The sequence below is a fragment of the Maridesulfovibrio salinus genome, assembly GCF_055394525.1.
This window is the reverse complement of the sequence record NZ_AP042461.1, coordinates 4,018,529-4,133,871: the sequence shown is the minus strand read 5'-3', so window position 1 is coordinate 4,133,871 and position 115,343 is coordinate 4,018,529. Positions and strand designations below refer to the sequence as shown.

Genomic DNA, 115,343 nt, shown 5'->3' with positions numbered 1-115,343 from the left:
CGCGGACAATATCCAGAAAGGCCTCGATTCGGGTTTCAATTCCTGCATCGGCGGTATGACTGTCAAGTTCAAGAGTCAGGGATGGCTTTTTACCCATGGTTTTCCTGAAATGACTGAGCAGGAATGAGTCCGGACCGCAGGAAAAGTTGGTTATGTAGGTTCCGAAAAGCTGCGGGTGTTCTGCGACATATGCAGCGGAATCCATTATCTGCTCGCCTGTCGCCCAGTACATGTTCAGTTCATTTCCGCATCCTTCACTGCGCGGAAGCATGTCACAGGGGATGACAGAAATGGAGCGGGTGGAAAGTTTGGCTGGTATTGATTTGTTGCCCCAGGAGCAGAAAGCATTATACGGCCTTCCAAATAGAGCGACAGCCTCGCGTTCAGGATGTTTTTCCAGTTCGCGTATAAACTTTCTCCCTTTATTCTTCAGATCTTCAAAAAATGTATCCTGCTCGCTGACAGCCTTTTCAAATGCATTGATTGCGCTGCCGACATCGGCCCCCAGTCTCGCTGCGGTTTTTACAAGAGCCTTGCGAAGCTCGTCCGCTCCTTCTTGCATATGTAGTACAGGTGAGAATACGGAACGTTTCTCAAGCTCCGGAAATGCTGCACGCAGATAGTAAGGTTCCCCCTGTACCAGAACACATGTGCAGGAGCGGTCTCCAGTTTTAAGCGGCATTGAACGCAGGTGAGGTAGAAAAATATGATCGGCCTCGAGTTTCAGAAGTTCTCCCATACTTCCATGAGCAAGCTCAACCGGATGGCAGAAGGGAGCTCCTTTCTGTTCAATCGCATCGTTGTCGACAGATTGGGGTATAACCACTCCGAACCCCAGTTCTTTAAAAAAGGTGTTGAATAGAGGAAACCATGTGTTCATGAGCAGGGAGCGGTTCATACCTATAGTGGGCTGATTCTCAACGGGAGTTGCGAAATCCCTGTAAACTCTTTTTTCCCGCCAACTGACAAGGTCTTGCCCTGCGGAAATGTCTTTAGAAATTTTTAAGTTGTCAAAGCGGTTGCATATCCCCCCGAAAGGGAATGTCCTTCCTTCCACTTCAATGCGGGCGATGGTGCAGCCAAGGTCGCAGTCCCGTCCGCCGCCGTTGCAGGTGAAGGGTGACTTGTATATGACTTCTCTCCGTGAAAGCTCAAGGGGATCATAGCTGCTTTTGCTCAGAAGTCCCTGTTCTGTCCGGCTTATGGCCTCCAGTGCTACACCGAAGGCTCCGGTGAGTCCCGGCTCAGGGGGAACAATGATTTTCCGTCCGGTTAATGCGGCCATTGCAACAGGAACAGCCCGGTTATAGCAGACCCCCCCCTGCATGAAAATCCGTTCTCCCACAGTCCGGCTGCCTTTTACCCGGTTGGAGTAGTTGATGCAGACTGAGTAAACCAGCCCTGCAACCATGTCTTCCAGCGGGACTCCTTCCTGTGCCGCCAGCTTCAGGTCCGATCCGATAAAAGCCGCGCACTGGTCATTGAAATTCGGTGGATTAAGCCCTTTGAAAGCGGTCTCTGCAATATCAGCCACTTCGATTCCTAAAGTTTCTTTCGCGCTTTCTTCAAGGAATGATCCGGTTCCGGCACTGCAGGCTTCGTTCATGGCGTAGTCACAGGGAACAGAATTCTTGAGCCATGTGTATTTGGCGTCCTGACCGCCGATCTCGAAAATTGTGTCGACCTGAGGATCATAGTGGACGGCTGCTGAGGCGTGAGCTGTGATTTCATTGATGATGCCTTCCGTCCCGGCATGAAGTCCTGCAATGTTGCGGCCCGATCCGGTTACACCCATGATGGAGGCTGTTGTGCCTTCAGGAACCTGCGCCGCAAGTTCACAGTAGACACGTCGTGCAGCCCCCACCGGATCTCCGTCGGTGCGTAAATAGCATGACGCTACTATTTTCTTGCTGCCGGTATCAAGCAATACCCCTTTTGTGGTGGTGGAGCCGACGTCAAGACCGAGGGCCAGCTCGGACCCGTTGTGATAGTCTGCTCTCTGTTCGTCCTGAAATTCTACCAGTCTGGAAAAATTCTTCAGGGGAGCAAGGCGGGTAAAGGCAGTCCTGCCTTTTCTTATGACTGACGAAAAATTATCGGGAAGAGGGGAGCCGTTTTCAAGACCCCATACTGCCGCCCCCAAAGCTTCAAAACACTGGCCGTTTTCAGGAAGAATCAGTTCGGGTATTTCACGGCGGAGTTCGCGCACCATGAAACTGTTTCGTGAACAGTTTCCGATCAGCGCTACTTTTTCGGAAGGCATCTTTCGCAGCAGTTCCAAACATTTCCCTGCCATCATGCGTGCAAGTCCTGCGACTACCGCCTCTTTTTCAACGCCTTTGTTCAAAGCATGCGTACAATCGCTTTTACAGAAAACCGAACACCGTCCAGATACTTTGTGCGGGTCGATTTCACGGTCCATAGCAGCCATGCATTGCAGGTCAAGCCCCATGCGGCCAAGCTGTTGAACCAGAAATTCTCCGGTCCCGGACGCACATTTATTTCCGGTATGAACAGTTTCTACCCGTCCGTCAGAATCCAGCAGGTAGGCCATGAAAGTTTCACCGCCTGCACTTAAAACAGTACGGCATCCCTTTCGTACAATCTCGGAGTCACGCAGAGCGGCTTCTATGGCTTGAGGTTCGGAAATTGAGGGCAGTCTGAGAAGATGGCGGAATTTTCGCCCGGTAACAGCAACGTTAACCCCTTTCTCCAGGGCTATGCTACGCAGCCCTTTGAGGACCGTTTCAGCCGGATTTCCTTCATGGTTGAGAGATATTTTTTCCAGTACCCTTGGATTACCGTTGTTATCAGCTATCAGAACAAGACTAACTGTCGAGGCCCCGGCACAAATTCCCAGTGATTTATTCATATGTTTTTCTGGCGGCTATTTTACTGGTTATATCAGGCAGTTTGATGTGAAAAACTTTGCTCCAGAATTTGCCGGTCACAAAAAGTCTTTTTCCATGCCGGTCCCAGGCAATTCCGTTGGCGGCTTCGGCTTCGGGGCCGGCTTCAGGGCGCAGGCTGGAGATGTCGATCCAGAATTTGACCATTCCGTCAATGGGGTTAACTGCGGCGATAAGATCTTCCTGCCATATATTGCAGTAGATGAGTCCGTTAATGTATTCCAGTTCATTTATACGGTGTACCTTACGGGGGCCGTCTTTGACACTGACCTTGCTGATTCTTTTGAAGTCATAAGGGTCCCGGAGAATTATTTCAGATGATCCGTTGCTTTGAAAAATAAATTGGCCGTCTGTGGTCAACCCCCAACCCTGACCTTTGTATTTGAAGAGCCTTTTACGCGCAAGGGAACGGGAATCATAGACAAAACATTTTCCAGATCTCCAGGTGAGCTGGTAAAGTCTGTTTTTCCAAAGGCAAAGACCTTCCCCGAAAAGAGTTTGTCCAATTCTTGATTCTCTGAGTATCTCTCCGCTTTCCATCTCAATCTTTCTTACAGAGGATCGACCGTGTTTACCGGTACTTTCATAAAACACCCCGTTATGATACAAGAAGCCCTGAGTAAAAGCGTTCATGTCATGTGGAAAATAATCTACCTCTTCGCATGCTATGACCGGAGCGAAGGTTTCTCTTTGAGAATAGCCTGTTCCCGGAAAAACAAGAAGAAAAGTGATGATAATCAAATAATATAACGGATACTTTTTTTTCATTAGTTGTTCACTCGTTGTCTGTCTTTATAAATTTCCACTGCGGAAGGCAAGTTGGTTAATAGGGACAAATCTAAATCAAATTGTCTTTTGATCCGATAAAACAAGTGCAAAGAAGTACTAAACGCTGCATTCCTATAAGAGTGTAGTGAAGCCGGAGGCATAGTTAATGGTTGAGGAAAATACATATTTTGCCTACCAGCCCGTGTCAGACAAGAGAAAGAATGACCGGGAGTGGATAACTGTTGTCTCACTGCGTTCTGATCAGGATCTTGGTGAGGACAAGAGCTATTGGCTGGCCCGCCGGCTTGAGAGCGGTAATTACCAATTGCAGGAACTTAATGAGCTGAATGTTCCTGTGGGGCCGGCACGGAAAATTACGGCCGATGATTTTTATTCCGAATATTCTCTGGAACTGGATTACTGGCAGCAGAGAGTCCGTCCGGCTTTGGATAAGCAGGAGAAACGTCTGCAGAGGGGGGAAGTCCATCGTGAGCAGGGCGAACTTTACAGCGCTGAAATGGAGTACGGGGAAGCCCTTGCCGTTGATGAGAATAACGTGCGGGCAACTTTCGGGCTGGGGCTCACCTATTTAGAAAAGGGAGACGTGGAAAAAGCACAGGAGGTTTTTTCCAAGGTCTTGCACATGAAGACCGCCTTTGCCACAGAGCATAAACATATGTTCAATGATTTCGGTATTTCATTGCGTAAGAATGGAATGTATCAGGAAGCATTGCAATACTACAGTAAAGGGGTGGATCTGGATTCGGATGATGAAAACCTGTTTTTCAATATAGCCAGAACATATTTCGAGGCCGGGGACTGGCAGAACTGTTTCAGGTATCTGACCATGTGTCTTGAAAAGAATAGAGGGGTTGCAGAAGCTGTTAAATTCTGCGGGTATCTGATCAAGCGGACTGAGCAGGATGACAGCATGCTCCGTGAAATAGGAGCAGCAAAAAACGGCGGCAGCCTGCGCAGTGATGTTCTGGGTCTTTTGCGCCAGATGCAGATCGCCGCCGGGGTGGAACTGGATGATGCTATAGAGAAAACACACGAAATCAGAGACCGCATGATTGCTCTTGAGGAAGAGGATATGCAACTTATGGAAATAGAGAAGGACCTCTATAATCTTGACGCATGATTAGCAACTTCTGGAAACGCCAACCCGAATCAATATTACTCCACCTTGAATTATTCTCTGTCCAGACAGCCTTGCCGCGAATCTGAATAGTTGAGAACCGTTAAATCCCGAAAATGAGGTCAGGACAGTTACTCAGGAAGTTTCATAAGATGTTCCCGCTGGCCGATCATAATCAGTACATCGTTTTCAGCTAAAGGCTGGTCAGCCCGGGGGACAAAGTTCAATTCTTCAGATCCGTTGTTTCTGATGGCGATTACCTGAACTTTGTAGTTGTTGGTCAGGTTGAGGTCGATGAGGGTTTTACCTGCCCAGTCCGCGACTTTACGTTCTTTGATTAATATATCATTCCCCATTGAAAGGTATTCAATCATTCCAGGTGTGGAGAGTTTGTGGGCAAGCTGTTTGGCTGCGAAATGCTCCGGGAAGACTACGAAGTCAACTCCCATTTTACTGAGCACTTTTTTATGGGCTACACTTATGGCTTTAACCCATATTTTATTTACCCCGATTTCCTGCAGATTAAGAACGACCAGTATGCTGGCTTCCATGGAGTCACCGGTGGAAACCACAACATAGTTGAAGTCCTGAAAGCTCAGTTGCTTCAGAGTCTGCGGATCTGTTCCATCCGCCTGAAATATCTGAGCTAGGTATGGTTTAGCGGCTTTGACTTTTTCCTCTTCCGTATCAATGCCGACAACATTGTGACCCAGCCTGCGCAGATTGATCGCCAGCTCTAATCCGAACTTGCCAAGACCTATAACTCCGACTTCTATTTTATCAGACATATTAAGCTCCTTGATGGTCTGCCTAGCCGAGAGGCATGTCGTCTTCCGGCAGACGGTAGCGGGGTTCACTCTGCCAACTGTTGATTGCGGTCAGAAGCCATACGGGCCCCAGTCTGCCTACAAACATGAGAGTGATGATGATCAACTTGCCGGGATTGCTGAGATCCGGGGTTACTCCAGTCGAGAGGCCAACAGTTGCAAAGGCCGAGATTGCCTCAAAGGTAATTTCAATGAAATGTCCCCTTACCTGCGAGTGGGGCAGGTAACTGCCTTCAGTTATGCTAAGCATCACAATTGCCGAAGCGAGAATTACACTGGCTATGGCCATCAGAGTGAGTGCCCTGTTGATACTTTCTTCACTGAGAGCGTACCAGCCGACTTTTACCTGTGAGTGACCTTTGATTTTGGAGATAACGAAGCCCGTCCAGGCCCTGAAAGTAGTAGTCTTAAGCCCTCCTGCGCAAGATCCCGGTGAGCCGCCGATGAGCATGAGGCCGATCATGACAAGCAGTGAAATATTAGTCATTCCCGAAAGGTCGGTCGTATTGAATCCGGCTGTACGGCAGGTAACGGATTGGAAAAGGGCCGTCAGTTCATTGATGCCTTCACCATAGCCTATACTGGCTCTGAAATTTTCCGTAAAATAAATGGCTATGCCGCCCGCTGCAACGAGGAAGAAAGAAGTTTCCAGTACAATTCGGCTATGCCAGCTTAAATAGTGGGCGGAAACTTCATGTCTGCGGCGGCGGATGAAATTGCAGAATTTGGTCCACAGTTCGGTCATTACATAAAAGCCCAGACCTCCCATAACTATGAGGGACATGAAAACAGTATTGATACCCAAATGGTCACGCCATGCAGTCAGACTGTCCGGGTAAAGGGAAAATCCGGCATTACAGAAGGCAGAAATGGAATGAAAAACTGCCGAGTAGGCGTGGAAACCAACCGGGTCCATGCGGTTGAGGATAAGTGCTCCGACTGCTTCTATGGAAAGAACAGCTATAACAACTCCGACTATGAATTTACCTATGTTGAAGGATGGATCATGGATCAGGGTCTGGCTAACCGCCAGTCTGTCGGAGGCACTTACTTTTTTGCCCAGAATGTAAATCACCAGACTTGCATAGGTCATTATGCCCAGTCCGCCGAGTTGTATCAGGGCCAGTATTACAGACTGTCCCGTACGGCTGAAAAAAGTTCCGGTATCAACAACTGCAAGTCCCGTAACACAGACTGCGGAGGTCGCGGTGAACAATGCATCGATAAAAGACAGCTCCCTGCCCGGATGGCATATGTCGAGTGTCAGAATCAGCCCGCCAACGATTATAGTCACAAGAAATGCGTAGATGGGCATCCAGAAAGGTGAGGACGCTTTTGATTTCATAACCGATATTTACGCTTGAGAGTTGAAGAAGGCAAGTCTGTTGCCTGCCCCCATGTTTGAAGGCGGGCTAATTTTTTCTGATGTTTACTGCCGGGGCAAGTTCATGACACCCGGCAGTATATATTGCCGTTGCTCAGGCTAAGCCTTTCCGGTTCGTTCCCGGTAGGTGTTCAGCTTTTCTTCCACTTCTTCCCATCTGAGAAAAGTTGTCTCGTGTTCAGCCTCAAGTCCTTCCAGTCTGGATTGTGCAGCAGCCATTTCTTCACCTGATTTTTTGTAGAATTCAGGATCAGCCATCTGCATCTGTATATTTTCAATAGAGCTTTCCAGTTCTTCGATTTTGGAAGGAAGTTCCTGAATTTCAAGTTCAAGGGCTTCAAACTCTCTTTGCTCTTTGTAGGTGAGCTTCTCAGGGCGTGTGTTTGATGCTTTTTTCGGCTTTGGTTTAGCGGTCTTGGGCTTGCTTTCGCCTTCCTGCTGAGGGCGCTGGCGGACCCAGTCATCGTATCCTCCAACGTATTCTTTCACTTGGCCGTTGCCTTCAAAGGCAATTGTTCCGGTTACTACATTATTCAGGAATGCGCGATCATGGCTTACTATTATGACAGTTCCCGGATAATCCATGATTCTGTCTTCAAGAAGCTCCAGAGTCTCTGAATCAAGGTCGTTGGTAGGTTCGTCCATTATCAGCAGGTTTGACGGGCGTGTGAAAAGGCGCGCCAGCAGCAGTCTGTTTCGCTCACCGCCGGAAAGGACACTTACCGGAGCATTGGCCCGGTCCGGGGCGAACAGAAAGTCTTTCAGATAGCCCATGACATGCTTGTTGCGGCCGTTGATCGTCACTGTATCGTTGCCGTCCGCGACACTGTCTCTGACGGATTTATTAGGGTCCAGTTGCTCACGGTGCTGGTCGAAGTAGGAGATTTCCAACTTGGTCCCAAGCTTGACCGTACCGTTGTCGGGTTTGAACTTTCCGAGAAGCACCTGGATCAGGGTGGTTTTCCCGGCTCCGTTGGGGCCTATTATACCGACACGGTCTCCGCGCATGATGGTTGCATTCAGATCTTTGAAAACTGGTGTCTCGTCCCATGAGTAGGATGCGTTGACAGCTTCGACCACAACCTTGCCTGACCGTGCCGCTTCCTGAATCTCAATACTGGCCTTACCTGTTCTTTCACGGCGTTGTCTTCGTTCTTCACGCATCTTTTTCAGAGCGCGGACACGCCCTTCATTACGGGTTCTGCGGGCTTTGATCCCCTGCCTGATCCATACTTCTTCACGGGCAAGTTTTTTATCAAATTCAGACCAGTTCTTTTCTTCAGCAGCAAGGAGGTCTTCCTTGCGTTTAAGAAATGTGTCGTAGTCACAGGACCAGTCGGCGAGGCTGCCTCGGTCCAGCTCAATGATCCTGCTCGCTATTTTGCGCAGGAACATACGGTCATGTGTGATGAAGATCAGGGTCTTGATATTTTTAAGAATAAATTCTTCAAGCCATGCTATGGAGTCGATATCAAGATGGTTGGTGGGCTCATCAAGGAGAAGGACATCCGGATTGCTGGCGAGAGCCCGGGCCAGTAGAGCCCGCCGTTTAAGACCTCCTGAAAGATTTTCAAAGCGCAGTTCAGCATCAAGTGAAAGGCGGGAAATTACCATTTCAATAGTGGTTAGGGCTTCCCAGCCACCGAACTTCCCCATGATTTCTTCCACTTCGGAAAGTCTGGACACATCTCCGCCGTTGGCAACTTCAAGGCTTACAGTATGGTAGCTGGTCAGAGCCTGCCCAAGATCGCCCAGCCCCCCGGCAACAACTTCAAAAACAGTACCTTTAAGTGCCTCGGGAACCTTTTGTGAAAGACGGGCCACGGTAACTCCCTTCTGGCAGGAGATGTTTCCGTCATCGGGAACAAGATCTCCACTCATAAGCCTCAACAGGGTCGACTTGCCTTCACCGTTTCTGCCTACAATACAGATACGCTGGCCTTCCTCTACCTGGAAGGAAACTCGGTCAAGCAGCAGCGGGCCGCCGAAAGACATGGAAACACCGTTCACACTCATCAAAGCCATCTTATAAACTCCACTGAATTCTTTAAAAAATATAATTATATTATGAAGACATGTAATTTCTTATCATATAGTATCACCTTGCAGTGAGGGCGGCAGTGTAGAATTTTGCCGCCGAAAAGAAAAGCCCAAGAATGTATTATTAACTTGATTCCCAATGTTGCAATCGGTTGACGAAAGATTTGTGGTAGGGCAGTAAGTGCATGACTGGTTTGAGGTAGAACAGGTTTAATCCTTATAAAAAGCATTGCAAGATGAAGGCCCGCAGCAGATGAGCACAGGTGACAGATTACTGGACATATTTCAGGAAGAAACACTGGAACGGCTTGATAATATCGAAGCCGGGCTGCTGCAGTTGGAAAATTGTACCTACGATTGTTCGCCTGAGCTGATTAATTCAATTTTCCGTGACGCTCATTCAGTCAAAGCTGGATCAAACCTGCTTAAGCTTTACAGGATCGAAGAGCTGTCTCATAAGCTGGAAAATGTTCTTGAAATGGTTCGCTCAGAAGGGCTTGTGCCCACTGAACTCATAATTACAGCGGCTCTTGAATCCGTTGATAAGCTCCGTTCTCTGACTGAGGATGTATTGAACAGCAACGAGAAAAGTATCAGGCTGCAGAAAACTATGCTGGAAGTCTCCGTTCAGCGGGCTTTGTCCGGTCAGAACTGATCTCTGTCTGGATTTACTTTGTAATAAATATTAAAAGCCGAAATCTTTAGCAGGTTCCGGCTTTTGTTTGTCTGGTAGATTGAAAAAGATTTATACCCGTCCGGCTATATCCCTTCCCCAGTCCATTATTGGATCTCTTTCGGGGTCGCCGTCGATTTTTAGGGAGTCTCCAACAACTTCTGCTCCCATCTTCTCCAGTTTTTCTTCAATGGCGTCAACTGCTCCGCAGAAATAGGTGTAATCCGAGTCACCGCACCCGAATACGGATACTTTCTTTCCTTTTAGCTCAGCATCTTCAAGGGTATCGTAAAGGGGAATGAAATCATCCTGAAGTTCAATCTCTTCTTCACCCCATGTGGAGCAGCCGAAGAGCACAATATCGTAGCCGGTAAGATCTGCCACACCGACCTCGGTGACGTTTTTGAGTTCAACGGCAAAATCCTTCTCTTCCATCGCTTCAGCGATATACTCAGCAGTTGTTTCGGTGTTACCTGTAGTGGAACCGTATACAATCAATGATTTTGGCATGAGAATCTCCTTTGAAATTTAATGGGGTTGTTTATGGAAAAGTAGTTATTGAAAGTGAATTTCATTGTCAACACAAAAGTAGTATTAAGATCTCATTAAAATGTGAGTAAAACAGCAAATGAGTGTTTACCTTGCTCGTCAGTGGTGTTATGGCCTTTTTAGAGATCAGGCATATAAAAGTTTTCGCACTCCTGAAAATATCAGGCCCGGCGAGAATATTACGCCCTAATCGACTTCCCCGGTCGGTTTCAACGTCTCGAACTCATTTACAATTAATATTGTGTTTTGGATTATGGCGGAATTTATACTGCCAATGATCACATCATTTCCATCCCGACCGAATTTTTCCTGCTTTTGTCTGCATTATCTGTTATGTTCAGATTTAAAATTTGCAGTACTTCCCGATTCTGATTTAATCCGGTCCGGACTTCCCGCCTAACTTTTAATTTCATGGAGGTCACAATTATGAGTGTTGAATTTGATATTATAGGAATGGATTCCTGGGGTTTTAATAATGACGGTCCACTTATAATTGCAGGACCCTGCAGTGCCGAATCCCGTGATCAACTACTTGAAACCGCTCGCGGTATAGCCGATAAAGGAGTGCATGTCCTTCGCGCCGGAATCTGGAAGCCGCGGACCCGCCCGGGATGCTTTGAAGGTATGGGTGAGGAAGGCCTGAAATGGCTGGTTGAAGCTAAAGAGGAAACCGGGCTTCCCATTTCATGTGAGACTGCCAACCCTGAACATGTTGAATTGTGTCTGAAATATGGCGTAGACATGATCTGGGTCGGAGCAAGGACTACTGTGAACCCTTTTGCTGTTCAGGCCCTTGCAGATGCACTGAAAGGCACTGATATTCCTGTTCTGGTAAAGAATCCCATCAACCCTGATGTTGACCTTTGGCTTGGTGCAATCGAACGTATGAACAAAGCCGGAGTCAAGAAGCTCGGCGCTATTCACCGCGGATTTTCCACAGCACGTGTTACTGAGTACCGCAACGCTCCAAACTGGAGACTTTTTATTGAGCTCCGCCGCCGCTGTGAAGGTCTGCCCATCATCTGCGATCCCAGTCATCTTTGCGGAAAGCGTGAACTGATCCCCGCAGTGGCGCAGAAGGCTCTTGATCTGCTTTTTGACGGACTCATGATTGAATCACACATTAATCCCGATGTTGCTCTCAGCGACAGCAAACAGCAGTTCACCCCTGAAGATCTCGGGGAGGTCCTGTCCGCTCTGGAACCCAAACAGCCCGCCGTTGAAGACGAGAGTTTCATTCACCTCATGGAGAAGAAGCGTGCCCGCCTCGAAGAAATTGACGATACCATTGTTGAGCTTCTCGCCGAGCGCATGGCTCTTGGTCGCAAGATAGGTAAAATGAAATGCGAAAGAGGTATTGCTCTTCTGCAGCCTGCACAGTGGAAGAAAACTGTTGAGAAACGCACCCGTGAAGGCGTTGCCAGAGGTATGGACGAGCATTTCATGTTGCGTATTTTCCAGTATATCCATGAAGAATCCCTGCGTCAGCAGGAGTGCGTGCTGGCCGGGGAAGAATAATGCCCGCAGTAAGTGTTGAACTTCGGGGGGAGTTTGATAACTCTTACGAGATCACAGTTGATTATGACATCTTTGATGAATTGATCACAGATCTTCGTGATAGAAGATTCGGACAGATCCCGGTAGTTATCTGTGACGAGAATACCCGTGAGCTTTTCGGCCTCAAACTGGCCGAGAAGCTCGCGCTTGAAAATATTGATCCTCTTCTGTTGACAGTCCCTGCGGGAGAAAACAGTAAGTCTCTGGAAAAATTCGGATCATTGCTTGAGGCCATGCTTGAGGCTGGAATAACCCGTCAGGATGTGGTTGTTGCCCTTGGAGGCGGTGTTGTCGGTGACCTGTCCGGCTATGTTGCCGGGAGCTATATGCGGGGAATCAACTTTGTTCAGGTTCCAACGACCCTGCTTTCACAGGTTGACTCTTCAGTCGGCGGCAAGGTGGCGGTTAATATCAGAGGCGGTAAGAACTACTGTGGCATGTTTTACCAGCCCAAGCGGGTTTATTCAGATATCTCGGCTCTTGATACACTTCCTGAGCGCGAAATCCTCAGTGGACTCGGTGAAGTGGTCAAACATGGTTTTATCTGCGACCGTGACTTCGTGGAATTTCTGAATGACAACGCCGAAAAAGTACTTGAGCTTGACCGTGAAGTCATGGCCCGTGTTGTTTCACGCTGCTGCGAGATCAAGGCTGATGTTGTAGCCCGTGACGAGAAAGAAGGCGGTGTTCGCCGGATCCTCAATTATGGGCACACGGTGGGACATGCCATTGAAACCTTCGCCGCTTATGAGCTTTCCCATGGAGAGTGTGTCGCCTACGGCATGCGCATTGTTGGGCGGGCCTGTAATAAAGCCGGAATGCTCTCTGATGATGACCTTGCGTTGCATGAGGAAGTCATGGACAGGCTGGGACTGGCAAGGGGCGGACTCGACATTGATCCGGTCAGGATTATGGAACTTATGAGACGGGATAAAAAAGTCAAAAACGGAGCTGTGGTTGTTGTCGCCCTCGATAGGCTGGGCAATGCAGTGGTCCGGGAAGATTTTCCTCTTGAATTTATTGAGTCCGAATTGAATCAGATTGCAGATTAGATTCAATTTACCTAGCAAAGCTTAAGCTGTATCATATACAGTCTGAAGCCACAGCATTTTCGCTGTGGCTTTTTGTTTTGGATTATTGTGGGTTGAAGCGTTGCCTATGTAACGCCGAATCATATACGGTGCGTTCAATTACAAGGAGAAAAAATGCCAGATATTTCTACTAAACTGATAAATGCGGGCAGGGAGCAGGCCGAGCTTCCGATTAAAACTATCAATCCGCCTCTGCACAGGGCGTCCACAGTTCTTTTCGATTGCTATGCCGATATGCTTAAAGCTAATCAGGGACAATTCGATGGGGTTGAATATGGCACCTGCGGAATGGCCGCGCAAAAGTCATTCGAAGCCGCAATGGTTGAGCTTGAAGGTGCTCACGGCTGCAAGGTGTTCCAATCCGGAATAGCAGCCATATCCATGGTGCTCATGGCCTATACCGGACAGGGCGACCATATTCTGATCTGCGATAATGTCTACGGACCGACACGTAACTTCTGTGATAATTTTCTTTCCAGATATGGTGTTGAAACGGAATATTTACCCTCTGCCGCAGGAGCGGATGTGGCGGATTACATCAGGGAAAACACCAGACTGCTTTTCATGGAGTCCCCCGGTTCAAACACATTTGAGATTCAGGATATCCCTGCTGTAACAAAAGCCTGTAGAGAAAAGGGCGTTGTTTCAGTAATCGATAACACCTGGGCGACACCTCTTTACCTCAATCCTTTTGAGCTTGGTGTGGATGTTTCCATTCAGTCGGCCACAAAGTATATAACCGGTCATTCTGATATTCTGCTGGGAACTGTCTCGACCAATTCGGAGTGCTGGGAAAGGTTCACGCAGTGCTGCGGACTTTTTGAGGTTTATGCTTCGCAGGAGGATTGTTATCAGGGTCTCCGCGGACTACGGACTCTGAAGGTGCGCCTAAAGGAGCACGAGAATTCAGCTCTGGAAATCGCCGAATGGCTTTCCGGGCATGAAATGGTTGAGTCGGTCATTCATCCCGCCCTTGAAAGTCATCCCCAGCATGATCTATGGAAGCGTGATTTTAAAGGTTCTAGCGGGCTGTTCGGTTTTACGCTGAAAGAAGGCTTCGAAGATATTGATCATTCACCTTTTGTGGATTCATTGAAGCTGTTCGGACTGGGGTACAGCTGGGGCGGATACAAAAGCCTCATCACCGGAGGAAAGTTCAGGCGCACCAATCCTTTCGGATATGCAGGGAAAACTATTTTCCGGCTGAATATCGGACTGGAAGATGTTCAAGATTTAAAGGCCGACCTGGAGCAGGGGCTTGCTAATTTGAAGTAATAAATTCTGCAGACTTAAGGGGACAAGGGGACTTCGGTCCCCTTTTTTATTCAGCCGGATCAGAAGGCTTTCATGGTAACATAGTAAAGAAGGTCATTGTCCCATGACACATTCATTCCCTGCACTGGAACCGACATGGCCGGGGCTCCGTATTTTTTGTTCAGATAGATAGAGTTCCGGTAAAGCATGGTAATTTCATAGCCACTCAAAATGAGTACGGATTTTCTGAAGCGTCTGTTTTCAAGAAAATCGGTCAGGGGAAGCGGGTGGTTTCGCTCTTTTTCGTCAAGCATGCTGACGGCGATGGCAGGGTTCATCAACATATTGCTGAACATCTGGGCATCGAAAGGTAGGGCTGACAGGTATCCCTCATTCTGGGCACCACTGCTTTTGCGCAGAAAAAAATGAAGATCGGGATGCAGGCGGAGTGTATGCCTAGATGCAGCGATCATACAGTTGGCTGGAATCTTTTCTGCCATAGAAACCGAGAGTTGTTCACCGAGGACGGCAGCAGGCAGCATTTTACCGGAGGAATCAGGGCCCGGTGCAGCGTTGAAATAAAAGGGGTAGAGCATTAGAGTCCCGGCAAAAGCTGCTGCAAGATATTTCTCTGGTTTCAGTCTATATTTAAAGAAGCAGAATATTGATAAAGCCCCCATCAGGAAAACCGCAAGGGCAAACGGAAGCGTCTGGGTGAGAAAATCCGTAACAGGAGCATTGCGCCAGAGGTTGACCGAGATCTCGTTGGTAAAGAGGGTAAGACTGCCTGTTATCAGGGAGATTGCGGCAATTAATAATGTTCCGGCCTTGAAAAAGATTTTGAAGTATCTGTCGTGTTTGGCGTTCAGCAGCCAGTTTACAATGATTACCGCCAGAAAGGGCATGATAGGCAAGAAGTACCTGTGTGCTCTCAACCTGTACATAAAAAAACATATGAACAGGTAGATCAGGGCTGTCCAGACCAGAAGCGAAGTATCATTCTTTTTCCATTCTCTGTCCCTGAAATAATTGTGAAGAGCACCTATGGTAAACGCTCCGAGAGGGAAGAAAACCACCAGAGTTTCCAGCAGGTAAAAACCGATACTTTTGCTGTAAAAGATGAAAAGGTTGCCCCTGTCAGATGTATTGTGGCTGAAATCTCCCAGCATCCCGTTCAGGTAGGGCATATTGTCCATGCTGGCGGCGAAGATCCAGATCATGAATGGGGCACAGGCCAGCAGTCCGGTGAAAATGGTACTCCATTCTTCTTTCAGAGTCTTTGATATGGTATTTACCGCACCTTGCTTGTTTTTTCGGCGGAAATAGGTTGCCAGCAGGTAGCCCACCAAAGGGGGCAGTGCAAACGGACCTTTGGTAAGTACACCCAGTGCCGTGCAAATTGTTGCTCCCGCAAGGTTCGCGGTTTTGTTCTCCCCTTTGTAAAGACCGAGATAAAAATAAGCAGCCCAGGTGACCGCGGCGGTATAAATGATGTCAGCCTTGAACATCATTCCTTCAATTTTGAATGCCGGGGCTACACATAGAAGCAAAGCTGCGAAAATACCTGTTTTAACATCGTACAGTTTCTTACCTATCAGCAATGTGGCAATCACCGTGAGCAAACTGCAGGCGATGGAAGGGATTCTGGAAATAAATAAAAGTGTTCCGTTGCTGAAATCTGTTCCGAAATATTTGAACAGCGGAGCTGCCAGCCAGTAGGGTAGTGGCGGCTTTTCCACTCTGGGAAGCCCCCCGAGCATGGGGTGCAGCCAGTCTCCGCTGATGGCCATTTCAAGAGCGGCAGAAACATATTTAGGCTCATCTATATCGAAGAAGAAAGGTCTCCATTCTCCAATACAGGCGAATAAAAAAGAAAAAATAAGCACCCCGAAAAAGGGCATATTGTTTTTGAATGATCTGCTTAAATCCATATTTGAATCCGATAGGTTTGTTTCTTGAGGGCTTTGATAACTGGTGGTCTCGGTGAAGAATATTTGCCTTTGATATATCTATGTAACTATTTTCTGATATTTAATCCCGGGCGGCTTCAAGGTAAACCTCTTGAAAAGCGGGGATTGCAATTTCTTCAGCCCAGTGCAGGTATATCGATTTGAGAAAATTGCGGCGAAGCATGGGAGCTGCAGCAAGACGTTCACGGATAGTGGCGGAAACGTCCATGCCTTTTATGGTATTATGCAGGGTGGTTGCCCGGTGGATGATACGGTGAGATTCTTCTATCAAGGCATTCCCCTGAAGGGCTATGCGTTCACGCAGATTATCATCGGAAAGAAGCATGTTAAGTTTTTCCTTTAGATCATTGGCATTTTCTGGTTCGTAGGTAACCAGATGCACTCCATCCTGAAAAAGATCAAAGAGTCCCTGATTAATTTTCGGTGTCAGCAGGCAGGCTCCGCAGGCAAGAGCTTCGAATACCCTGAAATTCAGGTCGCCTCTTTCAGCTATGTTCAGGACGACACGCGCCTTGGGAAAAAGTTTTCTGTACTCGCCTTGAGTCACATGCAGTCCGGGGACAAGTTTTGATACTTCGTCAAGAAATATCATTCGAGCAGGTGTAAGCTCCGGATCAACCTTGCCTACAAATAGCAGGTCCCATTCTTTTTCCATTTCAACAGGAACATCGTTATCCATAACGATCGGTGGAAACCAGAGAAGTCTCGAATTTTTCAGACGTGGCCTGAAACGGTCTATATGGTCCTTGAGGCTGACCAGACAGATATCAAATCCCTGAGCGTAAAGGGGGTACCAGCTGTGAATGTGGGTGTCGATGCAGTGGAAAACCGTGAGGCAAGGGTAGGTCTCTACTCCTGATAATGGCGGGGCTATGGAGCGGTCTGCATATACAACAGCGAAAGGTTCTTCTCCGGTTTTATCAAGAATATCTTCCCATGTGAAAACCTGCTGGCCGCGGATGGGGATATGGACGGTTTTATAACCCAGTTTGTCCATTCCGGTCCGGAAAAAGGTGTTACCTACCCAGGCAATTGTTTTTGTTTTGTTCTTCACGCGAAGGAACTTAACAATTTATCGGGCCTTTTAAAAGAAAGTAATTACTCTGCAGGTGAGTCCGGATGGTATACCCCCGGGGTTATCAGTTTAGCATCCCAAGTAGTTCCGGCTCATCAAATTCCAGTTCCGGAGTAAATTCAACTCCGCACAATTCACCGTCTTTCCAGACTGTAACAGCCATTTGACTGCTTAAGAACCCAATATTGTTGTTAAATATGCATCCGCGGATGAAAATTTGATCCTTAATGTCTATTTTTTCTTGATCTTTTTCTCTATTAATACGTAAACACATGCCTTTTTGAGAAATATCAATGATAGTTATATCCAGTTCGCCTTTATCTGAAGACGCGGCAATGTCACATTGTCGAAAAAATGCTTCAATTTTTGATAACTTAATACGAATGGCAGAACGCCTGTCATGCATTGTGTTCATTATTGCCCTCCTTTACTCGCGCGAATCAACAGTATTGAGGATAATAGGTCAAGTGAATTATTTTTTACTTTGACCTGCGCCAGCCCTTTTAATTCTTGGCTAAAGCCGCTAAACGGGTTAAGTAATTAGACTATGGGTAATAGTGAAATAGTTGTTAACACGGTCACCTGAAGCTGTTGGTGATCGTATTCAATACAGTCAGGAGTTTGCAGTGAGGAAGTTATTCGCAGTTTTTGCTCTGGTTGGTATGCTGCTTTCAGGGTGCGTTTATGTTGATATGACCGTGGAGAATAAACCAGCTCCCGGTATTGATTTCAGTAAATTTCAGACATTCGGGTTCAAGAAGCGAAGTGAGTCGCGCAAGGATCTAGAAGCCGTACTTCTCAATTCAGCCAAAATTGAGCTTGAGGCTAAAGGTTACAGGTACTCCGCAGATAACCCGGATTTTCTGGTTATGGTGAATTTCGGTTCCAAGGCGTTCATGGAGCGTGGGGTAACCTACTCAAGAGATAGCCAGGAGTATGATTTCATCAGCAAGACCTATTCAGACATAGGTGTAAATCCCGCTCCTGATGCAACCCGTCAGGGGAATGTCGTCCGCATTTATATGTTAACTCCTGAGAAACACTATCTCTGGCGAGGAGTTGCCACCAGCGTTGATTTTGAAGGGGTCAATGTGTTCGGAAAATGTCTGGTCAAAGGTGCTTTGGAAAAATTTCCCGGTACCGAGGTAAAATTCAGGGCAAAGTTCAACGTGGATGATTGTAAGTAAATAGCTAATTTTCCCGTTTTTAGTTTTCATATCTGAATAGAGTAAGTTCTTTCGATGCTTTAAGGCCTCCGGATCATTTCCGGGGGCTTTTCTTTTTTAAACATCTTGACTTTAGGAAAATATCTTGGCATTTCTTGATCACTATATAACAATATTTTTATATATTGAAATTAAGTTGAAGTCTGCAGGAAACGGAAGCAGGATTGATACACATCTTCTCGCGGAGATATCATCTCCGGGGGAAGCGACAAAATAATGGAGAATTTAGAAATGCAAGTGGCTAGGAATATTAAAGAGTCAGGTCAGTTTTTTTCTTTTGAATTTTTTCCTCCGAAGGACAAGGCTACTTGGCCTGTTTTTATGGAGAAAGCACAGCGTCTGGCCGACCTTGACCCCATGTTCGCCTCTGTCACTTATGGTGCGGGCGGAACTTCCCATGAGAACTCCCTTGAGATCTGTGGAGCTTTGAAGCGGGAGATGGGAATTGATATTCTTGCCCACCTGACTTGTGTCGGAGCCAGCGAGGAATCTATCGACCGGTTCCTTAATCAGCTTGCTGACGCAGGCGTCAGTGACATTCTTGCTCTGGGCGGAGATGGAGTCGCAGACGGGAAAGGTGAAAACAGATTCTATCGTGCTGTCGATCTTGTTGAATATGTTAACGGGAAATATTCAGAGGTCGGTATCGGCGTGGCAGGATATCCGGGAGGGCATCCCGATTCTCCGTCAATAGTGCAGGATCTTGAGTGGCATAACGGTAAAATTTCAAAGGGAGCCGATTTCACCATGACTCAGCTGTTTTTTGATAACCGCCAGTATTTTGATTACGTGGACCGCCTTGCGGAACTAGGCTCAAATAGTCCTGTCATTCCCGGAGTGCTGCCAATTCAGTCTCTGGCTTCATTGAGAAGGATTATGTCTCTTTGCGGTGCTGCAATCCCCGGAGATCTGTATTGCGGTGTTGAGAAAGCCTTCAATGAAGGCGGCGATGAAGCGGTAATGGAATTCGGTTTTCAGTTTGCACGCAGACAGATTGCAGGGCTTCTTGATAAGGGGGCTTCCGGCGTACATATTTACACATTGAACCGGGCAGCCATGTGCGAGAGACTGGTCGGGGATCTTAAGCAGGACGGATATTTCAACTGAGATCTATTTTAGCCCGCCATGCAGACTGTTCGGAGATGGATCAGCACATCTCAGGTTTGCAAAAAAGCCCCACCATTTTTAAAGCCCCCTGATGTATCAGTTACATCAGGGGGCTTGTTACTTATTAGGTTGGCTTACAGGATGTTCCTTGTAACCTGCATTGTACTCAGCGTACGATAAAATTTGCGTAGAGCTAAGGCTGGGCGAAGGTTTTTAAAAGGGAAGGGGCTGAGACCTCGGAGACTTTTTTATAAAAAACCTTTGAAAGCATTGGCAATATTAGCTGCTGTTTTAACCCTTTCCGGACCGTTTTCAATAATGAAGGGCAGAATCTGGTCAGAGTAATTACCAAGGCCGGAGAGCAGACTTTCGCTGAGTCCCTTGGAAGACGGGGAAGCGATGAAATCTTTGATCTCTTTATATAAGGTCTTGGCCTCACTTACGGAATTGTTTCCGGATGTGTAGGCTGTGGATGCATGGTTGTAGACTTTCTTGGCTTTGCTGAAGCTTGAAGGATCGGTAATGATCTTGGTCAGCTTGGAAGACAGGGAAGAGTCTGCGGTCGTTGAATCCATGCTTTCGGAAAAGGCGACCATTTTCATAAGTCTGGTTATTCCTGATTCGGATTCAATGGACCCCAGTTTGGAAGATAGACCTGAAGCAGAGCCGGGATTTATAAGGCTCATGGTCGTAGTCTGGGCATCTACAAGATTTTCCGTGGAGTCTGAAAAACCTGAATAAACATTTTTAGCCCGGTCAAGCAGGCTGGCTCCTTCAGCCGCGCTTTTAGCGGTTTCCGCTGATGAAGAAAGGTCGTCAAGGCTGAAAGCCTGAGCAGGGACGGAGTTAATCATCAGAAAAGAAGCAGTTAAGAAACAGAAGGTCAGCGTGAATATCAAACTTTTTTTTATCATGGTGCACTCCATTTGTTGGTTTACTGATAACTGTATCCCAAGCAGGCTGGTTTTGCTATTAGAAAGCAGAGTCGATGTCTCGTTTTTTGTATCTAGTTTTTTCTGATGACATCAAGAAAGTTTGCTAGGTAATAATCATTGGAGAAGATAGAGGGAATAGGCACTGGGAAAGGAAGGAAAAAATCATGCTTGCAGAAATAAGTCAGATGAAATTGGAAGAAAGACTTTAGATCAAAGAAAAAGCCGCAATCGTTATGATTGCGGCTTTTAATAAACAGGGTGGTGCCGAAGAGAAGACTCGAACTTCCACGGGGGAACCCCCACTAGACCCTGAACCTAGCGTGTCTACCAATTCCACCACTTCGGCACAGCGAGATTCTGTATATGTATATGCGGATTGTTTTGCAAGTCTTTTTTTTGTTAAATTGTAAATAAGTTCACTCTCGCGTAACCTTTCCAGTAATAAGTGTTTTTCTAGGCAGAGTCTGGTATTGGGGTATAAGGTATCATTATAGGAATAAATGGTTTCTATTTGTGATGATCGCTTAGTCCTGTTATAAAGATTCAAAATAAAATACAGGGAGATTTTTTTATGGACCCGTCCGCACTTATTCCTGAAGCTATAGGCATATCGATCTATCCGATATGGCCTGTAGTGCTTTCAATCATAACTTTTTCCGTCCATCTGTTGCTGATGAATGCTGTTTTCGGTGGAGCGGCCATAGTTTTTGTTCATTCACTCTCGGGGGAAACAGAAGTTTCACGCAGTGTTTCCAAAAAACTGCCGACCCTGCTTGCCCTTGCGATAAATGCCGGAGTTCCGCCGCTCCTTTTTCTGCAGGCGGTATACGGGCAGTTCAGCTATGTTTCATCCATATTAATGGCAGTTTTCTGGCTTGCAGTCATAGGGGCATTGATACTTGGTTACTACGGGATTTATTACCACAACTACAGCTATGAAAAACTTGGGGAGTCCGGCAGGAAATTTGTGATATTCGCGGTGCTGTGCATGATTGTCTATATCGGCTTCATGCTTTCGAATAAAATGACCCTGATGCTTCGCCCAGAGGTGTGGAACGAATATTTTAATGATCCTGACGGCTTCATTCTTAATCTCAGTGAACCGGTTCTTTTCCCGAGATTCATGCATTTCGCCATTTCAGCCTTGGCTGTGGGCGGACTGACCGTAGCAATGATCGGGCGCAAAAGGGGAAGTAAGAGTTTTGTGGATACCGGTATGAAGTGGTTTTCAAGATCTACCCTTGTAAATATTCTCATGGGATTCTGGTTTCTCATTGCTCTTCCAAAGGATGTCATGCTCATTTTCATGGGACAGGACATGCTTGCAACGGGGCTGCTTTTTGTCGGGCTGCTGGCTCTTGGGGCGATGCTCCATGCGGGATTTACCCGAAATGTGACTATTGCAGCTCTGGCTACCGGGTTAATTGTTCCGGTAATGGCTACGATGAGGCATCTTGTGAGGCAGAAGTATCTTGAGCCATATTTCACCCTTGATACTGCCCCGGTCTCTTTGCAGTGGAGTCCTTTTATTCTTTTTGCGTGTTCTTTGCTGGTTGGAATCCTGTGTATAATGTACATGCTCAAACTGATGTTCAGGGCTGAAAGGAGTTAATCATGGAATATCCAATCTGGCACCTGACGGCATTCGGCGGTGGTTTCTGGATAGCGGTTATCGCTACTCTTCATGTTTTTGTGGCCCAGTTTGCTGTTGGCGGTGGATTGTTTCTGGTAGTGACCGAGAAGCTTGCCTACCGTACCGGCTCCAGTGAACTTCTTGATTATGTAAAAAAACATTCCAAGTTCTTTTTGCTGCTGACAATGGTCTTCGGCGGCGGTACCGGGGTAGCGCTCTGGTTCACAATGGCTCTTCTCAGTCCGCAGGGCACTCTTGTCCTTGTCCGTGAATTTCTTTTTGCGTGGGCTACCGAATGGGTCTGGTTCGTGGGCGAGATAATAGCCCTTCTTATTTACTATTATTACTGGGACCGGATGAAACGGGAAGACCATCTTAAGATAGGCTGGTTTTACTTCATATTTGCATGGCTTTCCCTTTTCACCATCAACGGTGTGATCGCTTTTATGCTTACCCCCGGACAATGGGTAGAAACCCGCAGCTTCTGGGACGGTATATTCAACCCCACTTTCTGGCCCGCACTTTTTTTCCGTTCAGCCCTTTGTGCAATGCTGGCAGGACTGTTCGGTTTTGTTACCGCAGCCCGTTTGAAGGGTGAAGAGATCAGATGCCTGATGGTGCGTTTCTGCGGTCTTTGGACTCTTATCGGCCTTTTGCTGGTTTTACCGCTTGGTTACTGGTATCTTGTGGCTCTCCCCTCTGAGCAGGCCCTGCAGGTCATGTACAAGTCCCACAGGGTGGCTTTTTTCATGAAGGTATTTCAGTATACCGCCCCTGCGATTCTCGCTGGAGGTCTTTTCATGGCCATCTGTGCTCCTCGGAAAGTCAATTTTACTTCAGCTATGATAATGCTTTGTCTCTCACTTGTTTTTTACGGCTCTTTTGAGTTTATGCGTGAGGCAGGCAGGAAGCCTTATGTTGTGTGGGGAGAGGTTTATTCAACCAACATCACTACACAGCAGGCTGAAGAAATGGCGGGCAAGTCCATTTTGAAAAATTCCAAGTGGGTCCCGCAGGATCTTCGTGAAATAACTGATGAGAACCGGATGCGGGCAGGAGCCTGGCTTTACCAGATGCAATGTGCTCCCTGTCACGCCGCAGGCGGGCCCATGAACGACATTATCCCGAGGACCGCCAAATATACTGCTGCCGGGTTGGACGCGTTCATGTCCGGTATGGGCAAGATCAATAAATATATGCCGGAGTTTATAGGTGTTCCCAAAGAGCGTATGGCTCTTGCCGGGTACATAGACTCGCTGAGCCCTGACGAAAAACCCGCACTGCCCGAGCCTGTTGAGTCTGAGTTGACTCCCGGGCCATTCGTTCCTGATCAGGAATATGTCCTGATGGCCTGGCCTCTGGAAGGATTGCACCTGATTGTGGAAAAAGACCGTACGCTCAGTCTGAGCGATAAAGGTGCGACAATCAGGGCCCAACTGTTGATGCGTGGTGATCCTCCGGAAGTTGTAACTGACGAGGTAAGGATAATCTGTAGTCCTGAAGGTCTTGATGAGAGCTTTGATTTCAATGTGGTGGATGGGTATTTTGAATCACCTCCCATTGAACTGGAGCCTTATGTTTCTTCCGGATACCAGCCGCTTCCGCCGGTGAATGTCAAAGCCGTTGATGAGTCAGGAAATGTTCTGGCTGAGACGACCATCGTTCTGCCTGTTTCAACCCGCCCGGGATGCAACAACTGTCATGGCGGAGACTGGAAATATCCGGGTGTGGGTGGTCTTTCCGGTGAGACTGCCGTTGATATCCTGACAGTGCATGACCGCGACAACCGGACCAATTTTAATGAGCGTATTAAAAATGGTGAGGTTATAGACTGTGCCGGCTGCCATGACGGTGAGATTCAGCTTGACCTGTCGGCAGCTTTACACGGTTTTCATGCTGTTTATCTCTCGGGAAGGGAGAATGATGCCTGCATGATGTGTCACCCGCAGGAAAGCCTGCGCGGAGTGCACCTTGATGTGGGTATGGAATGCGTGAACTGCCACGGTTATATGGAGGACCACTCCCTGGCACTTCTCAAGTCCGAGGAGAACAATCCTGCTTCCAAACGGCTTATTCCGTTGATATCTCCATCAGGTTATGACCTTGAAGAGATTAATCCCCGCAAACCGTGGGAACAGCAGCCCGATTGTTTAACCTGTCATGTTGACTTTGCTGCTCCTGAAACGGATTCAGCGTTCAATGTCTGGACTGAGGGCCGTGAAGGGTTATTCCGCAACCGCAAGGATGATATGGAAGCTGTAATGTGCGCGGCCTGCCATAACGCTCCGCATGCTGTTTTTCCCGCGAGTAACGAACGGGATAATCTGCGCGCGCTCCAGTATATGGAAGAAGCCAAACCTGTCGGATCAGGCGGGACCTGCACAGTCTGCCATGAATATGAAATGGGTTACCCCGCACACCATCCGGGAATGGGGCTGGAATAACAGAACTGTTTTCGGGATCGGGCGAAGGGGCTGGTGCTGGAGTTTGATCAGTCTCGATCGCAATCTACTTAAAATATCCTAAAGCAAAGGCCTCAACATCTTGAGATGTTGAGGCCTTTTTATGTTCTGATTCGCCGCTAGGCTGCAGCCCAAAACTGGACGTTTTTTAGGCTGGGCCTCACTAAACGTTTTCTTATGCTCGTTTAAGCAGGGGACGCTCGTTTTTGGAAGCTTTGTTCACAGCTCTCATGACGTTGTCAAAATCGCCTGCGGGTACAGTGAAAGTGGACTGGCGGCCCTGAATTTTAACATGCTGAATGCGTACAGGATTGATGCGCGCACGGCGGCAGATCATATCCACTAGCTTGCGAGGTGTCATGCCGTGTGAGCGGCCAACAAATGCGGTAAGGCGGACACGTCCACGGGAGGCTGCGCCTTTGGAGCACTCTTCGATCTGTTTGTAGCTGCGTTTGTCGAGAACGCTGCCCTGAGAGTGCTGGAGCAGTGCTGCCACAACTTCAGCGGGATCATTGCCTTCCAGAAGTTCGTCTGCCAGGGAAAGATAAGACAAGTGGTTTCCACTGTTGACGATTTCGCTCAGTTCAGATCCCATGCACGCTTTTTTAACTTCAATGACCTGATCAATGGTCGGCAGGGGCTTCTTTTCAACACGCATTTTGGTGATTTTGGTAATGTAACGAAGCTTGCTGAACTCACGGGGGGTTATGATGGTCACAGCCACACCTTTTTTACCCGCACGGCCGGTACGTCCTACACGGTGCACGTAGCTCTGGGGGTCCTGCGGCAGGGCGAAGTTAACAACATGGCTGAGGTCAGGTACGTCAATACCACGGGCTGCAACATCGGTGGCCACGAGAATTTTGCACCTGCGTTTGCGGAAACGCAGCAGTATGTCTTCACGGCGGGACTGTGAGAGGTCACCGTGAATAGGTTCGGCAGGGTAGCCGCGTTCGGCCAGCTTGCCTGCAACATAGTCGGCATCCGCACGGGTCCGGCAGAAGACAAGACCGTAAAATTCTGCCTGAGAATCCACAACACGGCAGAGAGCTTCAAAGCGGTCCCTTTCGTTGATCTCATGAAAAATCTGCTCAGTCAGAGGAACTTCACTTTTTTCAGGTTTGACGGAAATAACATCATAATCGCCCATAAATTTTTTGGCGATATTCATGACTTCCGGGGGCATTGTGGCGGAGAACAGAAGTGTGCGGTGGTCTTCACCTGCGTTTTCCATGATGTCGGACACGTCATCAAGAAAACCCATGTTGCACATCTCGTCCGCTTCATCCAGTACGAAGTTGCTGATGCGGGAAAGATCGAGATTTCCGCGTCTGATGTGGTCAAGAATTCGTCCCGGTGTTCCTACAACAATGTCCGCGCCGCGTCTTAGGGCTTTAATCTGTGGAAGCATTGCCTGCCCACCGTAGACTGTGGCCACTGAAATACGGCGTTTGCCTCGGAAGGAGATAATTTCATCTGCGACCTGAAGAGCCAGTTCTCGTGTCGGAGTGAGAATGATAGCCTGAACATGTTTGGCTTCCTCACGGACATTTTCAATGATGGGCAGACCAAAAGCCGCGGTTTTACCGGTACCGGTCTGAGCCTGGCCTACAATGTCCTTTTCGCCGGAAAGAAGCATTGGAATTGTGGCTTCCTGAATGGGAGTCGGGTTTTCAAAGCCTTTTTTTGCAAGTGCTTCGATAGTAATATCTGAGAGACCTAAATTTTTGAATTTTTCCATGGTATAATTTCTACTATTGGTTGGATGTGTATACAGATTTTGTATTGAAAAAGGGCAATAAGCATAGCACCGCGTCTCTGTTCTCAGTAGAGTCGCGTTTTATCCCGCATCCGGCTTTGGCCGGTTGAATTCTTTGAAAAAGCCGTGTTCAAAATAGGCAACAACACAACGGATCGCTAGTTTCAAGCGGTCCGGCGTATGATTCCGGCAAGTCGGAATTTCGGGGGTGACAACAAATTAAAAGCCACCCCGCGGTTGTGAGGAGGGCTTTTCGTACCGTAATTAATGTCCGGTAATGTTTAGGGGGACCGTCCGGTCATCTCGATCTACAATAGGCGGGGAAACGCAAAGGCAGATCGTACTTTCCCTGAAACAGCAGGCTCTGGCCTGCATAACTGGTCCCAAATTCATGATTAAGGTTCCAGGGATATCGTCACATAAGGACGGAGTACGAATTAAAGGTACACTGCCCTTGGTTCAAACAATTGAGCGTAAAAGCTCAAAACGACCGGATTTGGACGGACGGTCAAGCTTTAAGCATTGAAAGTGGCTTGGGTCAAGGTTTTTCTTTGCCTTTTAAGGTTTCTGGAATAACTTGGTATGAAATGTTTGAAGTAATAACCACATATGATCCGTATGATGTCTGGTCTACTCCGTTATTCGGTCGGCTGAAGAAGGACTACAATAACGGAAGGCTTGTTACCAGACCGCTTCTTGCGGCCTGTTACCTCATGGATTTCGCATTTCCTCTGACAACACGAAAAATACTTGGGTGTCCCAGATCTCTCTCTCCGCATGTCCTTGCTTTACATTCGTTAATGAAAGCTCAGCTGATGAATACTGCCCAGCGCCAACAGGTTCTTGATTGTTTTGAGTCCATGAATGCTCTGGAGAATGGTTTCGGCTGGGGGCTGCCTTTCAGATGGTATTCAAAACATGCTGTTTACGGTGAGGGGGTTCCCTATATCACCCACACCCCCTATGTCATGGAGGCTCTGCTCTCTCTGGCTGAAGATGATCTTGTCTCGGAACGGGCGCAGGATATGTTCAAAGGGACATGGGCCTTCATGGAATCTCTGCGGGTGATGGTTCATGATGGGGAGCGTCTGGCCCTGTCATATTCTTCTCAGGAAGAAGGAAGAATTGTTAATAACGCCCAGTCATATTCTGCATTCGCTTACGCTCTTCACGCTGTACATGGAGATCCCGCCAACTGCGAGTATTCCGTAAGTCGGTGTCGTGAACTTGTGAAATGGTTGATCTCGGAGCAAGGGCAAGATGGAAGTTGGCTTTATTACGCTGATGAAAAGCCCGGTAATTTCATAGACTGTTTTCATTCCTGTTTCATTATTAAGAATCTTCGAAAAGTTATCAGTCTGGTTCCTGAACTGGAAGAGATATCCGGTGGTAGCATAGACCGCGGAGTGAGCTTTATAGATAATAATTTTCTGGACCGGAATAAAATGCTCTGCCGCCGTTTTGTGAAGAAGGGCCGCAAAGATTTATACCGTTGGGACCTTTACGATCAGGCAGAATATCTGGGGCTTCTAGTTGATTCCCGGCGCTTTGATGAAGCGTGTGTGTTCAGGGATTCGGTCCGCAGCAATTTCTCAAGGAAATGCAAATGGTGGTGCCGTATTGATCATTTCGGGCGCAGATGGGGAAAGGGCTTTTTGCGTTGGGGGATCATGCCTTATCATTACCAGAGCAGCCGTCTTGATGAGGCCATGGGCCGTTCCGGTTGATTTAATCTGATTGAATTTTTTTTCAGTAAAAGGATAACAACTGAATAGTCTGGTGCAGAAATTGAGAAGTTTTTTTGAGTTAAATATATTTAAGGGGTTAAAATGTGTGGAATAATTGGAAAGATTTTGCCCCGTTTTGTTGCGGAGCCTAAAGGGCTGAGTTTAGTTGATGCACTGGATCTAATCTCCCATCGAGGCCCCGATGGACGCGGGACCGAGATTGTTGATGTAAAGGGGGGGGCGGTCCATTTCGGGCATACCCGCCTTTCAATACTTGATCTCTCCTTGGCCGGGGCCCAGCCCATGTTCAGTCGGGACCGTCGCTGGCTGGTCACATTCAATGGTGAAATATATAATCATCTTTCCATCCGTAAAGGTTTGCCCGGTCCTTTCCGCGGAACTTCCGACACTGAAACGCTGGTTGAATCTATTGCCGCCAAAGGTTTGAGAAGCACGGTCGAAGAGCTTGACGGCATGTTCGCTTTCGCAGCTCTGGATGTGGTGAAGGGAAAGGTATTTATCGCCCGTGATCCTTACGGAATCAAGCCTGTTTATTATTCTTCCGGGGAAGGGGGAGTGTCTTTCGCCTCGGAGATTAAAGCCCTGCTTGCGGTGAGCGGGATCACGCCGGTGCCTGACACGCAGGCTTTACAGACTTATCTTACCCTCCGTTTCGTGCCTTCTCCGGCGACTCTTTACGCTGGGGTGCAACGCCTTAAACCCGGACATATTTTATCCTGTGACATTGCCTCCGGACAGACCGAAGTTTCCTGTTATATCAAAGAAGTGAAGGAGCCGTTCAGCGGATCGCTGCGTCAGGCTTGCGATGTATACCGTGATAAGCTTGAGCAGGCGGTTGAGAATCAACTGCTTTCCGATGTCCCTGTGGGAGTGCTTCTCTCGGGGGGGATTGATTCAGCTCTTGTTTCCGCCATGGCGGCTAAGCATAAACCGGGGCTGACAGGTTTTACGGTCGGCTTTGAGAAAGAAACTTATGAGTGTGAGATAGATGATGCAGCCCATACCGCAGCTGTTCTGGGAATGAAGCATGAGTATGTCAGGCTTGGCGCGGATGATCTGCTCGACTGTGTCGAGGCTGTGGCTAGATCGGTTGAAGAACCACTTGGGACCACCTCAATGTTGGCTATGTGGCATCTTTCAGCCTTGGCCCGGAAAGGAGTCACAGTGGTGCTTACCGGACAGGGCAGCGATGAACCTTGGGGCGGCTATCTTCTTTATCAGGCGGAACTGCTTCGGGATAGAATCCCGTTTCCGGCTGTTGCGGGCCGTCTTTCCGGTCTGGTGGACCGTGTCCCCCGGCTGCCTGATGCGGTATACCGGGGCATGCACATGATCGGTATTGCAGATGAAGCGGAGCGTTTTTGTGAAGCCCGGGCGTTGTTTACTGCCGAAGAACGTCAGCAGTTAACCGGACGCAGGGACAGCGGACTGGCTGTGCAGGGGATCAACTATTGGCTTGAAGGGCTTGGCGGCTTGGAAACGAAGTCTGCTGAGCGGATGATGCGGGTTGATACACGAATGAATTTGCCTGATGACCTCCTCCTCTATGGAGATAAGATAACCATGGCCGTAGCACTTGAGGCGCGTGTCCCCATGCTTGATTTAAAACTTATGAATTTTGTTAACTCCCTGCCGCTCGCTTATCGGGTAAGGCTGGGAAGGCGCAAGATAGTGCATAAGGAAATGGCGTTGCGGTATCTGCCTTCGGAGATTGTGAATCGTCCCAAGAAAGGTTTCAAGATCCCTTTTGGTTCACTGGCCCGGAATGAATGGAAGGAATATCTGCACAATGTGCTGCTGGACAGGAACGCAAAGTATCTTTCAGCGATTGACCATCGTGGAGTTCAGTTTGTCTGGAACAGGCATCAAAGAGGTGAACGTGACTGCTCCCGTCAGCTTTTTGCTTTGATGATGCTGGCCTGCTGTTTTGATGGAATGTCTTTATAAATAAAAAGCCGCAATCCTTTCGGATTGCGGCTGGGAAAAATGGTGCCGAAGAGAAGACTCGAACTTCCACGGGGGAACCCCCACTAGACCCTGAACCTAGCGTGTCTACCAATTCCACCACTTCGGCACGGAGAGATTTGTATAGTCAGATGGAAAACGTTTTGCAAGAACTTTTTTCAGAAAAATGCAGGTAGGTATAAATTAAAAAAGCCGCAACCCTTTCGGATTGCGGCTAAGAAAAATGGTGCCGAAGAGAAGACTCGAACTTCCACGGGGGAACCCCCACTAGACCCTGAACCTAGCGTGTCTACCAATTCCACCACTTCGGCACGGCGAGATCATGTATAGGTGTATGACTTTAGTTTTGCAAGCCTTTTTTTTACTAATTAGTTTTTAAGCAAAACAGAACAGATTTTGAAATTAAAATTAACCACCCGCAAGACTACCCCATTTAAATGGGGTAGTCTTGCGGGTGGTTTTGGCAGGTATCTATCTTGGTTAAAGTTTATTTTCTGAAATCGATAGGTACATAATGACGTGTGGTTTCGCCGGTGTATATCTGTCTCGGGCGGTTGATTCTGGTTGTGGGATTGGTGTAATCCTCATACCAGTGTGCAATCCATCCGGGCATACGTCCGATGGCGAACATTACCGGGAACATGGCCACCGGAATTCCCAGCGCGCGCAGGATGATGCCGGAATAGAAATCAACATTGGGGTAGAGCTTTCTTTCAACGAAGTAATCATCGGAAAGGGCTCTTTCCTCAAGTTTCATGGCAATATCCAGCAGGGGGTCGCTGAATCCGTGCTGCAGGAGTTCATGGGTCGCTTTTTTCAGGATTTTTGCGCGCGGGTCAAAACTCTTGTAAATCCGGTGTCCAAAACCCATTAGCCGGCATTCTTTATTCTTAACCTTTTCGATGTAGTTGTCGATGGTATCATCACCGTTGTATATGGTTTCGAGCATATCGATTACCGCGGCGTTTGCTCCGCCGTGCAGTCTGCCCCAGAGAGCGCAGATTCCGGATGAAACAGAAGCAAAAATATTTGCCTGCGTGGAGCCTACCATGCGTACCGTGGAGGTGGAGCAGTTCTGCTCATGGTCGGCGTGCAGCTGAAATATAAGAGAAAGAGCTTTTACCGCTTCACGGGGCGGATCATACTGCTTGTAAGGGATGGAGAACATCATGTGCAGGAAGTTGTGGCAGTAGCTGAGGTCCGGGTCGGGGTAAACAAAGGGGCGCCCGATGGATTTGCGGTATGAGAAGGCCGCAATGGTGCGCACTTTGGATATGATTTTGCCGACAGCGAGGAAAAATTCCGCTTTGTTGTTGATGTCGTAAAGATCTGGATGGTAGCTTCCAAGAGCGTTGATTACAGCGGAGAGAATCGCCATGGGCTGGTTCTTGTGGGAAGGAAAGCCTTCAAAGTGGTGGCGCAGGTCTTCGTGAATAAGCTCTTCTGCTGTCAGCAGGGCACTGAAGCGTGTCAGGTCCTCTTTCTTGGGCAGCTCGCCGAATATCAGCAGCCATGCGGTTTCGGTGAAAGTGCCGTGCTCGGCAAGTTCTTCAATCGGATATCCGCGATAGCGCAGGATGCCGTTTTCACCGTCAACAAAGGTAATGTCACTGGTGCATGATCCGGTGTTTGCGTAGCCGGGGTCGTAGGATATAAGGCCGCTTTGCGCTCGGAGTTTGGTGATATCTATGCCGGTTTCGCCCTCTGTCCCTGTGATTACGGGCAGTTCATATTCTTTGCCGTCATATTTCAATATGGCTGTTTTCTGATCACTCATTTGCGATAATCCTCCGGTTAATGGGTCTGTGCGCGCTATAGGTGTGTCCTGTTCTGTGGCAGAATTCGCAACAATATTATTCCCGGTCCAATGCTTTTAAGGCATTGACTCGCGCTGTGCGGAATCATGCTGTCCGGTTCCAAGGATCTGAGGCCTTGAAGATTACCGGAAATATTAGCGGGCAAAATGTGACTTTTTGTGAACTGGAACCGGTATTTCCCGATTTTAGGGGCCGTCCAGCGTAAAAGGTTATACGGCTGATTTGCAGGGAAAAAAGCAGAGTGCAATTTCCCGATGTTGCAGCTACCAATACGCAAAATACGTTGAAAAGTCCAGCATCGGCAAAGAGTATAATCTTTTTAGAATAGGGTGTTGAGCGGTATAAAATTCTTAATAATGTCTTTTCGGTTTAAAATTATATGTCCAATGCAGACGTATCGATTCCGTATTTTCGTATTCTGTTATGGACAGTCCCTCTGCTTATTCCAAGTATTTCAGCAGTTTTACTTTTGTTGCCGCCTGTTTGTCTGAGCGCGGTGATCAACTCCTGTTTCTTATCCAAAGTGACGCTTAAATTTGTGGCACTCCTGTGATCAGGCCCGCCAAAGCAGTGCATCACTGCAGGGTCGGCAATATGCGGGGGCAGATGCTCAGGAAGAATCGGGCCACGGTCTTTGACCACTGCCGCATATTCAATAACGCTTTTGAGTTCCCGCACATTTCCCGGCCAGTCGTAGGAGGTGAGCAGTCTCATGGTTTGCGGAGCCGGGCTTTCTGAACTGTCAATATGAGGATTTATACTGATGAAGTGATCAACCAGCAGCGGAAGGTCTTCCCTGCGGTCGCGTAGAGGAGGCAGATGGACGGGGATGACGTTGATGCGGAAAAAGAAATCTTCCCGGAAGCTGTTTTCTTTGACCAGTTGGCGCAGATCATGATTTGTGGCGGTGATCAGTCTCGCGTTCATTGACAGTGGTGTGCTGTCGCCAACACGTTCAAAGGTGCGGGTCTCCAGAACCCGGAGCAGCTTTACCTGAATTGAAAGTGGAACATCTCCTATCTCATCAAGAAAAATATCTCCGTCGGCAGCTTCTTCGAAGCGTCCTTTGCGATGACGGAAGGCTCCGGTGAAGGCTCCTTTTACATGACCGAAAAGCTCACTTTCCAGCAGGGAATCATTCAATGCGGCACAGTTGATCTGTACAAATGGTTTGTCGCTGCGCGGACCCATCTCATGTATTGCCTGAGCGGCCAGTTCCTTGCCTGTTCCCGATTCCCCGTAAATTATTACCGGCGCGTCGGAGCGGGCGGCTCTTTTAAGTAATGCGTATACTCTCTGCATGGGGGCTGAATCACCTACAAATCCGCAGAACCCTTCATCGTTTCGATGGAGCTTGTGGGACAGCTCCCTGATTTTCAGCTCTTTGCGGTCTAGTTCGCTGATGTCAGTGATTGTTTCCACCGCTCCCAGAATATTCCCGTTTTCATCTTCCAGCAGAGAAGCGTTTTTGAGCACATGCAGATAATTGCCGTTTTTCCCGATCAGGTGGCAGTTCTTGCGACTTTCCCTGCGGGTATTGAACAGCCTGCACCAATGCTGCTTTCCTTCCGCCCTTGAGCGTTGACACGCGTCGCATCCGAGAACTGAACAGGGCTTGTCCAGCAGTTCCTTTTTAGTAAATCCGGTCATGTTAAGCAGGGCTTCGTTGACCATCAGGATGGTTCCGTCCGGTCTGATGATGAGCAGCCCATCACTCATAGTGTCGATAACTTCACGCAAATATAAATTGATTTCCTGTTCTGTCATAAGGGATATGTGTTTAAAAAGTGTTCAGGTTGTCCATGTAGATGTTTAAATTTGAACATGTGTCTAAAAATATGTCCAATCTAAAATCAGAAAAAGAAATTAACGGATCGGTGTATGATTACCATACTAGCCAAAAACCGCACGATTGTGATAGTTATTATGGGACTATAAAAAATCTAGGCATGGATTCTGCTTTGTTACATTGAGGTTAAGTTAAAATATTTAGGAAACTGACTTTGATAATCGAACGGGAACTGCTGATGAAATTGGAAAGGAAAGGAATATCCAGAAGATCTTTTCTGAAAGGACTTGGGGCAGGGAGTGCAGCAATGGTTCTCCCGAAAACTGCCGCAAGTGCTTCAAAGCGTGATGAGGAGCTCTGCACTCTACTTGATATTTCCAAGTGTATTGCCTGCGGTGAATGTGTGTCCGCATGCAGTGAGGTAAACAGTGCGAAGTATCCTGAACCTGAAAAGCCATATCCGACAATGTACCCGACAAAACGTGTAAAAGTTGAAGATTGGTCGGACCGAAGAGATGTGGATGACCGGCTGACTCCTTATAACTGGCTTTATATACAGAGCACGGAGGTGGAGTACAAAGGGGAAGTTCATGAAATTAATATCCCCCGCCGCTGCCTGCATTGCAGGAATGCCCCTTGCGCAAACCTCTGTCCATGGGGAGCTGCAGCAAGACAGAAAAATGGTATTGTAAGAATTTTTGAAAATGTCTGCCTTGGCGGATCCAAATGCAAAGCCGTCTGCCCGTGGCACATACCCCAGCGGCAGACCGGAGTGGGGCTTTACCTTAGATTGATGCCAAATTTTGCGGGCAACGGCGTCATGTACAAGTGTGACCGCTGTTATGACCGGATTGCTGACGGGAAGCAGCCCGCCTGCATCGAGGCCTGTCCGGAGGGAGTGCAGACTATAGGTCCGCGCAGTGAAATCGTGGCTAAAGCCCATGAACTGGCAGAAAAAAACAACTGGTTCATCTACGGGGAGAATGAAAACGGCGGAACTAATACCATCTATCTGTCTCCGGTTCCTTTTGATCTGCTGAATGAAGTCGTGGAAAAAGGTCCCGGCAGGCCGGGGCTGGATCCTGTTGCCGATTCAATGGCTGACGAAGAAAAGCTGGCGTATGCCGTGGGTATTGCTCCTTTTGCCGGAGTTGCCGCTGCTCTGATTAAGGCTGGTAACTATATCTCTTCAGGGAGGAATAATGATGAGTAGACGCCTGTTTATCCTGGTCTTTAAAACAACTTTGCTGATCATGGCCATCACCGGGGCGGCACAGATGCCCATTTTTAAACGTTATTACGTTTCCGATGTTCCCGGGCTTGGCTGGCTTGCTGATTTTTATCTGACCAACAAGATTCACTATCTGTTCGGGGCGCTGCTGATTTTCATGACTGTTTATCTGGCGACCCAATTCTTTATGAACCTCAAGGGAGAATATAGGCTGACTCCATCCGGAATGTTGCGGTCCGGTCTTTATGGCGCAGTTATCGCCACTGGAATTCTGAGGGTAATCAAGAATCTACACAATGTAACACTCGATCCCTATACGGTTATGCTGATTGACTGGACCCATTTAGGATTTGCAGTCCTTCTCGGCATTGCGGCTGTGTATGCGTTTTTCAAGGGGCGCATACCATATCTGGAGGATGAGCCGTATGCCCTTAGGCACATGCCGGACAGAATCTGAATAAGGAAGAAACCGGCAGGGCTGATTGAGCTGTGCCGGACATTTATAACTTACGGAGGGTGGAGATGAGATTCATGCGGAACTCAGTACTGCTGCTTTTGGCGGTTGTTTTTCTGGGGGCCAGCGCATTTGCTGCCGGGGATACGGCCCCGGGAAGAGAAATGGCCCGTCAGGCAACCAAGGGGAAGGAACTCTGGATTACTGCCGACCATTCAAAGTTCGATGCGCTCAAACAGCCGTTCAAGAGTGGCCCGGAGGTTACCAAAGCCTGTCTGACCTGTCATACTGAAGCCGGACACCAGTTTCACAAGACTATTCACTGGACCTGGCTTGACCCCAAGGCGGAAAAGGAGCTTAAGGTCGGTAAAGGCGGACTGATTGTAAACAATTTCTGTATCAACATTCAATCCAACGAACCTCGCTGTACATCCTGTCATGCAGGGTACGGGTGGAAGGATAAGAACTTCGATTTTACCTCACAGGAAAAAATCGACTGCCTCGTTTGTCACGAACAGACAGGAACCTACAAGAAGTTCCCCGCCGGAGCAGGAAATCCCGCTCCTCCGCCGGGCAAGAAGTTCAAGGGTAACGGCAAGTACTACGCTGCTCCCGAGTGGAATAAAGTTGCTCAGTCCGTTGGCCGCCCCACCCGCAAGAACTGCGGAACATGTCACTTCTACGGTGGCGGTGGCGATGGTGTTAAGCATGGAGACCTTGATTCTTCCCTGTTCAAGCCCGCCAAGACTCTGGATGTGCACATGGGTATCGACGGGCAGGACTTTGACTGCACCCGTTGTCATACCACGGTTAACCATGACATCGCAGGACGAATCTACTCAACTCCCGCTGCAACCGAGCGCAAGTCTCTGCTTGAAGATGACCTTGGTTCCAAGATCATGTGTGAATCCTGCCACAGTGCTGAGCCGCATAAGAGTGAACTGGGCATGAAGCTCAACGACCATACTGACAAGGTCGCTTGCCAGAGCTGTCACATCCCCACTTTTGCCCGGGTGCTGCCTACCAAGATGTGGTGGGACTGGTCCAAGGCGGGAAAGAAGAAGGACGGAAAGCCCTATGTGGTCAAGGATGAGTGGGGTAAGCCCACCTATATGACCAAAAAGGGTGATATGCGTTGGGAAAAGAATGTGGTTCCGGAGTATTACTGGTTCAATGGAACCATTGATACTATCACAGCCCAGACCACAATTGATCCGAGCAAGACAGTACGGGTATCCATGCCTGTCGGCAGTATCGAGGACAGGAATTCCCGCATTATGCCTTTTAAGGTTCATCGGGGTATGACTCCTTACGATAAGGTGAACAAGAACATGGTTATCCCGCATCTCTTCGGTAAGGATAATAATGCATACTGGAAGGGGTATAACTGGGAGAATGCAATCAAGGCCGGGATGGATTATGCCGGACTCGAGTTCAGTGGTGAAGTGGGATTTGTTGAGACTGAATTTGTTTATCCCACCACCCACATGGTTGCACCCAGAGAGAATGCTCTGGCCTGTGAAGAATGCCACAGCAAGCAGGGACGACTGGATAAAATGACCTGTTTTTACATGCCCGGACGTGATGCTTCCTCCGTTGTTGACGCAGGTGGCTGGTTTATCGTGCTGGCTTCAGCTGTAGGCGTTGTGCTGCACGCCCTCGGACGCATCTTTATCAAGCGCAGGGAGGACTAGTCATGACCGGACATAAAATGAAGAAGATTTATCTCTATTCCCGTTTCGAGCGGTTCTGGCACTGGACACAGGCAGTGCTGATCATCATGCTCATGGTAACCGGGCTTGAAGTGCACGGTGTGTTTACCCTCATGGGTTTTGAGCAGGCCGTTGATCTGCACAATACGCTCGGCATAAGCTGGCTCATACTGTTTGTGTTTATTGTCTTCTGGCTGCTCACTACCGGCGAATGGAAGCAGTACATCCCGACGACAAAGAAGCTCTTTGAAGTGGCGATGTATTACGCTTCAGGCATATTCAAGGGAGAAGAGCATCCTGTGCATAAGAGCAAGGATGCCAAGCATAATCCGTTGCAGCGTCTGGTCTATCTGGGGTTGTCAGCAATTCTGCTGCCCCTGCAGATGGTAACCGGGCTGCTGTACTGGACCTACAATGACTGGGCAGAGTACGGGCTTGGTTTCCTGAGCCTGAACGTGGTCGCCAATGTACATATGGCCTGTGCATACGCTCTTCTAGCGTTTCTGATTGTACACATCTATATGACAACGACCGGACATAATCTTACTGCGCACATTGCGGCCATGTTCAGTGGCTGGGAAGAAGTGCCCGAGGATTACAAGGCCGAGGAATGGGAGATTCACGAGAAGTAACTCGTGGTTATGCCACCAGCGGCAGGGGATATCCTTGAACAGGAATCTTCCCCGGCCTGCAAGGGCTTAATGAAGGTAAAGCCCCTGACATCTGCCAAGATGTCAGGGGTTATTCATTTTAATTTTTAACCCGGATATTTGTCAGAGCACAATTCTCCGCCTGCGCCCCAGTTTTCTTTTTTGACTTCATCAATCACCACGTAAATTGATTCAACACTGCATCCGGTAATCCTTGCCATTTCTTTTGACATGACTTCCACAAGTTCCCTTTTCTGCTCAAGGCTTCTGCCTTCAAACATTTCAACGCGAATAACTGGCATGTTTGTTCTCCATTTGTATTTGATGTTGTTGATTATGCCCCTCAAATAAATCAAGTGAGGACGGTTTTCCAGTGGAGTCAACAACAGTGAGCGGCAGGGTATAAGAAAAGCCTCCACCCAAAAGGTGAAGGCTCAAATAAAAACAATCTGAAAATATAAGCGGCGAAGCCCTGATAAAAGTTTTTGGGATTCTTAAACCCTTTTCTCAAAAAGGGTTTAAGCCCCCGGAGGGACCGTCGGTAGACTCCCCGAAGGGCCCCCGGCGGGATTGTAGACAGATTCTCCGAAGGGGGCCGACAATGTTACTTATAAACAATAGTCCCGACATGCTCACCGCGAAGAGCTGCATGAACATCTTCAGGATGACGCAGGACATCAATGATCTGGAACTGCTTAAGCGTCTTGGCGTTCTTGAGAAAAGTCAGGACAGCTCTTTCAACGATGAGATCATCAAGGTCCATCTCAATCAATTCATCCACATGAATCTTATCGTAAAACTTGAGAGTTTCGCGATCTTTGGCTTTTTTGGGATCATTTTCGTAAAGGCCTTTTTCATCCTTGAGGTAGATCACTGATTTGGCGCCGATGTTTTCGGCCAGCAGAAATGCCCCTGAATCTGTACGGTGCGGCGGGATGGAACCGACTTCCGCAGGATGTTCAAAGAATCCGTAAGGGGGGATACCGGTGGTGATGGGCAGGTATCCGAGCTGGCAGTACATGTTCAACTGCTCAAGGTGGTCTCCATGACCGATTTTAACACCGCCGCGTTTAGCCAGCAGTACGGAAAGCATTTCAGCGTTCTGCCACGAAACCTTATCTCCAAGCTTTGAAAGTACACCTGTGGGCATGCCGAGGTCCACGCCGATGTTGTAGACATGGCGGGCGCGGGTTCCGCCTCCGGTCATGAGCAGGATCTTGTGTTCTTCCTTTGCCTTGACAAGTTCATCGAGGATGGGCAGCAGTGCTTTTGCGCCGCGGTCCATGATTGACTGGCCGCCGATCTTGAGAACATTAACTTCCGGCTGCATGTGGAAATATTCTTCAGCTTCGGTTTCACGCAGAAGTCCCTTATCAACCAGGGATTCGCCAAGCAGTCTGGTTTCAATGTGCAGACGGCCTTTTTCGCCTTCTTCCTTGATCAGTTTACCCATGTCTTTTCCTCCGGGGTTAAAATCATTTCAGATGTCAGTTCGAGCTGACAGTTGGTTCATTATTTTTAACAAATAATACTAAATAGATCGGAAATCTCAAGAAAATTTCTTAATTCTGTCTGTTACAGCACAGAAAACAATACCTGCTCCAAAAGCCCACGCCAGATTTGAAATCAATGTTATTGCCAGCATTAACAGAAGTGTGGCCTGCTGCATACGTTCACGCATATCCTTGTAGGTCAAGACCAGTTGAGCTCCTGAAAAGATCAGCAGCACGCCGAGTACGCCCATGGGAATTAGTTGCAGAACTTTTACGGAAGTTGAGCCAAAAAATATTGCCAGTAGAACAAACATGCCACCAATGATGAGGTTCGCTCCATTAGTTCTGGCTCCGAACCTGTAGTGCGCGGCAAGTCCTCCTGCTCCGTGGCAGACCGGCATCCCTCCCAGCATGGCGGCAAAAAAGTTTGCTGCTCCCATGCTGGTACATAAGGCCCTTTCCGTGACCCGTCTGCTTTCTTTTCCAAAATATTCGAAGCTGAGGTCCCGGTTGGCTATGACCGCGTTACCCAGAGTCATGGGAAGCTGGGGCAGAACCAAAGCCAGTAGGGCAAATGAAAAATCAGCTCCGGTGGGGAATCCGAAAGGCAGAATTTGCGGAAGATGGAGTCCGAAATCAAGTTGCCCGATTCCTTTCCATGCTCCAAGCAGAGTTCCAAGCACAGCACCGCAGCCTACAACAACCAGTCCGGCCGGATAGCGTTTGTTATTGTAGAGCTTGATGGCAATCATTCCGAAAATGATGGCAATGACAAGGCTGATGGGAACAGGCCCTATGGATTGTAATGACAGAAAAGGTTCTGTCGCACCCCTTATTTTCTGCAGTCCGCTTGTGCCCAGAGCCAGATAAAGACCTTTGAGCATTAAAAGTACACCAGTGGAAAGCTGTACCCCCCTGACTACCGGCAGTGGAATAAGTCTGGATGCCTTACCGGCGATGCCGCTGAGACCCAAAAATAAAAGAATACCTGAAATCATGAATCCGGAAGCTGTAATTACTTCCGCACTCAATGCCTGTGCGATGGCATAGGCCGAGACCACTTTCATGGGTTGTACGGCAATGGGAACACGGTAATAAAAACCGCCCAGAATATAAAACATCCCCACCACAAGAAATAATCCCGTGGCAGAAAGACCGTTGATCATAATCAGGGCGAACGCGAGCGGGAGCAAGGCTCCCAGATCACCAACCGACCCGGCCCATTCCATCCTGCTGAAACTGATGCGCACTGTCTAAACCTCCGCAACAATAAAATTCACAAATATCAGCAAGTAAGTCGTAGTAACAATACAGTTATGGGTATCATCACTGCACTGGTTAGGCCATTAAAAACATTTGCAGGATGGAAGGTTTTCCGGGTGATTTTTTAATCATCTGATGGGCTGGGACAAAAAACAGGGCTGATTATGCATCAACCGGCTGCTGACGTTTGCCGCCTTTACCCTCGCCGTCGCGCTCAAGATAAACAACATCGTAACCTGTGTGCTGTGCAAGCTGCTCAAGTTCACACCTTCTGATGCGTTTTACTTTAAGTGTCAGATCTCCTCCATGAACACCAACTACACGGAATCTTGGTCTACGGTCACCATCGGTGGCTTTTACTCTTTCTCTTACGAAAATTTTCATTGTGTCCTCCTTGGGATTTTGTTGTGACTTAACGGATCTTCGTCTATATTAGATATATATCCTCAAAGAACATATAGTCAAGGAGAACTGTGATGATTATATTTAAATAAAAGGATAGGAGTTTGAAAAAATAAATATACCAAGCTGTTGATTGTGAAATTATAAAGGTAGAGCGTATAAAAGAATAGCAGCGGGCTTTGATAGATTCTTTGGAAAAGTGTCAGTCTTTTTTATGAAAAGGGCACTGAAGATAAAGTTTATCAGTTGATCCGTTTCAGAACAGGGAGAGCATATGTCACAAAAGGTCGGAGGCGGAAAGCCCCAAAGATACATACAGCCTTCATTGTTGATGGCTTTGAAGGAAGGATCGTCCTATGGTTACCAGCTTATCCAGACTATCGGGGAATATGGATTTCTGCGCGGAGATGTCCCTCCGGGTATGGTTTACCGTCATCTTCGTCAGATGGATGAAGAGGGGCTGGTAAAATCAGAATGGGACTCCAAGGGTGACGGACCTGCTAAGAGGGTTTACTCCATCACCCCTGAAGGACTTGAAATTCTTGATGCATGGATTATCCACATGCAGCGCCAGCGGGATGCTTTGGAAAGTTTTATTATGCGCTATAAGGAGCAGTAGCCAGACTCAAAACCGGTCCGGTCTGAGGGGGCTGCTTTTTTTTGCGCTTGCCGTGAGCCGGTTCCCAGAGGTGTTCGGCTATCCTTTTGACCTGCAGAACGGGATGTCCGCCCCAGAGTGATGGACGGATCCATTTCGCGTTGCGTATCTCGTCCTCTGGAAGTGGAACGAGAGGGTCCCGGTCAACGGAAACCACCTGTATTCCGGTTCTGTTCAGGTCATAAACGTGCAGTTCACCCGTGAGTGCGCGCAGTTGACCGTATTCAATGAAGCGTCCGCACCAACCGAACTTGGTAAGCCCCACTGCAGCTGCAGCTCCTATTATCCCGTCGTTTGTTCCGCCGAGTCCAAGCAGCTCGTAGGGTCGGGCCGCTTCCATGGCCTGTCTCTGGCTGACTTTTGTCCCGGTCACAGTCTGGCCGAAGTTCACCATAGTGTTTGAAACTTCGCTTTCAAGGGCAATGCATAGACCGGGGTCACTTCCCGGGGCGCAATTCTTACGGAGATGATCGACTGCTTTGTCTCGCAGAGCTTTAATCTCATAGCCATCCGGGATGTCGATAATCGCACAGGCTGAACTGTTGTTGGATGTGAAAGGAATGTCGCTCAGCTTTGGTAACTGGTGACGAACCACTCCCACAATTGAACATTCGTCAAGCCCGTATGAAAATTCCCTGACCAGTCTTCCTGTTCCAATCGGAGCGTCTTTGTCATCAGTATCATCAAATCCCAGATATAAACGCATGATGTCTCTCCTATATGTTAATAAGAACATATTTCACTGCATACCACGCAAGTCAATGGCTGATTTATTGATGGCAGATTGGCACTTTCATCTTTAAGTGTTTTGATTTTATGCGCACATATTAATTATTGTAGATGGTTAAGGTTTTTACAGATTGATCCTGTCTTAATTTGCAGAACTGGGAGGTCTGCGTTATCAATGCCAGCGGAAAAGATAACTTATAAGGAGTTTTTATGGATAATATAATTGCTGAGAAGCTGACAGTTGCGCCCGTTGAGCGCAAAGATGGGACTTATGCTCTGCGCCTGTGTATCAAGCACGGCCAGTTGACTGCCGGGATGATGAAAACAGTCATGGATACCATGCAGAAGTTCAACCTCAACTCACTGCGGGCCACCACCGGGCAGCGGATGAATCTTGAGGGGATTCCCAAGGAAAAACTTAATGAGGTTATCGAATCTCTGGGTACATCCGTTGAAAAGGCTCCTCACGGAGTATCTGTCTGTACCGGGGCTGGTATCTGTAAATACGGTATGCAGGAAAGTTACGGAATGGCGGATAAGCTTTTGGCAATAGTCAAAGAAAACGGCCCATATCCTTTCAAAGTGAAAAGTGGGGTCTCCGGCTGCAAGATGGCCTGTGGAATGAGTTTTATACGTGATGTCGGCATGGTAGGCGGTCCCAAAGGCTGGGAAGTCTATTTTGGGGGGTCCCCACGCAAGGATGCCGGACTTGGTGTCGTGCTTGGCAGCAAGGTTACTGAGGCAGAAGCTCTTGAACTGGCTGAGAAAGCATTACTTTTTTATAAAGAAAATGGCCGTAAGCGTGAACGTACCAGCGGAATGCTGCGTAGACTCGGAGCCGAAGCCGTTCTTGAAGCGGTTAAATAGAATTTGCCGATTCAGTTTCAAGAAGATTCTGTACAGGACGCTCTCCTTGATTTCATGAATATAACACAGGGGCTGGACCTTAGGGGCGGCCCCTGTTATCACCTCTCATTCAAAGCACTTATTCCAGTCTGCGTTCCGCACTGATAATCAGATTCCGCATCCGGCGGAGTAAAGCACACATCATTTATGGGAAAACATATCATTGAAGAAGCTTCGCGCTGTCTGCAATGCAAGAAGCCTTTGTGCAGTAAAGGATGCCCTCTGGGCACTCCGATCAATAAAATGATCGAACTGCTGCTCAATGGCGAAATGCGACAGGCCGGAGCTATGCTTTTTGAAAACAACCCGCTTTCCGTGGTTTGTTCATTAATCTGCCCTCATGAGAATTTTTGTGAGGGGCATTGTATTCTGGGGCGCAAAAGCACTCCGGTACAGTGCAGTAATATTGAAAACTATATTTCCAGCTATTATCTGGCCCAGTACACCCCGCCAGCTCCCCCGGAAAAGAGGAAGGCGCGTATCGCGGTTGTCGGTTCCGGACCTGCCGGGATCACGGTCGCTTTCATTCTTGCCCTTAAAGGGTATCGGGTGACTGTGTTTGAGTCCGAGGACAGGATCGGCGGCGTCCTGCAGTATGGAATACCCGAGTTCCGGCTGCCCAAGGATGTTCTGGAGAAGTTGCGGCAGGTCTTGCTGCAGCTGGGGGTAAAGATTCGGCCCAATATGCTCATAGGTCCTGTTGTCAGTCTGGATGACCTGTTACGTGACGGCTATAAAGCTATTTTCATCGGAACCGGTGTCTGGAATCCGCGCCCCTTGCGCTTGAAGGGGGAAACCCTCGGTAATGTCCATTATGCAATCAACTATCTCAAAAACCCTGATGTTTATGAACTTGGGGATCGGGTTGCTGTTATCGGGGCGGGTAATGTTGCCATGGATGTGGCCCGTACTGCACTGCGAAAAGGAGCTAAGGAAGTGACTCTGCTTTATCGCAGGGGGGCAGAGGATATGAGCGCAACCAAATACGAATATGATTACGCCAGACTCGACGGGGTCCGCTTTGAATTTTACCGTTCCCCGGTAGAGTTGACCGAAGAGGGTGTAGTCTGCGTGGATACAGCTAAAGAGACGGATAAAGAGGGGAATCACCGACTGATTACACTGGAAGGCTCTGAAAAGCTTGTTGAGGCAGACTCCGTGTTCATTGCGGTTAGTCAGGCCCCCCGCAGTAACCTGACCGGCATTGAAATCGGAAAAACAGGTCTGGTCATAACAGATGAGGTAGGGCGGACGACCCGTGACGGGATATTCGCTTCCGGTGATGTTGTAACCGGGGCTAGAACCGTTGCTGAGGCTGTGCGCTGTTCGAAGACTTCGGCTCAGGCAATCATTGATTATATTGAAGGTTTTTAGCTTGATGGCAAAGTCAAAATCATAAGTATCCTGAGATCCCGGCAGTGTTTTCTGCCGGGATCTTATTTTTCATACAGGGGCATTATTGAGGTGGAGCCATTCCTGTTCCCCTTCCACGGCCTCGACTCGGTCCGTGTCCTTCAGGAACGCAGAACAATTGATCATTACGTGATATACAGATGCCGGACAAAGTGCCTTGAGGTGTCACCACAGTGCATGGTTTTCCCTGTGATTTTCCGTTACAGGCAGTGAAAGCCTCTTCGGGGGGCCCTTGTCTGTCTCCACGGCTCATTTTTTCTGAGCCATGCATCATTCCTTGATTTGGCCGGGCTGAAGAGCGCTGCATATTATGATTCTGGCTGCCGCTGAATCTTTGCATTCCATTATGTCTCCGTCTGTCTGTTCCGGATGTACCGGGGCCGCCACCTTTCCAGACGGGTATCCTCACGTATGGAGGATCGTATTCTTCAGCTTCTCCTCCAGCTACGCAGCGGACGTAATTGTATATGCGGATATCATCTCCCTGAGGGCCGTGTCCGTCGGGAAAGGCATCGGGATTTCCTGATTTGGGATCACTCCTTTGGGCTCCGGCTCCGTGGACATCCATCCACTTTTTATTACTTCTTCCCGGGGCGGAGAAATATCCCAAAGCCCGGCCGAAAGCCACGTAAGCTGCCTGTTTTGGTGTTGGTCCATCTAGGTGGGTGGTGGAAGAGTAGTAGTAGGATTCAATTTCCGTGACCTCAAACACAGGGTCGATAGCAGCGGAATCAGTAGTGTCGGGACTGCGACTGTAGTCAACTATGGATTGGAGTTCTTTTATGTTCGGCAGCCGCCAATCGTTTCTTCGGCCTGCGGTGAGATTCTCACAATAGCTGAGGGCCTGCTTCCAGTTGAGCTTCCTTCCGCTGTCCTGTTGTTGCCAAATCAGGCCGGTGGCTTTGTCCTCAATAGTTCCGTCGTTACGGTCCACGAAAGCATTTTTACCATAGTCAGGATTACCGCGAACATAGCGGATATACTTTTTGTCCTGCTCCCTGCGGTATTTCTTCCCGTAGCCCTTAATTCGCCCATCAGCAAAATTAACACCGAAAGCAGTCGGGTTTCCACCCATAGTTTTGCTCACGTAGGTTGTTGCGGACCAGTCCTGACAGTCAATAATGCGGCTTCCTTTGGATGTGTCCCCATATTTGAATTCGAAATAATCAGTGTTTATGAATGGTATGGAACTTGATTCCGATCGCTGCACCCAGCCGTTAAAATCTATCAGGGAATATAACTCCTTTATTGTGGGAGCTCTCCAGTCGGTATATCCACCTACCCGGCAATCCTTTGCGCCTTGCATGGCCGACTGCCAGGAAACTTTGGTACCTCGCTTCCGTACCCACATCAGGCCTGTAACAAGATCGGATACTGTTCCGTCCCCGTTATTTCGGTAACGCGCCTCATTACCCTTATACTGGGCATCCTGACCGTAAAATGAGTCTCCCTTATCCGGGCAGGTGATCTGTTTTGAATTGCTGAAACAGGCTTTTTGTCCGGTATCTACAATGGTGTAGGGCCTTGCGTCTGCTATTACGTTTGAAAGTAGGATCAAGACAAATGTCGTTAAAATGAATATTTTTCTCATTTGAGTCTCCCTGTGGTAATCTGAGGCAATACAGAATTAAAACACGAATAGATGATTACTTCCAGCGACAGTTTATTTTTTACAACTGTAGCACTTTTTTAATGTTTTCTTAATGAAGCATATTTCAGGGCGGACTATGCAGAATATATTATGAAGTATAATGTAAATAAAGACGTGTATCTATATCTTGAATTGCTGGGTATTTTCGGATTTGTTCCGCTGATCTATTTTCTTGGTCTAATACCGTTGCCTAAAATACCTGTTCTTCTGGCTGCGTTTACAGGATGTCTGTTCTACCTGTATAAAACCCCGGGATATAACAGATCGGAGCTCATTGATGGACTGGATCGAAATTCCGGGGAATTGCGCTGGATTCTTATCCGTTCATGTGGAGTGGCCGTTGTATCGGTTGTCGCGGTTCTGATAATCGATCCGGAACTGTTGTTCGGTTTTCCGCGAGCCCGGCCCCGGCTGTGGCTGTTGGTTATGGTTCTTTATCCTCTGCTTTCAGCATATCCTCAGGAGGTAATCTACAGGGCTTTTTTCTTTCAGCGGTATAAGCCTATTTTGTCTTCACCTGTGGTAATGGTCTGGGTCAGCACACTGGCATTTTCATTTCTGCACATAATTTTTCATAACTGGCTGGCTGTGTTTCTGACCATACCTGCCGGATATATCTTTACCCGAACCTATCTTCGAACAAAGTCATTACTTATGGCTGCGCTGGAGCACGCCTTGTATGGATGTATCATTTTCACTTCCGGTCTGGGGCGATTCTTCTACAACCCTTGAACAAATGGAAAGGCCCGCCTTTCTTAAGACGGGCCTTTTAATGCATGGCTGCTGGTTTAACTACTTAAAATAGTGAAGTGCTTTGGTTGGAGTGGCTGGGGTTTAATTACTGCGCAGTTGTCCTATAAGCTCACGCAGTTCTCCGGACATGAGAGCGAGTTCCTGAATGGCTTGAGCTGATTGCTGAATGCCCTCGGTTGTTTCTCTGGCAACATTGTTAATCTCGCTTATGGCGTGGTTAATCTGCTCAGAAGCGGAAGATTGCTCTTCGGAGGCTGTGGCAATGGATTCTACCTGGTGAGCACTGTAATCCACAGTGTCCACGATTGTTTTGAGGGAATCACCGGACTTGCGGGCCAGGTCAGTTGTTTCCTGTACAGCGTTTACGGCGTTTTCAACATCCTGCATATTGGCACGAACCGAAATCTGAATGTTCTTAATGCTGTCCCCTACCTCGTGGGTGGCGGTCATTGTTTTTTCGGCCAGTTTACGGACTTCATCAGCCACAACAGCAAAACCTCTTCCTGCTTCACCGGCCCGGGCGGCTTCGATGGCAGCATTAAGAGCCAGAAGGTTGGTCTGGTCCGCTATATCGCTGATCACATCCATAACAGTGCTGATGGATTCTGTCTGTTCGCCAAGTGAGCGCATATTGCTGCGCAGGTCTTCGGCAATTGAGCTAACCTCGGTGATTGCCTGAACTGATTGAGCAACGACTTCCGCGCCCTGCTGGGCTTCATCTTTGGCTTCTACGCTTTTGCTGGACGCGCTTGAAGCGTTGTTTGCCACTTCAAGTATGGTGCTGTTCATCTGCTCCATCGCGGTTGCAGTTTCAACGATACGCTCACGCTGCATCTCCGAACCTTTACTGATCTGCTCCACCTGTGCGGAAAGTTCTTCACTGGCGGATGACAGTTGCTCGGAGATGGCCTGAGTGCGCTCTGCTACGTCCTGCATCCTTTTCTGGGCCGAACGGATTTCCGTCTGGTCGAGAAGTATCTCCATTGCTCCTACAACACTGCCGTCTTTTTTAATGGGAACTCCGGTGTAATCAATATCCAGATCTCCGCCGGCGGTGCTTATTCTGGTTGAACCATGTTCCGTTACACCTGAATCGATCGCTTTCCGGCACGCACAGTTTTCTGTGCCACAGTCGGTGGAGTTAATAAATGCGGAGCATTTGTCTTTTTTCAGCTCAGACAGGGACTGCCCGAGAAGATCTGACCCGGCTTTGTTCATGAAAAGCAGATCGTAGTTTTTGTTGATGGTCATGATGGGCATGGGAACTTCATCAATGAATGAACGCAGAACTCCTGTCGCAAGGTTGGTGCGGTCGATGAGTTCTGCGAAGCTGCCGCTGAATTTTGAACTGTCAGCCCTGCTGTCAATACGTCCAACTTCAATGTCACTGATGGCGGTGTCTATCTCACTCATGACATTGTTAATGGTATCCCTAACTTTGTCCATTTCCATGCAAATCATTCCGACTTCGTCGCGCTGGTTGACATCAATGTCGCTGTCCAGCTTGCCGGCTGCAATATTCTGGACAAATTGGCTGGCTTTCTTCAGGGGAGAGGTAATGCTGCGGGAGATGAAAAAGGCCAGCAGAATTCCTATGATTAAAGTTACAGCTGAAGTAACTGTCATTGTCTGGGAGGCGGACTGGATGGATGCCTGCATGCGCGGGCCAAGAGTGTCCTGTTCCTTCATTACTTCAATTTTCATCTGCTCAACCAGTTCAGCTATTTTTGGGCCTATCTGGTCAAGTTTTTTCTTTGCCGCTGCCTGTTTGACCGCAGCGTTGATGATGTTCCTGGTATTATTCACATACTCTTCATTGCTTTGGGTCAACTCGTTGATCAGTCCGAGATCTGCAGGAGAATATAGAACGTTGCGAATTTCATTGAGAGTCTTCTGGAAGTTTTCAAATTCGGTGAGGGCCTTTTGTGCGTCAGTTTCCTCTTTGGATTTGTATATGAAGTAGGCGTTGGTCAGGCGTGCTTTATATAGAGTTGCCATGCTTTTCTGTACCATGGCCGTCATGAAGCTGTCTTCCCGTTCATTGGCACTTTCGAGAAGGGTGTTCAGGCCGGATATTATTACTTCTCCGCTTTTCAGAACTTTACTAAGGGATTCTTCTTCAATCTGCTTCTGAGTTACGAACTCTGTAAAAGTCCTACTGTAAGCTGTAATATTCTTTTTGATTTCAGGTAGCAGTGCTGCACGGCTTGAGTCGTGGGTGTTCTCTTCGGCTTCCCCAACAAATTCCTGAAGTTTATCTACACGCTCCTTGTATTGGGAGAGAGATTCTTCGGTCGCTGCTGTGGTGTAGGCAATAGCTCCGATACGGGTCAGCAGAAGATTTGCCTGGATGCGGCCATCAAGGTTGCTGGCTCTTGCAAGCTCTCTGTAGCTTGTGAACCCTTCGGAACTTTCACCCAGCTTTATTACTCCCTGGGCGGCCATTGCTGCTAGAAGTACCAGAATAAGTCCGAATCCCCCGGCAATCTTGGTTGTTACTTTAATATTTTTCAACATTGTGAATTTCCCCTTTCTTCAGCGGAATTGAATCGCGGCAATTACTACGAATGTGTGTATAGGCAATGAATATTCATTGCGTGATAGCAGAATGTTGAGTGGTGTCAAATATGTGTAAGTGCCCATTAATATTTTATATGCAATGCAGATGGACTTTAACATGCTGTTATGAAATGTTTTTTTGGACAAAGAGGAATGCCGGGGGAAAACGGAAAGAGTTTAAAAATTTTAAAAAATAACATTTTTACTACAAAAAGGAATTATAATTATTTCCAAGTTCTTCTTTTAATGTTTCTTGCCTTATTTGTGATATTCGTCCATTCGACTGCATTTTTCTGAGAATTGATGTTATTTTAGGCACTATACTGCTGTGTTTTTTGTTAAGATAATGGTGCACATAAACTTTTTGTATCGGGGTGCGCTGCAGTACCACCTGCTCAGATTTCAGGCCTTGAAGAGTTTGCCAGCCGGCTATACGGGCTGTCAGGGCAACATCAATCCTTCCGTGTTGGATCATTTTTACAAGTTGTTCATGTGTATCAATTTCACGGGTGTCTATAATCCCTTCGAGAGCTGTTTTCTTTTTAAGATAAAAGACTCCTCTGTAATACCCGACCTTAAGATCTTTAAGGTCATTCCATTGCAAAATATCTGGGGTTCCTGAGGGTTTGAGAACAGTCAGCTCAAAATAATCCACTGGAACCGGAATTTTAATCAGTTCAGTATATTCTTCCTCAATCCCTGCTACCTTGAAGAGTTGGCCGTCTACCTTTCCGCTTCCGGCGGATTTGATTGACCGAAGAATGGGATAGGACCTGTGCTCAATTTCAATTCCTAATTCTGAGTATGCCTCCTTTAGCACATTGAATACGACTTTAGCATGTGGCGAATCCATGCCGGAAAAAACCATTTTTCCGTTGGAGCTGTATGCTGAAGAAGTAATGGTGCATGAAAACAGAAGTGCACAAATGAGTCCTGTAATTATTCGAGAGAACATGAATTTCTTCCGTTGTTAAATTTACTGGATATATCCCCATGAACTCAGTCTGCTGTATGCATGACGCGCGTAGTCTCCCTGATTATTAACTTTGAGAAAGCGGTAATATTCATTGGCTGCCATATCCCTTTTCCCCAGCGCTTCATATGATACACCTTTAAAAAAGGTTGTCATGGGGTTTCCGGGCAGGGCGTCCTCATAGGCGTCAAAGTTGGCAAGTGCCTGTTCGAATTCACGGTTTTCAAGGCTCAACATACCTACCATGTGCAGAGCCTGAGCCTCCTGAGGGTATTGTGTCTTGGCTTTCTGGGCATATTGCAGCCCCTGCTGCTTTTTGCCCATAGCCATCTGGCATTTGGACATGAGCATGAGTCCTGCGTAGTCATTGGGAGCGATTCGGAGTGCTTTCGAAAAATGTTCTTCCGCCCGGGCAAAATCTTTTTTGCGCATCAGTCCTTCGCCTTTCTGCATCTCTTCAACCGCCGGGCGGATTTTCCTGATGGAGGCAATGTTGTCCATATACCTTTCGCGTAAAAGCTTTCCGTGACTGTTAGCGTAGGTGGTGTCCCTTTTTTCAACGGCTGTTGCATAACGCTCAGAGCTCATGGGGTGGGAGGCGAACATCTGCTGAACAAAGGAAGGCTGGCTTGTATGAAGCTTGTTCAACTCCTGCATCAGGCCGACCATTCCTTCTGGATCATAATTGGCATTATCCATATACTCCATCCCTAGGCTGTCCGCCTGCCGTTCATCTGAACGGGAGTAGCTTGCCAGCAACAGTCCTGCGCCGACTCCGCCAAGTCCGGCCGCAAGCGGCAGGAGATCCTTATTCTGAGTGCCGACAACCCCGACTCCCAGGGCTACAACACCTTGAACAGCCATTGATGAGCTCATGCGTGAAGCAGTATGTCTTGCGTTCACATGCCCTATCTCATGACCCATGAGCGCGGCAAGCTCGGCTTCATTTTCAAGGGTCAGCAGTATTCCTCTTGTGCAGGCAATGCTTCCGCCGGGAAATGCGTAGGCATTGACATAGTTGGCATTAACACAGCGGAAACTGTAGGGCATATCCGGCCTGTGGCTGGTTTTCGAAAGTGAAAGGCCGACATTACTTACATAATCGTTCACTCTGGAATCCTGCACAGCCCCGTAGTCAGCGGAAAACTGATGAGGAGAATTCTGGCGGTCGAGTTGTATTTCCTGTTCCTGTGAAACAAGCATCAGCTGTTTTTCCCCGGTGACGGGGTTGACGGAACACCCTGCCAAAAGGCCGAGGGTTCCGCCCGCTGTAAGTTTGAGGGCATCTCTTCTGGATATATATTTTCTTTTTATCATTGTTCCTCCGGAAATAAGGGTCATCTTTAGAGTATATCTGTATCAGAGGTTTGGCAATAATGTCTTATCAAGAGCCCGGTATGATTGATCGTTATTGAAGTTATGGTACAATGCTTGGAATTCTGAGCGGATAAATTATTGAGGCATGTGTAGAGTATTAGTACATATTTGATATCTGGAACTAACAATATGAATTGGAGTTGAATCTCATGTCATCTGAATTAAAAGGTAAAACGGCTATAGTAACCGGGGCCTCCCGTGGGATAGGAAGTGCAATTGCTGCCCGTCTGGGCAGGATGGGAGTATCTGTGGCAGTAAATTATTCCACGGGACTGGATGCTGCTGAAGAAACCTGCGCAATGGTCCGTGCTGCAGGAGGGGATGCTTTTTCTGTTCAGGCTGACCTGCGCAGAGTATCCGAGGTTGAAAAACTTTTCGAAAAGACAGTTGATAAGTTCGGGGGCATTGACATTCTGATCAACAATGCCGGAATGGCTATTTTTAAAAATATAGCTGATTTTACGGAAGAAGAGTTTGATTCCATTTTTGACCTTAATGTTAAAGGCCTATTTTTCTGCTGCCGTGAAGCTGCAAGAAAAATGAAAAATGGCGGTAAAATAATAAATATTTCATCAACCGTAACAAAGGTTATGATGCCTGCTTACGGCGCTTATGGTGCCACTAAAGGGGCCGTGGATCAAATTACCCGCGTGCTTTCCCGAGAGCTTGGCCCTCGGGGTATTTCCGTCAATGCCATTTCTCCCGGCCCTGTTGATACCGAACTTTTCCGTGAAGGAAAGAGTAAGGAACAAATTCAGGCTATGGCAGATATGTCCTCCTTCGGGCGCATAGGCACTCCTGAAGATATAGCCGATGCGGTTTCCATGCTGCTTATGAATCAGGCCCGATGGGTTACCGGCCAGAATATTTATGTAAACGGAGGAATGGCCGGATAAGTATGACGTTTGCCCGCTCTGAAAGGCAGTAGTGCTGGACATGAGACTTTGCGCGTAATAATCTTGCAACAGTGGGATAATTTTAAAGGCGGGTATTATTCATGCGTGAAGTATTGGAAGAGGCGTATTCCAGTATGCCTTTCAGGTCGGAGTTAAGTTTCAGCCCTTTATATCGTAAGGCCCGTGAAATATATGATCGGTCCGAGAACAAGTACAGCCGCAAGGTCGGGGATATTCTTTCATCCATTGAAGAGCCGGGCGGATTACTGGATTCTTTCTCTGAGGATAACGCTGATAGGTTCTCGTCTGAAATCGATTTCCTGATGAGTTTCGTGTTCCCCGAACTGGAAGACAGTCAGGCTATCTGTAAAGCCCAGCGGCCTTTCACACACAGCCATTTTTATTCATCATCAAAATATAAAGAGCTTTTCGAAGAGTCCGGGATTGAACTTGAACTGAGTGAAAGTCTGCAGACGCAGGTCCTGACGGATTTTACCGGAGAAAATCTGCTTTTCGCTTATACCATGCTTTTCGATATCTACCATGAGCTAGAGCATGAGATGATGGAAGCAGTGATGAAGATGCCTGATCCTGTCAGCAGGGTAGACCGTTATTTCCTTGCAGACTATTCTTTCCGGTTTGTAGAAGTAGATGCCGCCGGTCTTGAGATTCTTCCCCGGGAACAGTTTTCCCGCCTTTTGATCATGCGAGACCGCGAAACCCTTGAAAGACTTATGCCGCTTGACAATCTGGTGTTCAGCGGAATCATAACCGTCAGATTTATTGAGGTTACGGAAAAGGAGAACATTTCCCAGCTTAAATCCGATCTGGTGCGTAATGGGGCTCTGCATGGCCCGGAAGTTTTCGAGTCTGTAACCCATCGGTTGAGATCCATACTCAAGGTTGACGATCTGCAGGCTGGGCTGTTTTTACGCTACCGTGTAATGGAGGGAAACAGTGATTGCACTCTGCGCAGTATTCTGAAGAATTATCCGGGTGAGATCACGGATTCTCTGGAAGCGTTTTACGGTCAGGTTTTCGAAAACGGGGAGCCTTGCTTCATACCCGAAATAATGGAGTGTGGAGAAGATTGCGGCGTTCTAGGCTTTCTCCGTAAGAAAGGTGCCCGGAGTCTTGGGCTGATTCCATTGAAAGATAATGGAGAAGTCATTGCTGTCCTTGAGCTTGTATCCGGTAAAAAGGATATGGTCAGCTTAAACTCAGCACGGAAAATCTCTGAGCTTTTACCCGGACTCAGCGTGGCTGTGCGCCGTGAGATGAACTACCTTGAGTCGCGAGTTGACAGTGTCATCAAGGAGTTTTGCACTGCGATACATCCTAGTGTTGCCTGGCGTTTTGAGGAGGCCGCGTTCCGCTATCTTAATGATTTGGAGAAAGATGGCAGTGCCGCTTTCGAAGATATCGAGTTCAGGGATGTGTATCCGCTTTATGGAAGTATGGATATACGCAGTTCTTCAGAGCAGAGAAATCTGGCTATTCAGCATGACCTGTTGGAACAGTTGGACACTGCTTCCGAAACTCTTGCGGAAATCTATAAAAATAGAAGCATTCCCATTGCTGATTATTTTATATCAACTCTGAGCAGAATCCGAGGAAAAGTAAGGGAGGGACTGGATTCCGGTGATGAGATTTCAGTTATAGAATTTTTGCAGCAGAGGGTTGAGCCTTTTTTCCGTTATATTCAGGAAACAGATAATACCCATACTGAAAAGATCTCCGCCTATTTTGAAAAGATGAGCCCCGGAATGGGTATAATATACAGCCAGCGCAGGGACTACGAAGATTCAGTGGCAACTCTGAACAAGGCCCTGTCTTCTTTTCTGGAAAACGAAGAGGAAAAGGCACAGAGTATTTTCCCGCATTATTTTGAAAAATACCGTACCGACGGGGTCGAATACAACATGTACGTCGGCAGTTCGCTTGTCGATGAGTTTCGTTTTGAAGAGGTTCAGCTTAAGAATCTACGCATCTGGCAACTGGTAAAAATGTGTGAAATGGCCAGGCTAACAGAATCTCTGCTGCCCGGGATGAAAGTGCCCCTGAGCTGTTCTCCGCTTATACTGGTCCACTCGGCCCCCCTGACTATCCAATTCCGTGTTGATGAAAAAAGATTCGAAGTGGAAGGAACCTACAACATCCGTTATGAAATTATTAAAAAGCGTATTGATAAGTCTAAGATTCTCGGCTCGGGTGAGCGTCTGACCCAGCCCGGTAAGCTTGCGGTGATATATACTCAGGAAAAGGAATGGCGGGAGTACCTGAGCTACTTGGAGTACCTCATGGATAAGGGGTATGTTCATGGCGAAATAGAACATCTGGCGTTGGAAGATCTTCAGGGGGTGCATGGCTTGAAGGCTTTACGGGTGGATATCACCGCATAACTCAAAATTTATTTGAGCACCTTGTCGGGGCGCAGTGACACCTTTCTCATTGTACATATCGTTTTTGTAGACGGACATTCTTTTTATCATGTCTTACGACTGTTACATAGTATGTGTATTTGTAACAGGCAGAGGCCTCATTTAATTTTGACAGTGGAAAGGCCTGATGAATGTTCTTAGCTAACTGTATACAAAGGAAAAGCTGTGGCTGTCTTTCAAAATGACGATTCTCGGGATGTGCCGGTGCTGGAATTCCGGAAAGTGGATTTCAGCTGGCCGGACGGTAAAGGGTTAAGTGATGTTTCTTTCAGTATCTCAGATGGTGAGTTTGCCTTGATCTCGGGACCTTCCGGTTCCGGGAAATCAACTCTTCTGCGTCTGGCAGTCAGGCTTGAGGAAATTGATAGCGGTCGGATTTTGCTTGAAGGAGAAGATGTCGAGAGCATTTACCCTCCCTTAATGAGGACCCGAGTAGGGTTCGTTCAACAGACCCCGACAATCCTGCCCGGGTCAGTACGTGACAATTTATTGATGCCTTTCAAGCTGAAGATTCGAAAAGATATTCCTGAACCTGACGACTCTGTCCTTGTCAGGTGGCTGAATCGTCTTGCCCTTGACGATATCAGTCTTGATGCAGATGCAGCTTCCTTATCTGTTGGACAGAGACAGAGGATTTGCTTGATTCGTTCTGTGCTGCCTCGTCCTGCTGTAATCTGTTTTGATGAACCCACCAGTTCACTTGATATGGAAAGCCGGGAGCGGGTGGAGGAAGTGGCAGAGGAACTGGCCGGTGAAGGGACAGGTATTCTGATGGTAAACCATACCAGCTACCGTCCGGGGTGTCCGCACATACACTTCAAAGTCTCAGCTGGACGTGTGGAGGTTTTGTAATGGGTGTTGAATTTCTCTCTATTTCATGGGGCCAGCTTGTAATGGCTGTATGTCTGGTTTCAGTTTCCGGGGCACTTTCGCTTTATTATAAGCTGAAGCTTGAAAAGGATCTCGCAGTTGGTGTGCTCAGGGCTTTTGTGCAGTTGCTCGTTATGGGGTATCTGCTGAAATTGATTTTCGGGTTGAATAACGCGCTGCTGGTTGTCGGCCTCTATGTTTTCATGACTCTTTTCGCTGTCCATATAATTCATGGGCGTGTCAGGGAAAAGAGTGTTTCCTATCTGATTCCCACAGGAATGGCTGCCATAATCAGCTATACTCTGGTGACGGTTGTTGTGACCCGCTTTGTGATCGGGGCGGAGCCGTGGTGGCAGCCACAGTATTTTATTCCGATAGGAGGGATGATCGCAGGGAACTCCATGAATTCCTTGGCGTTGTCCCTTGAGAGGTTCTTTTCTGAAGTGAAGAACAGACGGAATGAAGTGGAAATGATGCTTTGCCACGGTGCGGATTATAAAGAGGCCACCGCTGATATTTTTCGAAACTCTCTGAGGGCGGGGATGATTCCGGCAATTAACTCTCTGATGGGAGTCGGACTGGTCTTCCTTCCGGGTATGATGACCGGTCAGATTCTGGCCGGCGCCGATCCTCAAGAGGCGGTAAGGTATCAGATCGTTGTCATGTTCATGCTTGTTGCTTCAACCGCTCTTTCCACAATTCTTGTACTGCTGCTGGTCAGACGCAGATGTTTTTCTTCTTCCATGTCCGTTTTGCTGCGTTGAGTTCTGTTGTCGGTAGCTGATTTTTATCTTGGGGCATTTCATTTAGGCTCTCCATCTATTTGTTCTTTGGGAAAACTGGATGCAATAGAATGTCAGGCTGTTTTATGTTATGAGATAATTGAATAGATCTGATATTGATAATATTCTGGCCGACATCATCAGGAGCTACAGTGAAATCATCACGGGAAGAAATACAGAAATTGTTCACCGGCAATGAGTTGTGCATGCAGTTCATTAATGCTTCACCGGATGCGATTGTGGTTCTTACCCCGGATGGAAGTATTGTCGCTTATAATGAACTGGCTTTTGAGCTGTTCGGGTATAAAGAAAAGCAGGAGGTTCCTGAAAGCGTTATAAGCCTGTATGAGGATATCCATGATCGTGACCAGCTTCTATCCCTTTTGATGAATAATGGGAGTTTAAACGACTTCGAAGTCAGACTAAAAACTGTTTCGGGTTTGATGGTGGCGAGTGTCAACGCTTCGGTCCTGGAGCTTGCAGGAGAAAAGTTCCACATTGCTACAATCCGTGATGTTACCGCAAAAAAAGAATCAGAAGAAAAGCTGAAAAAAAGCGAAGAAAAATTTTCCAGATTATTTGAAGCCGCGACAGACGCGATTATTCTAATTGATGAACAGGGCAGCATTCTGGATTGTAATCAGGCTGCTCTTAAGCTTTTCGTTATTTCGAAGAATGAATTCTGCGGTTCATCCTTTCTTGATTTCGCGCCGGAAGTTCAACCTGATGGTAGCCTGTCCAGAGAATATTTTTTTTCAAGTCTTGCAGATCTGCAAAGCAATCCCGGAAAAAGAATAGCTTGGCAGCATCGTCTTCGCGGGGGAACACTGATTGACTGCAATATCACATTAAGCCGCTTAGAGGTCGAAGACTGCAGCCTGTTTATGTGCGTTGTAAGCGATCTCAGTAAAGAAAAAAAGTTCCGCGCTAAAAGCAAGCTGGACGAAATCCGGTTCGAAGCCCTTTCTGCAATTTCCCGCATGGTGGACGCAGATCTGTCCTCTATTTATGATTATGCTCTGGAGGCAGCTGTAAGTGTTACTGAAAGTTCCATAGGCTACATATTCTTTTTGAACGAAGATGAAACCGAGCTTTCTGTGTATGCCTGGTCCAAGAATGCTGTCTCGCACTGCAATCTGAAAGACTATCCCGAAATATATAAAGTTGATGAAACCGGAATGTGGGCTGATGCTATAAGGCTTCGGCAACCTATTATTACAAATGATTATGCCGGGTGTCCTTATAAAAAAGGATTGCCTGAAGGGCATATTCACATAAGCAGGCATATGAATGTTCCCTTGTTTGATAACGATCATATTGTCTTGCTGGCGGGAGTCGGAAATAAGGAAAGTGATTATACTCAGGAAGATGTGCGTCAGCTGACCATGCTGATGGAGGGGATGTGGAATATCGTGCGCCGCAAACAGGCTGATGAAGAATTGCGTAAAGCCTATGGCGGACTTGAGCGTGAGGTCTATGATCGCACTGAAAAGCTGAGTATGGCCTTGTCCAATCTTAAACAGAAGAATTCCGAGATCCGGGCTGAGGTTGAATACCGCAGGGAAATTGAAAACAAGTTAAAGAAGAATATCGGTCGCTTGGCTCTAGCAACTCGTTCCGCTGGGATGGGGGTCTGGGAGTGGGATTTGGTTGATAATAAATTGTTCTGGGATGAACGGATGTTTGAAATGTACAAATGTATGCCCGAAGCATTCAATGGAGCCTATGATGCATGGCGGAGCAGGGTTCATCCGGACGATCTTGGCGGGGCCGAAATGGTTCTCAGTGAAGCTGTAGAGGGCGACGGCCATTTTGACTGGGAGTTTCGTATTGTGTGGCCTGAAGGAGAGATAAGGCATATAAAAGCCAGTGCCTTGGGACTTCATGATCCCGAAGGCCAGATTCACTCCATGATAGGTATAAATTACGATGTAACCGAAAGACGCAGGCTTGAGCAGAGGTTGCGTCGTTTCGAGAGAATTATAGCTGTAACACCAGATCTGGTTTCGCTTGTGGATTCCGAATACAGGTATGTCATTGTAAATGACTCTTATGTGAAAGCATTTGGTATGCCCAGAGAGTATTTTGAAGGCAGATTAATGTCGGATGTTACCGGAATGGATATTTTTTTGAACTATTCAAAACCCGGAGTGATGGCTGCTCTGGATGGTAAACCCCAGAGCTTCGAAGGGTGGGTAGATCTTCCGAAAATGGGCAGGCGCTATTTTTCCATTACTTACCGGCTTGTGACTTCAGAAAATGATGATGAAAGGTTTGTTGCCATTGCTGCTCATGATATCACCGGTATCAAAAAGGCGGAGGAGGATCGGAGGCATATCTTCGAAGTGTCTCTTGATATGCTTGGTGTAGTGGATTTCAATGGGCGGTTTATTGAAGTTAACCCCGCATGGCAGAGTATTCTCGGCTGGAATGAACTGGAGTTGAAAGGAAAAAAATGGATTGAATTTGTGCACCCGGAAGACTGGGTGCATACTCAGACTGCTTTGGAGCGTCTGCTGGCCGGAGATGTTATAAGGGGGCTTGAAAACCGTTATAGGTGCAGTCACGGTGAATGGTGCTGGGTCTCATGGAATCTTCATACGGACAGGGAGCAGATGAAAATAACCGCAGTGGGCCGGGATGTCAGTAAACAGAAAAAAATGATCGATGAATTGAAACTGTTAGCCAGAACCGATGCCCTCACCGGGGCTGATAACAGAAGATTTTTTATCGATCGCGCAAGGGAGGAAGTCGACAGGACTGCGCGATACGGAGGCAGTCTGGGACTTCTGATGCTTGATATTGATCATTTCAAGACAATCAATGATTCATATGGCCATGATGCCGGAGATCAAGTCTTGAGAGAATTGGTCAACTGCTCAATTCAGACACTGCGGTCCACGGATCTATTCGGGCGTATCGGAGGGGAAGAGTTCGCAGCGTTGCTTCTTCAGGGGACCATGGAATCGTATGTAAATGTAGCTGAACGGCTTAGAGAGGTTTTGAGTGAACTGGAGGTCCGTGTTGGTGAAAACAGAATTAATTTTACGGTCAGTATCGGTTTGACAATAGTGCGGGACGGCGTTCCGTCACTTGCTGAGGCCATGAAGCATGCTGACCGCTGTCTTTACAAAGCCAAGAATGAAGGCCGTAACAGGGTCGTCAGCTTGTGCCCTTAATTCCGGTGGACTCTCTCTTTGTCGAGGTAGGGTATGCAGCTTTCTTTGAAATATATTTCAGTGCTTGCAGTTGCTGTGGTTATGCTGTTTATCGCGTCTGTAGTTTTCGCTGAAACACAGGCTTTATCTGATGCGGAAGTTGCTACTGACTACTGGCCTCCATTCGTTATCGAGTCGCAAAATGGGACTTTACAGGGGATAGATATTGATCTGCTAAGGGTTATCGGGAAAAGAATGGATTTGAATTTTTCGATAAAGCGATACCCTTGGGCCCGATGTCTTAAAAGGATAAAAGCCGGAACCAGTGATCTGATTACCGGAGTCGCAAAAAGCGAGGAACGCGCTGCAACCATGATTTTTACGGAAAGTCCGTATTATTCCTGTAGGCCTGCCTTTTACAGCCTGGCTGGTGATTCCGTGCGGGTCGGTGAGTATAATGATCTGAAGGGAAAAAGAATTGGGTATACCCGTAACTCTTTATATTTTCCACAGTTTGATAATGATACGGAATTAAATAAATATGCTGCAAATAATGAAAAGCAGCTTCTGAATATGCTTATTGCCGGCAGGTTGAGTCTGATTGTTGGTACAGATTGTCAGGTTGATTATGATATTGCCTTGAGAGGCATAAATGAAAAAGTGGTTAAAGAGCCTTTCCAACCCGAATATAAGGTTGATTTATATCTCGGGATTTCACTCAAGTCACGTTGGAGATTCAGAATAAAAGAGCTTAACGCAATTCTCAGGGAAATGGTTGAGAATAGTACTGTCCAGAATATTTCAGATAGATATTTCAATAACGGCCATATCAGTGCAGCTGAAGAATGAGAGTATTAAGGTTCAAAAAGTTCTACCCGGTTACGTCCTTTATTTTTGGCCAGATAAAGAGCTTTGTCCGCACATTCAAGTAAATCCTTGCCACTGTTGCTTGAATCGGGAACCATGGTTGCGACACCGATGCTTACAGTGACAACAGGAGACACTGATTCACAGTGTTCAATATTGAGTTTTTCAATATTGGAGCGGAGGTTTTCAGCTATTATCATCCCGCCTTCAGTTTCTGTTTCCGGAAGAAGAGCGAGAAATTCTTCACCTCCGAATCTGGCAATCAGGTCAGTTGATCTTTTCAGGCTTTCCGATAGTTTTCCGGCAACAAGTTGCAGGCAGTCATCTCCTTTGGCGTGCCCGTTGTTGTCATTGTAGGCCTTGAAGTGGTCAATGTCGATGAAGGCGGCAGTTATAGGCGTGGATTGCCTTTGGGCTCTGTCCCACTCCAGGTTAAGACGCTCTTCCAGTTGTCTGCGGTTAGGCAGATTGGTCAAGGGATCGATCATTGAAAGTTTTTTGAGCAGATCACGCTGGTCTTTAAGTTCAAGATGGGTCCTGAGTCTGGCTTTTACTATCGGCAGGCTGAAAGGTTTTGTGATGTAATCGACGGCTCCTATTGCAAGCCCCTTGGCTTCGTCCTCCACCTGATCTCTGGATGAGATGAAAATTACAGGAATGTCTCTGGTCTCAGGATATTCCTTGAGTTTCCTGCAAACTTCGTAACCGTCCATGCCGGGCATCACAATGTCCAGTAAAACCAGATCCGGCGGATCTTCAGAAAGAGCAATCTCCAGTGTACTTTCGCCATCAAGAGCAACGGCAACGCGAAATTCTTCACGAAGGGCATGGCCGAGTAATTTTATGTTGGGCGGAGCATCGTCCACAATGAGAATTTTATGTTTTGAGTGCTCTTTGTTCATTATATTTTACTGAATCTTCCTGTATATTTCTTTGATTTTATTCAATTCTATCAAAGCCCACTTGAAGTCGAATCCCTGTATAGCCTTTTCAAGTTCTGCAAGTTCTTGCTGCAGACTTTCCTGCGGCAGGTGGAACGATATCTCGCGGAAAAGGGCTTCAGCCTCAAAATCGTTTCTGCTGAGCATTTTTTTCAATTCATTCAGCATATCCGAGAGGTCCTTTGCATCGGATTTGTCTTTCTTGAATGATTTCACTTGAGCTGCGTTTCCGCCGGGCAGACTTCGTATTGACTCCAGAACTATCCGGGCTTCTTTATCATAAGCGGGAAGCAAGACCTGTACCGAATCTGCATCCTTATTCCGGAGGGCCATCTCTAGATCTCCTGAAATCTTATGCAGCCAGGATGCAGAGATATTCCCGGTCAGTCCCTTCAGGGTATGTGCCAAACGTCGTCCTTCTTCTAATTGTCCATTTTCTATAAGCTCTTTGAGGCGTGAAGCTGAGTCTGAATAATTCTTTTCAAAGTCTTTAAGCATGGTTAGCAGAAAACTTTTTCTCCCAAGCATTCTTTCAAGGGCTGATTTAACATCTATGCCGGGTAATGATTCGGGGATTCGTATTTCTTCTGTGTTTATGACCTCTCCCTCTGTATTTACCACTGTGTTATGTTGGTCTTTTATCCATTTGGTAAGCGTATCGAAAAGTTGTTCTGAATCAATGGGTTTGGAAATATAGTCATCCATGCCTGCCTGTAGGCATTTTTCTCGATCTCCCTTCATCGCATGTGCGGTCATGGCAATCACGGGCAGATTCCGCAGAGTATCATCTTCCCTTATTCGGGCGGTGGCTTCCAGCCCGTCCATGACAGGCATTTGAATGTCCATCAGAACTGCATCGTAACTGTTTTCTTTCAGTTCGACTAAAGCTTCGAGACCATTTACAACCGTTTTTACGTGCAGACCAATGCTTTCCAGGATATCATTGGCTACATTGCGGTTGATTGAATTGTCTTCCACCAGAAGAATTGACGCGCCTCCAAGTCTGGCTTCATATTTACATGTGTCACAGGCGGGAGGTAAAGCAGTATGGTGTTCCTTACGGCTGAACTCAAAGACGTCCATAATCGTATCAAAGAGCATGGACTGTTTGACTGGCTTGATAAGAAAAGCATCAACCCCGGTCTTTTCAGCTTTGATCATGATTTCTTCTCTTCCGAAAGCAGTAAGCATGATTATAGGGATTTTGCTTATTGATGGGGTTTGACGGACTTCCGCTGTTACTTCTATTCCGTCCATACCGGGCATTTTCCAGTCCAGTACAAGGAGTTTATATGGCTTTTCATCTTGCGCTTTCAGTGCCTCTAGCGCTTTTTCACCTGATTCAACCGTTGTAACCTCGAAATGCAGGGATTCAAGAGTTTCCTGCATTATTTCACGGGCGGAGTCATTGTCATCCGCAATCAGGACTTTAAGCCCATGCAGATCCTCAGGAATCTGGACAGCATGAGATGAAGGGCTGGAGCTGACCTGAAATTCAAGGGAAAAAAAGAAGGTACTGCCTTCTCCAGGGGCACTCTCCACCCATATTTCTCCTCCCATGGTTTCGACAAGGTGTCTGGTGATAGCAAGCCCCAGGCCGGTCCCGCCGAATTTGCGGGTAATTGAGCCGTCAGCCTGTTTGAAGGCCTCAAAGAGGTGTGAGAGGTGGGACTCCCGTATGCCTATGCCGGTGTCGCTTACAGAAAAAGTCAGCATGGTTTTGTTTTTGCCGGTACCACCGAGGATAGTTCGGACCACAACTTCTCCCGCCTCCGTGAATTTCAGGGCGTTGTTGGTCAGATTTATCAGAATCTGCCCAAGCCTCAGAGGATCTCCGACAAGTCTTTGCGGGACTTTGGGGGACACGGAAACAATAAATTCGATGCCTTTATCCGACGCGTTATTGGCAAAGAGGTCGGAAAGGTTATCCATTACATCAGTGAGTTCAAATTCCGTGTTTTCAAGATCAAGCCTGCCTGCCTCGATCTTGGAATAGTCCAGAATATCATTGATAATGGCAAGTAATGAACGGGCGGATTGCTTTATTTTATACAGGTAATCTCGTTGCTTGGGTGTAAGGTCTGTCCTCAGGGCAAGATCGGTCATCCCTAGAACTCCGTTCATGGGTGTACGGATCTCATGGCTCATATTGGCCAGAAATTCACTCTTTGATAAATTCGCTTCATCTGCAATTTTTCTGGCTCTTTCAAGCTCTATTACTGTTTCGGACAGCCTGAGGGCGTTTTCTTTCTGGATGTCCCTGGCCATACGCAGGTCATCTGCATATTCTTCAAGTTCCTCTTCGGCTTTTTTCCGGTCAGTTATATCGGATATGAATCCTTCAAGGGCTTCCGCCTTTCCGGTGTCACTGTATATTCCCTGACCTTTTTCCCATACCCACCGTTCTTCTCCGTATTTTGTTCTTATTCTGTATAGAATTTCAAAAGATTTATGAGCAGCTAATGCTGCTTCTATTTGATCAAGAATCTTGGGCAGATCGTCCGGATTTATCAGATCCCTGTATCCCAAGTCCGGTTTTGTCAGAAATTCATCCGATCTGTAACCGGTAAGAGCAAATGTTCCCTCACTTGCAATTTCGAGTTGCATTTCATTGGATATTTTTCTTCTGTATGCCATTCCCGGCAGGTTGCTCATGAGAGTGGATAAGGTTCTTTGGCTTTCATGCAGTTTCCTTGTCCGTTCTTCCACTTTTTCTTCAAGTGATGTCTGATAGCTTATGATTTCTTCTTCCGCTTCTTTGCGGGTTTTTATTTCATCCTGCAGGACGTCACTGTATGCTTTTAGCTTATCCATGAAGTTGTTGAAATGATCAGCCAACATTCCCAGTTCATCGTTGGAATTACGTGTCATGCGAACAGAAAAGTCACCTTCTTCGGCCTTTTCAAATTTTATATGCAGGGTTTTGATGGGTTTTAGAATAGACCTGCCGATGAATACCGAAGCTGTCATCATCAGAAACAGTGCAAGCAGAATGGAACTTATGATCACAAGCTTGATGTCTTCAAGCGGTTCATAGAAGTCGGATTTATAGCCTGAGGAAGCGACTATCCACCCCAGTTCCGGAATGTCATTGAAGTAAACCACTTTTTGACGTGTGCTCTCTTCTGTGGGGTTTCTCCATAAGTATTCAAGACGCCCATTCTTCTGTTTGACAATCTCACGGCCCACCTCTATCTGTTGAGGATCTTTGAAATCTTTATAATTTATTCCCTTGTAAGAAGGGTGGATTAAAAAGTTGCCTTCGTAATCAAATACATATGGATATCCGGTCTTGCCGAAACCGAGTTCAAGAAAACTTTCCCTGAAATCATCAATCTTAACCAGTTCATCAAATTCATCCCGGTAAGAAGAGGCTGTAATAATCCAGTCCCATGGCTGGAAATAAGTCATGAAAACAGCTTTAGGTCGGACTTTTTCCGCCAGTGGTTCTTTCCAGTCATACTCCAGGTACCCGGATTTGCGCTTTATCTGTTCTTTAACAAAAGGCAGTGCACTTAAATCTACCCCCAGAAGGCTTCTTTTTGGGTGGGCAACCATTGTTCCTTCACTGTTCAGGCTGTACACCCTGCCTGTTTTGCCTATTCTCTGGCTTCTGAATATTTCAGCTGCCTTTTTTTGGGCTTCTTCCTTGGTTATTAGGCCGCGTCTGACCTGTCGCTGAAGCTGCCTGACTATTTCGTAGTTTTTTTCAGATACAGCTCTGAGGTAGTTTTTAATGGAAGCGTCGGCAGTGGTGCGGACCATACTTAAAATGGTTTCAGTCGCAATTTTAAGATCTCCTTCAATTGTCTGCCTGATGATCTTTTCCGCCTGAGTGTAGATCAGCGCTCCGGCAACTCCGAAGGCCAGAAGAAAAGCCAGGGAGTAGGTGAGGAAAAGCTTGTTTCGAATACGGATATTATTCAGCATTTTAAGCATTTATTCCTCCGCATCGAGTTTGAATATAGGCTTGTAGTACCGTGGCCCAAAAAGTCCTTCATAAGGATAGTTGCCGATATTCTCTGTCGTGATTGTGGGGATGAAAGGTCCGGAGCGGAAAGGGAAGTCATGACCGGGGCTCTCTCCATTGAGGATTCGTACCATCATGTCTACAGCCATCCGCCCCTGAAAGACTGTAAGGTCGGAAGGAGATGCGATCACCTGCCCTTTGACTATCTTATCGTAAAGTGCGGGGATGATATAAGTGGAGATCACTTTGGTTTCACGGCTGCGGCCTGTTTCTTTCAGAATGGCCGGAGACGCTGCAGCCGCTACCGCGTTACCTACAAGATAGTCGATCTTTGGATGTTCGGATAGGATTTTACGGATGAGTCTGCTTTGGACCTCAATTCCTGTATCCCCCCATTCTACAGCTATTATTTCCGTATTACCTGGGAAATAGTGCATTGCGTCATTAAAACCGTGGAGGGTTTCAGGAGCCCAGCCGGACGGCTTAGGTCCCGGAAGAAATGCTATTCTCAGACTGTCCTTCCCGGCATTTTCTGCATATTCAGCCAGGAATTCTCCTGCATAATAGCCCATTTCGTAGTATGAAACCAGTGACTTGGCTGTGATGGACGGTGCCAGAACATCATTGATCACCTCTACGATGGGGAGGCCTTTTTTTGTAATCTCGGAAATAATATTGTCAGTGCCACTATAGCTAATGGAGCCGAGGATAATTCCGTCCACATCGGAACGGTACAGTTGTCTGAGTTGTTTAATCTGTCTGTGCAGGTTGTCGTAGCCTCCGGCTTCCAAAAGTCTGATTCCGACACCAAGTCTTTTTGCCTCTTCTATTATTCCATAGTTTACAGCCAGCCAGTATGAATCTTTAACATGCGGGAAAGCAACACCGATTGTATAAGGTCTGGCGGCTTTATCAGGCGGGAGCCATTCTTCCAGTCTGGGGCCTTTGAGATTCTGGCAGGCCTGACCGGGGCTTTTATCTCCGTACTTGTACTCTCCATAATAACTTTTTACCTGTATCGGCCACCACCTGTTGTTTTCGGCTGCAACCAAAGAACGTGTGACCGTAATTGTTATTACAGTAAACAAAAGCAGGACAATCGGCTTTTGTTTAATTAAACCAAACCAGTCTTTAAATTTGACCTCTGAAAATAGCATCAACACCCTCGATTCCGGCCCTGGGCCGCCCCTTATATCTATTTTCTGAACTTCAAAATGAAAATAGGAATTATCACTAAAAAGGTATGGATTTACTCTAGGGTATAAAAAGGCTTTTGTTAACTATAAACTGAGATAGATTATTCATTCAAATTTACAGCACCCCTGGATCCGTCAAATAACATGGTTCAGGATATGAATGGTGCGTTCCGGATCTATAAAAAAGACGTCGCCTGTTATGGGGACGTCTTTTTCAAGTGGGTCTAAGGTCTGTTAGTTTTGTCAAGTGAAGCAACTGATTGTGATCAAATGCACATTGGTCTGTGATACTTGCACCGTTTCATGGCAGGTCAGCTGATTAGATGTTCAGATTTGCGTTGGAGTCCTGGGGCGCTTCCTCTCTCTTGCTGTCGGTGTAATCCCTGACTACTTCTGCCACTCTGATCCGGTATGATTCAAATATTTTCATTTTTCCCTGCTGCTGGGCATGCCTGTGCTCAAATAGATTTCTCCACTCTTCAATTGACTGTTCGTCTTCCCAGAAAGATAGACTGAGAACTTTACGCTCATTAGCCATGCTCTGGAATCTTTCAATAGAGATGAAACCCTTTCTGTCCATCAGAAATTTTCTGATAGTGGAAGCTATTTCAAGGTATTCGGATTTCCCTTCTTTGTGGGGGACCACTTCGAAAATTACAGCGTACATTTCTTCTCCTCTCGTAATGTTTTCACAAAGGGGCTTACCTTCAATCTCCTGTCGGCACAAGCATCCGAGTCAAGTGCTTGCTGCTGCGAACATGCTTTTCGGAAATAAATAGGGTCTCCGCTATTGCTTGCGGTCTAATTTCAAGTCTTAAAAAAAAGACCTGATATTTTTCTACTCCAAGAGCTCCGGGGCGCCTTTGTTGCGGGCGTGAGACAGGGAGTCTGATTTTACGGAGTCCTATTTTTCGGAATATTGTGCAAAAAAGCACAAATAAAAACCCCCGATTTTATATGGTTTTTGTGGTTGTTCGATCTATAAGTGTAAATGGGTACTCATTTTTCCTGTTTTTTCAGTCAAGTAAAAGTTTGGAAAAAAATCAGAGTCATCTTTGCAACAATGGTGGTATGCAATTTGCTGATGGTAGAAACTGAATGATTGACCAATCACAGGCGCTGCGTTAAACGCTTTCGTGTTGCAGAAGACGCCGTTCAGTGTTGTTGCTTAGGGTCTTTGGAGAAATGACGGCATAGGTAATAATGTGAAGTAATGACATTTAAACACTGAATGATTGTGCAATCATAGCGAGCTCAGCTTCTGTGTCCGATTGAACGGACGGGGCCTTTCCCAGAGGCCCCCAACAAAGATGAGCGAAGAGGGATAAACCGGCCAGCCCCTTTGATGCAGGCGTTGTCCGGCGGTAGAGGATACGGGTTCCATGTACCTTTTAAGTTTTCCCGGAGGGTGAAACTGCACTGAAACATTGCAAAGAGTTTCTATTGGTAGTTTCCGGCCTTTGCGCCTTAATCGTGAATCTTTCTAAATCCAAGGATTGATCCGTTGAAGAACAGATATATCCCAATAACCTTAATTGTTGCTGTCTGTGTAATTGCGGCAGTTGCCGGGTTCCTGTTTCCCCCCGCGGCACAGGATAATCCGGCCCGTGTTGTTCTGGACAACAGTGGCGGTAGGGTGATTTTCACTCATTTCGTGCATGCTGACGAATACGGCTACGAATGTTCCGACTGTCACCATGACGATATCGGCCAGGATCGGCCTATCCCCTGTGGCTCCTGTCACCCCGCGGCTTTTGATGACAAATTCAGGGCTGAACACCAGAAGAATTTTCCCAATGAAGAAGCCTGTCTGCGCTGTCATTACGAAGTTCCAACCGGTCCCCTCGCAGAAGAGGACAAACCTGACACCGACAGCATCCCCCTTCGGGCTGACGCTTTCCACACCCAGTGTATGGACTGCCACGAAAGCGACGGCGGCCCTTATGGCGAAGATTCCTGCTACGACTGTCACGCGAGGTAGTTCAGATGCTTAAGATTCATTATTCACTGGGCTCTGATGTCCAGAACTCTGTTTCTGAGATCACCGCACCTGCGGAACTCAATATTCAGGTTCGTAACAAGATACTGAAAATCAAAAAAGGACAGAAGCTCGCAGCCGGTGAGATTCTTGCCGAGCGTCCTTCTAAATACGGTGCTGCCTGTAGTGCTGCTCTTTCGGGTAAAGCAACCAAGGTGAACTATCACCACCTGACTATCAAGTCTGATGGTGGTGAAGATTGCGTTGAACCGGTTGATGTCAAATCCATGGGACCGGGCAAGGATCTGCTCCGTACCCTGCAGGAACTTGGCGTCAATGTTGCGGCCCTGTCTTCACGTGCTGACAACCTTGTAATCAACGGCTTGAACCCCGAGCCGGGAATCTCTGTTGCAGAGCAGCTTTTAAAGGATGAGCGTGAAACCATTGAAGCCGGTCTGCGTCTTGCGGAGTCTTTGATTACTCCGGTCAATACCACTCTGGCGGTTGCGGCCGGTTCCTCTTACGAGCTTGCCGGAACGCAGCGTGTTTTTGTTAAGCCCAAATATCCCAATTCTCTTGATGCTCTGGTAGTTAAGAAAGTCACCGGAAAGGAATTTCCCGATGACACTAAAGTCCTGAGCGTCATGGAACTCTATAACCTCGGCAGGGTTCTTGAGACCGGCATGCCGGTCACCGACACCATCATGACCATTGGTGACAAGAACTACCGCGTGCTCTTCGGGACTCCCGTAAGGCACATCTGTAACGAGCTTGATATTGAGATCAAGCCCGGTGACAAGGTTGTTCTTGACGGACCTTTCCGCGGCGAAGCCGTTTACAGTCTCGATGAAGGTGTGAAGAAGGGTGACTACGGTCTGTTCATTATCTCCGAAGGCGATTTCCCCTCCATCGAAGATGCCACCTGCATCAACTGTGGGGAATGTGTGCTCAGCTGTCCTGCAAAACTGCAGCCTAATATGCTCAGCCGTTACGCCGAATACGAGATGTTTGAGCATGCTGAAAAAGCGCATCTGCACAGTTGCTTTGAATGTGGACTCTGTTCCTTCAACTGTACGGTCCGCCGCCCGATTCTCCAGTACATCCGCTTTGCAAAGGACCAGCTCCTCGCCAGCGGACAGTCTGAGAAGGCATAGGGAGGCGCTTCGCGCTTTTGTTGATTTGATTTCGCCTCCGGCGGCCAAAGGAGCTAAGCCCCTTTGGAATCCCTGAGGGTTCAATTGATTGAAAATTCGCAATGATTTCTAGTTACGTTGCGAAGCTTAATAAAAGGTTTTGAGGTCCCCCCGGCAGAGTTGCCGAAGGCAAACCTGCTAAGTCGGATACTTGGAATCTTAAAATTGATTGGATAATCATACAAGGGTTAGCCGGACTGCGGTTAAACATACAAGTTTCAAGGGTTTATATAAAATGACTCCTCCAGTAATTAAAGCAATGTCCGACATTGCGGTCAGACTCACGGTTTCGCCTGCTCCCCACTGGCGCAGCAAGCGTACCGTGGAGAAGATGATGCAGTATCATCTTCTGGCTCTGGTTCCCGCTCTGCTCATGGCTTTCAATATGTTCGGCCTGCCCGCGCTCGCTACTGCAGGTATAGCCGGTTCCGCTGCTGTACTTGCAGAGGCTCTCTGTCTTAAGCTGCAGGACCGGGACATCAATATCGACAACTTCACCGCACTCTACGAAGGATTGCTCTTCGCCTGCCTGCTGCCTGCGGGCGCACCATGGTGGATGGTTTTCTGCGGCGGTGTACTGACAATTATTCTCGGTAGATCTGTTTTCGGCGGCTTCGGTGTCAATCCGATCTGCGCTCCTCTGATCGCCTGGGCTTTCTGTCGCCTTTCCTGGCCTGAAGCCATGGATATCGACGCCAACCTTGCCCACTTCATGATTAATGCGCCGCTGGATCAGCTCAAACACTTCGGTCATGATACTCTGTGGCAGTTCAATTACACCGACCTTTTCCTCGGAAAGCAGCTTGGCGGACTGGGAGCATCCCAGATTGTTGCGGTGCTGGCCGGAGGAATCTTCCTTGTGGCGACAGGGTGGGTGCGTGTTTTTATACCCGCAGCGTTTCTTGTCGGCGTGACTGCAACCGCGTCCGTTTTCTGGATGATCAATCCTGAAGTGTACGCCAATCCGCTCTTTCACCTGCTGACCGGTTCAGTGATGTTCGGTGCTTTCTTTCTGGCCCCGGATGTTGCTTCCAGCCCGGTGGGTATGATTCCCCAGCTCCTTTTCGGACTTATCGCCGGAGTCATGGTCATTATTATCCGTGTCTACGGTGTTTACCCCGATGGTGTACCGTTTGCGATTATGATTGCGAACCTGCTGACCCCTCTTCTGGACCGGGTTCGCCCCAAACCTTTCGGAGTGAGATAAGTCATGCGTGAAATACTTCATATGCTCGTGGTCCTGTCCATCATCTGTGCCACCTCCGGTGCTGTGCTGGTGAACCTGAAGCAGGCCACTAAAAGTCAGATTGAACAGCAGGTTCTGACCTATGTTCAGGGGCCCGCGCTGCTCTCCGTTCTGGAAAACAGGGATAACGATCCCATTAAAGAGCGTGTCACCATCAAAGATGTAACCGTGTTTCCGGCCATTAAGGACGGCAAGCTCGTCGGCGTTGCCATTGAGGCTTTCGCTCCCGGTTATTCCGGAGACATCGGCGTCATGGTCGGCTTTGACGTGAACGAGGACGAGCTGATCGGTATCGGCATCACCACCCAGACTGAAACTCCCGGACTCGGTGACAGGGTCATGGATCCTTCCTTCACCGGAAAGTTCGCGGGCCACGACCTTGATTCCATGCAGGTCTCCAAAAAGGGCGGCGACATCGATTCCATCGCAGGTGCTACCTACTCCTCTGTGGGTACTGTTGATGCCGTTCGCAAGGCCATTGAAATCTATCAGTCCATCAAGCCCGAGATCAATCTGGTCTGGAAGAAGTCTTAAGGAGAAACCATGAGCCGTTTAGTAAAAGAATTTGCAAAAGGACTCTGGGATGAGCTTCCTCCGTTCAGGGTTCTGCTGGGACTCTGTCCTGTGCTGGCTGTCACCTCCTCTGCGGAGAACGGTCTTGGTATGGGAATGGCGGTTATTTTTGTTCTGACCATGTCCAACCTGATCATTTCCACAATCAGGAAAATTATACCCCCGAAAGTTCGTATTGCCTGCTTTATTGTTATCACCGCTTCTCTGGTTGTTACCGTTGAGCTGCTGATGCAGGCCTACGCTTATCCGCTTTACCAGAAACTGGGGATCTTCGTTCCCCTGATCGTTGTTAACTGCCTGATTCTGGGGCGCGCGGAAGCTTTCGCATCCAAAAACGGAGTAATCCTCTCAATTGCCGATGCGCTTGGCATGGGAATCGGTTTTGCCGCATCCCTGACCTTTCTCGGCGCCGTCCGTGAAATCCTCGGGAACGGCACTGTTTTCGGTATTGAAGTGATGTGGCCTTCTTTTCAGCCTGCTTCATTCATGGTTATGGCTCCCGGCGCTTTTGTCGCTCTCGGGGTGATTCTGGCCGGAATGAACGCGTTTAACAGGTATCAGAGCCGCAAGAAGGGCGAGACTCCGCCTGATGTCATGAATTCCTCCTGCGCCTCCTGTGGTGCCTGCGGCGGAATTGAAAACCTCAAGGACAAGTAGGGGAGACTGACAAATGGAATACTTCCTGCTTTTTATCTCTGCCATTTTCATCAACAACATCGTACTGGTTCAGTACCTTGGTGCATGTCCCTTCATGGGAACCTCCAAGTCCACCGATGTTGCTCTCGGAATGGGCGGAGCGGTTATATTCGTTACTTTGATGGCTACCGCCATCACCTGGCCCCTGCACCAGTATGTGCTCATCCCCTTCGGAATCGAGTACCTGCAGACAATCGTCTTTATTCTGGTCATCGCTTCACTGGTACAGTTTGTCGAGATGTTCCTCAAAAAGGTCATCCCGCCCCTTTATCAGTCGCTGGGTCTCTTCCTGCCCCTGATCACAACTAACTGCGCCGTTCTCGGTGTAGCGATCATGGTTCAGCGTAACGAGTATTCATTCATCAAGTCCATGATGTACGGTCTTGCTTCCGGCATCGGCTTCCTTATCGCGCTGGTCATTATTTCATCAATCCGTGAAAGACTGGATATAGCCCCGGTTCCCCATGTGTTCAGAGGTGTACCCATCGCACTGATCACTGCCGGTATCATGTCTCTGGTGTTCTTCGCCTTTAAGGGCATGGCCGCATAACCGGACAGTCAAGGAGAGATATTAAAATGGTTACTTCTTCTATTCTTGTACTATTCCTGCTGGGACTGACCGCTGCAGGTATCCTCGCTGCCGCATCCAAGGTGCTGCATGTTGAGGAAGACCCCCGCATCGCCGAAGTGGAGGGCTGCTTCCCCGGTGCTAACTGCGGTGGTTGCGGATACCCCGGTTGCGGTGCTGCTGCAGGCGCAATCGTAAAGGGTGAAGCCGCACCTGAAATCTGCGTTGCCGGTGGTCCTGAAATCGCAGAAAACATAGCTGCTATCATGGGTCTTGAGGCTACTTTCAAAGAACCCAAGGTCGCCAACAACATCTGCACCGGCGGCTCCCGCGCGCACCTGCTCTTCGATTACGAAGGTGTTGAAGACTGCCGCGCTGAAGCTCTGCTGTATGGCGGTGAAAAGTCCTGCGGCCTCGGCTGCATCGGCATGGGCTCCTGCGTAAAGGTCTGCGCTTTTGACGCAATCCGCCTTAATGAAGAAGGTGTTCCTGTTGTCGACATGAACGCCTGCATTTCCTGCGGTAAATGCGCCGAGGTCTGCCCGACCGGAGCAATCCGTATCAGCGGCATGACCATGGACCTGCTGCATCTCAACAAAATCGACGACTGTCTGGCTCCCTGCATGCAGAAATGCCCGGCCCAGATTGACGTGCGTACCTATATCAACCAGATGAAAAACGGCGACCTGCGCGGCGCTCTGCTGACCATGAAGGAGCGCAACCCGCTTCCCCTGGCTGTAGGCCGTCTCTGCCCGGCTCCCTGTGAAACCATCTGCCGACGCAACATTGCTGATGATGGTGTGGCAATTCACACCCTGCACCGCTTTGTTGCCGACTGGGAAATGAATTCCGGTTCCAGAATCAAACTGGACTGCAACCCCAGTACCGGGCACAAGATTGCCATTATCGGTGCCGGTCCTGCCGGATTATCTGCTGCCTACTTCCTGCGCCGTATCGGTCACGAACCGACCATTTTTGAAAAGCGCGAAGAAGTCGGAGGCATGATGAAGGGAATTATTCCCGAATACCGGCTGCCTTCAAAGGTTGTGGACTGGGAGATCCAGTCCATTCTTGACCTTGGTGTCGAGGTTAAAACCGGAGTGGAGTTCGGTAAGGACATCACCCTGAAGTCTCTTGAAGACGATGGCTATGAAGCAATCTTCATTGCAACCGGAGCCTGGAAAGTTCCTGCGCTTGGTGTTGAAAATGATGATGCTGAGAATGTCATTGATGCGGTGTCCTTCCTCGAACAGGTCGGCAAAAATACTGCTGATCTCAAAGGTAAAAAAATCGTAGTTGTAGGTGACACCAACACTGCTATGGATGTTGTCCGCAGTGCTTCACGCCTTGGCTGTGATGTGACTTCTCTTGTGGGAGTTATCCAGCGTAAAATGTCAGCCAACAAGAACGAGATTAAACGTGCTTCCGAGCTTGGTGCTGAACTAAAGTTCCTGACCAGACCTACCAGAATAATAACTGAAGGTGGCAAGGCTACCGGAGTCGAGTTCTGCGAAGTACAGTATAAGGATCCCAAAAAGGCTCTCGGTGTTCCAGATCCTGTTGAGGGAACTGAACAGATTATTGACGCGGATATCATTGTCGTGGCTACCGACCGGGTAATCGACAATACCCCGTTTGTTGATGACGAAGGCGCTCAGCTTTTCGATCTCAACAAGAAGACAGGTGGTATCAAAGCGGATGCGCTTTCCATGCAGACCAACTACCCCAACGTGTTTGTGGGTGGCGAGGTCCATACCGGCCGCAGCATTATCATTCAGGCTGTAGCCGATGGACGTCAGGCAGCGCGCGGAATCCACCATTACGTTACTGACGGAGCAATTCCCGAACCTAAAAACCCGCAGCTCCGAGTTATCCCCGAATCCATACTCAAGAATATGGATGTGACCTACACCATTCCCCGTATTAAAGTTCCTGAAATTTCCGTTGAGGAACGCAGGTCCACTTTCAAGGAAGAGGTAAAGGGGTCCATTATATTCGAAGCTGCACGCAAGGAAGGCAGCCGCTGTCTGCGTTGCGGACTTACCTGTTACGATGCTGAAGCCGGTGCTGAGTACGCACAGGATTCCGACGTACAGAAGTTCAGTGAGATCAAGGGTTAACTTAATGACATCATTTACCCGACGTTCGTTTGTTAAAGCAATAAGTGCGCTGGAAATCGGAGTGGCTCATGCGGTCACTCCGGTCTCAGCCGCCATGCGTATCGCTGATATTCTGCGCCTCGGCGATCGCCGCTTCAAAGCCTGTGAAACCCGTTCTTTTATGGGGGGCAGTGTTTCCATCACTGTCGTCCATGAGTCAAAAGATGCGGCGGTTCAGGGGATTGAGGCTGCTTTTGCGGAAATAGAACGTCTGGTTTGTATATTTGACCGCCATCAGCCGGATACTCCGGTCTCAATCCTGAATGAGACCGGGCGGCTGGGCGATGTCCCCCCCGAATTCTACGAGCTTATGGTAAAGGCAAGGTCTTTTCACCGCAGCTCTGAAGGAGCATTTGATCCTAGTATATTGCCTGTGATTGAGATGCTCGAAAATAATGTCGATAGCAGGGGAATGTCTTCTCTGACCAAAAGTGACCTGCATGATGTCCTCGCTCTTGCGGGGTTTGAATCACTTGTTATTAATCAACATGAAGTTTCTTTTGACAGAAGCGGAATGGCTGTCACTCTGGATGGTATCGCTAAGGGATTTATTATTGACCATGCATCTGATGTTCTGGCTGCAAACGGAATAGCCAACCACTTAATAGATGCTGGTGGCGATATCCGGGCCAAGGGGGAGAGTGCCGCAGGTCAGCCGTGGATCGTTATTATCGAAGAGCCCGGAAAAAGTAGGTCCTGTTCAGCCGTAATTCAGCTTAAGGACGCAGCAGTTGCAACTTCGGGATTCCATGGCGTGTATTATGATTCCGAAATTTTACACAGGTTTTGTTCGGCAGAAACAGAAACGGAGCCAGACGGCTGTATTAGCTTGTCAGTAACTGCACCGACAGCAATAGAGGCGGACGCTCTTTCCACTTCGACATTTGCAAAACCTGCTGAAAGTGCAGTGCGTTTTATAAACGGGCAGCAGAATATTGATTGTATGACGGTTTCTTCAGCCGGAGACAGAATGGTTTCCCGTGACTGGGAGCATACGGTAAGAGGGTGGCATTAAGGCTCATCCACGAGTGCGACATTGAGGCTCTGCATTAATTAAATTTTTACAAATCAACCAGTTGCTGACCGTATGTGTGGAAGGGACAAAAAACCTCCTAACCCAGAAATGTCCCCAAACACCTGTTAAGCCGGGCATCCCATACACCCGTCCGGTTTAGGGCATCAACAGGCAATACGGTCCTGTGACAATCTGCATAAGGGAAAACCAACCTCACTCCCATGAAAGTTAAGCGGTCCGGAAGCTCACTCTTCCGGGCCGCTTACACTTTTGTAGCAATTTTGAACGCTAGATGCCTTTTACTGACATTTTTTTGGCTTTTTTAATGTGTTGTCCTATCGTTTAAATGAAAACTTACGCATTTTGATAAACTGCACATGGATGATGAATGTTTTGGTGTGACTAACACTCTGTCTTTTTTTCTTTTTTGCACCTTATAATTATTGTGTTATGAAAATTAATGTTCACGGCACGAAAAATGCTTAATATATTAAGAGAGGGTGGTTGTCTTTCATATCTACCAGCCTTTATGTAGCAACGAACAGGGGGAGTGAAAATGTATAAGATAATTACGACACTAATAATATTGATATTGATAATAGCAGGAAATGCTTCTGCCAGTTCTTTCAAGTTTGTTGTAGAGCAGGGCGGTAATAACTGGACTCTGGATAATGGTAATAACTTTGGAATGGTCGGTTTTTCCCAGATTGACAGTTCTGATTCATTTACTCTGGCTGATGTGAAGAATCAGATTCGGAGCGGGCAGGCCATCAGTTTCTATGCCGGACCCGGGGCTGATGTTTCAGAATACACAAAGTTAACTGATGATTTCGCCTTTGACTACAGTTCCGTAGGTGGAAATAACAATCGAGTGGTAGGCGCATTTTATGTTGAATATGCTCCAGGGAATCTGGTGCTTAATCACTATAACAGAGGCGGAACGGCCACGCTCGGTTCCAAGGGGAGCCTTGGTGATTTCGGTCCCATTCCCAGTACTCCCACCCCCATCCCCGGGGCTGTTTTCATCCTCGGCGGAGGGTTGGCGGCTTTGATAGGATTGCGTAGAAAGTTCGGCAAGAGTTAGTCATGAAACATAGTAATGAAAGGGCCGTAGAGTGTTACTCTGCGGCCCTTTCTGTTGCTTTGATTGGAGTCAGTTCAATTTTTCAAGCTCTTTGATTATCCCGCCTAAATCCGGTCGCTTGTTGATGTCATGTACATCTATATAACGGATGATTCCCTTTTTATCGATTATGAAAATAGCGCGTTCAGACACACCGTTTGAACGCAGGACACCGTACTTTTCCGCTACTTTACCATGTGGCCAGAAGTCGGAAAGAACAGGAAACCAGACACCGTTATCGCTCATCTGGCTGGTCCAGGCATATAGGGTCGGAATACTGTTTGTTGTTATTCCCAGCATGATCGCATCATTTTTTTCGAAAAGTTCTCTTGCAATATTGTATCCCGGCCATTGATCAGAACATATCGGCGTAAAAGCAGCCGGAACGAAAGAAATGACAACATTTCTTTTTCCTCTGAACCATGACAGCCTTACTTTTGAGCCACTTATGGCGGGCAGAGTAAAGTCAGGGGCCTCGTCACCTACTGAAACTTTAAGTTCACTGTCAATGGGGCTGAGTTTACCGGGATCGAAAATCTGTTTTTCGGAAACATCGGCCCATAAAGCTGCAGGTAGACTCAGCAGGATTATGAGCACTGTAGTTACAGAAACTGCTTTATGCATAATCTCTCCATATTATTTATTTGTTTTATGTAAGTGGCATTAATCTCGATTTGTTACAGTAATTAAGCTGTTCAACCTATTTTGACACTTGTTTTGGTTGTAAGCCAATAAAATGTTTTAGTCTTGAAATACCAGCTTCATTTTTGTTTTTTGCTGCAATAAGTATTAAATATGATACCAGTATTGATAAGTGAAGAAAAATAGGGACCGCTTATAACGATTTATCCTTTATTAGAAGCATCGGAAGTCATAGAAGATGAAAAAACTGGTAATATTACTGACGACAATAATAATCACTTGGTGTGGTGTTTCAACTGCTATGGCTGCCAATGAATTCAAGCCAGTTATCATATATCAGGGTATGATCGAGACCAATTCTTTCAATGTTTCCATTCATAAGGGAGTGAAAAGATTCGAGGAAAAAACAGGAGTTGAATGCACAGAAGTAGTTTCTTCCTTCAATCTGAAAGACTATGTGGATACTGTAACCAGGTTTACTGATGAAGGGTACTCCCCGGTTTTCATGCTCTACGGCAATCACTTTCCGGATCTGGTGAAGTTTGTACGGCGCTATCCGGCTACAAGGTTTATTGTGCTTGATACCGTTTTGGATGAGCCTAATATGTTTTCTTTTCTACTTGCAGAGCATGAGGGATCTTTTCTGGCCGGAGCACTTGCTGCAATGGTGACAAAAACTAATATTCTCGGCTTTGTATCAGTCGTTGATACGAAGTTTCAGCGCCGTTTTCTGTGCGGTTTCAGTCAGGGCGCGAAGTATGTAAATAAAGACATAGAAATTCTTGAGGGCTTTATCGGGGATTACCCCGGTTCATGGTATGATGGTAATGCCACTTCGGCCCTTGCGTACACTATGATGGATGATGGTGCTGACATAATATTTCAGGCTGCCGGAGGCGCAGGACCTGCTGTGCTAAAAGCTGTTGCTTCACGCGGCAGACTTGGTATCGGGGTGGATATAAATCAGAACGGTTTGTATCCCGGAAGTGTGCTTACTTCTATGGTCAAAAGGACTGACAAGGCCGTTTTTGCCGCTTTGATGCTGGCCAAGCGGGGGATATGGCGGGATAATTACAAAAGGCTGGGGTTAGCTCAGGGGGCTGTGGGGATTGTTTTTGATGAACATAATGAATCGCTGATCAAGCCCGGCATGCGTCAGTATATAGAAAAAATCCGCAACGATATTGTTTTTGGAAAAATCAATGTTCATGATTACAGTGAAGATGGGATGTGTCCTTAAGCTATGCCTCACAGAAAAAATACCAGATTTCACAGTATCCCTGTTTTTGTAGTCGGGGTACTTATCATTGGCGGTCTACTGACCATGACCGGAGGGATGATCTATACACTGGGCAGTGAGCGAACCAAGCTGAGGAATGAACTGGATGCCTTCCATGATGAGACTCTGGCAACCCTTGTCGAGAGTACTGAAGATGCTATGCTGTCATTTTCTCCTGAAGAAGTTCGAAATATTGTAAGTGTTCTTCTCCGGGATGAACGTATTGTTTCCATAAATATTTTTTCTGAAATCTATGATTTATATCTGCTTGAAGCTACCAAGAAATCTCCGGCTAATAATTACGAAACTATTGTTTTGAGCCAGCTTGTGGTTCGAAAAGGAGAGGTCCTTGGATATGTTCAGGTGGAAGTGGATAAAGGTTGGATAGTTCCTCAGATAAAGAAAGAGAGAAATCATATAATAATGCTGTTTTCGGTGATGTTTCTTGCCGGTCTGCTGTTTGTTCTTCCGGTTATTTATTTCAAGATTCTGAAACCGTTGAACAGGCTTATCGATCAGGCGCATATGCTTTCCCAGGGAGACCTTGAGACCCCTTGCAAATGGAGAGGACGGGATGAACTTTCCATGCTGGGAAGAACTCTGGACAGCATGCGCAGCAAGCTAAATGAGAACTTCAAGACAATGCAGGAGCTGGCAGTCACTGATGAACTAACAGGGCTGCCCAACAGGCGCGGGTTCAATATTGAAGTAAGAAAGCTGCTTCAATTGAGCAAACGATACAGGCATCCTCTATCCATCGCCTTACTGGATCTGGATCATTTTAAGAAAATCAATGACACCTACGGCCATGCCGTGGGTGATGATGTTCTGGCTGCCTTTTCCAGGAAGGTAAGCCGCAGGATCCGCAAAACTGATCTTCTTGCAAGGGTCGGAGGAGAAGAGTTTGTACTGGTTATGCCGGAAACATCAATAAACGCGGCAGGGCTGCTTCTTAACGATCTTCGCCGGGTGATATCCTCAAAGCCTTTCGGGCACGGGGAGATAGTGTCCATCAGCATAGGGGTTACCTGCTTTACAGGTAATGAAAGCCTTAATGAGCTTCTGGATATGTCGGATAAAGCCCTTTATGACGCCAAGGAAAAAGGGCGCAACAGAGTTGTTGTCTACTCCGATAATTGCGCCTGAGGATACTTTTTCTCTGTTTTTTCTTATTTTATTCCCGCAGCTTTTGATATTCTTTCAAGAAATTTGGCAGGTTCTTTGAAAGGGCCTTCATGGGATATCGCAGTCTTGAGTTTTTCATTCTTGGTTTTGACAAGATAAAAGTAAGGCGTCCCTGTGCTTCCAAGGGCTTTATGGATACTAAGGTCCTCGTCAGGTAACAGAGGGAATTCAACGCCGTATTTTTCTTTGAAAAATTTTATTTCAAAGTCTGAATTACCAGCACCTATCCCAATTAATTTTATTCCTGAATACTTATCTGAACTTTTTATTAGCGAATAAAGCTCATTAACGTTCTTTGCTTCCTTCTGACAATGCGGGCAATACATACTGTATATTTCAATAAGTACATAATCTGCCTCAATATCTTTCAGTTTCCATGGTCCTTCTCCCTTAAGACCTAGATAACTCCTGTGTTGTGGTGAAATTTTTTCTGCCAGAGTAATATCCGGAAAGCTGTCACCCTCATGGAAATTCGAAGCAAACACAGATGACGCTAGCAGGACAGTGATAAGAACCTGGAATATAGTTTTTTTAATCATGATTTTTCCTTCTGTTTTTTAGACTTAATTAATAATCTTGGATAAATTGTCCAGAGTTCTACCGTTGTTGACGTTTTGGCACTTTTAAGGGTGTCTATTTATCTGGCAATTCCTGTCTGTTGAATCTATTTTACATGAAAAGTGATCCAATAGACAGAAAAGGGATAGAGAAGGACCGAAAAGAAAAGGCAATAGTTGAATGGTTGAAGCTGAGATGTTACTGTTATTTTAATTAAAAGGTGGTTTAGAATTATAGTCGGCCGATTTTACATATGTTCGCGTGCAGACATATTAATTGTGCTGTCAAATATATCCGTCTTTTTAATAGGATAGCGTAAAAGTGGGGTTTTTATGGGATTAAGATTATTTCACGGCTCAATCAGAAAAAAACTGATATTTCTGGTTTTGCTCGCCACAATTCCCGCTTTTCTCCTCAATTTCATTACCGAGCTTGAAAATCGTAAACGTGCTGTTCAGACAGCCAAAAACGATACAGCCATCTATCTGAATGGTTTCTGCCAGATCCAGCAGAGAATCACCGATTCCACACGATCACTGCTAAAAACAGTGGCGGCAATTCCCGAAATTAAAAAAATGAATTCGCGCGGAGCGGACAGGATTCTCTCCTCATTGCTTGAAGCCAACCCGATTTATACCAATGTGATCCTGGTTGATCTGAATGGTGATCCGATAGCTGCGGGGAAGGGGATCGAAAATGTAAAGAAACTCAACTTCTCTGACCGTAGGCAGTTTCGTGATGCTCTTGCAAGTGGAGAGTTCTCCGCCGGAGAATTTGTTGTGGGCAAGCATACCAAGAAGAGTATTTTCCCTTTCGGAATACCTGTTAAAGGTGAAGACGGCAAGTATGTGGGGGCGATTATAATAGGGGTGAATCTGCAGCATTACGTAAAGGTTTTTGATGAATCAGATTTTCCGGAAGGTTCGTTTTTCGGAATCTGCGATTCCTCTGGAATTCGCATTTTCAGGTATCCCAGCCCTGGGGATATTGCTCCCGGAATGCCAATAAAGAAAAAGGTTTTTGAGCATGCCCGTTCATCTGACGGTGTCGGCCTGATGGAAATTGTCGATTCAACTGGGGTGAAGCGTATTATCGCCTCGACACCTTTGCGGCTGAGGCCGGATGATTCTCCCTATATTTATATGTTCATGGGGCAGGATGCTGCCGTAGTTCTGCACAATGCCGACTTCATAATTACCCGCGTGAGTATCACCACTGTTGTCTCACTGACGATGGCTCTTCTTATCGCGTGGTTTGCAGGGGGCAGGGGGATTGCGGACAATTTGGAACGGCTGGCCAAGGTGGCAAGGGATATGGGGCAAACGGGGCGGGCTTCTGGCAGCGGAATCGACTATACTGATGGAGAAGTCGGCTCATTGGCCCGAACTTGGGACTCAATGGTTGGACAACTTCGGAAGCATGAAGACGATAGAAATGAAGCTTTACAGCTTCTGTCGGAAAGTGAAGAAAGACACCGAATAATCCTTGAGCACAATCCCGGTGGTATATGCCTGATCGATCCTTATTCCCAGAAAATTATTTTTGCTAATGCTTCTTTCATAGAGTTGTTTGAGGTGCCGGATGGACATCTGGACTCCCTTAATATCATGAACCTGCATCCGCAGAGGGATTCTGGTTTTATTGAGGAGGAGATTGCCAAACATCTCACAGAAGGGGGCGGTGATTTTCACGATATTTCCTGTCAGACAACCAACGGGAAGAACCTTGTGGTTGATATAAGGACTGTTGTGCTGACTATTAAGGGTCAGACATTTCTTGCTGGTTTTTTTATTGACATGACCGAAAACAAAAAGATTCAGACAGACCTGCTGGCCGCCAAGGAAGAAGCGGAGAGAGCTAATTCCGCCAAAGACGATTTTCTGGCAAACATCAGTCATGAGGTCCGTACTCCCTTGAACGGTGTTATAGGCATGCTTCAACTCATGAAAGGTACAGAGTTGAACCGTGAGCAGGCCGAATATATAGCAACCGGGTTGAAATCTTCAAACAGTTTACGGCGTGTTCTGGACGACCTGCTCGACTTTTCTAAAATTGAAGCAGGAATCCTTGATATATGGGAAGAACCTTTTGAACTCGACGAATTGCTGGGTCAATGTGCTGATCTATTGAGTGTTCAGGCTGACGAGAAAGGTCTGGCTCTTGAATGGAGTATTTCGCCGGGAACTGAAAACGTGTTCATGGGCGATGCCGGAAGATTGCGGCAGATACTCTTCAATCTGCTGGGTAACGCAATCAAGTTCACTGATGAGGGAGTGATTTCAATTGATGCTTTCACTCTTCCACATCGTGATGAAAAGCAGTTGAGGCTTTTCTTTTCCGTCACAGATACCGGCGTGGGGATTCCTGATGATAAAATAAGCAAAATTTTTGATTCCTTTACTCAGGTGGACGGTTCGAGAACAAGAAGATTTCAAGGAGTAGGTCTGGGACTTTCTATTGTAAGACGGCTGGTTAATCTGATGGATGGCAGTCTGACCATTGAAAGTGAACTAGGTAAGGGAACTACGGTTCAATTTTACGTACTCGTAGGGCGCGATATTCCGGACAATAGAGAGGTCCGTCAAAAAGAGGATGTCCATACTCATGAAAGAAAATTGAAATTACTTCTGGTGGAAGACGAAAAAGTCAATATGTTCATGGCCAGAAGATTGCTTGAAAAAATGGGACATAAGGTGGATTGTGCAGAGAATGGGCGCGAATGCCTCAAGATAGTTTCCGAGGGGACTTATGATGCCGTGTTGATGGACATTCAGATGCCGGTTATGACCGGGTTGGAGGCAACCAGGCTGATTAGAAATTCATCGGAATTTTCAAAGGTGTCCGCTATTCCTATCATTGCACTGACAGCCCATGCCGCCAGAGTTGACATGCTGGAGGCTTTTGATGCGGGAATGGATGAATATGTAACAAAGCCTTTTGAAGGGGCCGAACTGGAAGCTGTTTTGTTCAGGGTGACCGGGCTCTAAAATTAATCAAGGTGGATACTGATGCAGCATTGGATTCTTCTTGCTCTTGCTATTATTCTTGAGGTTGGCGGAACAGTCTCGATGAAGTTTTCACAGGGGTTTACCCGCTTGCTTCCATCAGTGCTCCTGTTCTTTTTTTATGGTGCATCTTTCACAGCTTTGACATTTGCCCTTAAAAAAATTGATGTCAGCGTGGCGTATGCAATATGGTCAGGTTTGGGAACTGCTTTCATATCTGTTCTGGGTATCTTTATCTTTAAAGAATCACTCAGTCCGCTGAAAGCTGTAAGCCTAATGCTGATCATAGCAGGAGTTGTTGGACTTAACCTCGGTGGAGTAAAGCATTGATTGGGGGTTGGTCTATAGTTCGGATGAAGCTTTGTTATTTGTTTGAGTTATAATAATCAAAGTGTTGTTTTTGTTGTTTTGGTGATAAATATCAACTTCAACTGATTTGAGTTATTTAAAAAAAACAGCATATAACTTTACCCGCCTATTATATTTGGATAATTTAATCTCAATCTGATTAAAGTAATGCTGTTGTTTCCTATCCGGTAAATTTAAACTCTGGAAATCTGCAATGAATATTTCTGACCGTATCAAGTTTTCTGTAGCTGTTCTTGGTTTCATTCCTTTAATTATGCTGTTGGTTATGTGGGTGTTGTGTCCCGAGTTTATGAAAATGGGCACAATCACAACCGTTCTTATAACGGGCACGTTTCTAAGTGTTTTTGTTTCAGCTCTGGTATATTTCAGTATCAGGAAAAACCTGAGAATGCCGCTTATCAAGCTTCATGATTATGCAGTTGATATCCAGAAGGGAAGAAATACCGCGGAATGCAGCGGGGATTTCAAGTATGAACTGCTTGAACTCAAGGATGCAGTCTGCTCCATGGTTGAGGGGCTTGAAAAGGCTAAGGAAGATGCCGCCACTCTGCGCCAACAAGCACAGGACAAAGCAAATGAAAGTGATCAGGCCTTGAAAATAAGCCGGGAAAAAGAAGAAGAAACCAGAATTCTTGTTACATCAATGCGCAAGGTTGCTGACAAGGCCCGCGAATCTTCAAAGAATATTTTTTCCAATATCAATGAACTTACTGAACGCATTGAAGCAGTCAGCGAAGGGGTGCAGGTTCAGCGTGACCGTATGACTGAAACCGCAACCGCAATGGAAGAGATGAACTCCACTGTTTTTGAGGTAGCCCGTAATGCTTCTCTTGCCGCGGGTAATGCCGAGGAGTCCAAAAACAACGCTTCTATCGGTGCTGAAGGTGTCGCGTCTTCAGTTGCTGCAATCAAAAAGGTTGAGGATGAAGTTCTTTCTCTCAAGGAAACCATGACCCAGCTTGGTGAGCGGGCTGAAAATATCGGTCGGGTTATCAATGTTATCAATGATATTGCCGACCAGACCAACCTGCTGGCTCTCAATGCCGCAATTGAGGCTGCTCGAGCCGGGGAGGCCGGACGAGGGTTCGCGGTTGTAGCGGATGAAGTCCGCAAGCTTGCAGAAAAGACCATGGTCGCCACCAAAGAAGTAGGTGATGCCATAACTGATATTCAGCAGCATGCCCAGACCAACGTGGCTTCTGTTGAACGGGCTGCCGCCGATATCGTGTCCGGAACTGAGATCGCGGTTGAATCAGGACGTCATATGGAAACGATTGTAACGATTATTGAATCCACTTCGGTTCAGGTTGATTCAATCGCAACCGCGTCCGAGGAGCAGTCGGCTACCAGTGAGGAGATCAACAATGCCGTATCCGATGTGACCCGGGTTGCCCAGGAAACAGCGGAAGGGATGGATCAGGCCCGTGAAGCGCTTATTGAAGTTTCCGGCCTTGTACAGGAACTGGACACTCTGATCCATGGTATGGCAACCGGAGAACTGGACGCCGCAACCGGTAAAGAACTGGTGACCTGGAATGATGCCGCTTTTTCTGTGGGAGTCAGGGCAATCGACGTGCAGCATAAAAAACTTGTGGGGATGATTAACGGTCTGCACAAGGCCATGCGTGACCGTGCGTCCGATTCTGCAATGACCAGACTTGTCGATGAATTGAAAAACTACACCGTGGAGCATTTCAACACGGAAGAGAAGATTTTTGACCGGTACGGTTACCCCCAGACAGAAGAACATAAAGAGCTTCATAAAAAGTTCGTGGATCAGGTGAAGGAGTTTGATTCTGCACTGCGCAGCGGCAAAGTTAAAGTAACCATGGATGTGATGCAGTTTCTTAAAGATTGGCTGGTCCAGCATATTCAGGGTGAAGACAGAAAATATACATCTTTCATGAACAGGCACGGTATTAAGTAGTTTTTAAGTTTTGATGATAAAGTCAAAATAAGCAGCCTGAGCCGGAAGCAAAACTTCCGGCTTTGCTGTTTTGCCGTCCGGTGTTCAATTACCAAATCCAGCCGCAGGTCCTGTTTTATCCCAATTTATATTTTATTCAGCTGCCCGTGTTTTTTTTGTTTAGGAGAAAGAGATGCTTGAATCTGTTCTGACATTGCTGTCAGTCTGTTTTGTGGCCCGGATGAGTCCCGGTCCTGATATGATGCTGCTCATCCGCCACGCCGGACGGGGAGGCGGGGCATCCACCCGTGGGGGACTAGCCGCTTCGCCGGGGGCATTCGGATGCGTTCTGGGTGTTTGCCTTGGGCTTACCTTTCATGTCAGCCTTTCTGTTCTGGGGTTGGCTCTGCTGCTCAAAAGCAATCAGATACTCTTTGATATTCTGCGCTATGCCGGAGCTTTTTACCTGCTTTATATAGGCTACCGCTGTTTTACCGATACCGGGAATGTTGATCTGAGTTCCGGCAGCGGCGCGGCAGTCGAGTCAGCCAGTTTTTTACAGGGATTCCGGGAAGGACTGTTCTGCAATCTGCTTAATCCCAAGGTGACCTTGTTCATTCTGAGTGTTTTCATGCAGTTTGTAGGTCCTGATGCAGGGCTGCAGGAAAAGATTATTTACGGCTCTGTAATTGTCTCCGAGGCTCTGGTCGGCTGGGGAGTCTTTGTCCTTTTTCTCAATACCGCCTTCATGCAGCGTGTTTATGGACGTTATGCTGTTGTGGTAAATCGGGTGACCGGAGTTGTGCTGTTTCTGTTGGGAGGAACTATTTTTCTTTCCGGCTAGGCCAAATGGCAATACCAAATATCAGCAATTCCCAGCTAGTTTTAATGTGATTCCTGAAAAGTAGTATTCAGTGTGGTCGGACTGCAGATTTTTGACCGATAGCAGACAGACTGCCCGGACTGATTCAATGCAGAAAAAACATGCATAACCGTTAATAGCGGGGCATATTCGCCCGGTGGCGTTAAAAGTGAAAAAACTTGACACCAAATAAAATAGAACCGAAAAGTTGCGAACAAAAATAAGGTCAATTCTCGTCTGCCGATTGGGGTCGGTAATTATGAAAATCAATAATAGCTGGGCAGGGGGCCATTCGAGGAACCTACCCGGCAGGAGTGAGGGATGAAATACTATTTTGAGATATGGAAAAAATTCGGGGATTTTCACAGCCGGGCGACTCGTGATGAGTTCAGTTATTTCATATTGATTCATGCCGCGATAATCGCGTTTCTTTTTGCTCTCGGATATGCAGTGGAACATCCGTTTGCGGACAAGGTTATTGACACTGTCAGCGGCCTTTTCATAGTGGGGTCCATGCTGTCCTGTGCCGCGTTGTTCGTGAGAAGGCTGAACGCTCTCGGACGGGATAGAAGACTGCTTTTCGCCGCCTTGATTCCTGTTGTTGGAATTCTTTATCTGGTTATTATCTGCATGAAGGATGAAACCACAAAAAAGTCCGCTAAACTTCTGAATTTGAAAACGCTGTTTCAGAAGTTTCCCGGTAGGCAGCGAGCTTGAGGATTATTTAAAAATTACAAGAAAGACCTGTGGCTTCATGGCTGCAGGTTTTTTTGTGTCCATGTAGTTGCGGTGCTGTTCCGTATTGTTATAACCTGACAAACCTGCTATCCGGTTCATGGTTGGTGTATCTGTTAAATTTAATCAGGATATCCATAGCTTATGAAAAGAAATATCTTTTTCCTGCTTGCAGGTATAGCTTCCTATGCGTTGGTGATTTTACTTATATATTATTTTGAGTCTGCCAACGACAGTTCAAATATCAAGACTCTGTTTGATGCTTTCTGGTATTCTCTGGTTACTCTGACTACTGTCGGGTATGGAGATTTCTATCCCACGTCGAACGCGGGAAAACTTATCTCCATGACAATGGTGCTCGGCAGTATCGGGATTTTAGGTGTTTTTATCGGTAAACTTACGGAACATATCCAGTTCCTTGCGGAGAGAAAAAAAATGGGTTTTGACGGAACAGACTTCAGCAATCACGTCATCATTGTAGGTTGGAACGAATTTTCCGAGGATGTGGTTACCCAGTTGGTGCATGCCGGAAAAAAAGTCTGCATCGCCACAGACAATAAAGACCATATCGATTTTATTTACGAAACCTTCAAACGTGATCAGGTTTTTGTAGTCTTTACTGACATGAACTGCCGTGAGTGCCTAAAAAAAGCCAATGCTGCCGAAGCTGTTTCGCTCATGCCGAATCTTGGGGATGATACCAGAAATCTGGTGTTCGTGCTGAACGCTAAAAAATACCACCCTCATCTTTCCTTTGTTGCAACAATCGACAACTCCGAACTCAAGGAGACTTTCACCAGTGCCGGAGTGAGTTTTACGATCTGCCGTAATGATATTTCTTCAAAAATAGTGGCTAGTTATATCTTCGAGCCGAGTGTGGCCAGGTTCAATGAAGACATTCTTTCATCTGCTTCAGCGAAAAAAGATTACGATATTCAGCAGTATTTTGTTAAGCCCGGGAGCCGCTTCGCCGGAACCGACTATGGTGAAATCTTTGATGAACTCCGTGAACAGTTCAACGTCCTGACAATCGGAGTAAGCCGAGGCGAAGGAGAAGGGCAGGGGATGAATAAACTTCCTCACTCTTCATTTAAAGTTCTGGCCGGAGATTACATTATCGTATTGACTTCAGGTGAATCCATAAGCGAACTGAACAGCCTGTTCGGGTGCTCCGAAGGGTTGTATTATTCCTGATTGAGTTTTGCGTCTGCTGGTGGAATTGATATTCAGGCGGCGTTTTCTCGGGATTTGAATAGTGTGGTTACTTCGGTCCCGAATTCTTCCGCCGTATGCATAGTGATCCGGGCTTCATGGGTTTTGGCGATGAGAAGTGCCGAGTAGGTCCCAAGCCCTGTTCCGTCTTCTTTGCCGAGGGTCACATATTTATCGAAAAAACGGTCACGGATATTTTCCGGGACGGCAAGAGTATTTTTCACCGTAACCGATACCGGCGGTCCTGAATCAATGGAAATTATGACCGTATCACCGTGGTTGGAGGCTTCCACTGCATTCTTAATCAGATTTCGGAACATGGCCCGCAGCAGCATCCCTTCCCCTTCAATGAAAATCTCTTCTATGCCTTCAATTTCTTTTCCATCAAGCGTGATGGACAGTTCAGTCCCGGACTGGTTAAGCAGTAGAGCCATTTCCTCTTCAAGTGATGTCATCAGATCGATAAGGTCTATCTGCATGGTTTTAAGCTTGTAGATTCCCTGTTCCATTTTAAACATGTCCAGATGGAACTGAATCATGTCCAGCATTCGGTAACCAGCGGAGGCAATACGTTTGATGTATTTGCGTTGGTCGTGTGTCAGCGGGTCTCCGCTGAGCAGGAGTTCCGGATAACCGATAACCAGGTTCAAAGAAGACTTGAGGTCGTGGCGGTTGATGCGTTCCACCTCATCGCGGATCATTTCAGCTGTGCGTCTTTCGTGAATCTCTTTTACAAGCAGCTTGTTTTTATTTTCCAGTTCCCTCTGTTTGGCCCTGAGCTGCATTGTCCGCTGGGCCACAATATTTTCGAGCATTTCCCGATGGCTGGTAAGCCATACATCCCTTTTTTCAATTTTTGCCAGCATCGAATTGAATTCATTGACGAGATAACCGATCTCGTCATCACTGCGGTAAGACACTCTTTGTGAGTAGTCCTTGTTACGGGAAATATCCCGGACCGCGCTTGTCAACTGACCGATGGGGCGGGTCAGTTTTTTTCGGAAATGCGCGGTCACCAGAATGCAGATGACAACGATAATCACAAGAATAACTGCTGATGAGATCAGGTTCTGATAAAGCCAGTCCAGTTGATCGGAAAAACGTCCATCAATAACCAGATAGCCGAGTATTTCTTCTCCTGATTTGATCTCCTGTACAATACGGAAACTGTTCAGTTCTATAGCAGGTTTTTCGAGGTCTTCGGGCAGGATTGCTGCTTCCCTGCCGTATGAAGTGAACACTTCTCCTTCAATGGTGAAAACTGTCGCTCCATCGGTGTTTCTTATAAGCTTCAAGGAGTCGAGTACTTCGGCAGCGGCTTCTGGGTCATTGAAATCCAGGGCCGGTGATATGGAGGTAACAAGAATCTGGGCCAGACTGTTGGCTTTTTGTATCGTTCCCTGTCTGTAAGAGTGAAAAAAAGATGCAACGATCAGACTCATGGAGATTACCAGTGCAGCAATGGTGGTTCCGAGTATCGCTATGCTTATTTTGCGGCCCAGACTGTTGCGGTAAAGGGTCATTGAAGCGAATCTCCACAGTATATTTCAGAAAGTTTGAGCAGTTTGGAGCTGATTGTCAGACCGGCCCTGCGGGCAGCGCAGACATTGACCTGAAGCTTGAACCTTGAACCAGATTCCACGAGATTGATGATTCCGCCCTGCCGCATGAAATCAGGGCTGCTTCCTATAGTCAACACCGGAAGTTCTCTGACCTTCTGCAGTATGGCCGCTGTGGATCTCGGGTTTTTCCCGTTCAGGAAAAGAACCTGACATTCCCCGGGCCAGCGGATAAGCCTGAAGTCATCAGGGCGATTGAAGAATCGTGATAATTCTCTGGGGCTGACAGCCGCGACTCTGACCGGCTGTCCGTCCGACAGCCGGACCTTATCCGGTCCGAAAACATATTTAGTTATTTTCTTGATGAAGAGAGCCTGCAGTTGAGGTTGAGTCGCCTTGAGCTGTCTGGTTTCAGCTGCATGGTGAGCACGGGCGAAGGCGTATTCCACATTCAGGGAATACACAATAAGGATTCCGGCGAGTATTACTGCCGTTATCTTACTGTACCTTAGAAATCCCATGTGATTCTCACTGCGCATGAAGGTTCAGTGGGAGTGAATTCTCCTTCATCAAAAGATGTGAACAGGTCGGAACCGATAAGTTCAATAGAAAAATCATCCTTGGGAGTCCAGGCCAGCCGGGCATCTAGTCCGAATCCGGAGGAAATATCCCGGTCGTCGAGAGTGTTTATGTATGAACTGAATAAATCAAGCTCCCAGTCATCTGACAAAGTTATCAGGGCTTGCAGCTTTATATTGTAGATAGGACTGTTCAGGGGAGGGGAAAAACCTGGAACCTCATGGTCAAAGTTGGAAAAGTCCTGATTGGAAAGGTCCAGTGATGGGCGGAGTATGAGGTTGTCCATTGCCTGCCAGTCGAGAGCGATTTCGGTCCCGTAGGTCAGTCCGCACAGTGCACTGGCCGGAGTTGCGGTCAGAGTGTATTCATCATAGTCGAGAGTGACCAGCTGGTCGTAGCTGTTCAGGTACAGTGAAATATCAAGCTTGAGTCTGTCACTGAAAAGTTTGCGGTATCCGGCTTCCACTGAACTCAGCTTTTCTGTTTCAAGTCCCCCGGAAGTATCAAGAATGTATTCCTTATCCCTGATTCTTACCCTGTAGCTTCCTTCTCGAATCCAGTTTCCCGGCTCCCGGTTGGCGTGCGAAAGGGCAAGCCAGTATTCCTCATCGTTTTCGGTGTACAGCAGCCTCGCGGTGGGCTGCGGGGCAAGATCCTTGCTCTCGGAGTAGTCCAGCTTTAGGCCCAGAGTCAGAAACAGCTTTTCGTCAATAAGGGTGATGCGGTCTTTAGCGAATCCGCTGAATTCAAGCCGGTAGATATTATCATTGGTTACAAAAACCCTTTCCCCCTGTTTAAAGGAGTCCCAGAAATATCTTCCCCCTGCTCCTAAAGTGAAGAAGTGGCCTGAAATCTGTTCGTTGGAGTAAACAAATTCTGATTCAATGGAATTGGAGGTCGTTTCCATATCCTCAAGGGTAGTGGTTGTCCTTGTATATGAGGACCTGAACTGCATTCCCGAGTTTGCTCCGGTTTTTCTGTCCCAGAGGAGCTGGGCATATCCACTGTAGTCGTCCTTGTCTTCATTGGCGGAGAAACGGTTGCCCGGTGGAGATGTCTCGTCAATTGTGGAACCGGACAGCTGCCCCTGAAGAGAGAATTGATCGGTGTATGCGTTCAGCCAATCCGTCCTGAAACCGCCCGAACCTCTGAGCCAGTTTTTGGAACCTTCTTCGTTCCTTCCCCGGATATTATAATTCTTGCCCGGTTCGTATGCTCCGTTTGCATATACTGCCATGGTTGCGTTTTCAGAAATTTTTTCACCGTGGCGGATGAATTGTCCCACACCATCTGTTCCGACAGTGGAAACACTTCTGCTCCCCTGCATCTCTGCAGCGGACTTGGTTATGATGTTGATGACCCCGTTGAACGATTCGGAACCCCACAGGCTGGTCCACGGGCCGCGAACGATTTCGATGCGTTTGACCAGATGGATGGGCAGGTCCTGCGAAGACCAGATGACACCCTTGAAATAAGGGGAGGTGAGTGGACGGTTGTCCACCATTATAAGCTGTTTGCTGTTGAATGTTCCTGAAAAACCGCGGACGCCTATTGCCCATTTGTCGGTGTCGGTTCTGGTCACCAGAACCCCGGGAACCGTGCGCAGTGCTTCGGGAATGGATTTAGCTCCGCTGCGCTTTATATCCTCCTCTGTGAGGATCGTGTATGAACCGGCGATGTTTTCAAGGGATTGTTTTCGTTGGGATGGAGATATCATTTCGACCTGAAGCAGGTCTTCAATGTCCAGATTTTCAAGTTCTGAGGAGACTTCCCTGTCCCCTGCAAAACATGGCGAGGTTCCGGCGATAAGGGCCGGGATCAAGATTAAAAGGGCAATGAAAGCCTCCCGCAACCGGATCATGCTTCAGCCTGGCTCCTGGCGGTCATCATGTATCCCCGACCGCGGATGGTTTTAATTGAAACTGAGTCACCTATTTTGCGCCGGAGATTGCTCATGTGAACGTTGAGGACATAGTCGTCGAAATCAACAGTTCTTCCCAGCGCTGTTTCCATCAGGTCATCACGTTCAACAAGCTTGCCGCAGCTTGTGGCCAGATGCTCTATGATGCTGAACTCGGCAGCGGTAAAGTGGGTTTCAATACCTTTAACCAGTACCGAATGGGAATCGAGATTGATCTCAAGGCTGCCGACACTTAAGGAACCGCGTTTGACCGGAGTTGATGTTTTGGATTCTCCTGTCATGGAGCAGCGTCTAAGCGAGGCTCTCATGCGGGCCAGCAGTTCACGTAACGGGAACGGCTTGCAGATATAATCGTCTGCGCCCATTTCAAGGCCTACAACCCTGTCTACTTCATCGCCTTTTCCGGTGAGCATGATTACGGGAATCGTCGAGTCCATCCTGATTTTTTCAAGAACATTCAGCCCGCTGATATCCGGCAGGACAATATCAAGCAGCACGAGATCAAAGCTGTCATTCCCGATAGCCTTTAGTCCTTCCTTTGCGGTGCATGAGTGGTGCAGGCTGTAGCCTTCGCCGGCGAGATAGGTGGAAAGAAGCTCTCCCATCTCCGGGTCGTCATCAATAAGAAGTATCTTGTTCATAACTTTTCTCCTGCCTAGGATACTATGGGTTCAGAAGAGATAAGCAAAAAAGTTTAGTGTAAAAAATTGTAAAGAAAGTAAAGAAAAATAAAGATAGATGCTTTTTGTCTATAGCATCACGGAATTGAAGGTTGCTGAATAAAATTGCCCTGTAAACGTTCTTTACCTCCGCTGCGTATAAACAAGTGAAGGCAGGCAAAACGGTTGTCTGTCACTGGCGCAAGGATGTGCAATACAACACGGAGGTTTTTATGGGTTTAGTAATCAACAATAACACATTTGCGAATTCGGCTGCCCGTCATCTAAATGATGCTTATCAGGCTCTTGGTGCTTCTACTGAGAAGATGTCTTCCGGTCTGCGTATCAATTCAGCTGCAGATGATGCAGCGGGACTGGCTGTTCGCGAACTCATGCGCTCGGATGTTTCCACTCTCAATCAGGGAGTTCGTAACGCCAATGACGGTATTTCCATGATCCAGACTGCAGACGGAGCTCTGGGAGTTGTGGATGAAAAGCTTATCCGCATGAAGGAACTGGCGGAGCAGGCTGCAACCGGTACTTATACTTCTGATCAGCGTGCCCTGATAGATCAGGAGTATCAGGCTATGGCTTCGGAAATTACCCGTATCGCCAGCGCTACTGATTTTAACGGTATCTACCTGCTTAACGGTAACCTCAGCGGTGACGGAGCCATGACCATTCACTTCGGTACCGGAAACGATTCCGCTGAAGACAAGTACAATGTGGAGATTGGCAACTGCACTGCCTCTGCTCTGGGTATCGGCAATCAGAGCGCTTTGGATGCCGGTTATACTGTCTCCACTCAGGAACAGGCTCAGGCGGCGCTTGGCGCTCTTGATGCCGCGATTGTCTCCAAGGATAAGATCAGGGCAAATCTCGGTGCTACCGAGAACAGGCTTGAAGCGACAATCTCCAACCTTGAGATCCAGTCTGAGAACCTTGCTGCTGCGGAATCCCAGATATCTGACGTGGATGTGGCTACCGAGATGACCAACTACTCCAAGCAGCAGATCATCACCCAGTCAGCGGTATCCATGCTGGCACAGGCCAACTCCTTGCCGCAGATGGCTCTTTCCCTTATCGGATAATTCTCAAAACCAAGTCCTGTCAAAAGTGGGGTCCGGTTAATTCGGACCCCATACTTTTTTAAATCCATTCGTTGTGCCGCCTGTAAATTATTTTTGATGGGCTGGCATCATCGTTGTTCCCCCCTTCTTTTTCAGCTTAATTTTTCCTGTAATATGTCAGGATTACCGGGTGTTATTCAACCTTACTTTTTGTTGCTACTTACAGTTCTAGTGAAGTCCGGTCCTTTCTCAGGACCTATTTTACCCACTTCTTTTCTTGCCATGGAAAAAACTTCCCTGTTGTCGATTCATTGTCTTTACCGGTGTCGGAAAAACGTTTTTGTAAGAGAAAACATTAAGAATGCTTAGTAGGAGGTAGTGCTTCTGAAGACAGATTTAATGTTTCCTTTAAAAAGTAAATTCAAAATGATTAAATCTGAATTATCTGTTTGTTTTTGTTAATATTATCTGGATTGCGTGTTGCAGGAAAAGGATAGGCTTTGACGGAAATGTCGGCATTTTGAAAATAAGAAAATCCGCAAGGAAGATCCAGCAACACGGAGGTTTGTCATGTCCCTGGTAATTAACAATAACACTATGGCTAATTCTGCAGCCCGTCATCTTAATGATGCTTACAAGGCTCTTGGAAGTTCAACTGAAAAGATGTCCTCAGGGCTGCGGGTGAACTCTGCCGCGGACGATGCCGCAGGGCTTGCCGTACGTGAGCTTATGCGTTCGGATGTTTCTACACTGAATCAGGGGGTTCGCAACGCCAATGACGGTATTTCCATGATCCAGACCGCAGATGGAGCTCTCGGGGTGGTGGATGAAAAGTTGATCCGCATGAAAGAGCTCGCAGAGCAGGCTGCGACCGGAACCTATACTTCTGATCAGCGTGCCTTGATTGATCAGGAGTATCAGGCAATGGCCTCGGAAATTACCCGTATTGCCAGTGCTACTGATTTTAATGGTATCTATTTGCTGAACGGCAACCTCAGCGGCACTAACTCCATGACCATTCATTTCGGTACGGGTAACGATTCTGCAGAAGATAAGTATGATATCGAAATCGGCTGCTGCACTGCCTCGGCTTTGGGTATCGGTAACCAGAGCACAATCGGAGCAGGGTACACAGTGTCAACACAGGAGGCGGCTCAGCAGTCTCTGGCCGCACTGGATCAGGCCATTATTTCCAAGGATAAGATTCGCGCAAATCTCGGTGCAACTGAAAACAGGCTGGAGGCAACCATTTCAAACCTCGAAATTCAGGCTGAAAATCTTTCGGCGGCTGAATCACAGATTTCAGACGTGGATGTCGCACTTGAAATGACCAACTATTCTAAGCAGCAGATAATAACCCAGTCCGCGGTCTCCATGCTTGCACAGGCAAATTCTCTCCCTGAAATGGCCTTGTCCCTTATCGGCTAATTCTATTCATTCTACTCTGCTTCGAAAGCAGTCTAAGGGCCCGCTTTGCGGGCCCTTATGTTTTTTAAAAGGCACTATCTGCGCAGCTTCTGCAAAAAACACCGATAATCAAGAATGTCTATGCGTTTTTCGTTATAGTGTCTTTTTGTGTCCAGTCTCTGGCACTTTCCCAATATTCCTTTTCATAACTATACCACTCCCCGCACTCTTTCTTTCAGGGTTAAAATTACCGGGCAAATGTTGCCTGCTGGATGATTTGGCATTCTACTATGCTCCATGTCCTTGTTTTTACACTCCTTTATATCAAGAAAGGTTAACTTAAGTTCTTCTTTGCCTCTTTTGCTTAATACTCATCTTTTTAAATTTATGAACTGTGATTCATTCTTAATTTAAAGTCATTGTATTTTAATGTTGTATGGAACATGTGTTGCTCTATTTGAGGTTGTAAGGGGGTAATATGAACACATATTTAAATACAAAATGTAATTACAAATTAAATAATGAGTTCGAATACTTTTTTGAAGACAATTCAGTTCTAATAAAAAATGTAATTAAGAAATTTATGTACACTAAGTTTCGTGATGTATCCCCTTTTGATATCGATGAAGTCTTTCAGGAGGTTGCTTTTAAGATAATAAAAAACGGATATATTTATAAATATTCTTCTGAAAAGAGTTCTCTGAATACCTGGCTGTACATAATATGTCGATCTGTATCAATTGATTACATGAGGAAAAGAATTTCTCTCTGTGAAGATGCATCTGAAATAGATGATGTAGTAGCGCCTGAAGCCAAAGAAATAAATTTCACAGTTCCCGGCGGTTTGCTTTCCAAACGACAGGCCGAGGTCCTCCAAATGATTTTCTGGGGTGATCTGAAAGCAGTCGAAGTGGCTGAGCAGCTTGGGATAAAGGCCAGAACAGTTCGTTGCATAAAACATCAGGCCATAAATAAACTGCGCCGCCATTTTGCCGCGGATAGAGAGAGGAGGGTCGTATCATGACCGTCGAAGGTATCAGCACTTATACGTCTACAGACTCGACAAATGTCACAACCACCACTTCAAGCGACAGTTCATCGCTGGATCAGGTTGATTTTCTGACCCTGCTTACCACCCAGCTTGAATATCAGGACCCCACAAACCCGGTGGATAACACTGAAATGATCAATCAGATGACCAGTTATTCCATGCTCGATGAGGATGTGCAGCAGAATGAAAATCTGGAGACAATCATCAATCAGCTGGATGCTCTCTCGGCTTTGAGCACATCGGGATACATCGGTGAAGAGGTTCTGGCTGATGGTGGAATAATTAGCGTTGAAGACGGGAAAGCTACCGGAATAACGATCGATCTTCAGGATGACGCGGCCACAGTGGGGCTGAACATTTATGATTCGGATGGGACGCTGGTGGATACTGTCTACTACTCCGACATGGAGGCCGGCGAGACTGAAATCTCTGGGGAAGAACTTATGACCCAGGCTGATCTGGATTCAGACGGAACTTACGTGGCCCTGTCCTTCGCCTATGACGAGAATGAGGACTCGGTCGAAATCTACACAAAGTCAGTCGGGACAATAACCGCAGTGGACCAGAACGATTCGGGGAGCACTACCCTGACTCTTGATGACGGGCGTGAAGTGTCCATAACCGAAGTTTCCTTCATTTAATAAAACAAGGAGAGATGAAATGGGGATCACAAGCTCTTTATACACCGGAATTTCAGGCCTTAATGTCAATTCTCAGGCAACATCGGTGGTTTCAAACAACCTTGCCAACTCTTCCACTGTCGGATTCAAAAGCTCTGATGCTGTTTTCGAGGATGTATTCTATTCAACCATTACCACCGGAAGCGGAAATTCCCAGGTGGGTAACGGGGCCGGAGTTGCAACTGTAAACAAGGATTATACTCAGGGCTCTTACGAAGACTCCAGTGTTTCCACTAACGTAGCTTTGAATGGAGACGGTTATTTCATAGTAATCGATCCGGATACAAATACTACCTATTATTCCCGTGCGGGGAACTTTGATTTCGATAAAGACGGCTATCTGGTGGATCCCTACGGTAATCAGGTTCAGGGCTGGGCAATCGAAGACGGCACGGCTTCGGGTACTTTGACCACTATCCAGCTTGATCAGTCACAGTCTCCGCCCAAAGCTACCTCGGAAATAGGTCTGACCATGAACCTTGATTCCCAAAGTGAAGACTCGGCTGTCACTTCAAATCCCTACACCTCACTTTTCCAGCTGTATGATGGGACGCAGCAGCCGCCGCTTGATGACTCCCAGTACAGTTATTCGACCACCATGACCATATATGATGAGAACGGAACCTCACATGACATGACATTTTACATGGACCCAGTGGATGTTGATGCCGACGGTAACATAATCTGGGAATACGTGGCCGCCTATGAAGCCGAGGATGATATGCGCACCGGCTCTGACGGACTTGCTCTCAATACAACCAGCGGTGCGGGTCTGGCCATGGCCGGAACACTGACCTTCAATTCTGAAGGGCAGATGACATCCATGACAGCTTTCACCATGTCCAATGCCACAGCATCAACCGATACCAAGGACGCGGCCAACTGGGGACTCGCTGACCTCAGTCCCGAGGGATATCCGGAAGTCAATTTAAACTTCACCGGCAGTGCCGAAGGGCAGGATGTCGCCGTCAGTTTCGGTATGTCCAGCGATGATGCGACCTGGACAACTGCTTCAGGAGTATCGACACTTGGTGATATTTCGGCTTCAACAAGCTATTCCGACCTGCCTTCTTTCAGTGATTACACTCTGAATCTCGGAGCAACGACCAGTTATTCCGACAGTTCCTCCGCTACCTACAGTGTCTCTCAGGACGGTTACGCCACAGGTTCGCTGGTTTCTGTGGAAGTGGATGAAAACGGTATTCTCATCGGCAACTATTCAAACAGCCAGTCAATAGAACTATATCAGCTGGGTCTCGCCGATTTCACAAATGAGGGTGGACTGGTGGCAGAAGGGAGCACTCTTTTCAGGGCAACCACCGAGTCAGGCGAGGCAATTATCGGAACTGCGGGGTCCGCTGGATTCGGTTCAGTGGTTTCCAATGCGCTGGAATCCTCAAACGTGGACCTCGCTTCGCAGATGACCGAGTTGATTATTATCCAGTCCGCATATCAGGCTAACAGCAAGGTTGTTACAACAGCCGATGAACTTCTTCAGACAGCAATCGGGCTGAAGAGATAAGTGAAATTATTCTAATCAAGGTCATGGCCGTTCCTTTAAATAATAATTCTTAAGGCAATAAGGATAAACCGAAATACTGGTCTGCGCAGGACCCTTAAGTCCGGGAGAAATCATGCTCAGTAACGCACTTTCCATAGGTCAGAAAGCTGTCGCAAACGCACAGGTCTCTATCAACACGACCAGCAATAATATCGCCAATGCCGAGACTGAAGGTTACCAGCGTGCTGATGCTGTCTATGACAGCAGTTCAAATATCAATGCTTACGGGACCAGCCTCGGAACAGGGGCGGATATTGTTAGTATTCAGGCCAATTGGGACAGTTTTGTTGAAACCCAGTATCTTGCAGCTTCCGCGGATCTTTCTTCCAGCAACGCTATCTATGAGTATCTTTCCCAGATGGACTCTCTTTTCAACCAGAGTGATGAGGAAGGTCTTGCTGCGGCACAGGATGAATTTCTTAGTGCCTGGAGCGATCTTTCCACCTACCCCGACTCGCTGGCGGAAAGGGAGGCTCTTCTCGGGGAAGCGGGCTCTCTGGTTTATTCCCTGAATTCCACTGCTTCGGAACTTAATTCCATGGCTGACACAGTCGAATCCGAAATCATAGATCAGGTCGCCTCTGCGAATGAATTGATTGAGTCGATTGCAATCATGAATGAGCAGATTGCAGCAAATTCTGACAATTATGAACTTGTTGCCAGCCGTGATCAGGCAATCCGCGAGCTTGATGAACTCATCGGAGTCGAGGTCATATCTTCAAGTGACGGACAGACCAAAATTTATACGGAATCTGGCCAGCCTCTTGTCGAGGGAAGTGAGACCCATAATATTGTATACTCTGGAGCTAAGTCATCCGAGTCCCTGCAGCCCGGATCAGCATACGATGGAGAACTGGAATTTACCGGAACATCAAGCGAAGAAATCCTTATCGAGTTCGTCTCTTCCGGAGCTGACGGAACCGCCCAGTTCAAGGTGTCTTTGGACGGCGGGCAGACCTGGGAGAAGGACGGGAACGGGAACACTGTGCTTTACACTGCCGGAGATGAAGACAGTTCCGTAAGCGTGGCCGGAGTAGAAATATATTTTTCAGGCGGAACAACCGACCATACGGCCGGAGACCGCTATTCCATAGTCCCGAAAACAGGGCTCTACTGGGAGAGTGATTCCGGAAGCCGGGTTAACATAACCCCGATGACCGATTCCAGCGGTGATGATGTGAACAACAGGACCAGCGGCGGTTCCATTGCCGGTCTTTTCAAAGTCCGTGATGACTATATTGAACCTATTCTTGATGATCTGGATGACTATACCTCGGCTTTGATATGGGAAGTAAACTCCGTCCATTCGCAGGGGGCCGGGCTGGAAGCGCATACTGCCGTGGAGGGCACATACGGAGTTGACGACCAGACCGCGGCACTGTCCGGCAGCGGATATACATTTCAGGATAAAATAGAGTCCGGCGAATTTACAATCTACACATATGACTCGGACGGAAATCCTGCTTCGAACGCAACAATTACCATTGATCCTTCTGTGGACTCTCTGGATGATGTTGTGGCTGATATAAATGCCGCTTTTGCAGGGACCCTTACCGCATCCGTCAATACTGACGGGGAACTGGAGATTCAGGCTGCAACCGGAACCGGTTTTGAATTCGGTGAGGACTCGTCGGGCTTTCTTGCCTGTGCTGGAATAAATACTTTTTTCGAAGGCAGTTCTGCCGAGGATATTTCCGTGAATTCCTATGTCTCCGAGGACCCTTCGCATATCAACGCGGGGGAGGTCGGCGATGATGGGAGCGTTTCTTCCGGTAGCAACTCCACGGCAAAATCAATAAACGATCTGATGAGTGAAGAGGTCTCCATAGGGGATGGAACATCGGCCACAAGCTCGTCTCTAACGGAATTCCTGTCCGCTATGGTCTCTGAGGTGGGGGCCGCCGCAGCCTCGATAGAAACACAGGTGATAGTCGATACTTCGAAGGCCGAGCTTTATTACGACCAGCAGGAGTCCGCCAGCGGTGTGAATGTGGATGAGGAACTGGTCAACCTGACCAAGTACCAGCAGCAGTATGAGGCTGCCTGTCAGATTATTTCAGTCACAAGGGATATGATCGATACCATTCTGGGTATCATTTAGAGGTAAGCCATGAGAATCAGCACATCCCAGATTTATTCGCAGACAATGAGCCATATAACAAAATCCCTTAACGATTATATGGAGGTTTCTGACCAGACCGCCACCCAGAAGAAAATCAACGCACCTTCGGATGATCCCGCAGGAATGGGAAATGTCGTTGACCTGCGCAGCTACGATAGCAGTCTGGAAAGTTACTACAATAATACACAATACGCAGTAAACCTGCTGGGCACAGCTGACGGGCTTATGTCCAAGGCAAGCGAGATAATGATATCGGCTCTGGAGCAGGTGGAGCAGGGTGCTACCGGGACTTACACAGATGAACAGCAACAGTCCATGGCCGGAAATATGATGGGATATCAGGACTCTCTTCTGGCGATTGCAAACAGTGAGGTCGGAAATGACTACCTGTTTTCAGGGGAAGATACTAATACGGCTCCGTACGAATATGTTCCCGGTGTAACGGTAACCGGAGACTCTCCTGCGAAGTCAGACTTCAGCCAGATCAGTGGGCAGGTTGATGATCCCGTGATTGTGGAATTCACATCGGATGGGATCGTGGGAACAGATATTGTGGATTACCGCTATTCACTGGATGGGGGGGCAAGCTGGGTTTCCGGGAGCATGGATGGAACAGCCACGCCCGCGGATACTGAACTTGAACTGGGAGATGTTACTGTCGAAATGAATTCCGGAGTATCAGTCTCAGCTTATGATCAGGATTCCGGCACAGGCAGCCAGTTCGTGGTGCGAAACTCCCTGCAGTACAATGGTGCGGACGAAGCCATGTCGGTCGCTATCTCGGAATCTACGGAAATAGAAGTGAATTCGGTGGGCAGTGACTTTTTCGGCGGGGTGGATCAGGGAAACGGGCAGGCCTTCACCGAACCCAACCTGTTTGAATCCATCAGTGATTCCATTGCCTTTATGTGGGTCGGCAATGATGACGGAGTGGCTGCCACTCTGGAAACAGTGAGTGACGGTTATGATCAGATGCTGGTCGAAACCTCAGGTCTTGGTGCCCGTGAAGAGAAAACTGACTTCACGGCGACCAGTCTGAGCTACACCCGTGAGCGGGTGGCTGATGCAATAAGTTCCGAAGAAGATGCCGACAGTGCAGAACTGACTGTGGAGTTGAGCCGGGCAAAATACATCTATCAGGCTGTGTTAAGTTCGACTTCAGATGCGATCAGCATGTCGATCATGGATTATTTGTAAGGAGGTGGGGCATGTCAGTATCATCTGTTTCATCAAGTGAGTATGTTTCAAACACCAGTTCCGGCGGGTTTACTATTGAGGGTCTTGGTGACGGAACCGACTGGGGCGAACTCATTGATGCCACCATAGAGGCGGAAAAGTATGAACTGGAGAGGTATGAGGCAGATCTGGAAGAAACCGAGGCGGCGGTTGAACTGCTGACTGCTCTGGATGAAGAGGTTTTAGCCCTGTCCACCACTTTGCAGGCTATGGATGAAATGGATGAGTTTCTGGAGTATTCCGGAACAGTCTCCGATGACGGGGCAACGGTTACTGTGGAGGATGGTGCTGACGAAGGAAGCTACAATCTTGTTATAAATCAGTTGGCGCAAAAGGATGTATGGGTTGCCGAGAGTATGGATCTCTCGTCCACAAGCTCCGCGATTACCAATTCAAACGCCAGTATGACCCTGTCTTATGCCGGAACAGATTATGATATTTCGGTGACAGCGGGAACAACCGCACAGGAACTGGTCGACCAGATCAATTCAGACCCGGACCTTGAGGATAAGATAACAGCCTCTCTTGTTTATGACGGAAGCAGCTATCACTTGAAGTTTACCGGTGAGGATACCGGAGCGGATAACAATGTATCAATAAATATGAATTTCAGTGGTGATGACGGTACACTTAGCAGTGGAGATTTCACCAATACTCTTACTGCCCAGAATGCCCAGTTGAAAGTAGACGGCTATCCATCCGGTGCTGATGAGTGGATTGAGCGGGATTCCAATACTGTTGACGATGTAATTGACAATATGACCCTTAATCTGAATTCCACTACCGATAGCGAAGGACTGACTATCAGTGTCGCTTACGATACCGAAAGCATGGTGGCGACAATCGAGTCATTTGTCAGTGAAGTAAACCAGATCCTTTACGATATACTTGACCTTACCGGAGCCCTGGATGACGGAGAAGATGATGAGGACCAGTTTTATCTGAAAGACTCTACTATTGATCTTGTTTACAGCCAGATCAAGGATGTCCTTTCCACCATTGGGATCGGCTTTCAGCGCTATGACAGTGCCACCGATACAGGAGATAAGTACCCATCGCTATCCACTCTGGGGATCACCACTGATTCCGAGGAAGGTTCTTCCACCTTCGGACAGCTCGAAATTGATTATGATGAGTTAGAGGATGCTCTGGCTGAAGACCCGGAAGCTGTGGCAATGCTCTTTGCCGCCAACGGTGAAGCTTCGACGGATAGTTCTTCAATGCGCGTGATTTCGACTATTTCCGGACTTACGGGGGGCGGCGATTATGACGTTGAATACACGGTTTCCGGCGGCGTGATAACTTCCGCGACAATTGACGGCGTTGACATGCTGATAAGTGGAAACACACTGCTAGCTCAGAGTGACAGTGAGGCGAACGGTCTTTATCTTGAGGTCAGTGATCTTACTGATGGCAGCTATTCTTCTGCAGTGACTATAAAACAGGGCAAGTGCGGAGAATTGGCTGATTTATGCTCCACAATCACAGACATCGAGAGTGGGAGTATTCCCTTGCTGCTGGAAAGTTATGAAAGTCTGACCACAAAGATTGAAGGGGATATTTATGATGAGGAAGCAAGACTGGACTCTCTTGAAAACAGGTTGACTGAAAAATATGCCGCGCTTGATGAAATGCTCTCTTACTATTCAGGTGTGGAAAGCCAGCTTGAGACCACACTGTCCCAGCTTGATGATTAGAGTTCGGGAGGGAGGGGGCGGTTTCAGCATAGTGTTGTTGGATGTGATCTCTTGTTGTTGTTTTTTCTATGTAATGCGATGTCCTCTATAGACAGAGTCTATTTCATGAGGGGGAAAGATTCTTTTTTGATAGTGTTGGACATTATCGCGTAAGAATGTTTACTATAAAGTATAAATGTTATTGTTTTAATATCCTTTAAGGTGGAGACCTGTAGGAATGCAGAACAGACATGAAAATACTTTATTCAGCCCTGTCGGGCCGAGCATGAAACATATAATCATCTTTGGAGGACTTTTTGCTGTCTGGACTGCGGCAGCAGGGATATTTCTAATTTTGAATCTTCAGGCAATGGATGAGAAGATTTTGAATACCGCCCGAATTCAGGCCCGGACTTCCATTGAAAAGGATATTCTTTATCGGCGCTGGAATTCAATGCATGGCGGGGTTTACGGAGCAGTCAGCGGAAAACTTCAACCTAATCCATACCTTGACCTTGAGAACAGGGACGTTACGACCAGTGACGGGCAGAAGCTCACCAAAATTAATCCGGCCTACATGACCCGGCAGGTTCATGAGTTGGGGGAAACCGAGTCGGGGATAATCGGTCACATAACCAGTCTGAATCCAATACGGCCCGGTAACAAAGCGGACGAGTGGGAAGCAGGCGTGCTTTCTCTCATTGAGAAGAGCAGAGTCCATGAAGTTAGCGAAATGCAGATGATCAGTGGCGAGAGATATCTGCGCATGCTTATTCCGCTTGTTACAGAGCAGGCATGCCTAAAATGTCATGCCAAACAGGGCTATAAAGTAGGTGAAATCCGCGGCGGAATCAGTGTTAATGTTCCTTTGGAACCCATTATCTATGCAGAACTAGGTAATCGGAGGGTTTTCATTGCCCTCACTGTTTTCGCATGGTTACTCGGGTGCCTGATGATCCGCAGTGTAGCGGGAATAAAAAAGGCCGAGTTAGAAGCCCTTGCAAGTGAGAGTAAATACCGCACTCTTGTGGAAACAGTGGGCGAAGGCATCCTGTATCTGGATCGCATGGGAAATATTATTTTCTGCAACCCTCCTTTTGCGCATATGCTCGGGTATCCGCCGGATCATTTACAGGGGATGGCTTTTCAGGAACTCATGGATGATGATAGTGGTGACGAGTATATGCGCAGAATTGAGGGTATTACCAACGGTAAACTTCATTCGTTTGAGCTGCATTTACTGAAAAAAGATGGATCACAGGTCACAGTCCTTTTTTCTCCACGAATTTTGCGCGGAGAAACATCGGAATCCACAGGATTGCTTGCAATCACTACAGATATCTCACGCCTTAAAAGAATGGAACAGGAGATGCTGCGTCAACAGCGCCTCAGCTCCGTAGGAATGCTGGCCGGGGGAATTGCCCATGAGGTCAGTGCTCCTCTGCAGTATCTGGAGGTTAACTCCGGTTTTCTACGCCGTTCTTTCAATGCCTTTAATTCTTTCATGCAGGATCTAAAGACCCATGACGGCAGAGGAGTTCCGTTCAATGACAAGCTCAAGGAGCATGAGCTATCCAAAATTCTGCAGGAAATACCCGGGGTTCTTGACGAAAATGAGCGAAGCGTCATGCGCATCTCTGATATCACCTCTTCGATAAAGGAACTTGCGGGCACAGGACCAGTAAATCCCGTACCAGAAAACATAAACAATCTTATTCGTCAATGTGTCGAGATAACGCGCAGTTCCTGGCAGGATGTGGCCATGATGGACCTTGATCTTTCATCTGACCTTCCGGACGTTCGTTGTATAGCCAGAGATATGAATCAGGTTTTTATCGCAGTTATCATGAATGCGGTTGATGCAATTTCCGCAACGATAGAAAAGAAGAAACTTTCAGGAAAAGGAACCATAAGAATAGCATCCGGCAGAGTGGGGGGAGAGGTCCGAATTGTTATATCTGATAACGGGTTGGGAATTGTCAAAGAGGATCTCGGGAAAATTTTCGAACCCTTCTTTACAACAAAAAAACCGGGTAAAGGAACTGGCCAGGGACTGGCTGTGGCGCAAAGGATAATGAATGAGCATAACGGCTCGATATCAGCTGAGAGCCCTTCAGGCAAAGGGGCTGTTTTTGTAATTACTTTGCCTCTGAACAAATAAATTTTAAAAACTGCTTGACCAAAAACCTTAGTAATAATTATTACTAATTAACGAGAGTGAGCTGAGTATTACTTGAATCAAGCTCAGTCTGTGAAAAAAAATCTGTTGTTTCATAAACCATCAAAAACTGCCTCTAAGGCAGTAGACAAGGAGATTGACATGGAAACAGGTATTCCTCTTCTCGGCGCAGCATTTCCGGAAATGGAAGTAGTTACCACCAACGGAACCATGAATCTGCCAGCGGACATGGCAGGAAAATGGTTTGTCCTTTTCTCCCATCCGGCAGACTTTACTCCTGTCTGCACAACTGAATTTGTAGCTTTCCAGAAAAGATACGAAGAGTTTAGAAAGCTCAATTGCGAACTCATCGGCCTCTCAATTGATCAGGTGTTTTCACATATCAAATGGATTGAGTGGATCGAGGAAAAAATCGGCGAAAAAATCGAGTTTCCCGTTATTGCAGATGATATGGGAAAAGTTGCAGCCAAACTCGGGATGGTGCACCCCGGCAAGGGGACTAATACCGTCCGCGCGGTCTTTATTGTAGACGACAAAGGAACCCTGCGTATCATGTTCTACTATCCTCAAGAGCTCGGCAGAAACATTGATGAAATTCTCCGTGCAGTCAAAGGAATGCAGACTTCCGATGCCAATGGTGTGGCCATTCCCGCCGGTTGGCCCAATAACGAACTGATCGGTGACAAGGTCATCATTCCTCCGGCAAACAATATGGTAACCGCCAAGGAGCGCACCAATATTGATAACAGCTTTGACTGGTGGTTCTGCTACAAAGAACTTTAATCTTCCGGGATATACAGCTGATAAAAAATCCGGCAGGGTGCTGATGCATCCTGCCGGTTTTAATTCTTAATTATGGTACTGCTTTCTTACTTCAGTCTGTTAATTTCTATCCGCAAGCCTGCTTTTTAAAGTGTTTTCCCACCATGCCGAATGAGTGCTTGTTCCGGGAATGCAAAATTCTCCCATCTGCGGGGTGAGCAGTTTAACGCCTTTACGGTCTGCCAGTTCAGAGACCATGCGGATGGGGTCGTCCCAGTTGTGGAAGGCCAGATCGTAGGCTGCCCAGTGTACCGGAATCATGTATCTGCTGTTCAGGTCAATGTGCGCCTGAATTGACTGATGGGGCATCAGGTGGACATCCTTCCACGATTCGTCCCATGCTCCGCTTTCAATCATACTCAGGTCGAAGGGACCGTACTGCCGCCCGATCTCGTTGAACCTGCCATCATAACCGCCATCACCGGAATAGTAGGCCCGGTGCTTGTATCCTTTGAAGACAAATGATGCCCACTGGGTTTTGAAACGGTCTCCCAGTCCGCGCCCTGAGAAGTGGCGGGAAGGGGTGGCGATAATTTCCAGATCACGGATGATCATGGATTGTCCCCAGTCCAGTTCTATTATCTGAGAGGGGCTGCATCCCCATTTGCGCAAGTGGGAAGAAACGCCCAGGGGAACAATGAATTTGTCGCCCCTTGCCGCAAGGAATTTAACCGTATCCTTTTCTAGATGATCATAATGGTCATGGGAAATTACAACCGCGTCTATTTCAGGCAGGTCTTTACGTTTTATGGGGGAGGGCTGAAAGCGGTTGACCGTGAAAGGAACCGGGGAGGCATTGCCGAACACCGGGTCGATAAGAAGCCTCACTCCGTCAATATCAAGAATCATTGAGGAGTGTCCGAGCCAGACCACCTGCAGTTCTTTGGGAGTGGTGGGAAATGAGTCTCCGGTCAGGTGGAAATACGGGAGCTTTTCTTTGGGTTTGCGGCTGAGATCGAAAAAGAAATTAACAGCCTTGCCGAAGTTGAAACTTTCAACTGTCATATTCACTGGCAGTTCATTCGTGAACGTTCCATTCCGGTAGCTGGCTGATGATTTGAACATATTGCTTTCCTCTATAGAAGGAGATTCTCCCATTCTGGATAAAGCCGGGACACTTACGGCGGTCACGGTGAAGATTAAAACTGCAATAAGGTATATTAGTACTTTTTTCATATCATACTGTTTGTTCGACAGATTTTCGGCTCTGACGGCGTTTTTGTGACCATGCTTTCCAGCTTTCCTGAAGGGAGCAGAGAGTGGGAACAACCACAAGTGTAAGAATGGTGGCTATAACCAGTCCGAAAATTACCGCCACTGCCATGGGCCCCCACCACTGTGAAGTTTCACTGCCGGTATCAAGACGCATGTTGATAAAATCAAAGCTGACTCCGGTGGCCATTGGAATCAGCCCCAGTACAGTGGTAATGGCTGTCAGCAGAACCGGACGAAATCTGGTCATCCCGGCTTCTATCAAGGCATCCCGCGCGGAAACTCCGCTATCCTTGAGTTGCTCAAAGTAATCGATGAGGACAATTGCGTTGTTAACGACAACTCCGGCCAGGCTGAGCACTCCCACTCCGGTCATGATAACTCCGAAGGCTGTCCCGGTTATCAGCAGCCCAACCATGACTCCTCCGAGGGAGAGAATAACGGCGGTCAGGATGATGAATGGAGTTACAACTGAATTGAACTGGGTGACCAGAACAATGAAGATCAGAAACAGCGCGCCGATAAAAGCTCTGGTCAGGAACTGGGACGCCTTACGCTGTTCTTCCTGTTCACCTGTGAATTTATATGAATATCCACGGGGTACTTTAAGTCCGGAAATGGCTGATTCAATGTCAGCAATTACCTCTTCGGCAAGACGGCCGGAAACATCTGCGGATATGGTCACGACCCTGCGCTGATCAATACGGTTGATACCCCCCAGACCACCGCCCATGCTTACTTTGGCAAGGCTTGTGATAGGTACGGGCTCACCCTTGGGTCCCGAAACAGTTATGCGTTTGATGTCATCAAGAGAGTCCCGGTTTTCTTTGGGCAGACGTGCGATGATATCATATTCGTCCTTTCCTTCCCGGTAAACACCCACTTTGAAACCATTGATCGCAGTCTTGACTGCCTGCGCTATGGTGTAGGCGTCCAGCCCCATTATGGCGGCTTTTTCCTTGTCTACATCAACCTTGATTTCCGGTTTAGCGGCGATGTAATTGTCTTTCAGGTCGACCAGACCGGGGACGTCTTTCATGGCCTGTTTGAAACGCTTGACTATTCGTCCCAACTCACGCAGGTCGCGCCCGCTGATCTCCATGTTGATGGCACTTCCTGTGGGGGGACCCATTTTTTCCGGTTCGGCGCGGACTTCAGCCCCGCGTATGACCTGCTGCAATCTATCCCGGATTTCATCGGTGATTTCAGAGGAAGGTCTGGAGCGGTCGTGTATGTCCAGAAAATCCAGTTTCACGAGACTGTAATGAGTTCCTATCTCATCTGACTGCCCTGATTCCCCTGTATTCGCGATGATGTATTCAATATCCGGGTACTCGGATGCTATTTTTTCCACTTCCCGTACAAACATATCGGAAGCTTCAAGATTGGTTCCCACCGGTGCCTTGATTTTGACATCAGCCCGTTTGGGTTCTGTCTTGGGCAGAAATTCCACCCCTTTGCCAAACATTCCGAATGCCATAGTGGAGCCGATCAGAAAGGCGAATGAAAACAGAACCACGATCAGGCGGTGGTTCAGGGCCCATTCCAGTGCAGGTCTGTAAAAACCCAGCAGAGCAGACATCAAACGGTCAATCAGGCCGGGCTTTGAATCTGCCTTTTGCTTGGGAATATCCTGAAATTTGGCTGAAAGCACCGGGTTGATGACCAGCGCAACAAACAGTGAAGCGCTCAGTGCTATGATTACGGTCACCGGGAGGTAACTCATGAACTCGCCCATGATTCCCGGCCAGAAGATCATGGGAAAGAATGCTCCTACTGTGGTCAGGGTTGAAGCAATCACAGGCCATGCGACTTCGTCTGTGGCATCCATTGCGGCCTGTAGTCTGCTTTTGCCCATACCCATGTGCCGGTATATGTTCTCAACAACCACAATTCCATTATCAACGAGCATTCCCAGACTCAGAATAAGCGAGAAGAGGATGACCATATTGAGGGTGTAGGAGAATATTTCCAGCACTGAGAATGTGATCAGCATGGACAGGGGGATTGCCAGTGAAACGAAAAGAGCAGAACGCCCCCCGATAAAGGCAAAAACAACAATAAGCACCAGCAGGAGTCCGGTGATGATGTTGTTCTGCAGGTCGGCAACCATCATCCGGATTTCATCCGACTGGTCGGCTGTGAGATCTATCTTCAGGGTCGGAGGGAGAATCTGTTGCTCCGTTTTCAAAATATCTTTCACCGTATCGATAATGCGGATGATATTTTCTCCGGCCCGCTTTTTAACTTCGATGGTAACACTCTGGATACCGTTGAACCGGCTCTTGGATGTCGGATCTTTGTAGTGGTCCCTGATGGTTGCTATATCACGCAGGTAGACCGGCCGTCCGTCCTGCTCGTAAACAACGATTTTATCTATTTCATCAGGATGTTTGAAATCTGCCGGAACACGGACAAGGTATTTGCTTTTACCTATTTCAACCGAACCTCCCGGGGTATTCACATTGGCGTTTTTTACCGCACTCAGAAGTGAAGCGAGGGGAATATTGTAAAATGCCACCCGGTCCATGTCGAATTCAACGTGGATTTCACGCTCAAGACCACCGATGATCTTTGCGTCAAGCACACCCTGAACGGACTCTATCTTGTCCTCCAGATGCTCGGCAAACACCTTGAGTCTTTTAAGCGAAAAGGGTCCGGACAGCACGACGTTCAGGATCGGCTGTTCTGAGAGGTTTACTTCATTTATCAAAGGCTCGTCCGGCAGGTCGGCGGGCAGGTCCGGCTTGGCCTGATCTACTTTGTCGCGGACCTTTTGCAGAGCATCGTCAATATCAACGTCAGGATTGAATTCCACCTTGATGATGGATACCCCGTCATCTGAAATTGAGGAAATCTCCTTGGTCCCGGAAAGCCCCTTCAGTTTCCTTTCAATGGGCATGGTGATAAGGGTTTCCATATCCTCGGGAGCTACACCTTCAAAATTGGTCTGCACGAAGATGTAGGGGATCGTAATATCAGGATCACTCTCGCGGGGAAGGGAGGCATAGCTTGAAATCCCTGCAATGATGATGAAAACAAGCAGTACCATTACGGTGGACTGCCTGTTGAGGGCGGCTTTGTTGATTATCATTCGGTTACCACCTTCATGCCATCTTCAACCATGGTGTGTCCGGCTACAATGAGCTTTTCTCCCGGCTCAAGCCCTGTGAGTACCTGTGCTTTTTCGCCTTCGATAATTCCCAGTTTAATGGTGCGCACTCTGGCAACACCGTTCTCCTCCACATAGATTATCCTTTCCCCGCCCTGATTGATGATGGCGTAAAGAGGTGTGGTTACGGTATTTTCAACAGTCCTGCGCAGAAGAGATACTCTGGCCAGCATACCGGCACGGATTTCGCCTGCAGAATTATCAGTGAGAATGCGGGTTTCAAACGTTTTTGAAAAAGGGTCCGCTTTCAGGGAGATAAAGTCGATTACTCCATCCCAGCTCTTGCCGGGCAGGGCATCGACGCTGACAGTAACTTTCTGGCCTTTGTGAAGGTAGGGTACATCCATTTCAGGAACATTAATGTTGGTCCTGATTACGGACGGCTCAACTATGTCAACCACATTGTCACCTACGTTAAGCCGTTCCCCGCGGTCTATATAGCGTTTGTTGATGATACCGGAGATCGGGGCGCGCACAATCCCGTACTCAACGTTGACCTGCATCTCTTTGAGAGAAGCTTCGCTCTGTTCAAGTTCGGCCTTGATCTGGTCATATTCCTCCTGAGCCAGAACTCCTTTTTCGAGGAGTTCCTTACGGCGGCGCAACTGTTCAGCTGCCAGTTTGCGTGCGGCTTTTGCCCGGTCGAATTTGGCTCCGCTGGATGCTGAGTCCAGACGGGCGATAAGCTGACCGCGTTTGACCCGGTCACCTTCCTTGACCCCCAGCCAGATGACTGTCCCCGCTGATTCAGAAGAAACACATATATCCCGGTCCGGCTCAGTGGTCCCGGGCAGGGTGAGCGTGTCTTTTAAAGTGACGGGAACAACTTCGACAGTGCTGACCTTAATGGTTCTTTCTGCGGTAGGCGGGCCGGCCTCTGAGTCTGGATCGGAATTGCATCCGCTGGATATGAAAAGCATAGTGGCTATCGCCAGTAGCATGATAAGCTTATTGCGCATTGTTTTTCTCCCTGATGCCCTTTAAAGAGCCGAGAATGAAATTTGTATAGAATTCGGTCATGAAGTCGAGTTGTTCTTCCGACTCGATTTCACCTTCCGGATAATGGATAATTGTCAGGAAATGATGCACCAGAACCCCGCCGGCAGCCATGCAGGCCTGCTGCAATATTCGTTTATCCTCTACAGGTTTCAGCAGGTCATGAATTAGCGGATAGAGGTATTTATCTTCAATTTCTTCATGGCATTTGAACAGCTCCGGGTCACACTCTTCAGAAACATATTCTTCCAGAATCAATCTTATTTTCCGTTTTTTCCTTTTTTCAGGATCATCGAAAGTGCACAGGGAAAGCAGTTCTGAGCGTATATATGATTTCAGTCTTTCTTCAGGACTGAGACTCATGAATGAGCTGTCTTCCATGTCCGGGTATTGCATCATTTCCTGCATCCAGAGACTTAAGACCTGAATATACAGTTTGCGCTTGTCTCCGAAATGGTAGTTGACGGAGGCCACATTGGAATCTGCTCTGGCGCAGATATCGCGGACAGTTGTTCCTTTGAATCCTTTATCGCAAAACTCATGGCTTGCGGCTTCGATAATTCTGTCTTTGGTCTTTGAGTGGGACATTATTTCTCCAAACACTAATTAAAACATTGTTTGAATATTCCTATGAAGGAGTAAAGGGGGAGTAGTCAAGCACAATTTTAAACATTGTTTAAATTGGCGGAGCAATTATTGGAGCGCTGGAAAATTGAGTGTTGTTTTGGATGGGGTATATTTTGCTGCTCTGAAGAATTCAGATTATACGCTGATTGTCTTCCTGATAAGTTAGAGTAATGAGCATCTTTTGAAGTTGACCTTGAGTGAGGTGATGATTAATGTCATTGGTCCTGAACTAGTATTGATGTCGCCATTCGGCGCACCTGACTCCTCTCCCGGACTTTATCACTAAATTTTAACGGCAGGTCTGTACGACCTGTGAACGGTGTATTTTTGTGCCAAATTTTATGTTTATCACAATGCTGGCAGCGTTTCCTGCATTGTCTACCGATATGTATCTTCCCGCACTGCCTACTATCCAGAATGAATGGGGGATAACACTGGCATCAGTGAATCTGTCACTGGTTATGTTCTTTGTTTTTTTCAGCGTTTTTATGCTTATATATGGGCCCCTTTCCGACAAGTTCGGCCGCAAGCCTGTTTTAACATGTGGTGTTGGTCTCTATGTAACAGGCTGTGTGCTCTGTGCTTTTGCCCCAAATATCTGGCTGCTTATTGTCGCCCGTATAATTCAGGCGGCTGGTGCTGCTTCCGCTTCAGCCTTGTCCATGGCTCTCGCCAAAGACCTTTACAGCGGAACCGAACGGCAGAAGGTATTGGCTTACATCGGCGTCATAGTTCCTTTGTGCCCAATGCTGGCTCCCATGATCGGCAGTCTTATTATAGAATATTTTTCCTGGAACTGGATATTTATCTGTCAGGCTGTGCTGGCCTCGGTGGCTTTTTATGGCACTCTTGTTTTCAAGGAACCTGAATTTGAAAAAACAAGAGGCGGGATCTGGGCGATGCTTGCCAGGTATCTGGTGATTTTTAAAAACATCAGATTCTCAATTTATTGTTTTTCATTCTCATTTGTCAGTATCGGCTTCTTCTCTTTTCTTGCAGGATCGGCTGATATTTATATTCGTGAGTTCGGCTTGACGGAGCAGCAGTACGCAATGTTTTTCGGCTTCAACGCGCTGGGATTCATGACCGGTTCTTTTACCTGTTCTAGGCTCTGCATCGGCTACTCCTCAATGTCCATTCTGAAAGTGTCTCTTGTTGGAGTGCTGCTGGCGGCGATCGGAATCTATTTTCTCGGAGATTCCAAGATTCCTTTTGCTGTCACTATGTTCCTGATGACTTTTTCCATTGGAGTAAGCAGGCCCATAAGCAACCACATGATTCTTGAAACTGTAGACCGTGATATCGGGGCCGCTTCAGCTCTTTTGACTTTTTCCTTTTTTATTTTCGGTGCTATGGCTATGGAGATTATTTCATTGGACTGGGAATCAAAGATGGAACTTATCGGACAGATGGGAATTCTTGGTGGTCTGGTTCCGTTGATTGCATTGATTTTCCTAAACCGAAGGAAGGAAGCTGCCTGTATTTAAGC

89 protein-coding genes and 3 tRNA genes (1 of these 92 cut by a window edge) are annotated in these 115,343 nt (G+C 47.4%); 53 read left to right on the top strand and 39 right to left on the bottom strand.

Annotation, left to right across the window (positions count from 1 at the left end; translation table 11 throughout):
- Both ACZ5PW_RS18960 and ACZ5PW_RS18955 read right to left on the bottom strand, forming a co-directional pair.
- Window positions 1–2,872, bottom strand: partial view of an acyl-CoA dehydratase activase gene (locus ACZ5PW_RS18960; protein ID WP_464556580.1) — the 5' portion only. The gene continues 1,343 nt to the left of window position 1, outside the view; only the first 2,872 of its 4,215 coding nucleotides appear in the window; it begins with the start codon at window positions 2,870–2,872; the stop codon falls past the left edge of the window.
- On the bottom strand, window positions 2,865–3,677 hold the full coding sequence (locus tag ACZ5PW_RS18955; protein ID WP_464556579.1) for a glutaminyl-peptide cyclotransferase: 813 nt from the start codon (window positions 3,675–3,677) through the stop codon (window positions 2,865–2,867). The genes ACZ5PW_RS18960 and ACZ5PW_RS18955 overlap by 8 nt, the downstream gene beginning before the upstream one ends.
- Before the next feature lie 166 nt (window positions 3,678–3,843).
- Here ACZ5PW_RS18955 and ACZ5PW_RS18950 point away from each other — a divergent pair, with 166 nt between their 5' ends.
- Window positions 3,844–4,818 (top strand): tetratricopeptide repeat protein, encoded by a 975-nt coding sequence (locus tag ACZ5PW_RS18950; protein ID WP_464556578.1) that lies wholly within the window; start codon window positions 3,844–3,846, stop codon window positions 4,816–4,818.
- A 128-nt stretch (window positions 4,819–4,946) separates the two neighbouring features.
- Here ACZ5PW_RS18950 and ACZ5PW_RS18945 read toward each other — a convergent pair whose 3' ends face one another.
- From ACZ5PW_RS18945 to ACZ5PW_RS18935, 3 genes are all read right to left on the bottom strand, one after another.
- Entirely contained in the window at window positions 4,947–5,603 is a 657-nt protein-coding gene (locus ACZ5PW_RS18945) for a potassium channel family protein (protein ID WP_464556577.1), read from the bottom strand.
- A 22-nt stretch (window positions 5,604–5,625) separates the two neighbouring features.
- The gene (locus tag ACZ5PW_RS18940; RefSeq protein ID WP_464556576.1) at window positions 5,626–6,987 is read right to left on the bottom strand and encodes a TrkH family potassium uptake protein; all 1,362 of its coding nucleotides are present in this window, start codon (window positions 6,985–6,987) and stop codon (window positions 5,626–5,628) included.
- A gap of 138 nt (window positions 6,988–7,125) precedes the next feature.
- The gene (locus ACZ5PW_RS18935; RefSeq protein WP_464556575.1) at window positions 7,126–9,051 is read right to left on the bottom strand and encodes an ATP-binding cassette domain-containing protein; all 1,926 of its coding nucleotides are present in this window, start codon (window positions 9,049–9,051) and stop codon (window positions 7,126–7,128) included.
- Window positions 9,052–9,319: 268 nt separating this feature from the next.
- Here ACZ5PW_RS18935 and ACZ5PW_RS18930 point away from each other — a divergent pair, with 268 nt between their 5' ends.
- Entirely contained in the window at window positions 9,320–9,721 is a 402-nt protein-coding gene (locus tag ACZ5PW_RS18930; protein ID WP_464556573.1) for an Hpt domain-containing protein, read from the top strand.
- A gap of 90 nt (window positions 9,722–9,811) precedes the next feature.
- Here the strand turns inward: ACZ5PW_RS18930 and ACZ5PW_RS18925 are convergent, their stop codons facing one another.
- Complete coding sequence (locus ACZ5PW_RS18925) at window positions 9,812–10,249, bottom strand: flavodoxin (RefSeq protein WP_464556571.1); 438 nt, start codon at window positions 10,247–10,249, stop codon at window positions 9,812–9,814.
- A gap of 465 nt (window positions 10,250–10,714) precedes the next feature.
- Here ACZ5PW_RS18925 and ACZ5PW_RS18920 point away from each other — a divergent pair, with 465 nt between their 5' ends.
- The 3 genes from ACZ5PW_RS18920 to metC all read left to right on the top strand — a co-directional run bounded on the left by ACZ5PW_RS18920 (window position 10,715) and on the right by metC (window position 14,211).
- Window positions 10,715–11,806, top strand: coding sequence for a bifunctional 3-deoxy-7-phosphoheptulonate synthase/chorismate mutase type II (locus tag ACZ5PW_RS18920; protein ID WP_464556569.1), 1,092 nt, complete (start codon window positions 10,715–10,717; stop codon window positions 11,804–11,806).
- Complete coding sequence (gene aroB, locus ACZ5PW_RS18915) at window positions 11,806–12,897, top strand: 3-dehydroquinate synthase (RefSeq protein WP_464556568.1); 1,092 nt, start codon at window positions 11,806–11,808, stop codon at window positions 12,895–12,897. The genes ACZ5PW_RS18920 and aroB overlap by 1 nt, the downstream gene beginning before the upstream one ends.
- 153 nt (window positions 12,898–13,050) lie before the next feature.
- Window positions 13,051–14,211 carry a cystathionine beta-lyase gene (gene metC, locus ACZ5PW_RS18910; protein ID WP_464556566.1) on the top strand — a complete coding sequence of 387 codons (1,161 nt, stop codon included), beginning with the start codon at window positions 13,051–13,053 and terminating at the stop codon, window positions 14,209–14,211.
- A gap of 59 nt (window positions 14,212–14,270) precedes the next feature.
- Here metC and ACZ5PW_RS18905 read toward each other — a convergent pair whose 3' ends face one another.
- The 3 genes from ACZ5PW_RS18905 to ACZ5PW_RS18895 form a co-directional block, all read right to left on the bottom strand.
- On the bottom strand, window positions 14,271–16,121 hold the full coding sequence (locus ACZ5PW_RS18905) for an ArnT family glycosyltransferase (RefSeq protein WP_464556564.1): 1,851 nt from the start codon (window positions 16,119–16,121) through the stop codon (window positions 14,271–14,273).
- Between the two features lie 100 nt (window positions 16,122–16,221).
- Complete coding sequence (locus ACZ5PW_RS18900) at window positions 16,222–17,214, bottom strand: glycosyltransferase family protein (protein WP_464556563.1); 993 nt, start codon at window positions 17,212–17,214, stop codon at window positions 16,222–16,224.
- 85 nt (window positions 17,215–17,299) lie between these two features.
- A complete protein-coding gene (locus ACZ5PW_RS18895) occupies window positions 17,300–17,650 on the bottom strand; it encodes a PilZ domain-containing protein (protein ID WP_464556561.1) in 351 nt (116 codons plus the stop codon).
- Window positions 17,651–17,861: 211 nt separating this feature from the next.
- Here ACZ5PW_RS18895 and ACZ5PW_RS18890 point away from each other — a divergent pair, with 211 nt between their 5' ends.
- Both ACZ5PW_RS18890 and ACZ5PW_RS18885 read left to right on the top strand, forming a co-directional pair.
- Window positions 17,862–18,422, top strand: a complete 561-nt coding sequence (locus ACZ5PW_RS18890) for a DUF4136 domain-containing protein (RefSeq protein WP_464556557.1) — start codon at window positions 17,862–17,864, stop codon at window positions 18,420–18,422.
- Window positions 18,423–18,692: 270 nt separating this feature from the next.
- Window positions 18,693–19,568, top strand: a complete 876-nt coding sequence (locus ACZ5PW_RS18885) for a methylenetetrahydrofolate reductase (RefSeq protein ID WP_464556556.1) — start codon at window positions 18,693–18,695, stop codon at window positions 19,566–19,568.
- Between the two features lie 248 nt (window positions 19,569–19,816).
- Here the strand turns inward: ACZ5PW_RS18885 and ACZ5PW_RS18880 are convergent, their stop codons facing one another.
- Window positions 19,817–20,482: a hypothetical protein gene (locus tag ACZ5PW_RS18880; protein ID WP_464556554.1), complete on the bottom strand. Its 666-nt coding sequence runs from the start codon at window positions 20,480–20,482 to the stop codon at window positions 19,817–19,819.
- A gap of 280 nt (window positions 20,483–20,762) precedes the next feature.
- Window positions 20,763–20,849 (bottom strand) — tRNA-Leu (locus tag ACZ5PW_RS18875).
- Window positions 20,850–21,074: 225 nt separating this feature from the next.
- On the opposite strand from ACZ5PW_RS18875, the gene ACZ5PW_RS18870 reads away from it, so the two are divergent.
- Window positions 21,075–22,115 (top strand): hypothetical protein, encoded by a 1,041-nt coding sequence (locus ACZ5PW_RS18870; RefSeq protein WP_464556553.1) that lies wholly within the window; start codon window positions 21,075–21,077, stop codon window positions 22,113–22,115.
- Window positions 22,116–22,117: 2 nt separating this feature from the next.
- Complete coding sequence (locus ACZ5PW_RS18865; RefSeq protein WP_464556551.1) at window positions 22,118–24,580, top strand: multiheme c-type cytochrome; 2,463 nt, start codon at window positions 22,118–22,120, stop codon at window positions 24,578–24,580.
- A gap of 193 nt (window positions 24,581–24,773) precedes the next feature.
- On the opposite strand, the gene ACZ5PW_RS18860 is transcribed toward ACZ5PW_RS18865, so the two are convergent.
- Complete coding sequence (locus tag ACZ5PW_RS18860) at window positions 24,774–26,339, bottom strand: DEAD/DEAH box helicase (RefSeq protein WP_464556550.1); 1,566 nt, start codon at window positions 26,337–26,339, stop codon at window positions 24,774–24,776.
- Between the two features lie 605 nt (window positions 26,340–26,944).
- Between ACZ5PW_RS18860 and ACZ5PW_RS18855 the strand changes: the two genes are divergently transcribed.
- Both ACZ5PW_RS18855 and asnB read left to right on the top strand, forming a co-directional pair.
- The gene (locus ACZ5PW_RS18855; RefSeq protein WP_464556549.1) at window positions 26,945–28,084 is read left to right on the top strand and encodes a hypothetical protein; all 1,140 of its coding nucleotides are present in this window, start codon (window positions 26,945–26,947) and stop codon (window positions 28,082–28,084) included.
- 102 nt (window positions 28,085–28,186) lie between these two features.
- On the top strand, window positions 28,187–30,052 hold the full coding sequence (gene asnB, locus ACZ5PW_RS18850) for an asparagine synthase (glutamine-hydrolyzing) (protein ID WP_464556547.1): 1,866 nt from the start codon (window positions 28,187–28,189) through the stop codon (window positions 30,050–30,052).
- Between the two features lie 40 nt (window positions 30,053–30,092).
- Here the strand turns inward: asnB and ACZ5PW_RS18845 are convergent.
- The 4 genes from ACZ5PW_RS18845 to ACZ5PW_RS18830 all read right to left on the bottom strand — a co-directional run bounded on the left by ACZ5PW_RS18845 (window position 30,093) and on the right by ACZ5PW_RS18830 (window position 33,654).
- Window positions 30,093–30,179 (bottom strand) — tRNA-Leu (locus tag ACZ5PW_RS18845).
- Window positions 30,180–30,294: 115 nt separating this feature from the next.
- Window positions 30,295–30,381: transfer RNA gene (locus ACZ5PW_RS18840), tRNA-Leu, on the bottom strand.
- A 176-nt stretch (window positions 30,382–30,557) separates the two neighbouring features.
- A complete protein-coding gene (locus tag ACZ5PW_RS18835) occupies window positions 30,558–31,847 on the bottom strand; it encodes a citrate synthase (protein ID WP_464556545.1) in 1,290 nt (429 codons plus the stop codon).
- A 415-nt stretch (window positions 31,848–32,262) separates the two neighbouring features.
- Entirely contained in the window at window positions 32,263–33,654 is a 1,392-nt protein-coding gene (locus tag ACZ5PW_RS18830; RefSeq protein ID WP_464556544.1) for a sigma-54 interaction domain-containing protein, read from the bottom strand.
- A 260-nt stretch (window positions 33,655–33,914) separates the two neighbouring features.
- Between ACZ5PW_RS18830 and ACZ5PW_RS18825 the strand changes: the two genes are divergently transcribed.
- The 4 genes from ACZ5PW_RS18825 to ACZ5PW_RS18810 all read left to right on the top strand — a co-directional run bounded on the left by ACZ5PW_RS18825 (window position 33,915) and on the right by ACZ5PW_RS18810 (window position 37,705).
- Window positions 33,915–34,889: a 4Fe-4S dicluster domain-containing protein gene (locus tag ACZ5PW_RS18825; RefSeq protein ID WP_464556541.1), complete on the top strand. Its 975-nt coding sequence runs from the start codon at window positions 33,915–33,917 to the stop codon at window positions 34,887–34,889.
- Window positions 34,879–35,364, top strand: a complete 486-nt coding sequence (locus tag ACZ5PW_RS18820) for an iron-sulfur cluster-binding protein (protein ID WP_464556540.1) — start codon at window positions 34,879–34,881, stop codon at window positions 35,362–35,364. Before ACZ5PW_RS18825 ends, ACZ5PW_RS18820 begins: the two co-directional genes overlap by 11 nt.
- A gap of 65 nt (window positions 35,365–35,429) precedes the next feature.
- Window positions 35,430–37,055: a tetrathionate reductase family octaheme c-type cytochrome gene (locus tag ACZ5PW_RS18815; RefSeq protein ID WP_464556539.1), complete on the top strand. Its 1,626-nt coding sequence runs from the start codon at window positions 35,430–35,432 to the stop codon at window positions 37,053–37,055.
- 2 nt (window positions 37,056–37,057) lie between these two features.
- Window positions 37,058–37,705, top strand: coding sequence for a cytochrome b/b6 domain-containing protein (locus ACZ5PW_RS18810; protein WP_464556538.1), 648 nt, complete (start codon window positions 37,058–37,060; stop codon window positions 37,703–37,705).
- A gap of 125 nt (window positions 37,706–37,830) precedes the next feature.
- Here the strand turns inward: ACZ5PW_RS18810 and dmpI are convergent, their stop codons facing one another.
- The 4 genes from dmpI to ACZ5PW_RS18790 all read right to left on the bottom strand — a co-directional run bounded on the left by dmpI (window position 37,831) and on the right by ACZ5PW_RS18790 (window position 40,863).
- Window positions 37,831–38,025: a 4-oxalocrotonate tautomerase DmpI gene (gene dmpI / locus ACZ5PW_RS18805; RefSeq protein ID WP_464556536.1), complete on the bottom strand. Its 195-nt coding sequence runs from the start codon at window positions 38,023–38,025 to the stop codon at window positions 37,831–37,833.
- A 302-nt stretch (window positions 38,026–38,327) separates the two neighbouring features.
- Entirely contained in the window at window positions 38,328–39,176 is an 849-nt protein-coding gene (locus tag ACZ5PW_RS18800; RefSeq protein WP_464556534.1) for an amino acid kinase family protein, read from the bottom strand.
- A gap of 96 nt (window positions 39,177–39,272) precedes the next feature.
- Complete coding sequence (locus ACZ5PW_RS18795) at window positions 39,273–40,466, bottom strand: putative sulfate/molybdate transporter (protein ID WP_464556532.1); 1,194 nt, start codon at window positions 40,464–40,466, stop codon at window positions 39,273–39,275.
- Window positions 40,467–40,641: 175 nt separating this feature from the next.
- Entirely contained in the window at window positions 40,642–40,863 is a 222-nt protein-coding gene (locus ACZ5PW_RS18790; protein WP_464556530.1) for a hypothetical protein, read from the bottom strand.
- 292 nt (window positions 40,864–41,155) lie between these two features.
- Here ACZ5PW_RS18790 and ACZ5PW_RS18785 point away from each other — a divergent pair, with 292 nt between their 5' ends.
- Window positions 41,156–41,500, top strand: coding sequence for a helix-turn-helix transcriptional regulator (locus tag ACZ5PW_RS18785; RefSeq protein ID WP_464556528.1), 345 nt, complete (start codon window positions 41,156–41,158; stop codon window positions 41,498–41,500).
- Here the strand turns inward: ACZ5PW_RS18785 and ACZ5PW_RS18780 are convergent.
- Complete coding sequence (locus ACZ5PW_RS18780; RefSeq protein WP_464556526.1) at window positions 41,478–42,245, bottom strand: hypothetical protein; 768 nt, start codon at window positions 42,243–42,245, stop codon at window positions 41,478–41,480. The two genes, ACZ5PW_RS18785 and ACZ5PW_RS18780, sit on opposite strands and share 23 nt — an antisense overlap.
- Before the next feature lie 233 nt (window positions 42,246–42,478).
- Between ACZ5PW_RS18780 and ACZ5PW_RS18775 the strand changes: the two genes are divergently transcribed.
- Together ACZ5PW_RS18775 and ACZ5PW_RS18770 are read left to right on the top strand one after the other, a co-directional pair.
- Complete coding sequence (locus ACZ5PW_RS18775; protein WP_464556524.1) at window positions 42,479–43,135, top strand: nitrite reductase; 657 nt, start codon at window positions 42,479–42,481, stop codon at window positions 43,133–43,135.
- A gap of 186 nt (window positions 43,136–43,321) precedes the next feature.
- Entirely contained in the window at window positions 43,322–44,548 is a 1,227-nt protein-coding gene (locus tag ACZ5PW_RS18770) for an NAD(P)-dependent oxidoreductase (RefSeq protein ID WP_464556523.1), read from the top strand.
- 82 nt (window positions 44,549–44,630) lie between these two features.
- On the opposite strand, the gene ACZ5PW_RS18765 is transcribed toward ACZ5PW_RS18770, so the two are convergent.
- Window positions 44,631–46,178: an Lcl C-terminal domain-containing protein gene (locus tag ACZ5PW_RS18765; RefSeq protein ID WP_464556521.1), complete on the bottom strand. Its 1,548-nt coding sequence runs from the start codon at window positions 46,176–46,178 to the stop codon at window positions 44,631–44,633.
- A gap of 150 nt (window positions 46,179–46,328) precedes the next feature.
- On the opposite strand from ACZ5PW_RS18765, the gene ACZ5PW_RS18760 reads away from it, so the two are divergent.
- Window positions 46,329–46,970 (top strand): CPBP family intramembrane glutamic endopeptidase, encoded by a 642-nt coding sequence (locus tag ACZ5PW_RS18760; protein ID WP_464556519.1) that lies wholly within the window; start codon window positions 46,329–46,331, stop codon window positions 46,968–46,970.
- A 102-nt stretch (window positions 46,971–47,072) separates the two neighbouring features.
- Here ACZ5PW_RS18760 and ACZ5PW_RS18755 read toward each other — a convergent pair whose 3' ends face one another.
- The 3 genes from ACZ5PW_RS18755 to ACZ5PW_RS18745 form a co-directional block, all read right to left on the bottom strand.
- Window positions 47,073–49,508, bottom strand: a complete 2,436-nt coding sequence (locus tag ACZ5PW_RS18755; RefSeq protein WP_464556518.1) for a methyl-accepting chemotaxis protein — start codon at window positions 49,506–49,508, stop codon at window positions 47,073–47,075.
- A 247-nt stretch (window positions 49,509–49,755) separates the two neighbouring features.
- Window positions 49,756–50,505, bottom strand: coding sequence for a substrate-binding periplasmic protein (locus ACZ5PW_RS18750; protein ID WP_464556516.1), 750 nt, complete (start codon window positions 50,503–50,505; stop codon window positions 49,756–49,758).
- Window positions 50,506–50,526: 21 nt separating this feature from the next.
- Window positions 50,527–51,840, bottom strand: a complete 1,314-nt coding sequence (locus tag ACZ5PW_RS18745; RefSeq protein ID WP_464556514.1) for a M48 family metalloprotease — start codon at window positions 51,838–51,840, stop codon at window positions 50,527–50,529.
- A gap of 209 nt (window positions 51,841–52,049) precedes the next feature.
- Here ACZ5PW_RS18745 and ACZ5PW_RS18740 point away from each other — a divergent pair, with 209 nt between their 5' ends.
- The 6 genes from ACZ5PW_RS18740 (at window position 52,050) to ACZ5PW_RS18715 (ending at window position 60,896) form a co-directional block, all read left to right on the top strand.
- Window positions 52,050–52,796, top strand: a complete 747-nt coding sequence (locus tag ACZ5PW_RS18740; protein WP_464556513.1) for an SDR family oxidoreductase — start codon at window positions 52,050–52,052, stop codon at window positions 52,794–52,796.
- 101 nt (window positions 52,797–52,897) lie between these two features.
- Complete coding sequence (locus tag ACZ5PW_RS18735; RefSeq protein WP_464556511.1) at window positions 52,898–55,198, top strand: GAF domain-containing protein; 2,301 nt, start codon at window positions 52,898–52,900, stop codon at window positions 55,196–55,198.
- Window positions 55,199–55,402: 204 nt separating this feature from the next.
- A complete protein-coding gene (locus ACZ5PW_RS18730; protein ID WP_464556509.1) occupies window positions 55,403–56,089 on the top strand; it encodes an ABC transporter ATP-binding protein in 687 nt (228 codons plus the stop codon).
- Window positions 56,089–56,871, top strand: a complete 783-nt coding sequence (locus tag ACZ5PW_RS18725) for an ABC transporter permease (RefSeq protein ID WP_464556507.1) — start codon at window positions 56,089–56,091, stop codon at window positions 56,869–56,871. The genes ACZ5PW_RS18730 and ACZ5PW_RS18725 overlap by 1 nt, the downstream gene beginning before the upstream one ends.
- Window positions 56,872–57,041: 170 nt before the next feature.
- Window positions 57,042–60,068 carry a PAS domain S-box protein gene (locus ACZ5PW_RS18720; RefSeq protein ID WP_464556506.1) on the top strand — a complete coding sequence of 1,009 codons (3,027 nt, stop codon included), beginning with the start codon at window positions 57,042–57,044 and terminating at the stop codon, window positions 60,066–60,068.
- A 33-nt stretch (window positions 60,069–60,101) separates the two neighbouring features.
- Entirely contained in the window at window positions 60,102–60,896 is a 795-nt protein-coding gene (locus tag ACZ5PW_RS18715) for a substrate-binding periplasmic protein (protein ID WP_464556505.1), read from the top strand.
- Window positions 60,897–60,901: 5 nt separating this feature from the next.
- Here ACZ5PW_RS18715 and ACZ5PW_RS18710 read toward each other — a convergent pair whose 3' ends face one another.
- The 4 genes from ACZ5PW_RS18710 to ACZ5PW_RS18695 form a co-directional block, all read right to left on the bottom strand.
- Window positions 60,902–61,816, bottom strand: a complete 915-nt coding sequence (locus ACZ5PW_RS18710) for a GGDEF domain-containing protein (protein ID WP_464556503.1) — start codon at window positions 61,814–61,816, stop codon at window positions 60,902–60,904.
- A gap of 6 nt (window positions 61,817–61,822) precedes the next feature.
- Window positions 61,823–65,794 carry a response regulator gene (locus ACZ5PW_RS18705; protein WP_464556501.1) on the bottom strand — a complete coding sequence of 1,324 codons (3,972 nt, stop codon included), beginning with the start codon at window positions 65,792–65,794 and terminating at the stop codon, window positions 61,823–61,825.
- Window positions 65,795–66,877: a TMAO reductase system periplasmic protein TorT gene (gene torT, locus ACZ5PW_RS18700; RefSeq protein WP_464556499.1), complete on the bottom strand. Its 1,083-nt coding sequence runs from the start codon at window positions 66,875–66,877 to the stop codon at window positions 65,795–65,797.
- Between the two features lie 463 nt (window positions 66,878–67,340).
- Entirely contained in the window at window positions 67,341–67,688 is a 348-nt protein-coding gene (locus ACZ5PW_RS18695; protein WP_464556498.1) for an antibiotic biosynthesis monooxygenase family protein, read from the bottom strand.
- Between the two features lie 837 nt (window positions 67,689–68,525).
- Here ACZ5PW_RS18695 and ACZ5PW_RS18690 point away from each other — a divergent pair.
- From ACZ5PW_RS18690 to ACZ5PW_RS18650, 9 genes are all read left to right on the top strand, one after another.
- A complete protein-coding gene (locus tag ACZ5PW_RS18690; RefSeq protein ID WP_464556496.1) occupies window positions 68,526–69,002 on the top strand; it encodes a cytochrome c3 family protein in 477 nt (158 codons plus the stop codon).
- Between the two features lie 5 nt (window positions 69,003–69,007).
- Window positions 69,008–70,153 carry a 4Fe-4S dicluster domain-containing protein gene (locus tag ACZ5PW_RS18685; RefSeq protein ID WP_464556494.1) on the top strand — a complete coding sequence of 382 codons (1,146 nt, stop codon included), beginning with the start codon at window positions 69,008–69,010 and terminating at the stop codon, window positions 70,151–70,153.
- 274 nt (window positions 70,154–70,427) lie between these two features.
- On the top strand, window positions 70,428–71,399 hold the full coding sequence (locus ACZ5PW_RS18680; protein WP_464556493.1) for an RnfABCDGE type electron transport complex subunit D: 972 nt from the start codon (window positions 70,428–70,430) through the stop codon (window positions 71,397–71,399).
- 3 nt (window positions 71,400–71,402) lie between these two features.
- Window positions 71,403–71,972 (top strand): RnfABCDGE type electron transport complex subunit G, encoded by a 570-nt coding sequence (gene rnfG, locus ACZ5PW_RS18675; protein WP_464556491.1) that lies wholly within the window; start codon window positions 71,403–71,405, stop codon window positions 71,970–71,972.
- 9 nt (window positions 71,973–71,981) lie between these two features.
- The gene (gene rsxE, locus ACZ5PW_RS18670) at window positions 71,982–72,668 is read left to right on the top strand and encodes an electron transport complex subunit RsxE (protein ID WP_464556490.1); all 687 of its coding nucleotides are present in this window, start codon (window positions 71,982–71,984) and stop codon (window positions 72,666–72,668) included.
- A gap of 13 nt (window positions 72,669–72,681) precedes the next feature.
- Window positions 72,682–73,257 (top strand): electron transport complex protein RnfA, encoded by a 576-nt coding sequence (locus ACZ5PW_RS18665; RefSeq protein WP_464556488.1) that lies wholly within the window; start codon window positions 72,682–72,684, stop codon window positions 73,255–73,257.
- Between the two features lie 26 nt (window positions 73,258–73,283).
- Window positions 73,284–75,395, top strand: coding sequence for an FAD-dependent oxidoreductase (locus ACZ5PW_RS18660; protein WP_464556486.1), 2,112 nt, complete (start codon window positions 73,284–73,286; stop codon window positions 75,393–75,395).
- 4 nt (window positions 75,396–75,399) lie between these two features.
- A complete protein-coding gene (locus ACZ5PW_RS18655) occupies window positions 75,400–76,449 on the top strand; it encodes an FAD:protein FMN transferase (RefSeq protein WP_464556484.1) in 1,050 nt (349 codons plus the stop codon).
- Window positions 76,450–77,005: 556 nt separating this feature from the next.
- Complete coding sequence (locus ACZ5PW_RS18650; protein WP_464556481.1) at window positions 77,006–77,533, top strand: hypothetical protein; 528 nt, start codon at window positions 77,006–77,008, stop codon at window positions 77,531–77,533.
- A 69-nt stretch (window positions 77,534–77,602) separates the two neighbouring features.
- Here ACZ5PW_RS18650 and ACZ5PW_RS18645 read toward each other — a convergent pair whose 3' ends face one another.
- Window positions 77,603–78,196, bottom strand: coding sequence for a peroxiredoxin (locus tag ACZ5PW_RS18645; protein WP_464556479.1), 594 nt, complete (start codon window positions 78,194–78,196; stop codon window positions 77,603–77,605).
- A 256-nt stretch (window positions 78,197–78,452) separates the two neighbouring features.
- Here ACZ5PW_RS18645 and ACZ5PW_RS18640 point away from each other — a divergent pair, with 256 nt between their 5' ends.
- On the top strand, window positions 78,453–79,454 hold the full coding sequence (locus tag ACZ5PW_RS18640; protein WP_464556477.1) for a BMP family ABC transporter substrate-binding protein: 1,002 nt from the start codon (window positions 78,453–78,455) through the stop codon (window positions 79,452–79,454).
- A 3-nt stretch (window positions 79,455–79,457) separates the two neighbouring features.
- On the top strand, window positions 79,458–80,639 hold the full coding sequence (locus ACZ5PW_RS18635) for a diguanylate cyclase (RefSeq protein WP_464556475.1): 1,182 nt from the start codon (window positions 79,458–79,460) through the stop codon (window positions 80,637–80,639).
- A gap of 23 nt (window positions 80,640–80,662) precedes the next feature.
- On the opposite strand, the gene ACZ5PW_RS18630 is transcribed toward ACZ5PW_RS18635, so the two are convergent.
- A complete protein-coding gene (locus tag ACZ5PW_RS18630; RefSeq protein WP_464556473.1) occupies window positions 80,663–81,217 on the bottom strand; it encodes a peroxiredoxin family protein in 555 nt (184 codons plus the stop codon).
- 351 nt (window positions 81,218–81,568) lie between these two features.
- Between ACZ5PW_RS18630 and ACZ5PW_RS18625 the strand changes: the two genes are divergently transcribed.
- The 6 genes from ACZ5PW_RS18625 (at window position 81,569) to ACZ5PW_RS18600 (ending at window position 89,307) form a co-directional block, all read left to right on the top strand.
- On the top strand, window positions 81,569–84,223 hold the full coding sequence (locus tag ACZ5PW_RS18625) for an ATP-binding protein (RefSeq protein WP_464556472.1): 2,655 nt from the start codon (window positions 81,569–81,571) through the stop codon (window positions 84,221–84,223).
- A 21-nt stretch (window positions 84,224–84,244) separates the two neighbouring features.
- Entirely contained in the window at window positions 84,245–84,571 is a 327-nt protein-coding gene (locus ACZ5PW_RS18620) for a DMT family transporter (RefSeq protein WP_464556470.1), read from the top strand.
- A 232-nt stretch (window positions 84,572–84,803) separates the two neighbouring features.
- Window positions 84,804–86,537, top strand: a complete 1,734-nt coding sequence (locus tag ACZ5PW_RS18615) for a bacteriohemerythrin (RefSeq protein ID WP_464556469.1) — start codon at window positions 84,804–84,806, stop codon at window positions 86,535–86,537.
- A gap of 172 nt (window positions 86,538–86,709) precedes the next feature.
- Window positions 86,710–87,360, top strand: a complete 651-nt coding sequence (locus ACZ5PW_RS18610) for a LysE family translocator (RefSeq protein ID WP_464556468.1) — start codon at window positions 86,710–86,712, stop codon at window positions 87,358–87,360.
- A 339-nt stretch (window positions 87,361–87,699) separates the two neighbouring features.
- Window positions 87,700–88,095 carry a DUF805 domain-containing protein gene (locus ACZ5PW_RS18605; protein WP_464556466.1) on the top strand — a complete coding sequence of 132 codons (396 nt, stop codon included), beginning with the start codon at window positions 87,700–87,702 and terminating at the stop codon, window positions 88,093–88,095.
- Window positions 88,096–88,257: 162 nt separating this feature from the next.
- Window positions 88,258–89,307 carry a potassium channel family protein gene (locus ACZ5PW_RS18600; protein ID WP_464556464.1) on the top strand — a complete coding sequence of 350 codons (1,050 nt, stop codon included), beginning with the start codon at window positions 88,258–88,260 and terminating at the stop codon, window positions 89,305–89,307.
- Window positions 89,308–89,339: 32 nt separating this feature from the next.
- Here the strand turns inward: ACZ5PW_RS18600 and ACZ5PW_RS18595 are convergent, their stop codons facing one another.
- Genes ACZ5PW_RS18595 through ACZ5PW_RS18580 form a run of 4 tightly spaced genes read right to left on the bottom strand, consistent with a single transcriptional unit; the run spans window position 89,340 to window position 94,025 of the window.
- Window positions 89,340–90,848: a CHASE sensor domain-containing protein gene (locus ACZ5PW_RS18595; RefSeq protein ID WP_464556463.1), complete on the bottom strand. Its 1,509-nt coding sequence runs from the start codon at window positions 90,846–90,848 to the stop codon at window positions 89,340–89,342.
- Entirely contained in the window at window positions 90,845–91,405 is a 561-nt protein-coding gene (locus tag ACZ5PW_RS18590) for a YfiR family protein (RefSeq protein WP_464556461.1), read from the bottom strand. Before ACZ5PW_RS18590 ends, ACZ5PW_RS18595 begins: the two co-directional genes overlap by 4 nt.
- Window positions 91,393–93,324, bottom strand: a complete 1,932-nt coding sequence (locus ACZ5PW_RS18585) for a TonB-dependent receptor plug domain-containing protein (protein WP_464556460.1) — start codon at window positions 93,322–93,324, stop codon at window positions 91,393–91,395. Before ACZ5PW_RS18585 ends, ACZ5PW_RS18590 begins: the two co-directional genes overlap by 13 nt.
- Complete coding sequence (locus ACZ5PW_RS18580) at window positions 93,321–94,025, bottom strand: response regulator transcription factor (RefSeq protein ID WP_464556458.1); 705 nt, start codon at window positions 94,023–94,025, stop codon at window positions 93,321–93,323. Before ACZ5PW_RS18580 ends, ACZ5PW_RS18585 begins: the two co-directional genes overlap by 4 nt.
- A gap of 251 nt (window positions 94,026–94,276) precedes the next feature.
- Between ACZ5PW_RS18580 and ACZ5PW_RS18575 the strand changes: the two genes are divergently transcribed.
- From ACZ5PW_RS18575 to ACZ5PW_RS18530, 10 genes are all read left to right on the top strand, one after another.
- Window positions 94,277–95,134: a flagellin N-terminal helical domain-containing protein gene (locus ACZ5PW_RS18575; RefSeq protein WP_464556456.1), complete on the top strand. Its 858-nt coding sequence runs from the start codon at window positions 94,277–94,279 to the stop codon at window positions 95,132–95,134.
- Between the two features lie 549 nt (window positions 95,135–95,683).
- Window positions 95,684–96,541 carry a flagellin N-terminal helical domain-containing protein gene (locus ACZ5PW_RS18570; protein ID WP_464556454.1) on the top strand — a complete coding sequence of 286 codons (858 nt, stop codon included), beginning with the start codon at window positions 95,684–95,686 and terminating at the stop codon, window positions 96,539–96,541.
- Between the two features lie 457 nt (window positions 96,542–96,998).
- Window positions 96,999–97,544, top strand: coding sequence for an RNA polymerase sigma factor (locus ACZ5PW_RS18565; RefSeq protein ID WP_464556453.1), 546 nt, complete (start codon window positions 96,999–97,001; stop codon window positions 97,542–97,544).
- Window positions 97,541–98,212: a flagellar hook assembly protein FlgD gene (locus tag ACZ5PW_RS18560; RefSeq protein WP_464556452.1), complete on the top strand. Its 672-nt coding sequence runs from the start codon at window positions 97,541–97,543 to the stop codon at window positions 98,210–98,212. The genes ACZ5PW_RS18565 and ACZ5PW_RS18560 overlap by 4 nt, the downstream gene beginning before the upstream one ends.
- A 19-nt stretch (window positions 98,213–98,231) precedes the next feature.
- On the top strand, window positions 98,232–99,773 hold the full coding sequence (locus ACZ5PW_RS18555; RefSeq protein ID WP_464556450.1) for a flagellar hook protein FlgE: 1,542 nt from the start codon (window positions 98,232–98,234) through the stop codon (window positions 99,771–99,773).
- 112 nt (window positions 99,774–99,885) lie between these two features.
- Complete coding sequence (gene flgK / locus ACZ5PW_RS18550; protein WP_464556448.1) at window positions 99,886–101,913, top strand: flagellar hook-associated protein FlgK; 2,028 nt, start codon at window positions 99,886–99,888, stop codon at window positions 101,911–101,913.
- A 9-nt stretch (window positions 101,914–101,922) separates the two neighbouring features.
- Window positions 101,923–103,131, top strand: a complete 1,209-nt coding sequence (flgL, locus tag ACZ5PW_RS18545; protein WP_464556447.1) for a flagellar hook-associated protein FlgL — start codon at window positions 101,923–101,925, stop codon at window positions 103,129–103,131.
- Between the two features lie 11 nt (window positions 103,132–103,142).
- A complete protein-coding gene (gene fliD, locus ACZ5PW_RS18540; RefSeq protein WP_464556446.1) occupies window positions 103,143–104,867 on the top strand; it encodes a flagellar filament capping protein FliD in 1,725 nt (574 codons plus the stop codon).
- A 217-nt stretch (window positions 104,868–105,084) separates the two neighbouring features.
- On the top strand, window positions 105,085–107,007 hold the full coding sequence (locus ACZ5PW_RS18535; protein ID WP_464556445.1) for an ATP-binding protein: 1,923 nt from the start codon (window positions 105,085–105,087) through the stop codon (window positions 107,005–107,007).
- A 159-nt stretch (window positions 107,008–107,166) separates the two neighbouring features.
- On the top strand, window positions 107,167–107,808 hold the full coding sequence (locus ACZ5PW_RS18530; protein WP_464556443.1) for a peroxiredoxin: 642 nt from the start codon (window positions 107,167–107,169) through the stop codon (window positions 107,806–107,808).
- A gap of 99 nt (window positions 107,809–107,907) precedes the next feature.
- Here ACZ5PW_RS18530 and ACZ5PW_RS18525 read toward each other — a convergent pair whose 3' ends face one another.
- The 4 genes from ACZ5PW_RS18525 to ACZ5PW_RS18510 form a co-directional block, all read right to left on the bottom strand.
- Window positions 107,908–108,912, bottom strand: coding sequence for an MBL fold metallo-hydrolase (locus ACZ5PW_RS18525; RefSeq protein WP_464556441.1), 1,005 nt, complete (start codon window positions 108,910–108,912; stop codon window positions 107,908–107,910).
- Window positions 108,913–109,024: 112 nt separating this feature from the next.
- Window positions 109,025–112,153 carry an efflux RND transporter permease subunit gene (locus ACZ5PW_RS18520; RefSeq protein WP_464556439.1) on the bottom strand — a complete coding sequence of 1,043 codons (3,129 nt, stop codon included), beginning with the start codon at window positions 112,151–112,153 and terminating at the stop codon, window positions 109,025–109,027.
- Entirely contained in the window at window positions 112,150–113,190 is a 1,041-nt protein-coding gene (locus tag ACZ5PW_RS18515; RefSeq protein ID WP_464556438.1) for an efflux RND transporter periplasmic adaptor subunit, read from the bottom strand. Before ACZ5PW_RS18515 ends, ACZ5PW_RS18520 begins: the two co-directional genes overlap by 4 nt.
- The gene (locus ACZ5PW_RS18510; protein WP_464556436.1) at window positions 113,180–113,815 is read right to left on the bottom strand and encodes a TetR/AcrR family transcriptional regulator; all 636 of its coding nucleotides are present in this window, start codon (window positions 113,813–113,815) and stop codon (window positions 113,180–113,182) included. The genes ACZ5PW_RS18515 and ACZ5PW_RS18510 overlap by 11 nt, the downstream gene beginning before the upstream one ends.
- A gap of 368 nt (window positions 113,816–114,183) precedes the next feature.
- Here ACZ5PW_RS18510 and ACZ5PW_RS18505 point away from each other — a divergent pair, with 368 nt between their 5' ends.
- Window positions 114,184–115,341 (top strand): multidrug effflux MFS transporter, encoded by a 1,158-nt coding sequence (locus tag ACZ5PW_RS18505; protein ID WP_464556434.1) that lies wholly within the window; start codon window positions 114,184–114,186, stop codon window positions 115,339–115,341.
- Window positions 115,342–115,343 lie beyond the last annotated feature (2 nt).

Coding starts and splice junctions, on each gene's coding strand:
- ACZ5PW_RS18955 (WP_464556579.1), bottom strand. CDS start 3,677: ATGAAAAAAAAGTATCCGTTATATTATTTGATTATCATCACTTTTCTT.
- ACZ5PW_RS18950 (WP_464556578.1), top strand. CDS start 3,844: ATGGTTGAGGAAAATACATATTTTGCCTACCAGCCCGTGTCAGACAAG.
- ACZ5PW_RS18945 (WP_464556577.1), bottom strand. CDS start 5,603: ATGTCTGATAAAATAGAAGTCGGAGTTATAGGTCTTGGCAAGTTCGGA.
- ACZ5PW_RS18940 (WP_464556576.1), bottom strand. CDS start 6,987: ATGAAATCAAAAGCGTCCTCACCTTTCTGGATGCCCATCTACGCATTT.
- ACZ5PW_RS18935 (WP_464556575.1), bottom strand. CDS start 9,051: ATGGCTTTGATGAGTGTGAACGGTGTTTCCATGTCTTTCGGCGGCCCG.
- ACZ5PW_RS18930 (WP_464556573.1), top strand. CDS start 9,320: ATGAGCACAGGTGACAGATTACTGGACATATTTCAGGAAGAAACACTG.
- ACZ5PW_RS18925 (WP_464556571.1), bottom strand. CDS start 10,249: ATGCCAAAATCATTGATTGTATACGGTTCCACTACAGGTAACACCGAA.
- ACZ5PW_RS18920 (WP_464556569.1), top strand. CDS start 10,715: ATGAGTGTTGAATTTGATATTATAGGAATGGATTCCTGGGGTTTTAAT.
- aroB (WP_464556568.1), top strand. CDS start 11,806: ATGCCCGCAGTAAGTGTTGAACTTCGGGGGGAGTTTGATAACTCTTAC.
- metC (WP_464556566.1), top strand. CDS start 13,051: ATGCCAGATATTTCTACTAAACTGATAAATGCGGGCAGGGAGCAGGCC.
- ACZ5PW_RS18905 (WP_464556564.1), bottom strand. CDS start 16,121: ATGGATTTAAGCAGATCATTCAAAAACAATATGCCCTTTTTCGGGGTG.
- ACZ5PW_RS18895 (WP_464556561.1), bottom strand. CDS start 17,650: ATGAACACAATGCATGACAGGCGTTCTGCCATTCGTATTAAGTTATCA.
- ACZ5PW_RS18885 (WP_464556556.1), top strand. CDS start 18,693: ATGCAAGTGGCTAGGAATATTAAAGAGTCAGGTCAGTTTTTTTCTTTT.
- ACZ5PW_RS18880 (WP_464556554.1), bottom strand. CDS start 20,482: ATGATAAAAAAAAGTTTGATATTCACGCTGACCTTCTGTTTCTTAACT.
- ACZ5PW_RS18870 (WP_464556553.1), top strand. CDS start 21,075: ATGGACCCGTCCGCACTTATTCCTGAAGCTATAGGCATATCGATCTAT.
- ACZ5PW_RS18865 (WP_464556551.1), top strand. CDS start 22,118: ATGGAATATCCAATCTGGCACCTGACGGCATTCGGCGGTGGTTTCTGG.
- ACZ5PW_RS18860 (WP_464556550.1), bottom strand. CDS start 26,339: ATGGAAAAATTCAAAAATTTAGGTCTCTCAGATATTACTATCGAAGCA.
- ACZ5PW_RS18855 (WP_464556549.1), top strand. CDS start 26,945: ATGTTTGAAGTAATAACCACATATGATCCGTATGATGTCTGGTCTACT.
- asnB (WP_464556547.1), top strand. CDS start 28,187: ATGTGTGGAATAATTGGAAAGATTTTGCCCCGTTTTGTTGCGGAGCCT.
- ACZ5PW_RS18835 (WP_464556545.1), bottom strand. CDS start 31,847: ATGAGTGATCAGAAAACAGCCATATTGAAATATGACGGCAAAGAATAT.
- ACZ5PW_RS18830 (WP_464556544.1), bottom strand. CDS start 33,654: ATGACAGAACAGGAAATCAATTTATATTTGCGTGAAGTTATCGACACT.
- ACZ5PW_RS18825 (WP_464556541.1), top strand. CDS start 33,915: ATGAAATTGGAAAGGAAAGGAATATCCAGAAGATCTTTTCTGAAAGGA.
- ACZ5PW_RS18820 (WP_464556540.1), top strand. CDS start 34,879: ATGATGAGTAGACGCCTGTTTATCCTGGTCTTTAAAACAACTTTGCTG.
- ACZ5PW_RS18815 (WP_464556539.1), top strand. CDS start 35,430: ATGAGATTCATGCGGAACTCAGTACTGCTGCTTTTGGCGGTTGTTTTT.
- ACZ5PW_RS18810 (WP_464556538.1), top strand. CDS start 37,058: ATGACCGGACATAAAATGAAGAAGATTTATCTCTATTCCCGTTTCGAG.
- dmpI (WP_464556536.1), bottom strand. CDS start 38,025: ATGCCAGTTATTCGCGTTGAAATGTTTGAAGGCAGAAGCCTTGAGCAG.
- ACZ5PW_RS18800 (WP_464556534.1), bottom strand. CDS start 39,176: ATGGGTAAACTGATCAAGGAAGAAGGCGAAAAAGGCCGTCTGCACATT.
- ACZ5PW_RS18790 (WP_464556530.1), bottom strand. CDS start 40,863: ATGAAAATTTTCGTAAGAGAAAGAGTAAAAGCCACCGATGGTGACCGT.
- ACZ5PW_RS18785 (WP_464556528.1), top strand. CDS start 41,156: ATGTCACAAAAGGTCGGAGGCGGAAAGCCCCAAAGATACATACAGCCT.
- ACZ5PW_RS18780 (WP_464556526.1), bottom strand. CDS start 42,245: ATGCGTTTATATCTGGGATTTGATGATACTGATGACAAAGACGCTCCG.
- ACZ5PW_RS18775 (WP_464556524.1), top strand. CDS start 42,479: ATGGATAATATAATTGCTGAGAAGCTGACAGTTGCGCCCGTTGAGCGC.
- ACZ5PW_RS18770 (WP_464556523.1), top strand. CDS start 43,322: ATGGGAAAACATATCATTGAAGAAGCTTCGCGCTGTCTGCAATGCAAG.
- ACZ5PW_RS18765 (WP_464556521.1), bottom strand. CDS start 46,178: ATGAGAAAAATATTCATTTTAACGACATTTGTCTTGATCCTACTTTCA.
- ACZ5PW_RS18760 (WP_464556519.1), top strand. CDS start 46,329: ATGAAGTATAATGTAAATAAAGACGTGTATCTATATCTTGAATTGCTG.
- ACZ5PW_RS18755 (WP_464556518.1), bottom strand. CDS start 49,508: ATGTTGAAAAATATTAAAGTAACAACCAAGATTGCCGGGGGATTCGGA.
- ACZ5PW_RS18750 (WP_464556516.1), bottom strand. CDS start 50,505: ATGTTCTCTCGAATAATTACAGGACTCATTTGTGCACTTCTGTTTTCA.
- ACZ5PW_RS18745 (WP_464556514.1), bottom strand. CDS start 51,840: ATGATAAAAAGAAAATATATATCCAGAAGAGATGCCCTCAAACTTACA.
- ACZ5PW_RS18740 (WP_464556513.1), top strand. CDS start 52,050: ATGTCATCTGAATTAAAAGGTAAAACGGCTATAGTAACCGGGGCCTCC.
- ACZ5PW_RS18735 (WP_464556511.1), top strand. CDS start 52,898: ATGCGTGAAGTATTGGAAGAGGCGTATTCCAGTATGCCTTTCAGGTCG.
- ACZ5PW_RS18725 (WP_464556507.1), top strand. CDS start 56,089: ATGGGTGTTGAATTTCTCTCTATTTCATGGGGCCAGCTTGTAATGGCT.
- ACZ5PW_RS18715 (WP_464556505.1), top strand. CDS start 60,102: ATGCAGCTTTCTTTGAAATATATTTCAGTGCTTGCAGTTGCTGTGGTT.
- ACZ5PW_RS18710 (WP_464556503.1), bottom strand. CDS start 61,816: ATGAACAAAGAGCACTCAAAACATAAAATTCTCATTGTGGACGATGCT.
- ACZ5PW_RS18705 (WP_464556501.1), bottom strand. CDS start 65,794: ATGCTTAAAATGCTGAATAATATCCGTATTCGAAACAAGCTTTTCCTC.
- ACZ5PW_RS18695 (WP_464556498.1), bottom strand. CDS start 67,688: ATGTACGCTGTAATTTTCGAAGTGGTCCCCCACAAAGAAGGGAAATCC.
- ACZ5PW_RS18685 (WP_464556494.1), top strand. CDS start 69,008: ATGCTTAAGATTCATTATTCACTGGGCTCTGATGTCCAGAACTCTGTT.
- ACZ5PW_RS18680 (WP_464556493.1), top strand. CDS start 70,428: ATGACTCCTCCAGTAATTAAAGCAATGTCCGACATTGCGGTCAGACTC.
- rnfG (WP_464556491.1), top strand. CDS start 71,403: ATGCGTGAAATACTTCATATGCTCGTGGTCCTGTCCATCATCTGTGCC.
- rsxE (WP_464556490.1), top strand. CDS start 71,982: ATGAGCCGTTTAGTAAAAGAATTTGCAAAAGGACTCTGGGATGAGCTT.
- ACZ5PW_RS18665 (WP_464556488.1), top strand. CDS start 72,682: ATGGAATACTTCCTGCTTTTTATCTCTGCCATTTTCATCAACAACATC.
- ACZ5PW_RS18660 (WP_464556486.1), top strand. CDS start 73,284: ATGGTTACTTCTTCTATTCTTGTACTATTCCTGCTGGGACTGACCGCT.
- ACZ5PW_RS18655 (WP_464556484.1), top strand. CDS start 75,400: ATGACATCATTTACCCGACGTTCGTTTGTTAAAGCAATAAGTGCGCTG.
- ACZ5PW_RS18650 (WP_464556481.1), top strand. CDS start 77,006: ATGTATAAGATAATTACGACACTAATAATATTGATATTGATAATAGCA.
- ACZ5PW_RS18645 (WP_464556479.1), bottom strand. CDS start 78,196: ATGCATAAAGCAGTTTCTGTAACTACAGTGCTCATAATCCTGCTGAGT.
- ACZ5PW_RS18640 (WP_464556477.1), top strand. CDS start 78,453: ATGAAAAAACTGGTAATATTACTGACGACAATAATAATCACTTGGTGT.
- ACZ5PW_RS18635 (WP_464556475.1), top strand. CDS start 79,458: ATGCCTCACAGAAAAAATACCAGATTTCACAGTATCCCTGTTTTTGTA.
- ACZ5PW_RS18630 (WP_464556473.1), bottom strand. CDS start 81,217: ATGATTAAAAAAACTATATTCCAGGTTCTTATCACTGTCCTGCTAGCG.
- ACZ5PW_RS18625 (WP_464556472.1), top strand. CDS start 81,569: ATGGGATTAAGATTATTTCACGGCTCAATCAGAAAAAAACTGATATTT.
- ACZ5PW_RS18620 (WP_464556470.1), top strand. CDS start 84,245: ATGCAGCATTGGATTCTTCTTGCTCTTGCTATTATTCTTGAGGTTGGC.
- ACZ5PW_RS18615 (WP_464556469.1), top strand. CDS start 84,804: ATGAATATTTCTGACCGTATCAAGTTTTCTGTAGCTGTTCTTGGTTTC.
- ACZ5PW_RS18610 (WP_464556468.1), top strand. CDS start 86,710: ATGCTTGAATCTGTTCTGACATTGCTGTCAGTCTGTTTTGTGGCCCGG.
- ACZ5PW_RS18605 (WP_464556466.1), top strand. CDS start 87,700: ATGAAATACTATTTTGAGATATGGAAAAAATTCGGGGATTTTCACAGC.
- ACZ5PW_RS18600 (WP_464556464.1), top strand. CDS start 88,258: ATGAAAAGAAATATCTTTTTCCTGCTTGCAGGTATAGCTTCCTATGCG.
- ACZ5PW_RS18595 (WP_464556463.1), bottom strand. CDS start 90,848: ATGACCCTTTACCGCAACAGTCTGGGCCGCAAAATAAGCATAGCGATA.
- ACZ5PW_RS18590 (WP_464556461.1), bottom strand. CDS start 91,405: ATGGGATTTCTAAGGTACAGTAAGATAACGGCAGTAATACTCGCCGGA.
- ACZ5PW_RS18585 (WP_464556460.1), bottom strand. CDS start 93,324: ATGATCCGGTTGCGGGAGGCTTTCATTGCCCTTTTAATCTTGATCCCG.
- ACZ5PW_RS18580 (WP_464556458.1), bottom strand. CDS start 94,025: ATGAACAAGATACTTCTTATTGATGACGACCCGGAGATGGGAGAGCTT.
- ACZ5PW_RS18575 (WP_464556456.1), top strand. CDS start 94,277: ATGGGTTTAGTAATCAACAATAACACATTTGCGAATTCGGCTGCCCGT.
- ACZ5PW_RS18570 (WP_464556454.1), top strand. CDS start 95,684: ATGTCCCTGGTAATTAACAATAACACTATGGCTAATTCTGCAGCCCGT.
- ACZ5PW_RS18565 (WP_464556453.1), top strand. CDS start 96,999: ATGAACACATATTTAAATACAAAATGTAATTACAAATTAAATAATGAG.
- ACZ5PW_RS18560 (WP_464556452.1), top strand. CDS start 97,541: ATGACCGTCGAAGGTATCAGCACTTATACGTCTACAGACTCGACAAAT.
- ACZ5PW_RS18555 (WP_464556450.1), top strand. CDS start 98,232: ATGGGGATCACAAGCTCTTTATACACCGGAATTTCAGGCCTTAATGTC.
- flgK (WP_464556448.1), top strand. CDS start 99,886: ATGCTCAGTAACGCACTTTCCATAGGTCAGAAAGCTGTCGCAAACGCA.
- flgL (WP_464556447.1), top strand. CDS start 101,923: ATGAGAATCAGCACATCCCAGATTTATTCGCAGACAATGAGCCATATA.
- fliD (WP_464556446.1), top strand. CDS start 103,143: ATGTCAGTATCATCTGTTTCATCAAGTGAGTATGTTTCAAACACCAGT.
- ACZ5PW_RS18535 (WP_464556445.1), top strand. CDS start 105,085: ATGCAGAACAGACATGAAAATACTTTATTCAGCCCTGTCGGGCCGAGC.
- ACZ5PW_RS18530 (WP_464556443.1), top strand. CDS start 107,167: ATGGAAACAGGTATTCCTCTTCTCGGCGCAGCATTTCCGGAAATGGAA.
- ACZ5PW_RS18525 (WP_464556441.1), bottom strand. CDS start 108,912: ATGTTCAAATCATCAGCCAGCTACCGGAATGGAACGTTCACGAATGAA.
- ACZ5PW_RS18520 (WP_464556439.1), bottom strand. CDS start 112,153: ATGATAATCAACAAAGCCGCCCTCAACAGGCAGTCCACCGTAATGGTA.
- ACZ5PW_RS18515 (WP_464556438.1), bottom strand. CDS start 113,190: ATGCGCAATAAGCTTATCATGCTACTGGCGATAGCCACTATGCTTTTC.
- ACZ5PW_RS18510 (WP_464556436.1), bottom strand. CDS start 113,815: ATGTCCCACTCAAAGACCAAAGACAGAATTATCGAAGCCGCAAGCCAT.